The following is a 114,542-nucleotide window of genomic DNA, read 5'->3' on the forward strand; positions in this document are numbered from 1 at the left end:
ACCGGGCAGGTCGTGCCCGGCTCCGACTCCAGTGCCTTCACCAGCCGTCGCAGTACCTCGCCCAGTGGCTCCTTCGGCCGGACCCCCGGGTCGGCGCAGCGGACCACCGCCTCACCGCCCCACGCCCACTCCGGCCGGCGCAGTCCGTCGTGCTTCTCGCGGCGGCGCCGCTCCGCGAAGTGCCGTTCGTACTCCAGCCAGACCGCCCTTGCCTCCTCCAGTTCCTCCAGCGCCGCCACCAGCCGCTGTGGGTCGGCGGCCCGGTCCTCGGGCGCTATCCCGTGCCGGTCGCACAGGTGCCACCAGGTGGCCCTGTGCCCGTACGGCGCGAATCTCTCCAGACAGCGGCGCAGCGAATGCCGCCGCAACGCCCGGTCGTTGCGCGCGTCGCGCACCTGGACCGCCAGGCTCCGGAAACCCGCCATCGCATCGTCACCTCCGTGCGCACCTCCACCTCCGTGGCCAACATGCCCGGAGCAGTGTGGGCGCATGCGGGGGCGGTCGAGGCGTACGGGTGGCACATGGCCGGAACTCAGCGCCCCATCCGCCCCGCGGCGACCACCACCCGGGCCAGCTCCTCGTGGCAGATGTCGCTGTGCGCCCCCGACGGGGCCCCACCCCGCCGGACGACCGAAGCGGCGTCCACGCTCGCGCAACCCGCCGCGGGCAGCCCGTCCCGCAGGGCTTCGTCCAGGGTCAGGCGCGCGGTCCCCGGCACCCCTTGGACGCCGTCGTGGCCGATGGCCCCCCAGCGGGCGTCGAAACCCGCGAATCCGGCTGAATCGCCCGCCATCCGTGAGGCCAGCGGGTAGAAGACCCGCAGTGCCGTGTCGTGCCGCGAGTAGCAGGACACCACCGGCCCGGCCACCCGCCTCTGCAGCCCGGCCAGCGCCCCGCCGCGGCCGCCGTCGTGCGGCAGCCGGTCGGCGAACGCATAGTGCGAGAAGGCGCCCTGGAGCAGGGTCAGGGAGTGCACGAACCCCCACCCGTCCGGTACGGCGCGCAGCGCGAACGACACCACCCGGGCGCCGAAGCTGTGTCCGATCAGGTGCATCCGCAGTTCGGGCCGGGCGCGCGACAGCTCGGTCAGTACGGGGCCCAGCCCGCGCTCGCCGACCACCCCGGCCCGCTTCTTCATCCGGTGGTACGTGGCCTGCCGGAGCAGCTCCTTGCCGCCGTTCCACAACCCTTCCGGCTCGGGTGATCCCGCCTCCGTCAGCCCCGCGGCCAGGGCCCGGCAGGCCTCCACCGGGTCCACGGTGAAGATCAGCGGCAGTGGTCCGGCCGGGGCCGCCGCCGACGCGGCCGTACCCGACGCGGCCGTACCCGACGCGGCCGTGACCGATGCGTCCGCCCCCGGTGCGCCCACCGCCAAGGACCGTGCCAGTGCGGCGAATTCGGCCAGGGCTTCCGGCGACTCGGGTCGTTGTTCCAGGAGTTCGGCCATCCGGTCCAGTTCGGCCTCCCGGCCAGGCCAGAACTCCCCCAGCGCCCGCCGTGTTCCGGTGTCGAGCCCCGCACCGGTCCCGGCCCCCTCGCAGGCCCCCGGCCCCGCCCCGCGCGCTTCGAAGTCCGGGATCGGCTCGTCCGAGAACCGGATCGAGGGCCACACCACGCCCACGTAGCCCAGCCGGACCGAGGGCCCGACCAGCCGGGGGAACGGCGCGAAGAACCGGTCGTACAGCCGGGTCGAGGTCGACGGCTCGCTGTTCCAGCCGTGCGAGAACACCAGCAGGTCCGTGGCCTCCAGGCGGGCCACCGCCGCACGGGACCGGGGATCCACGTCCCCCTCGGCGTCGAAGGTCAGCTCCGCGTACGGCCCGACACCCAAGGCCGCGTTCCGACCCGCACCCGACATGAGGTCCCCCCTCGCCGCCGCGCTCCGTCACCGCGGCTCCAGCATCCCGCCGGGCCGGGCATCCGGCCAGCCCCCGCGCAGGGCGGAATCCACCGGGTCGCGCATGCGGCACCGGCGTGCGGGGGAGCGGCCGTGCCCTCCCGCACGCCTGCCCTCCCTCCCGTACGCCTGCTCGCCCGCCGGTACGCCTTCCTGTCCGCCGGTACGCCCCCCGCGCGCGGCCTCACCGGTAGAGCAGGTACTCCTCCCGCACCGCCGCGAACCGTGCCAGTCCGGCCGCCCAGTCCGCCGCCACCTCCTCCACCCCGGCGCCCGCGTCCACCAGCCGCCGCACCCGGTCCGAGCCCGTCAGCTTGTCGATCCAGTGGTCGGACCGCCAGGCGAACCCGCTCCAGGACCGTCGCGCCGTCACCAGCAGGCCGATCCCGGCCCGCACCGGGTCGAAGGCCGCCCGGTCGTGCACGAGCACCCGCACCCCGCCACAGGCGCGCCCGGCGAACTTCGAGAACGACGGGGTGAAGTAGGTCTCCCGGAACCACACCCCGGGCAGCTCCAGGGCGTTCGCGGCCTCCGCCCACCGCCGGTCCACGCCCTCCGCCCCGACCACCTCGAACGGCGTGGTCGTGCCCCGCCCCTCGGACAGGTTGGTCCCCTCGAACAGACAGGTCCCCGCGTAGGCCAGGGCGGTGTCGGGCGTCGGCATGTTCGGGCTCGGCGGCACCCACGGCAGTCCGGTGTCCCCGAAGAAGGCGTCCCGCCGCCACCCCGCCATCCGTACGGTGCTCAGCCGGACCGGCCGGTCCTTCAGGAACTCCCCGTTGAACAGCAGGGCCAGCTCCGCCGCCGTCATGCCGTGCGCCAGCGCCACCGGCTCCCGCCCGACGAAGCTCGCGTACGCCCGGTCCAGGACCGGCCCGGCGGCCCGCCGTCCGCCCACCGGATTGGGCCGGTCCAGCACCACCACCGCACGCCCGGCCAGCGCGGCCGCGCGCATGCAGTCGTACAGCGTCCAGACGTAGGTGTAGAAACGGGCCCCGACGTCCTGGATGTCGAAGACCACGGTGTCCACGCCGGCCTTGGCGAAGACGTCCGCGAGGGCCTGCCCGCTCCGGCCGTACGTGTCGTACACCGGCAGCCCGGTGGCCGGGTCGCGCGCGTGGCCCTCCGACCCGCCGGCCTGCGCCGTTCCCCGGAAGCCGTGCTCCGGCCCGAACACCGCGACCAGGTCGACGCGGTCGTCCGCGTGCAGGACGTCGACCAGGTGCCGGGCGTCGGCGGTGATCCCGGTGGGATTGGTGACTACGCCCACCCGCTGTCCGGCGAGCAGCGCGTACCCGTCGGCGGCGAGCTCCTCGAAGCCGGTCCGTACCCCTCCGGTCCGTACGTGTCCGGCCCGTACGTGTCCGGTCCGTACCCGTTCGGCCCGGGGGTCGCCGGACGCCGGACCCGCCCCGGAACGGAATACGGCGCCGGGCGCGGCCCGGGCAACACCGGGCACACCACCGGCCCCCACTCCCACGGCCCCCGCCAGTCCCAGCAGCCCCCGTCTCGACAGGCTCATCCGCCCACGCTAGGCGCCCGGACCCTTCCGGCCGGCCATACCGACCGGTTAGTCTGCCGTTCGTTCCCCTCGGCTGAGAAAGGCGGACCCCATGAGCCCCCTCCACCCCGTGAGCACGTACCAGGACGCCCGCGTCATCGTCACCGGTGCGGGCGGCGGCATCGGCGAGGCACTCGCGCACCGCTTCGCCGCCGAGGGAGCCACGGTCGTGGTCAACGACCTCGACCCGGCTCGGGCGGCGTCCGTCGCGGGCTCCATCGGCTCCCGCGCCATCGCCCTGCCCGGCGACGCCTCGGAGATCGCCGAGGAGGCCCGTGAAGCGCTCGGCGGCACGGTGGACGTCTACTGCGCCAACGCCGGCATCGCCTCCGGCGGCGACCCCTTCGCCGAGGAGGCCGTCTGGGAGGCGGCCTGGCAGACCAACGTGATGGCGCACGTCCGCGCGGCCCGCGCCCTGCTGCCCCACTGGCTGGAGCGGGGGAGCGGGCGTTTCGTCTCCACCGTCTCGGCCGCCGGGCTGCTCACCATGATCGGAGCGGCCCCGTACAGTGTCACCAAGCACGGCGCGCTCGCCTTCGCGGAGTGGCTCTCGCTGACCTACCGTCACCGCGGGGTCCAGGTCCATGCCATCTGTCCGCAGGGGGTGCGCACCGACATGCTGACCGCCTCCGGCTCGGCCGGCGAGCTGGTCCTCGCGCCGACCGCGATCGAACCGGAAGCGGTCGCGGACGCGCTGTTCGACGGCATGGCGAAGGGCACCTTCTTGATCCTCCCGCACCCCGAGGTCGCCGGGTACTACGCGACCCGGGCCACCGACCCCGACCGCTGGCTGTCGGGCATGAACCATCTGCAGCGCACCTGGGAGGATGCGTGACCGCCGGGCCGGACGCCGTACCCGCCGGGCCGGACGCCATGCCCGCCGGGCCCGCCGCGTCCCCGTACGCCGCACGTCCCTGGCTGGGTCGGCTCAGCCCCGCCCAGCTGGCGCCCGCCGATCCGCCGCCCAGCGTGCTGCACGCCTTCCGGGCGGCGGCGGCCCGGGCGCCGGAGCGCGTCGCGCTCGCCTACTTCGACGGCCGGCTGAGCTACGCCGAGACCGACGCCCTCTCCGGTTCCCTGGCCGGCCGGCTCGCCGCCGGCGGGGTCCGGCCGGGCGACCGGGTCGCGGTCATGCTGCAGAACACCCCGCACTTCGTGCTGGCCGTGCTCGCCGCCTGGAAGGCGGGCGCGGTCGTGGTCCCGCTCAACCCCATGTACAAGTCCGGGGAGGTCCGGCACGTGCTGGCCGACTCCGGAGCCGCCGCCCTGGTCTGCGAGGCCGCGGCCTGGACTGCGTACCTGCGCGAGGCGGCCACCGGTACGGCCGTGCGCACCGTGCTGACCGCCCGCGACCGGGACCTCCAGACCCGCGACGACCCACGCGTCTTCGGCCCCGCCCGGGCCGAAGCGGAGGCCCAGGCCGACGCCGACGCCAAGGCCGACGCCGACGCCGGGTCCGCCGACCCGGCCGCCGGCTCCTGCGACCTCCTGACCGAGGCCCGCCGGGGCCACCCCGAACCCCTCGCCGTGCCCGAGCCGCGGGCCACCGGCACCGCCCTCATCAGCTACACCTCCGGCACCAGCGGCACCCCCAAGGGCGCCCTCAACCCGCACGGGGCGATCACCCACAACGCCGCGCGCCAGGTCATGGGCCACCCGATACCCGAGGGCGCCGCGTACTTCGCCCTCGCCCCGCTCTTCCACATCACCGGCATGGTGTGCGAGCTCGCCGCCTGCTTCGTCAACGCCGGCACCCTGGTCCTGGCCCACCGCTTCGAACCCGGCGCGGTCCTCGACGCCTTCCTGGAACACCGCCCCGCCTACACCATCGGCCCCGCCACCGCCTTCATGGCGCTGGCCGCCCACCCCGCCGTCACCCGCGACCACTTCTCCTCGTTCCGGACCGTCTCCTCCGGGGGCGCACCGCTCCCGCCCGCCCTCGTCGAGCGGCTCCGCACCACCCTCGGCTGCTCCCTCCGCAACGGCTACGGCCTCACCGAGACCACCGGTGCCACGGCCTCCGTCCCCGCCCACCTGGAGGCCCCGGTCGACCCGGCCTCCGGCACCCTCTCCGTCGGCGTGCCGGGCGCGGACACCCTCGTCCGGATCCTCGACGACCGCGGCCGCGAGCTGCCCTTCGGCGAGACCGGGGAGATCACGGTCCGCGGCCCGCAGGTGGTGCCCGGCTACTGGCGCCGGCCGGAAGCCACCGCCCGGGCCTTCCCGGACGGTGAACTCCGCACCGGAGACGTCGGGTTCATGGACCCGGACGGCTGGCTCTACGTGGTCGACCGGAAGAAGGACATGATCAACGCGTCCGGTTTCAAGGTCTGGCCGCGCGAGGTCGAGGACGTCCTCTACGCCCACCCCGCCGTCCGCGAGGCCGCCGTGGTAGGGGTCCCGGACGCGTACCGCGGCGAGACGGTCAAGGCGTACGTCAGCCTGCGCCCCGGGACCTCGGCCGAACCGGCGGAACTGTCGGCCTGGTGCGCCGAGCGGATCGCCGCGTACAAGTACCCGCGCGAGGTGGAGATCCTGGCTGTCCTTCCCAAGACGACCAGTGGCAAGATCCTGCGTCGAGAACTGCGTGAGCGCGGCCGAAATCGTTCGTAGGAACAGGCAGGCGCAGAACGGTACGAAAGAGGAGGAGCAGGTCGATGGGGTCCAGAACCACGGTTCCCGCGGAGGGTGAGGACACCCCCGTACCGCAGCGGCTGCTTGCCGTCGCCACCCGCCTGTTCGCCGAACGCGGTTACGACCGCACCTCGGTGCAGGAGATCGTCGAGGCGGCCGGCGTCACCAAGGGCGCCCTGTACCACTACTTCGGGTCCAAGGACGACCTGCTGCACGAGGTGTACGCGCGGATGCTGCGGCTGCAGCAGCAGCGCCTCGACGCGGTCGCCGACTCCGACGCGCCCGTCGAGGAGCGACTGCGCACCGCGGCCGCCGACGTGGTGGTCACCACCATCGAGAACCTCGACGACGCGATGATCTTCTTCCGCTCGATGCACCAGCTGAGCCCGGAGAAGTACAAGCAGGTGCGGGCCGAGCGCCGCCGCTACCACGAACGCTTCCGCGCCCTGATCGAGGAGGGCCAGCGCACCGGGGTGTTCTCCACGGCCACGCCCGCGGACCTGGTGGTGGACTACCACTTCGGCTCCGTCCACCACCTCTCCACCTGGTACCGAGCGGACGGCCCGCTCACCCCGCGGCAGGTCGCCGACCACCTCGCCGACCTGCTGCTGCGCGCGCTGCGCCCCTGACGGCCTCCGCCGGACCGGAGCCGGCCCGGTGCCGGCCCGGCCCGGTGTCGGACGGGCCGGCCCGGTGTGGGATCAGGCGTACCGGTTCAGCTCCCGCCGTGCCATCGACCGCTGGTGCACCTCGTCCGGCCCGTCCGCCAGCCGCAGGGTCCGCGCCGCCGCCCACAGTTCCGCCAGCGGGAAGTCCTGGCTCACCCCGCCCGCGCCGTGCAACTGCACCGCGTCGTCGAGGATCCCGACCACCGCCCGCGGGGTCGCGATCTTGATGGCCTGGATCTCGGTGTGCGCGCCCCGGTTGCCGACGGTGTCCATCAGCCAGGCCGTCTTCAGCACCAGCAGGCGCAGCTGCTCCACCGTCACCCGGGCGTCCGCGATCCAGTTCCGTACGACGCCCTGCGCGGCCAGGGGCCTGCCGAACGCCGTACGGTCCAGCGCCCGCCGGCACATCAGCTCGATGGCCCGCTCCGCCATGCCGATCAGCCGCATGCAGTGGTGGATCCGGCCGGGACCCAGCCGGGCCTGAGCGATCGCGAAGCCCGAGCCCTCCTCGCCGATCAGGTTCGAGGCGGGCACCCGCACCCCGTCGAAGACCACCTCCGCGTGACCGCCGTGGTCGTGGTCCTGGTACCCGTACACGCTCATCGCCCGCCGGACCTCCACCCCCGGGGTGTCGCGCGCCACCAGGACCATCGACTGCTGGCGGCGCGGGTCCGCGCCGCGCGGGTCGGTCTTGCCCATGACGATGAACACCTTGCAGTCCGGGCTCATCGCCCCGGAGATGAACCACTTCCGGCCGGTGACCACGTACTCGTCGCCGACCCGCTCGATCCGGGTCTCGATGTTCGTCGCGTCCGAGGAGGCCACCTCGGGCTCGGTCATCGCGAAGGCGGACCGGATCTCGGCCGCCAGCAGCGGCTCCAGCCACTGCTTCTTCTGCTCCTCGCTGCCGAACTGCGCGAGCAGCTCCATGTTCCCGGTGTCCGGGGCCGCGCAGTTGACCGCCATCGGCGCCAGGTGCGGACTGCGCCCGGTGATCTCCGCCAGCGGGGCGTACTGGAGGTTGGTCAGCCCGGCGCCGTGTACCGCGTCCGGAAGGAAGAGGTTCCACAGGCCCTGGCTCCGGGCCTGCGCCCGGAGCTCCCCGAAGACCGCCGGAGTGTCCCACGGGGAGGCCAGTGCCGCCCGCTGCGCGGCGGCCACCGGCTCCGCCGGGTAGACGTACTCCTCCATGAACGCGAGCAGCCGCTCGCGGAGCTCCTCGGTCCGGGCATCGAATGCGAAGTGCATGGTGATCGTTCCTCAGCCTTCCTGAAGGGTGGTCAGGCCGTGCTCGACGAAGACCGGGACGAGTTCCCCGATCCGGTCGAAGCCCGCGCCCACGGTCTGCCCGAGGGTCCAGCGGTAGTGGATGCCTTCGAGGATCACCGCGAGCTTGAACCAGGCGAAGGCCGTGTACCAGGAGATCTCCCCGACGTCCCGGCCCGACCGCGCGGCGTACCGCTCGACCAGCTCGGCCGGCGCGGGATGCCCCGGCGCGCTGCTCGTCGTGCTCACCGGGGACTCCGGCAGCCCCAGGTCCGAGCTGTACATCACCAGCAGACCCAGGTCCGTCAGCGGATCGCCGAGCGTGGACATCTCCCAGTCCAGCACGGCCCGGATGGTGTCGGCGCCGGACGGGCCCTTGCCGACCAGCACGTTGTCCAGCCGGAAGTCGCCGTGCACCACGGCCGGGGCGCCGGAGGGGGGCAGGGCCCGGCCCAGGCCGCCGTGCAGCTCGTCGATCCCGGCCAGCTCGCGGTTCCGGGAGGCGTCCAGCTGCTTGCCCCAGCGCCGCAGCTGCCGGTCGAGGAAGCCCTCCGGCCGGCCGAAGTCCGCCAGTCCCACCGCCGCGGGGTCCACCGCGTGCAGCTCCACCAGTGTGTCGACCAGGTCCAGTACGACCTGCCGGGTGCGTTCCGGCCCGAGCCCGGCGAGCTGCCCCGCCGTCCGGTAGGGGGTGCCGTCCACGAACTCCATGAGGTAGAACGGGGCTCCCAGCACCTCCTCGTCCTCGCACAGCAGCAACGGCTCCGGCACCGGCACCGCTGTGCCGTGCAGGGCCCGGATCACCCGGTGCTCCCGGGCCATGTCGTGCGCGGTGGCCAGGACATGGCCGAGCGGCGGCCGGCGCAGCACCCAGCGGGTGCTGCCGTCGGTGACCTCGTAGGTGAGGTTCGACCGGCCGCCCTCGATCAGGCGGCCGCTCAGCTCCCCGCCCACGAGTCCGGGCAGCGCGGCGTCGAGGCGGCCGCGCAGCCGCGCCAGGTCGAGGCCCCGGGGGTCGGACGGACTCATGGTGCGCACCTCCGTGCGGAGTTGACGAGGACGGTTCCCCGCCCATCATGCCGACCAGTCGGTATGGCGTCCAGGGTCTGGGCCGGATTCCGCCCTCCGGCTCCCTTTCCCGGCCCGCGCCCGCCGCCCGCCACCGGCCAGATCGCACACCGCCGATCGCCCGCCGCCGCCCCCGGGGCCTTCCCGACCTCCCCGCGACCTACGCCGTCACGCGTGGCAGGCGACCGGGACACCGTTCCTAAGGACTGAGTGGGAGTGAGTCCTGTTGCCAGGCTCTGTGCTCAGCCGTGTGCCCCGAACGGTGTTGGGCACGCTGGTCGCCCGCTTTCGCTCCGCGTCCGGGCCCTGCGCATCGTGTGCGCGGTCCGGGGATGCGGGGGCGGGTTTCCTCGCGCCCAGGGGCGTCCGGTCGGGCCTGGACGGTCCGATGCCCATCACGATCGCTCTGGTCGCGATGGGGCGGTGCCGTCCGTCGCCGGACCGGGTGTCCCTGGGCGCGCCTGCCGATCGCGATGCTCGCCGCATCATGCCGGCTGGTCTTGCAGTGGGTGGTGGTGAGGGGTTTCTGCCAGGCACCGCCACACCAGCAGGGCCGGGGGCGACGAACGGCGCCGACAACTCCCGCAGCACACCCACACCCCCTCACCCCACTGCCGAAGAACCCTTCTCCCCGCCCAACGGCCGCCGACCGCAAAGGTCACCCATTCGACGCAAGAACGCCCGTTCCCGCCGGGCACCGGCACACTGCCACGGAAGAGGCGCTCACTCATACACGACAGAACATGCTCATTCGGACACGCAAGTCAACAGTTCCAACCCCGGGCGCGGGCTGGACGAGGTAGGGCTCGTCGGCGGTCATGTGCGCTCTACCCGGATCGCCTTGACTGGTGATCGCACGATGCCAGTCATCGTGCTGCCCCGGAGAGCGGCCGCCCGCGCCAGTGGAAAACCGCCGACGGCTCCCGCCGACGGGTCCCGCCGGCGATCCGCTCGGCGGTCACCTCGGTGGTCCCGCCGGCGCTTCCGTCAGTGGTCGTCGTAGTGACCGTCGTGCCGCGCGTGCCGGTGGCCGTCGTGCAGGTAGTCCAAGTGGTCGCCGTGCTGCACGGCCTCGTGGCCGCAGTCCTCGCCGTGCGCGTGCTCGTGGCCCTCGTGCGCCACGTGCCCGGCCGGCTCGCACTCGTCCCAGTGCTCGCCGTGCTGCCGGTGCAGGTGCCCGTCGTGCGCGTAGTCCGTGTGATCGCCGTGGGCGACCTCGGCGTGCCCGCAGCCGGGGCCGTGCGCGTGTTCGTGGGTGACGTGTTCCTGATGTGCTGTGCTCATACGCCCGAGGTTAGGGAGACTGCCCGGATATCGCCTGTTGTGTCGCGACCCCGTGGATCATTCAGATGATCATGACGGCGGCGAAGGCGGCCAGCACCAGCGTGGCAACGGTCGCCGCCAGCGCCCGGCGCGGCGCGAGCCCGGGCGGCCGGGCCGCCGCCAGCTCCCGGATCCGCCCGTGCGCCACGGCCAGGAAGGCCAGCCACACCAGCGCGATGAAGGCGGCCCCCGCGATCTCGGCCGCCGAGGCGGGTCCGCGCAGCGCCTGGCGCAGGGCGAGTACGGCGGCGATCGAGCAGGTCAGCGTGGTCCGCCGCCACGCCAGCCGGGTCCGCTCCGGCTGCAACCCGGGATCCCGGTCCTGGTCCCGGTCCCGGCTCTGGTCCCGGTCCCGGTCCCGGTCCCGGTCCGCGGCGTCCCCGCTCACCGCGCCGCCGTCCAGCCCATCAGTACGACCACCACCATCGCCACCGCGACCAGCCCCACCCCCAGGCTCAGCAGCACCGGGAAGCGCGACACCGGCAGGTCCTCGCCGCGCCGCATCGCCCGCTCGCAGCGCACCCAGTGGTTCACCGCCCGCAGCGCGCACGCCCCGCCCACCACCAGCAGGGCCACCGCCATCCCCACCCGCACGCCCCACCGCAGGTCCGGCAGGAACTGGTCCACCGCGAACCCGCCGCCCACCAGGGCCAGCGCGGTCCGGATCCAGGCCAGGAAGGTCCGCTCGTTGGCCAGCGAGAACCGGTAGTCGGGGGTCGCGCCCTCCTCCCTGATCCGCTGCGGGGCGAACCAGAGGCGGACGTCTCTGACGAAGTCGATCACCCTGGCAATGTACGGCGGAACGCCCGCAGCCGCCGATACGCCTCCAGCCCGTCCGGCACCCAGGCCCACGCCCCGCCCGTTCCGGCCACCCCGTCCGAGCCCGCGGCCCCGCCGGCTCCGGCCGCGTCGCCCGCGCCGACCCGCCGCTCCAGTTCCTCCTCCGGCAGGAAGGCGTACCAGTCCACCTCCGACTCCTGCGGCCGCACCGGCAGCTCGCAGCGCACCTCGTGCACGTACGACCACCAGGCCCCGCCCTCGCCCTCGTACAGGAACTTGAACAGAGGCACCGGTTGCGGCAGCCCGCTCACCCCGAGCTCCTCCTCGGCCTCCCGCAGCGCGGCCGTGGCGTAGTCCTCGCCGGCGCCCAGCACCCCGCCCACGAACATGTCGTAGCGGGAGGGGAACACCAGCTTCGACGGGGTCCGCCGGTGCACGAACACCCGCCCCTCCGCGTCCCTGGCCTGCACGAACACACAGCGGTGGAGCAGCCCGCGGGCGTACACCTCACCCCGCGGGGCCTGCCCCGTCACCCGGTCCTCACGGTCCACCACGTCCAGGATCTCTTCAGCGCTCACGGATTCATCCAAGCAGGCCTGTTGACGGGTTACCGCCGCGTAGCAAGGATCTGCGCATGACGTACGACGCTGACGTGATCGTGATCGGGGCCGGGCTCGCGGGGCTGGTGGCCACCGCCGAACTCGTCGACGCGGGCCGCCGGGTCATCCTCCTCGACCAGGAGCCCGAACAGTCCCTCGGCGGTCAGGCCCACTGGTCCTTCGGCGGGCTCTTCTTCGTGGACTCCCCGGAACAGCGCCGGCTGCGGATCAAGGACAGCCGCGAGCTGGCCCTGCAGGACTGGCTCGGCACGGCCGGCTTCGACCGCACCGAGGACGCCTGGCCGCGCCGCTGGGCGGAGGCGTACGTCGACTTCGCCGCGGGCGAGAAACGGCCCTGGCTGTACGCGCGCGGCGTCCGCTTCTTCCCCGTGGTGGGCTGGGCCGAACGGGGCGGCTACGGGGCCACCGGCCACGGCAACTCCGTCCCCCGCTTCCACATCACCTGGGGCACCGGTCCCGGCCTGGTGGAGCCCTTCGCGCGGCGGGTCCGGGAGGGCGCGGCCCGAGGCCTGGTCAGCCTGAGGTTCCGGCACCGGGTCACCGGCCTGGCCCGCACCGGCGGCGCCCTCGACACCGTCACCGGCGAGGTGCTGGCACCCTCGGACGCCGTACGCGGCACCCCCAGCGGCCGCGAGGCCACCGGCGGTTTCTCGCTGCGCGCCCAGGCGGTGATCGTCACCTCCGGCGGCATCGGCGGCAACCACGACCTCGTCCGGTCCCAGTGGCCGGCCCGGCTCGGCACCCCGCCGGCCCGGATGCTGTCCGGGGTCCCGGCCCACGTGGACGGCCTGATGCTGGGCATAACCGAGCGGGCGGGAGCCAGCCACATCAACAAGGACCGGATGTGGCACTACACCGAGGGCATCGAGAACTGGGACCCGATCTGGTCCCGGCACGGCATCCGCATCCTCCCCGGCCCCTCCTCGCTCTGGCTCGACGCCACCGGCAAGCGGCTGCCCGTGCCCCTCTTCCCCGGCTTCGACACCCTCGGCACGCTCGACCACATCATGGCGACCGGCCACGACCACACCTGGTTCGTGCTCAACCGCCGGATCATCGGCAAGGAGTTCGGGCTGTCGGGTTCCGAGCAGAACCCCGACCTGACCGGCAAGTCCGTGCGGGACGTCATCGACCGTGCCCGGCAGGCGGTCCCCGGCCCGGTCCAGGCCTTCATGGACAAGGGTGCCGACTTCATCGTGGAGCGCGAACTGCCCGCCCTGGTCCGCCGGATGAACGAGCTGACCAAGGAGGACCTGATCGACGAGGCGGACCTGCGCCGCGAGATCACCGCCCGGGACCGCGAGATCGCCAACCCCTTCACCAAGGACCTCCAGGTGACGGCCATCCGCGGCGCCCGCAAGTACCTCGGCGACCGGCTGATCCGCACCGCCCCGCCGCACCGGATCCTCGACCCCGCCGCCGGCCCGCTGATCGCCGTCCGGCTCTCCATCCTGACCCGCAAGTCCCTCGGCGGCCTGGAGACCGACCTGTCCTCCCGCGTGCTCACCCCGGAAGGGGAGCCGCTGCCCGGCGTCTACGCGGCCGGGGAGGCGGCCGGATTCGGCGGCGGAGGGGTGCACGGCTACCGGGCCCTGGAAGGCACCTTCCTGGGCGGCTGCATCTTCTCCGGCCGGGCGGCGGGCCGCGCGGCGGCCGCGGCGGTCGACTGACGAGTGGCTACGCTCCTCCCCATGGTGCGCAAGCGCGTGATCGTGACCGGGATCGTCCAGGGCGTCTTCTTCCGGGACAGCTGCCGCACGGCGGCCATGGCGGAGGGCGTCGCCGGCTGGGTGCGCAACCTCCCGGACGGGGCCGTCGAGGCGGTGTTCGAGGGGGAGCGGGAGGCGGTGGACCGCCTCGTCGGCTGGGCGCACACGGGCCCGCCCGCCGCCCGCGTCGACGGGGTCCAGGCGCAGGAGGAAGCACCGGAGGGACTCACCGGCTTCGACGTCCTGGCCACTCCGCGGGGACTGCCTTAGGTCCGGTCGTCAAAGTGGCGCCGCGGGCCGGGCGCCGCTTCGAGGACAGGGCCCGGCGGGGCCCGGCCGGGCCGCGTCCGCCGGATCTTGCCGGCGTCCTCACACCCGCTCGACGACGCGGAACCGCTCCACGACGACCAGCGTGTCGTCGTCGACGGTGTACCCCGGGTCGCCGAGCAGCTCCCGTACGCCGTCGCCGTGCCAGAACTCCTCGTGCGAGGAACGCCATTCGGCCACTGACCGGTACCCCTCGCCCTCGTCCCGGGCGTGCCCGTCGTCCACGTCCGCCAGGCGGACCACCCGCACCTCGATGATCTCCAGTACGGCCACGGGGCGCTCCGCGGAGTCCACCAGCGCGTGCCGCTGTCCCACCGCCGGCAGTGGCTCGTCCTCGGCCTCGTAGGCGGCCAACAGCCCGGTGGTCGCGGTCTTGAGGCCGTCCAGTACGGCGCCGACGAGCCGGTCGCGCAACGGCCCCGGAAAGCCCAGCAGGTACGGCGGAAGATCCTCGGCAGTGGTCACGGGCCCACGCTACCTGCGGGCCGCACCGGGATGCGAACCGGTATAACCGTCCCAACTTACCCACAGAGAGCAGCAGTTGAAACACGCCACGCCGATTCCCGGACCTTGACGCGGAGCAGTACCGACCGGTTTGCTGTGTGTGATCATCCAGTCGAAACCAGCGTCCTGGAAGGAAAACAGCGGATGTCCCCGCCTCCGCCACCTCTCGGGCGTTCCCGCAAGCGCAACGACCGGCTCTTCGACTCCGCCCTCTGCGACACCGAACTCATCGACGTCCGAGCCCGGTTCACCCAGGGCCGCTGGTCCGGCGCCCGCGCACTGCTGTCCGCCACCGCAGACGACTGGGACCGCCGCGGCCACCGCCTCGCCGTCCTTGCGGAGACCCCCGCGGCCACCGCCTGGACCGGCGAATGGCTGCTCGCCGAACCCGAGAGCGCCGACGCCGCCACCCTGCTCGCGCTCGCCACCGTCTTCCGCGCCCTGCGCGGGAAGAGCGCCCCCGAGGACGCCGGGGAGGCCTGCCGCCGCGCCGCCGCCCTGCTCCCCGCCGACCCCACCCCCTGGCTCGGCCTGCTCATGCTCAGCCGCGCCTTCGGCACCGAGGAGGAGTTCAGCCGGCACTTCGACCAGGTCCGCGCCCGGCACCGGGAACACCACCACGCCCACCACCTCATGGTCGCCCGGCTCGCCGAACGCACCCCCGGCAGCGGCCACGACCCGCTCCACGAGGTCTACGACTTCGCCGCGTGGGCCGCCGAGGAAGCCCCCGCGGACTCCCCGCTGGCCGTCCTCCCCGTGATCGCCCACGCCGAGCGCTACCGCGTCCTCGCCGCACGGCACGGCGAGCCCGGCGGGAACACGGCGAACGCCGCCCAGCACTGGTCCGGCCGCCGCGCCCGCCAGGTCCTGCGCACCGCCTTCGACTGGTGGCTCGAATGGGAACGCGAGGACCACCCGCGCAACCGCGTGGACCTGAACTTCCTGGCCCACGCCAAACTCTGCGAGGGCCGCCCCGCCGAGGCCGCCGCCCTCTTCCACCGCATCGGCCGGCACGCCACCCGGGCCCCCTGGTCCTACCCCGACCGGGACCCGCACAAGGCCTTCCTCGCCGCGCGCAGCGCCGCACTCGGCTCGGCCTGAACGGTTCCGCCCAGGACAGCCGCCCAAGACGCCCGCGCAGGACACGCGTACAGCACCGCCGCTCCGCACCCCGAGCAAGACCCCGCTCAGCACCCCCGAGCAACACCCGCACCACCCCCTGCACCACTCCCGGCAACAACCCTCGCGACACCACCGCGCGCCCCCGCGCACGACCCCGCACCGCACCCCCGATCTCCCCCGAAAGGACCCCCGCCATGGCGACGGGCAGATCCACCACGCTCAACCCAGAGGCCGAGATCCGCACCTTCAAGGGCCAGGAACGCGCCCTGCGGGCCGACCGGCTCGGCACCGCCGGCCTGCTCCTCTCCGTCCTCGCCGCCAGCGCCCCGCTGATGGTCGTCGCCGGTGTGATGCCCACCACCTTCGGCGTGATGGGCATCGTCGGACAGCCCCTGCTGTTCGTCGTCCTCGGCGTCCTCCTGGCCCTCTTCAGCGTCGGCTACGCCGAGATGAGCCGGCACGTCCACAACGCCGGCGCCCTCTACGCCTACATAGCCCGCGGCCTCGGGCCCACCGCCGGCGTCGGCGCCTCCCTGGTCGCGCTGGTCGCGTACAGCGCCATGCAGGTCGGCGTCTACGGCATCCTCGGCTTCGAGATCTCCGGCCTGTTCGCCACCTACCTGGAGATCGAACTCGCCTGGTGGATCCCCGCCCTGATCGCGGTCGCCCTCACCGGCGCCCTCGGCTGGCTCAAGATCGACCTCAACGCCCGGGTGCTCGGCGTCCTGCTGCTCATCGAGTGCGCCCTCGTCGTGATCTTCGACATCGCCGCCATCGGCGACCCCGGCCCGGAGGGCGTCTCCTTCCACGCCTTCAACCCCGAGACCCTGACCGGCGCGGGCCTCGGCACCGCCCTCTGCTTCTGCATCGCCGCCTTCGTCGGCTTCGAGCAGTCCCCGGTCTACGCCGAGGAGACCAGCAAGCCGCACATCGTCGTCTCCCGCGTGATGTTCCTCGCCGTCGGTTTCGTCGCCCTCTTCTTCGCCCTCAGCGCATGGGCGCTGACCGTGGCCACCGGACCCGCCGGGGTCGTCAAGACCTCCGCCGAGGCCGGCCCCGGCCTCCTCTTCGCGCTCACCGAGACCCGGCTCGGCACCGGCTTCACCGACGTCCTGCACGTGCTCTTCGTCACGGGCATGTTCGCGGCCATGCTCAGCTTCCACAACGTGGTCGCCCGCTACGCCTTCGCCATGGGCCGCGAGGGTCTGCTGCCGGCCGCCTTCGGCCGCACCAACCCCGGCACCGGCGCCCCCGCCACCGGCTCCCTCCTGCAGACCGCCGTCGCCACCGTCGTCGTCCTCGCCTTCGCCGTCACCGACGACAAGCCCGTCGGCGACCCCACCACCCCCGTGCTGCACCTCTTCACCTGGATGGGCAACGTCGGCGCCCTCGGCGTGACCCTCCTCATGGCCGCCGCCTCCTTCGCCGTCATCGCCTTCTTCGTCCGCCGCGGCACCGCCGGCGCCCAGATCTGGCGGCTGCTCGCCTCCGGCACCGCCGGAGTCGCCCTCCTCGGCATCGCCGTCTACACCGTCAAGGACTTCGGCGTCCTGGTCGGCGCGGGCGAGGGCTCCGCCCTCGACTGGATCCTCCCCGGGGTCATCGGCGCCACCGCCGTCCTGGGCCTGGCGTACGGCCTGGTCCTGCGGTCCCGCCGGCCCGACACCCACGCCCGGATCGGCCTGGGCAACGAGGCGTTCCGGCTGGAGCAGGCCGCCACAGAGGCCGCACCCGGCAACTGACCTTCGTACCGGGTCCCGCAAAGGCCCCCGACGCCCGTTTCCAAGGGCATCGGGGGCCTTCGCATGCGACGCCCGTTTTGGTACCCGAAGGCGGCCGTGATCTCCTGGGGCGACCAACCGACCGGAACGCACGCGTCAGCGGACACCACCCAGGCCGCCGCGCGGCGCTCCGGACTGCCTGTCCCACCCACGAAGGCGAAGTCCCACATGAGTGACCGCACGCTGACCCAGGACGCCGCGGCGCAACCCGTCCGCCACGTCGACGCCGGCGACGAGGGCTACAGCAAGGACCTGAAGTCCCGCCACATCAACATGATCGCGATCGGCGGTGCGATAGGCACCGGCCTGTTCCTGGGTGCCGGCGGCCGCCTCGCCGGAGCCGGGCCCTCGCTCGCCATCGCGTACGCCGTGTGCGGCGTCTTCGCCTTCTTCGTGGTGCGGGCCCTCGGCGAACTGGTCCTCTACCGGCCCTCCTCCGGCGCCTTCGTCTCCTACGCCCGCGAGTTCATGGGCGAGAAGGGCGCGTACACGGCCGGCTGGCTGTACTTCCTGAACTGGTCGACGACCACCGTGGCCGACATCACGGCCGCCGCCGTCTACGCCCACTACTGGTCGATGTTCACCGACGTCCCGCAGTGGACGCTCGCCCTGATCGCCCTCTCTGTGGTCCTCGCCGCGAACCTGATCTCGGTGAAGTACTTCGGCGAGATGGAGTTCTGGTTCTCGATCATCAAGGTCGCGGCCCTGACGGTCTTCATGCTGGTCGGCATCTGGCTGGTCGCCACCAGCCACAAGATCGGTGACCACACCCCCGGCCTGGGCTCCGTCACCGACCACGGCGGCCTCTTCCCGGCGGGACTGCTGCCCATGCTCCTGGTGATCCAGGGTGTGGTCTTCGCCTACGCCTCCGTCGAGCTCTGCGGCGTCGCGGCCGGCGAGACCGAGAACCCCCAGAAGATCATGCCGAAGGCGATCAACTCGATCATGTGGCGGGTCGGCGTCTTCTACGTCGGCTCGGTCGTGCTCCTCGCCCTCCTCCTGCCGTACACGTCCTACTCCTCCGGCCAGAGCCCCTTCGTCACGGTCTTCGACAAGCTCGGCATCCCCGGCGCCGCCGGCGTCATGAACCTGGTGGTCCTCACCGCCGCCCTCTCCTCCCTCAACTCCGGCCTGTACTCCACCGGCCGGATCCTCCGCTCGATGGCCATGTCCGGCTCCGCCCCGAAGTTCACCGCCCGCATGAACAAGGGCAAGGTCCCCTACGGCGGCGTCCTGTTCACCGCCGCCTTCGGCATCGCCGGCGTGGCCCTCAACAAGTTCATGCCCGGCGAGGCCTTCGAGATCGTCCTCAACCTCGCCTCCCTCGGCATCCTGGGCACCTGGGCGATGGTCATGCTCTGCTCGCTGTTCTTCTGGCGCCGCGCCAAGGCCGGCCTGGTCGAGCGCCCCGCCTACCGCCTGCCCTGGGCCCCGTACACGCAGATCGCCACCCTGCTCTTCCTGGTGACCGTGCTGGTCCTGATGTGGAGCGACGGCGGAGTCGGCCGCTGGACCGTCTCCCTGCTTCCGGCGATCGCCGCCGCCCTGGTCGTCGGCTGGCTCTGCGTCCGCAAGCGCGTGGCCGCCATCGCCGCCGGCGCACCGCGCGACTGACCGCGCGACTGACCGGGCGGCGCCACCGCGTACGAGGGCCCCGCCCCGGGAACACTTCCCGGGGCCGGGGCCCTTCGCGCACCCGGAAGCGGCCCGCCGTTACCTCCCGGCCCGTTCCACGCGGTCCGCGGTCACCGCCCGGCCGGAACAACACCCGCTCGGGGTCGGTCTCGCGGTGCGACCCGACCGGCATGGCCACTCTTTTAAGAGGGGAGGATGTCAAGTCATGGACCACGACCAGGTGCGGACGGCTGATCTGGGCCACCACCCGTGCCTCGCGCAGCGCGGCGATCAGCACGCCGTTGCCGCCGTTGGCCCGGCCCCCGCCGTTGTCGTGAACCGTCGCGGAACACGCCAAAACGCCGAGAACCCCAGATCGATCAGATCGACTGGGGTTCTCACTGGTGTCCGAGGGGGGACTTGAACCCCCACGCCCGATAAAGGGCACTAGCACCTCAAGCTAGCGCGTCTGCCATTCCGCCACCCGGACAAGGTGTCTGTCTCGCGTCCCTGGCGGGCCGCTCCGACGAAGAGAACATTACCAGGGATTCGGAGTGCCTCGATCACATGCTCGTCGGAGGAGATCCCCCTTGGGAGCGGGGACGCGTCCGGCGAGGATAGGGACAGCAGACGATCAGTGGGAGGAACCTTCAGTGAGCGAGCCGAGCGTGAGCAGGACCGTCACCGGCGAGGACGAGGTCGTCGACCTCTGCCGGGACCTCATCCGGATCGACACCAGCAACTACGGCGACCACTCCGGCCCCGGCGAGCGGAAGGCCGCCGAGTGGGTGGCCGAGAAGCTGGCCGAGGTGGGTCTGGAGCCGCAGATCTTCGAGTCCCACAAGGGGCGCGCCTCGACGGTGGCCCGGATCGAGGGCGAGGACCCCTCCCGGCCCGCGCTGCTGATCCACGGGCACACCGACGTGGTCCCGGCGAACGCGACCGACTGGACGTACGACCCCTTCTCGGGCGAGATCGCCGACGGCTGCGTCTGGGGCCGGGGCGCGGTCGACATGAAGGACATGGACGCCATGACCCTCGCGGTCGTACGGGACCGGCTGCGCAGCGGGCGCAAGCCGCCCCGGGACATCGTGCTCGCCTTCCTGGCGGACGAGGAGGCGGGCGGCATCTACGGCGCCCGGCACCTGGTCGACAAGCACCCCGAGCTCTTCGACGGGGTCACCGAGGCGATCGGCGAGGTCGGCGGGTTCTCCTTCACGGTCAACGAGAACCTGCGGCTCTACCTGATCGAGACCGCCCAGAAGGGCATGCACTGGATGCGGCTCACCGTGGACGGCACGGCCGGCCACGGCTCCATGACCAACACCGACAACGCGATCACCGAGCTGTGCGAGGCCGTGGGCCGGCTGGGCCGCCACCAGTTCCCGGTGCGGGTCACCAAGACCGTGCGGTCCTTCCTGGACGAGCTCTCGGACGCGCTCGGCGTCCCGCTCGATCCGGAGGACATGGACGCCACGCTGGCCAAGCTGGGCGGCATCGCGAAGATCATCGGGGCCACGCTGCGGAACACCGCCCAGCCGACCATGCTGGGCGCGGGCTACAAGGTGAACGTGATCCCCGGCCAGGCGGTGGCGCACGTGGACGGGCGCTTCCTGCCCGGCCACGAGGAGGAGTTCCTGGCCGACCTGGACCGGATCCTCGGGCCCCGGGTCCGGCGCGAGGACGTGCACGGCGACCGGGCACTGGAGACGGACTTCGACGGCCGCCTCGTCGACGCCATGCAGGGCGCGCTCAAGGCCGAGGACCCGATCGCGCGTGCGGTCCCGTACATGCTCTCGGGCGGTACGGACGCCAAGTCCTTCGACGACCTCGGCATCCGCTGCTTCGGATTCGCGCCGCTGCAGCTGCCGCCGGAGCTGGACTTCGCGGGGATGTTCCACGGGGTGGACGAGCGGGTGCCGGTGGACGGCCTGAAGTTCGGCGTGCGCGTCCTCGACCGCTTCATCGACAACTGCTGAGCCGCCGGGCTGCTGAACCGCTGAGCTGCTGAGCTGCCGACCGGTGGCCGGTGGCCGGTGGCCGGGGCCGTCGTTCGAGCGGTTGTGCGGCTCTCACCGGGAAGAGTGAATGCGCTCATACGCTCGTAGCCCCGGTGGAGCCTCCTCGTTACAGGTGTTGCGGTCCGCGGCTGGGATCGCATTGCCTACTAGGAGGAATGATGATCAAGAAGGTTGTCGCCGCTGCGGCTGCCACCGGTGGCCTGGTTCTCGCGGGTGCGGGCATGGCTGTCGCCGACGCCGGCGCCCAGGGCGCGGCCATCGGCTCTCCCGGTGTTCTGTCCGGCAACGTGGTCCAGGTCCCGGTCCACGTCCCCATCAACGTTTGCGGCAACACCGTCAACGTGATCGGCCTGCTGAACCCGGCCTTCGGCAACACCTGCGTCAACGCCTGACGCTGAGGCTCGCGCCGGAGTCACGGCCCCGGAGTGCATCCAGCGCTCCGGGGCCGGGCTTTTTTCACGACAAGACAGCAGACAGCAGGGGGACGAGGGACGAGTGCAGAAGCGACAGAATGCCGCCGGCCGGAAGACGCTGATCACGGTGGCGGCCGCGGGCGGGGTGCTCGCGCTGGGCGGGGGTTACGCACACGCGGACGCCGGCGCGACGGGCCGGGCCGCGAACTCCCCGGGCGTCCTGTCCGGGAACTCCGTACAGGCACCGGTGCACGCGCCGGTGAACATCTGCGGGAACACGGTGACGGTGGTGGGCGCCTTGAACCCGGCGTTCGGCAACCACTGCGCGAACACGCCGAAACCGAAGCCGAAGCCGAAGCCCGGCACGCCGGGCAAGCCGACCCCGGGCCACCCCGGCCCCGGCCACCCGGATCACCCCGGCCACCCGGGTCCGGGCAACCCCGGCCACCCGGGCGGGCCGGACGAGCCGTGTGAACCGGGGCACCCCGGGAACCCGGGCAATCCCGGTAACCCCGGTAACCCGGGCAACCCCGGGAATCCCGGGAACCCTGGAAACCCTGGGAACCCGAGCAATCCCGGGAACCCGAGCAATCCCGGGAACCCCGGCACTCCTGGGAACCCCGGCACTCCTGGGAACCCCGGCACTCCGGGCACTCCGGGCACTCCCGGGAACCCCGGCACTCCCGGGAATCCCGGGAATCCGGGCGGGCCCGGCACCCCGGGGATCCCTGGGAACCCGGGTGGTCCGGGCAACCCGGGGGCGCCCGGTACGCCGGGGCAGCCCGGCGGGGGCGGCAACACCCCCGGCGTGCAGGGCGGTGGTCTCGCGGAGACGGGGGCCGACGGCGCTCTCGCCGGGGTACCGATCGCCGGCGGTCTGCTCCTCGCCGGGGCCGTGCTCTACCGCCGCGCCCGTAGCGCGGCCTGAGGCCGCAGCCCCGCAGCCTCCAGCGCGTCCTGACTCGCGCTCGCGCTCGCGCGCCCCACGGTCGGCCGGTCGTCCGGCCGGCCGTCGGATCGTGGGGCCGTCCGCCCGCGGACGCCCGGACACCCGACGCGCGTCGGCGCACGGGGCGTCGGTGTAGCGCGTCGATGCGGCCGTCGGCCGGTCACCGGTCCGGCGGCCGGCTTGCGGGTTCGTTCGTTGCGGGTTCGCGAGCGTTCCGGCGTGCGGGGGCTGCGGCTGCGCGCCGGCGCGGCCGGGGGCCGGTCGTCGGGCCGGTGGCCAGGCCGCTGGCGAACTGCTGCTGCCGCCGGAAGGGCACGGCGCGCGGGCCGGTGCGGCGTGGGTGCGTGCGGAGCCGTCGACCGACGGCCCGGCGGTGGTGGCCGTCGGGCCGGAGGGGGCACGGGTGTGCGCCCGGGCCGGGGCTCGCGAGGCACGGGGTCCGGGTGGCCGGCCGCGGCAGGGTCGGTACGCGGAGGTGGCCGACGGGTGGCGCCGGGACGCGGGTCAGGTCACCACGTGGCGCGGATTTGACGGATGATGCGGCGGCGGAGCCGCACACGGCGGCTGCCGTCCCGGAGGAGCATCAGCCGGTCCAACTCCCAGTGCCCGTACTCGGCATGGTCGGTCAGCAGCCGGGTCGCCTCCTTGCGTGAGACACCCCGCGGCACGTACACGTCGATGAATTCGTATTCCGGCATCGCATCTATTGTGCGGGCAGAGGCCCGCTACGGATAGCGTCTGCACTATGTCTGATGCCGCTCTGCCCACCGTAGCCGAGGTACGCGCCGCCGCCGAGGCGGTCAAAGCCGCGCTGGACCGTCACCTGGCGGCGGTCGAGCGCAGGTCAGGGGCCGAAGACCCCGACGTCCACGCCGCCTTCAACGAACTGGCCGCGGCCGCCGAGGAGTACGACGAGCTGCTGTACGAGCGGTATGACGAGGTCACTCCGTTCGAGATCCCGGCCTCCGAGGACGGAGTGCCGTACGGCGGACCGGCCGAACCGACCGCGTTCAGCGTGCTCATCCGCCGCGACTACGCCGTCGTGGAACCGCAGCGGCTGCTCGCCCAGGCCGAACGGGTCGCGGCACACGACCGGGACGCCGGTGCCGAACTCGGCGAGTCCGCCGGGACGGCGGCCGCGCTCGGCGTGCTGTTCGGCGAGTACGAGCCCGACGAGATCGCCTCCCGCTACAAGGAGTTCGGCCTGGAGGAAGGGGACTCCACGCTCTGGATCACGGCCGGCGGAACGGCGCCCGAGCCCGGCGAATGGCTCAACACGCCCTTCGACCACGCCGACCCGGAGCTCGTCCTGCACCGGTTCGACGTCAGTTCCGTCTTCGACGAGGACGAGTTCGACGACGAGGACGGCGACGACGACGGCGTCCCCGCCCTGGAACGGGTCCGTTAGCGGACATCGGGTCCGGTAGCGGGCGAGGAGACGGGCGACCGCCGCCCGGGTGTGCGGCCGGGACTCCGGCCGGCTCCCGGGCGGTACCGCGTCCGGGGCCCCGCCGCTACGCCTCCGGGGCCGTGGACGCCAGGAGCGTCCGCAGCAGGCCCGTCAGACGGGTGGTGCGCGGTTTCGCGGTGATCTCCGCGACCGCCTTCGGCAGGGCCTGATCCACACCGTGCACCACGGACAGGTGCCGCTCGGCCCGGCCGAAAGCCGTGTACACCCAGTCCCGGGACAGCACGTCCGCCGCGTCGCCCGGCAGCACGACGACCACGGCCGACCGGCGCGTGCCGACCGCCTGGTGCGCGGTCACCGCCCAGCCGTGCCGCACCTGCGAGGCCACCCGCTCCTTCGGGACGACCGTCCGCCCGCCCGCGGCACCGCCGTCCAGGTGGAGCCCCTCGGCGTCCGCCGACACCACCGTGGCCGGGACGGCCCGCCCGGGGGAGGGGACGTGGACGACCCGGTCGCCCGGGTCGAAGCCGCCGAACCGGCCGGGGCCGGGGTTGAGCCGTTCCTTCAGGGCCGCGTTGAGCGCCCGCGTCCCCGCGGAGCCGCCGTGCCCCGGGGTGATCACCAGGACGTCGTCCGGCCGGGTCCCGAACGCCCGCGGTACGGACTCGGCGACCAGCTGCACCGTACGGTGCACGGCCTCGGCGGCGTCCCGCACCGGAACGATCACGACCTCCTTGCCGGGCGCCTCCACCTGGTGCAGCTCGCCGATGCCGATCCCCGAGACCAGCTCGCCCAGCGGACCCGGGTCGGGCGTACGGGACACCACCTGTGGGCAGGCCCGCGCCGCGAGCAGGTCCGCGAACACCCGGCCGGCGCCGGCCGACCCGAGTACGGCCGGGTCCCCGGACAGCACCAGCCGGGCCCCGTCCGGCACGGACTCGACCAGCGCGGCCGCGCTCTCCACGTCGAGCTGCGGCGCGTCCAGCACGATCAGCAGGTCCAGTTCCCACTGGCCGTCGGCGTCCCGCCGCGGCCCCTCGGCACCCGCGAGCAGCCCCGCGACGGTCACCGCGCCGGGGGCCGGGGCGTGCGCGGCCAGGCAGGCGCGCAGCCCCAGGTCGCCGGCGGCGGCGAACAGGGCGCGGGGTTCCGCACGGGCGGCCTCTCCGCCGGTGTGCGTGACCAGGCCGTGCCCGGCCGCCGCGCGGATCAGCTCGGCGGCGGACGGGCCGGGCGCGGAGCCGGCCGCGTCCGACCAGTCGGCCGGGGCGGTGAAGGTGTTGATCAGGCGGGCGAGACCGTCCGCGAGGCTCTCCTCGGCCAGCGCGGCGGACTCCAGGCCCACCAGGACCCGGACCGGCTGCTCCTCGCCCTCCGGCACCGGTTCGCCGACCGGCTCCTGGAAGACCAGGACGGTGCCGTCGCCGATGGCCTGCTCCAGGGCCTCCTCCGGGTCCGGTACGCCGTACTGGGCGAGCGCGGACCGCAGGACGGCGGCGTCCAGCGCGGTGTGCCCCTTGACGGCGGCCTGCGCGAGCAGCCAGCCGACGAGGGCCGCGGTACGGCGCTCGTCGCCCGGGCCGCAGTCCGGGCCGAGGAGGGAGCGGGCGAAGCCGTCGGCCTGGGAGGGGCGGACGCCGGGAACGGACAGCAACTGCCAGGGGTCGGCGGAGAGGTGTTCCGCGGCGCCTTCGCCGAGTACCTCGGCGGCCTGGGCGGCCAGCCCCTCGGGCGCGCCGGCCCGGCCGAGCAGGGCGCGTACCGCCGCGACGGCCTCGGCGGAGGCGGGGGTGCGGGTGGGGCGGGCGGCCGGCGGCTCCGGGACCGGGGGCTGCGGGGGAGTGGCGGGCCGGCGCGGCTCCGTCGGCGCCGCGTCGTCGAAGTACCGCGCGGACGGCTTCTCCCCGCTCTCCACGGCGCGTACGGCGGCCATCAGGTCGGCGGCCCTTCCGCTGAGCTTGGCCCCGGCATCGATCGGAGCCTCCCGCTCCGCCCTCCGTCGGGCGATCCGCTCCCGCTCGAACTTCTGCGCCGCGAGCTCGGCCTCGGCCTCGCTCAGCTCCGACGCCTTGGCCTCAGCCGTCCCGGCTTCGGCCCCGTCGGCCCGGCCTTCGGCTTCGTCTTCGGCCTCCGCCTTGGCCTCAGCCGTCCCGGCTTCGGCCCCTTCGGCCTCCGCCTCTGCCTCGGCCGTGGCCTTCGCCTCCGCCGCGGCCTGCGCCCGAGCGTCGGCCTCCCCGGCCTCGGCCCGGGCTTCGTCTGCCTCGGTCTCGGCGCCGTCGGCTTTGCCTTCGTCTTCCGCTGCAGGGTCGTCTGCGCCTTCCGCCGCCTGCGTCTCGGCCCCTTCGGCCTCCGCCTGAGCGTCGGCCTCCCGGGCCTCGCCGGCTTCCGCCTGAGCGTTGACCTCCCCGAGATCGGCCCCGGTGTCGGCCCCGGGTTCGTCGGCCTCGGCCCCGGGTTCGGCTTCGTCGGTGGCGGCCTCGACCGTGGGCTCCGCCGCCTCGTCCGTCTGCGGGGCGTGGCCGTCCTGCGCCGCGGTCCCGGCCTCCGGCGCCGCGGACGGGCCTGCGGTGTCGGGTTCGGCCGGGACGGCCTCGGGCTCCGGCGCAGCCGGGGATTCGGGCCGTTCCGTACTCACAGCGTGCTCCAGTCCTGGTCGGGGTAGCGGTGGACCGGCGCCGACACATCGTCCAGCGCCTGGCGGATCTCCTCCGGAAGACTAAGGGTCTCCACCGACAGCGCCTCGCTGAGCTGCGAGGACGTCCGGGCGCCGACGATCGGCGCGGCCACCGCGGGGCGGTCCCGGACCCAGGCCAGCGCCACTTGGAGCGGGGTCACGGCCAGCCCGTTCGCCGCGGTGGCCACCGCGTCCACGATCCGGCTCGCGGTGTCGTCCAGGTACGGGTCGACGAACGCGGCCATCGTCTCCGACGCGCCCCGCGAATCGGCCGGAACCCCGGAGCGGTACTTGCCGGTGAGGACCCCGCGGCCGAGCGGGGAAGAGGGGAGGAGGCCGACCCCCAGGTCCAGCGCGGCCGGGAGCACCTCCCGCTCCACGCCCCGCTGCAGCAGCGAGTACTCCATCTGCGTCGACGCCAGCCGGGTCCGCGCGCCCGGCACGGCCAGCTGCCAGGTCGCCGCCTTGGCCAGCTGCCAGCCGGAGAACCCCGCCACCCCCGCGTACCGGGCGCGGCCGCTGCTCACCGCCAGGTCCAGCGCCTGCAGGGTCTCCTCCAGCGGGGTCGCCGGGTCGAAGGCGTGGACCTGCCACAGGTCCACGTAGTCGGTGCCCATCCGGGCCAGCGAGGCGTCCAGCGCCGCCAGCAGGTGCCCGCGCGAGCCGTCGACCCGCCGGTCCGGGGCGCGCACCGAGCCGGACTTGGTGGCCAGCACCAGGTCCTCGCGCGGGACCAGCCCCCCGACCAGCTGTCCCAGCAGGTACTCGGCCTCCCCGCCGCCGTACACGTCGGCCGTGTCGACCAGCGTGCCCCCCGCCTCCCAGAAGGCCTTCAACTGTTCCGCGGCGGCTTGGTCGTCCCCCGCCCCACCCCCGGCGGCCCGCCCCCACGTCAGCGTTCCGAGGCCGATCCGGGACACGCGCAGGCCGGTCCGGCCGAGATGCCTCTGCTCCATGGGCGTGAGACTACTGGGGCGCTGTCGGAGGGGACCCCGGCGCGCTAGAGTCCCCGCAGACCTGTGTTACTGATCGGTAAACCGGCAGGGAAGCCAGTAAGGGGAGCAGTTATGCGGCTCGGCATCAATCTCGGCTACTGGGGTGCGGGCATGGACGCCGACAACCTCGAGGTGGCCAAGGAGGCGGACCGCCTCGGCTACGAGGTCTGCTGGGCCGCCGAGGCGTACGGCTCCGACGCCCCGACCGTGCTCGCGTGGGTGGCCGCGCAGACCGAGCGCATCGACGTCGGCTCGGCGATCATGCAGATCCCGGCCCGGCAGCCCGCCATGACGGCCATGACCGCGGCCACCCTCGACTCGCTCTCCGGCGGCCGATTCCGGCTCGGCCTCGGCGTCTCCGGGCCCCAGGTCTCCGAGGGCTGGTACGGGGTGAAGTTCGACAAGCCGCTCGCCCGGACCCGCGAGTACGTCGAGATCGTCCGCAAGGCGATGAGCCGCGAGCGGCTGACCCACGACGGCGAGCACTGGACCCTCCCGCTGCCCGGCGGTCCGGGCAAGCCGATCAAGCTGACCGTGCACCCGACCCGGCCGCACATCCCGCTGTACATCGCGGCCATCGGCCCCAAGAACCTGGAGCAGACCGGCGAGATCGCGGACGGCGCCCTGCTGATCTTCCCCGCCGCCGCGCACCTGGAGGAGACCGCCCTGCGGCACATCCGGGCCGGCCGGGAGAAGGCCGGGCTCACCATGGAGGGCTTCGACGTCTGCCCCACCGTGCCGCTCGCCGTCGGCGAGGACGTGACGGGCCTCGCCGACATGTTCCGCCCCTACACCGCCCTCTACGTCGGCGGTATGGGCAGCCGGAAGCAGAACTTCTACAACCAGCTGGCCCGGCGCATGGGCTACGAGAAGGAGGCCGCCGAGGTCCAGGACAAGTACCTGGCCGGCGACAAGCAGGGCGCGGCCGCCGCCGTCCCGCACTCGCTGATCGACTCCACCACCCTGCTGGGCTCCGTCGAGCGGATCGCCGACGGGATGCGCGCCTACGCGGACGCCGGGGTCACCACGCTCACCCTCGCCCCGGCCGGCTTCACCCTGGACGAGCGCCTCACCGCCCTCCGGGCCGGCGTCGAGGCCCTGGAACTCGCCGGCCTCGCCTGATCCCGCACCTCGTCCCGGCCTGAGCCCGGAACCGGGCCCGCCCCACCGCGGCGGGCCCGGCCGGATCCGGAAGGAGCCCAGCGGCCGTGGTGGGGGCTCGGGGGTCTTCCCCGCCACGGCCGTCACCCCCAACAACGCACGGCCCGCCCGCCGGGTTACGCCTCCTCCGCCACCCCTTCGCATCCTTCGTTCGGCCCAGTCGTCCGGCGTATCGGGTTGCCCGTCGACCCCATCGCGACTTCAGTGAGGTACTACGAGGCCCTACGAGCCGGTACGACGTACTGCCGGGGGTGTCCCCGCACGGAGGTGGCCCATGCTCTCTGCCCGCAGCCTGTTCCAGGAGATCGTCGACAACGACGAGTCCTTCCAGCTGTTCTGCTCCATCGCCGCGAGCGGTGAGGCCCAGGGCGGCTGGGAGAACGGCCGGATCGCGGCCCTGGTCCCGGAGAGCATGCGCGACATGGCCCCCAAGATCACCCGGCACGGGGCGGACGAGGACAAGCACGGCCGGATCTTCACCGCCCTGCTCCGCAAGCGGGGACTGCCGGCGGTCCCGGTCCCGCCGGAGACCGACTACACCATGCTGCTGGAACGCCGCGGCATCGGCCTCGCGCACACCAAGCTGCGGGCCGACGAACCCCTCTCCGAACGGGACATCGTGGTCTACCTCGCCCACAGCCGGGTCACCGAACAGCGCGCCGCCGACCAGATGGACATGCTCGTCAAGGACTTCGGCGAACACCCCGAGCTCGGCAAGGCCATCAGCATGATCAGCAAGGACGAGACCAACCACCTCTCCTACTGCCACGAGGAGTTGCTCCGGCTCGCCCGGGCCGGGCACGGCCGCACCATCCAGCGGGTGCTGCGCGAGAGCGCCCTGGTCGAGATCGCGGTCTACCGGGAGGTCAGCCTGGCCGTCATGGACCACATGGGCCGCATCCTCAAGTGGCCCCGCCCGAAGGCCGCCCTGCTCGCCGCCGGCATCCGCGCCGTCTACGGGTACGAACGCTTCGCCGGCTGGCACCGCATGGTCAGCCTGGCCATGCCCGACCGCCGCGACGCCCTCGGCGGCCCGGTGGCCACCGCACCCGAGTTCGCCTGAGCCGCGGCGCAGCCCCGGACGCCTGCGACCGCTAAAGCCAGCCGCGCCGTTTGAACATCCGGTGCAGGCCGGCGCAGGCCGCCGCCATCAGGACCAGCACCAGCGGGTACGCCCACCACTGCGCGAGCTCGGGCATGTGCTCGAAGTTCATGCCGTAGATGCCCGCGACCATCGTCGGGACGGCGGCCATCGCCGCCCACGCCGAGATCTTCCGCACGTCGTCGTTCTGCCGCACGCCCATCTGCGCCAGGTGCGCCGCCAGGGCGTCCGACAGCAGCCGGTCCAGGCCCTCGATGTACTCGGTGGCCTTGGCCAGGTGGTCGGCGACGTCGCGGAAGAAGGGCTGCGCGTGCCCCTCCACGAACGGCACCCCGCCGAAGGCGAGCCGGTTCATCGGCTGGATCAGCGGGGTCGTGGCCCGCCGGAACTCCAGCACCTGCCGCTTGAAGCTGTAGATCCGCGCCGCGATCGACTTCGGGTCGGTGGGGTTCGGCGCGAACACGTCCGCCTCCACCTCCTCCATGTCGGCCTGGAGCTCGGCCGCGACCTCGATGTAGTGGTCCACCACCGCGTCGCTGACCGCGTACAGCACGGCCGTCGGCCCGTGCCTGAGCACCTCCGGCTCGTGCTCCAGCCGTCGGCGCACCGCCGAGAGCGCCCCGCCCTCGCCGTGCCGGACGGTCACCACGAAGGAATCGCCGACGAAGACCATCAGTTCGCCCGTCGTCACCGTGTCCGTGGTGTCGTCGTACAGCACCGGCTTGAGGACCACGAACAGCGAGTCGTCGTAGACCTCCAGCTTCGGCCGCTGGTGAGCGGTCAAGGCGTCCTCCACGGCGAGCGGGTGCAGGCCGAACTCGTGCCGGACGTGATCGAACTCCTTCTCGGTCGGCTCGTACATGCCGATCCACAGGAAGGCGTCCCCGCTCGCCCGTGCCTCCTCCAGGGCATCGGACAGGTCCTCCGGCCCCTCCGTCCGGCGGCCGTCCCGGTAGATGGCGCAGTCCACAATCACGCCGGGCATTCTTCCCTGCCCCGCCCCGACCCGCACCCCGGGCGCACCGCCTACCCTTGGCGCCATGGCCACGTTGATCCTCGTACGGCACGGGCGGTCCACCGCCAACACCGCAGGGCTGCTCGCCGGATGGACCCCCGGCGTGACCCTCGACGAGCGCGGCGCGGCCCAGGCCGCCGCGCTCCCGGAGCGGCTCGCCGGGCTGCCCCTGGCGGCCGCCGTCACCAGCCCCCTCGAACGCTGCGCGCAGACCCTGGAGCCACTGCTGGCGGCCCGCCCGGACCTTCCGTTGCACACCGACGAGCGAATCGGCGAATGCCACTACGGCGACTGGTCGGGCCGCAAACTCTCCGAACTGGCCGACGAGCCCCTGATGGACGTGGTCCAGCAGCACCCGTCCGCCGCCGCCTTCCCCGGCGGGGAGTCCATGCGGGCCATGCAGGCCCGCGCCGTGGACGCCGTACGGGACTGGAACGCCCGCATCGACGAACAGCACGGCACGGACGCCGTGTACCTGATGTGCTCGCACGGGGACATCATCAAGTCCCTTGTCGCCGACGCCCTCGGCATGCACCTGGACCTGTTCCAGCGCCTCCACGTCGACCCCTGCTCGGTCACCGCGATCCGCTACACCCGCACCCGCCCCTTCCTGCTCCGGCTGGGTGACACCGGGGACTTCGGCTCCCTCGCCCCCCGGGGCGGCAACACGGACAAACTCACGGAAGACGGCGGGAAAGCGGTGGTCGGGGGCGGCGCGGGCGCCGGGTGACCGAACGGTGCACGAGCGGGCGCAGTAGTGTGGACTGATCGACCCTGCCCAGAACGACCTTGCCGAGACTTGGAGACCGTCCGTGCCCCGTCAGGTGTTCCTCTACGACCCGCCGGACCGCTTCGTCGCGGGCACGGTCGGCCTGCCTGGACGCCGTACGTTCTTCCTGCAGGCATCGGCGGGTCCCCGGGTCACCAGCGTCGCGCTGGAGAAGACCCAGGTCGCCGCGCTCGCCGAGCGGATGGACGAGCTCCTCGACGAGGTCGTGCGCCGGACCGGCGGCAACGCGGCGGTGCCGGCCGTGGCACCGGCCGAGGCCAGCGACACCGCACCGCTGGACGTCCCCGTGGACGAGGAGTTCCGCGTCGGCACCATGGCCCTGGCCTGGGACGGCGAGGAACAGCGGATGATCGTCGAGGCCCAGGCCCTGGTCGAACTGGAGGCGGACTCCGAGGAGGACCTCGCCGAGGCCGAGGAGCGGCTCCTGCAGGACGAGGAGAACGGCCCGCCCATGCTCCGCGTCCGGCTCACCGGCGCGCAGGCCCGGGCCTTCGCCAAGCGCGCGCTGGACGTCGTCAACGCGGGCCGGCCGCCGTGCCCGCTGTGCAGCCTGCCCCTGGACCCGGAAGGACACGTGTGTCCGCGTCAGAACGGATACCGGCGGCAGGTGTGACCGCCGTGACCCCCGCCGGCTCCTCCCTGGTGGAGCTGCTCACCCACGGTGAGCTGACGGTCCGCGGCCGGATCCGGGAAGCCTCCAACGCGGTCCTGCTGTGCACGGCCAGCCTCGACGGCAGCACCGCCGCGTGCGTGTACAAGCCGGTCAAGGGCGAGCGCCCGCTGTGGGACTTCCCCGACGGCACCCTCGCCCAGCGCGAGGTCGCCGCCTACCTGGTCTCCGAGGCCACCGGATGGGGCCTGGTGCCGGTCACCGTGCTGCGCGACGGCCCCTACGGCGAGGGCATGGTCCAGCAGTGGATCGACCCGGGCGAGGCCCGCGAGCCCGGTGAGGGCGATACCGAGGACGGGCCGGACGGTGGCGGGCCGGACGGTGCCGGGGAAGGTGACGGGCTGCTCGCGCTGGTCGACGGCGAGGAGGCCGGGGACGGCTGGCGGCCGGTCGCCTTCGCCGAGGTCGGCGGCGGCCGCACCGCGCTGCTGGTGCACGCCGACGACGAGCGGCTGCGGCGGCTCGCCGTCCTCGACGCCGTGATCAACAACGGCGACCGGAAGGGCGGCCACCTGCTGCCGGACCGCGGCGGGCGGCTCTACGGCATCGACCACGGGGTCACCTTCCACGTGGAGGACAAGCTGCGGACCCTGCTGTGGGGGTGGGCGGGGGAACCCCTCACCGAGGAGGCGGTGGCCGTGCTCGGCTCGCTCTCCGGGCAGCTCGCCGAGGGAGGCCCGCTCGCCACCCGGCTGGGCGAACTGATCACCCCCGCCGAGGTGGCCGCAGTACGGGACCGGGTGGCGGTACTGCTGCGCACCGGGACGCATCCGGAGCCGTCCGGTCAGTGGCCGTCGATCCCCTGGCCGCCCGTCTGAGCGCGGTCTACGGCAGACGCGCGGCAACGCACAGATCGAGCCACTCCGCAAGAGTGCGGAACCAGCCATTCCCGGTAACGGTGCAGGTCCGGTTCGTTTACGGAATATCCGTCCGGTTAGGCTCGAGGCATGCATGCCTGGCCCGCTTCTGAGGTCCCCGCCCTGCCCGGCAAGGGCCGCGACCTCCAGATCCACGACACCGCGACCGGCGGACTGATCACCCTCAGTCCCGGTCCCGTCGCCCGTATCTACGTCTGCGGTATCACCCCGTACGACGCGACCCACATGGGTCACGCGGCGACCTACAACGCGTTCGACCTCGTTCAGCGCGTGTGGCTCGACACCAAGCGGCAGGTCCACTACGTCCAGAACGTCACCGACGTGGACGATCCGCTGCTGGAGCGGGCGATGCGCGACGGCCACGACTGGACCGAGCTCGCGGAGCGCGAGACCGCGCTGTTCCGCGAGGACATGACCGCCCTGCGGATGCTGCCGCCGCAGCACTACATCGGCGCGGTCGAGGCCATACCCGGGATCGTGCCGCTGGTGGAACGCCTGCGCGAGGTGGGCGCCGCCTACGAGCTGGACGGCGACATCTACTTCTCCGTCGAGGCCGACCCGCACTTCGGGTCGGTCTCGGGGCTCGACGCCGAGGCGATGCGCCTGCTGTCCGCAGAGCGCGGCGGCGACCCGGAGCGGCCCGGCAAGAAGAACCCCGTCGACCCGATGCTGTGGATGGCGGCGCGGGACGGGGAGCCCAGCTGGGACGGCGCCTCGCTGGGGCGCGGCCGCCCCGGCTGGCACATCGAGTGCGTCGCCATCGCGCTGGAGCACCTCGGGATGGGCTTCGACATCCAGGGCGGCGGCTCCGACCTGGCGTTCCCGCACCACGAGATGGGTGCCTCGCACGCGCAGGTGCTGACGGGCGAGTTCCCGATGGCCACGGCGTACGTGCACGCGGGCATGGTCGCGCTGCACGGCGAGAAGATGTCGAAGTCGAAGGGGAACCTGGTCTTCGTCTCGGCGCTGCGCCGGGCCGGGGTGGACCCGGTGGCGATCCGCCTCGCCCTGCTCTCGCACCACTACCGGGCGGACTGGGAGTGGACCGACGAGGTCCTGGCCGAGGCGGAGGCCCGCCTCGGGCGCTGGCGCGCGGCGGTGTCCCGGCCGGACGGCCCGTCCGCGGACGCGCTGGTCGAGGAGGTCCGCGCGGCCCTGGCGAACGACCTGGACGCGCCGACGGCCCTGGCGGCGGTCGACCGCTGGGCGGCCCTCCAGGACGCGGAGGGCGGCGAGGACGAGTCGGCCCCCGGGCTGGTCTCGCGGACGGTCGACGCGTTGCTGGGCGTGGCCCTGTAGGTCCGCTGCGCGGAGCGTTATCCCTCCCCTTCCCGAAACCGGGGGCGGTGCCCGTCGGACCCCCGGCGGGCCCCGGCCCCCGCATCACGAACGCCGGTGGGCCGGAACTGCTCAGCAGTTCCGGCCCACCGGCGTTCGTGCAGGGGGTCCGGGGCGGAGCCCCGGTTTCGGGACTGAGGTCCCCCCGGACGGCGTCCGGGGGAGGGCGGGGAGGGGACATCGCCCCGCGCAGCGGTCAGCCCGGCGAGTCCTCGTCGGAGTCCGCCGGCCCCTCCGGCCCCGGCTTCGGCTTCGGCTGGGGGCGGCCCCCGCTCGACGGGTCGCGGAAGTACGACCCGTCACCGGCGCCGCCCGGATCGGGCGCGGGGTCGCGCCGCCGCAGGTAGCGCTCGAACTCGCGGGCGATGGCCTCGCCGGACGCCTCCGGCAGGTCCGCCGTGTCCCGGGCCTCCTCCAGCGTCTGCACGTACTCGGCGACCTCGCTGTCCTCCGCCGCCAGCTGGTCCACGCCCAGCTGCCAGGCCCTCGCGTCCTCCGGCAGCTCGCCCAGCGGGATCCGGATGTCGATCAGGTCCTCGAGGCGGTTGAGGAGCGCCAGCGTCGCCTTCGGGTTCGGCGGCTGCGAGACGTAGTGGGGGACCGCCGCCCACAGGGAGACGGCCGGGACGCCGGCGTGCGTGCACGCCTCCTGCAGGATGCCGACGATGCCCGTCGGCCCCTCGTACCGGGTCTCCTCCAGGTCCATGGTCCGCGCCAGGTCCGGGTCCGAGGTGACCCCGCTGACCGGCACCGGGCGGGTGTGCGGGGTGTCGCCCAGCAGCGCGCCCAGGATGACCACCATCTCGACGCCCAGTTCGTGGGCGAAGCCGAGGAGCTCGTTGCAGAACGACCGCCAGCGCATGGACGGTTCGATGCCCCGCACCAGGACCAGGTCGCGCGGCTTCGCGCCGCCGATCCGGACCACCGAGAGCCGGGTCGTCGGCCAGGTGATCTTGCGCACGCCGTTGTCCAGCCACACCGTCGGCCGGTTGACCTGGAAGTCGTAGTAGTCCTCGGCGTCCAGCGCCGCGAAGACCTCGCCCTTCCATTCCCGGTCCAGATGCGCGACCGCACCGGAGGCCGCGTCGCCCGCGTCGTTCCAGCCTTCGAACGCGGCCACCATGACCGGGTCGATCAGCTCGGGCACGCCCTCAAGCTCGATCACCCAGGTCTCCTTCCGAAGTTCCTCGTGTACAAGGGGTCAGCCTATGCCTTGAGGGGACGGCCGCCACACCCCGCGTGACGCCATGACGAAGGGGCGGTTCCCTCAGGAACCGCCCCTGCCCAGTGGCCGGGTGGGCTACGCCTTCGCGGCCAGCATCTCCGCGACCCGGGCCCGCACGGCCTCGTCGTCCAGGCCGCGTACGGTCACCGTCGTACGGCGGCGCAGCACGTCGTCCACCGTCTGCGCCCACTCGTAGTCGCGGGCGTAGGCGACCTGTGCCCAGATCTCCGGGCCGTCCTCGTGGATGCGCTCGCCCAGCGCGGGGTCCTCGTTGACCAGGCGGGCGATGTCGAAGGCCAGCGAGCCGTAGTGGGAGGCCAGGTGCCGGGCGGTGAGCGGGTCCATCCGCATGCCCGGCTCGCGGTCCACCAGCAGGCGGTGCGCGACCGCGTTGGGGTTGGCGACACCGGGCAGCGGGACCCGGCGCACCAGGGACTTCACCGGCTCCATGTCCTCGGTCAGCGGGCTGCCCGGAAGCTTCGCCAGCTTGTCCATGACCACGCGGCCGATGTGCCGGTAGGTGGTCCACTTGCCGCCGGCCACCGACAGCATGCCGCCCGCGCCCTCGGTGACCACCGTCTCGCGCTTGGCCTGGGCCACGTTGCCCGGACCGCCGGGCAGCACGCGCAGGCCGGCGAAGGCGTAGGTCATCAGGGAGCGGTCGAGGTCGGTGTCCTTGATGGAGAACGCGGCCTCGTCCAGGATCTGCTGGATGTCGGCCTCGGTGGCCCGCACGTCCGCCGGGTCGCCCTCGTACTGGGTGTCGGTGGTGCCGAGCAGGAGCTGGTCCTCCCACGGCAGGGCGAAGGTGATGCGGTACTTGTCGATCGGGGTGGCCATGGCGGCCTTCCACGGCGACTTCCGCTTCATGACGATGTGAGCGCCCTTGGACAGGCGGATCGACGGCATCGAGTGCTTGTCTTCCATGCGCCGCAGGTGGTCCACCCACGGGCCGGTGGCGTTGAGCACGACGCGTGCGTCGACCCCGAACTCGGTGCCGTCCAGGCGGTCCTTGAGCTCGGCGCCGGTCACCCGGCCCTTCGTCATGCGCAGGCCGGTGACCTCGGCGTGGTTGAGGACCACCGCGCCGGACTCGACGGCCGCGCGGACCGTCATGACCGCGACGCGGGAGTCGTTCATCTGGTGGTCGTAGTAGACCGCGACGGCCTTGAGGTTGTCCGTCTTCAGACCGGGGTTGTCGGCGGCGGCACGGGCCGGGGATATGACCTTGCCCATGCCGTCGCCGAAGGCCGAGAGGGCGGAGTACGCGAACACGCCCGCGCCCAGCTTGGCCGCCCCCACCGGACCGCCCTTGTAGACCGGCAGGTAGAAGGTGAGCGGGTTGACCAGGTGCGGGGCCACGTCCTTGGCCAGCACCCGCCGCTCGTGGTGGTTCTCGGCGACCAGCTTGACCGCGCCGGTCTGCAGGTAGCGCAGACCGCCGTGGACCAGCTTGGAGGAGGCCGAGGAGGTGGCGCCGGCGAAGTCGCCGGCGTCCACCATGGCGACCCGCAGGCCCGACTGCGCGGCGTGCCAGGCCACCGAGGTGCCCAGGATTCCGCCACCGATGACCAGCAGGTCGTACGTGGCCTTCGCCAGCTGCTCGCGGGTCTCGGCACGGCTCGGGTTCGAACCGGCGGTCGGGTGCGTGCCCAGGGCGGGCACGCTCTGCAGGCTGCTCATTGTCTTAGCTCCTCGTCGTCGCTTGCGCCGGCACCGGACGGTCGGGCCGGCAGGCTTGCGTCAGCCGATCGCGATCAGCTGGCGTCTTCGTCGTCGACCCAGCCCATGGTCCGCTCCACGGCCTTGAGCCAGCTCTTGTACTCGCGCTCCCGCTGGTCCTCGGGCATCCGCGGGGTCCACTCCGCGGCCCGCCGCCAGTTGGCGCGCAGGGCGTCGGTGTCGGGCCAGAAGCCGACGGCCAGGCCGGCGGCGTAGGCGGCACCGAGGCAGGTGGTCTCGGCGACCATGGGACGGACCACGGGGGCGTCCAGGAAGTCCGAGAGGGTCTGCATCAGCAGGTTGTTGGAGGTCATGCCGCCGTCGACCTTCAGGGCGCTGAGCTCGACGCCCGAGTCCTTGGTCATGGCGTCGGTGATCTCGCGGGTCTGCCAGGCGGTGGCCTCCAGTACGGCACGGGCGATGTGCGCCTTGGTGACGTACCGGGTGAGGCCGGCGATCACGCCGCGGGCGTCGGAGCGCCAGTACGGGGCGAACAGGCCGGAGAAGGCGGGCACGAAGTAGGCGCCGCCGTTGTCCTCGACGGAGGAGGCCAGGGTCTCGATCTCGGCCGCGGAGTTGATCAGGCCCATCTGGTCGCGCATCCACTGGACGAGCGAGCCGGTGACGGCGATGGAGCCCTCCAGGGCGTAGACCGGCTTCTCGTCGCCGATCTGGTAGCCGACCGTGGTCAGCAGGCCGCTGTAGGAGTTGATGATCTTGTCGCCGGTGTTCATCAGCATGAACGTTCCGGTGCCGTACGTGGACTTGGCCTCGCCCTCGGCGAAACAGGTCTGGCCGAACAGGGCGGCCTGCTGGTCACCGAGCGCCGAGGCGACCGGGACGCCGGCCAGGACGCCGTCCTTGACGTGGCCGTAGACCTCGGCGGAGGACTTGATCTCGGGGAGGACGTTGAGCGGGACGCCCATGGACTCCGCGATGCGCTCGTCCCACGCCAGGGTGTGCAGGTTCATGAGCATGGTGCGGGAGGCGTTGGTGACGTCGGTGACGTGTGCGCCGCCCTGCGCGCCGCCCGTGAGGTTCCAGATGACCCACGAGTCCATGGTGCCGAAGAGGATGTCGCCGGCCTCGGCGCGCGCCCGCAGGCCCTCGACGTTGTCGAGCAGCCAGCGGACCTTCGGACCCGCGAAGTAGCTCGCCAGCGGCAGGCCGGTCTCGCGGCGGAAGCGGTCCTGGCCGACGTTGCGGCCGAGCTCCTTGCACAGGGCGTCGGTGCGGGTGTCCTGCCAGACCAGCGCGTTGTGCACCGGCTCGCCGGTGTTCTTGTCCCACAGGACGGTGGTCTCGCGCTGGTTGGTGATGCCGACGGCCTTGACGTCCGCGGAGGTGATGCCGGCCTTGGCGATGGCCCCGGCGACGACCTCCTGGACGTTGGTCCAGATCTCGGTGGCGTCGTGCTCCACCCAGCCCGGCTTCGGGAAGATCTGCTCGTGCTCCTTCTGGTCGACGGCGACGATGCGGCCGTCGCGGTCGAAGACGATGCAGCGGGAGGAGGTGGTGCCCTGGTCGATCGCGGCGATGAAGGGACCGGTGCTGGTGGTCATGTGGCTGCTCCTGGCAAGTCTCGGAGTGGGCGGATGGCCGGCGCGGTCGGCGGGGGCCGATCGGCGCGCCGGCGGATCAGCAGATCAGCGGATCAGGCGAACGCGAGGTTGTACAGACCGCCGGCGAGCGCGGCGCCGATCAGCGGGCCGACCACCGGGATCCAGGAGTATCCCCAGTCCGAACCGCCCTTGTTGGGCAGCGGGAGCAGGGCGTGCACGATGCGCGGGCCGAGGTCGCGGACCGGGTTGATGGCGTAGCCGGTCGGGCCGCCCAGCGAGAGGCCGATGCCGACGACCACGAAGGAGGTGATCAGGACTCCGATGACGCCGAGGCCCTTGCCGTCGCCCTGCAGGCCCTGCGTGAGGATCGCGATGATCAGTACGAAGGTACCGATGATCTCGGTCGCGAGGTTCTGGACGACGTGACGGATTTCCGGGCCGGTGGAGAAAATTCCCAGGACCGGGCCGGCCTGGTCGTGGGGGTGGGGGTCCTCCGGGCCGAGCGTGGCGTCCTTGATGTGCTCCGGGTCGGACAGGTGCGCCCGGAACTGGCCGTAGTAGGCGATCCACATCAGCACGGAGCCCAGCATCGCGCCGAGCATCTGGCCGGCCAGGTAGACGGGGACGTCGCCCCATTCGCCGCTGGTGACGGCGATGCCGACGGTGACCGCCGGGTTCAGGTGCGCGCCGGAGAGCGGGGCGGACACGTAGGCCGCGATCAGGACGGCGAAGCCCCAGCCGAAGGTGATCGCGAGCCAGCCCGCGTTGCGGGCCTTGGAGCTCTTGAGGGTCAGCGCGGCGCAGACGCCGCCGCCGAGGAGGGTGAGCAGGGCGGTACCGATGGTCTCGCCGATGAAGATGTCGGAGCTGGTCACTCGCGACTCCTTTGTCCTACGTCCAGGGGGTGAGGGGACCCCGGATCCCGCCCGGGGTCCACGCACTGGGTCAGTGCTGTTCCGGTCCCGGCCTTGTCACACCCTAGCGCGTATTGCCGGTAGGTGTTCGACAATGCCGACCGATGAACGGCAGTTTTCCGGCCAGGTGAAGAATGCGTCAAGGGCTGGCCAGGCCAGATTCCGGATCGTTACCACTCGGTACGATCGCCCAAATTCGGCCATCTGGATGGCAAGGCGTGGCCGAAAGGAGCCAGAAAATGCCAAAAGAGGCCACAGAGTGGCCTCCTGGCAGAGAAGGGGAAGGTCAGAACCGGCCCGCGCCGAGATCGCGGGAAACCGCCCTTGCGCAGTCGCGGACCGCCGCCACCAGGCCGGGACGCGGCTCCCCGGGCTCCCCGCAGACCCGCTCCACGGCGCCCGCCACGGCCACCGCGCCCACCGGCATCCGCCGCCGGTCGTGGATGGGCGCCGCCACCGAGGCGATGCCCTCCCAGGTCTCCTCCACGTCGGCCGCCCAGCCGCGGGCCCGGGTCAGCGCCAGCACCGACTCGAAGCCCTCCAGGTCGGTGACCGTCCGCGGGGTGAACGCCTCCCGTTCGGCCTCCACCGCCTCGCTGTGCGCCACCGGGTCGTACGCCGACAGCACCTTGCCCAGGGCCGTGCAGTGCAGCGGCTGCATGGCCCCCACCTCCAGCACCTGGCGGCTGTCGTCCGGCCGGAACACGTGGTGCATGATCAGCACCCCGCTCTGGTGCAGCACGCCCACGTACACGCTCTCGCCGCTGGCCCGCGCCAGGTCGTCGGTCCACACCAGCGCCCGGGCGCGCAGCTCGTGCACGTCCAGGTAGCTGTTGCCCAGCCGCAGCAGCTCGGCGCCCAGCTGGTAGCGGCCGGACGCCGGGTCCTGCTCGACGAAGCCCTCCGCCTGCAGGGTGCGCAGGATGCCGTGCGCCGTGCCCTTGGCCAGCCCCAGGGAGGAGGCCACGTCGGAGAGGCCGAGCCGGCGCTCGCCGCCCGCCAGAAGCCGCAGCATCGCAGCGGCTCGTTCGAGCGACTGGATGTTCCGTGCCATCGCGGGGCCTCCTGGAGCGGTGTAGAACGGGTGGAGATGGTGAGAGCCGATGAAGACGTAGTTCGACAATGTCGAACTCTATCGGCCGATGCCGACCTCGTGCAGGACCGGGGCGACCGGCGTCGCCGGACCCCCGCGGCGGCCCCCGCGCACAGGATGCCTGTCCGCCCCGTGGGACGGCCGCACCGGGGGCGCGCCCGCACCGCTACCCTGACCGCGTACACCCTTGTCAGAAGGGTGTAAAGCCGACAGCCGTCGCACTCCAGGGAGCACACCATGGCCTCGTTGCCGAACCCGCCCGCCGACACCCGTGCCCGGGCCGAAGCCCTCCGGGAGGCGCTGGCCACCCGCGTGGTGGTCGCCGACGGAGCCATGGGAACGATGCTCCAGGCGCAGGACCCCTCGCTGGAGGACTTCCAGCAGCTCGAAGGCTGCAACGAGGTCCTGAACGTTACGCGCCCCGACATCGTCCGCTCCGTGCACGAGGAGTACTTCTCCGCCGGGGTCGACTGCGTCGAGACCAACACCTTCGGCGCCAACTTCGCCGCGCTCGCCGAGTACGACATCGCCGAACGCAACTTCGAGCTGTCCGAGGCCGGCGCCCGCATCGCCCGCCAGGTCGCCGACGAGTACACCGCCTCCACCGGCCGCCAGCGCTGGGTGCTCGGCTCGATGGGCCCCGGCACCAAGCTGCCCACCCTCGGCCACATCTCCTACGCCACCATCCGCGACGCCTACCAGATCAACGCCGAGGGCCTGCTCGCGGGCGGCGCCGACGCCCTGCTCGTCGAGACCACCCAGGACCTCCTCCAGACCAAGGCCTCGCTGATCGGCGCCCGCCGCGCCATGGACGCCTTCGGCGTCTCCGTGCCGCTGATCTGCTCGGTCACCGTGGAGACCACCGGCACCATGCTGCTCGGCTCCGAGATCGGCGCCGCGCTGACCTCGCTGGAGCCGCTGGGCATCGACATGATCGGCCTGAACTGCGCCACCGGCCCCGCGGAGATGAGCGAGCACCTGCGCTACCTCGCCCGCAACGCCCGCATCCCGCTGTCCTGCATGCCCAACGCCGGCCTGCCCGTCCTCACCAAGGACGGCGCGCACTACCCGCTGTCGGCCTCCGAGCTCGCCGACGCCCAGGAGACCTTCGTCCGCGAGTACGGCCTCTCCCTGATCGGCGGCTGCTGCGGCACCACCCCCGAACACCTCCGCCAGGTCGCCGAACGCGTCCACGGCCTCACCCCGGCCGCCCGCGAGCCGCGCCCCGAGCCCGGCGCCTCCTCCCTCTACCAGACCGTGCCGTTCCGCCAGGACACCTCCTACATGGCGATCGGCGAGCGGACGAACGCGAACGGGTCGAAGAAGTTCCGCGAGGCGATGCTGGAGGCCCGCTGGGACGACTGCGTGGAGATGGCCCGCGACCAGATCCGCGAGGGCGCGCACATGCTCGACCTCTGCGTGGACTACGTGGGCCGGGACGGCGTCGCGGACATGGAGGAGCTCGCCGGCCGCTTCGCGACCGCCTCCACCCTGCCGATCGTCCTGGACTCCACCGAGGTCGAGGTGATCCGGGCCGGCCTGGAGAAGCTCGGCGGCCGCGCGGTCATCAACTCCGTCAACTACGAGGACGGCGACGGCCCCGACTCCCGCTTCGCCAAGGTCACGCGGCTGGCGCAGGAACACGGCTCGGCCCTGATCGCGCTGACCATCGACGAGGAGGGCCAGGCCCGCACCGTCGAGACCAAGGTCGCGATCGCCGAGCGGCTGATCACCGACCTCACGCAGAACTGGGGCATCCGCGAGTCGGACATCCTCATCGACACCCTGACCTTCACCATCTGCACCGGCCAGGAGGAGTCCCGCAAGGACGGCATCGCCACCATCGAGGCCATCCGCGAGCTCAAGCGCCTGCACCCCGAGGTGCAGACCACCCTCGGCCTGTCGAACATCTCCTTCGGCCTGAACCCGGCCGCCCGCATCCTGCTCAACTCCGTGTTCCTGGACGAGTGCGTCAAGGCCGGCCTCGACTCGGCGATCGTGCACGCCTCGAAGATCCTGCCGATCGCCCGGTTCGACGAGGAGCAGGTCACCACCGCCCTGGACCTGATCTACGACCGCCGCAGCGAGGGCTACGACCCGCTGCAGAAGCTGATGGCCCTGTTCGAGGGCGCCACCACCAAGTCGCTCAAGGCGGGCAAGGCGGAGGAACTCCTCGCCCTGCCGCTGGAGGAGCGCCTGCAGCGGCGGATCATCGACGGCGAGAAGAACGGCCTGGAGGCCGACCTCGACGAGGCCCTGGCGGACCGGCCGGCCCTCGACATCGTCAACGACACCCTGCTGGAAGGCATGAAGGTCGTCGGCGAGCTCTTCGGCTCCGGCCAGATGCAGCTGCCGTTCGTCCTCCAGTCCGCCGAGGTCATGAAGACCGCGGTGGCCTACCTCGAACCGCACATGGAGAAGTCCGACGCCGAGGGCAAGGGCACCATCGTCCTGGCCACCGTCCGCGGCGACGTCCACGACATCGGCAAGAACCTCGTCGACATCATCCTCTCCAACAACGGCTACAACGTGGTCAACCTGGGCATCAAGCAGCCCGTCTCGGCCATCCTGGAAGCCGCCGAGGAACACAGGGCCGACGTCATCGGCATGTCCGGCCTCCTGGTGAAGTCCACCGTGATCATGAAGGAGAACCTGGAGGAGCTCAACCAGCGCAAGCTGGCCGCCGACTACCCGGTCATCCTCGGCGGTGCCGCCCTCACCCGCGCCTACGTCGAGCAGGACCTCCACGAGATCTACGAGGGCGAAGTCCGCTACGCCCGCGACGCCTTCGAGGGCCTCCGCCTCATGGACGCCCTGATCGCCGTCAAGCGCGGCGTGCCCGGCGCCGCCCTGCCCGAGCTCAAGCAGCGGCGCGTCGCCAAGCGCGACGTGATCCTGCCCGAGGCGGAGGAGCCGGAGAGCGGCCACCGCTCCGACGTCGCCGTCGACAACCCGGTGCCCGCCCCGCCGTTCTGGGGCACCCGCGTCATCAAGGGCATCGGCCTGAAGGACTACGCCTCCTGGCTCGACGAGGGCGCCCTGTTCAAGGGCCAGTGGGGCCTCAAGCAGGCCCGCGCCGGCGGCCCCACGTACGAGGAGCTCGTCGAGACCGAGGGCCGGCCGCGACTGCGCGGCCTGCTGGAGAAGCTGCACACCGAGAACCTGCTGGAAGCCGCCGTGGTCTACGGCTACTTCCCGTGCGTCTCCAAGGGCGACGACCTGATCATCCTGGACGAGCAGGGCAACGAGCGGACCCGCTTCACCTTCCCCCGGCAGCGCCGCGGCCGCCGCCTCTGCCTCGCCGACTTCTTCCGCCCCGAGGAGTCCGGCGAGACCGACGTGGTCGGCCTCCAGGTCGTCACCGTCGGCTCGAAGATCGGCGAGGCCACGGCCAAGCTGTTCGAGTCCGACTCCTACCGCGAGTACCTCGAACTCCACGGCCTCTCCGTGCAGCTGGCCGAAGCCCTTGCCGAGTACTGGCACGCCCGCGTCCGCGCCGAGCTCGGCTTCGCCGGCGAAGACCCCGCCGACGTCGAGGACATGTTCGCCCTGAAGTACCGCGGCGCCCGCTTCTCCCTCGGCTACGGCGCCTGCCCCGACCTGGAGGACCGCGCGAAGATCGCCGACCTGCTCCAGCCGGAGCGGATCGGGGTCCACCTGTCCGAGGAGTTCCAGCTCCACCCCGAGCAGTCCACCGACGCGATCGTCATCCACCACCCCGAAGCGAAGTATTTCAACGCACGCTGAGGCAGACCGGCGTACACTGGTCGGTCCCATACAGGCCGGTCGCCTGTTCCCCCCGGCACGCACCCCGCGTGCCGTCCCGGGGGAAGAGGCGGCCGGCCTTCTCGTCCCTTCAGAGAGGTGTGCCACATGACCAGCGCCGTATCCGCCTCCGTCGCGCGCACGGCCGACGGTTCGGCCCTCCAGGCGGTGCTGCTCGACATGGACGGCACGCTCGTCGACACCGAGGGCTTCTGGTGGGACGCCGAGGTCGCCGCGTTCGCGGAACTCGGGCACCGGCTCGACGAATCCTGGCGCGACGTGGTCGTCGGCGGCCCGATGAGCCGCAGCCTGGGCTTCCTCATCGAGGCCACCGGCGCCGCCATCTCCCTCGCCGAGATGTCCGTACTGCTCAACGAGCGGTTCGAAGCCCGCATCGCCGAGCGCGTGCCGCTCATGCCCGGCGCCGAGCGCCTGCTCTCCGAACTCGCCCGGCACAACGTGCCCACCGCCCTGGTCTCCGCCTCCCACCGCCGGGTCATCGACCGCGTCCTGCGCTCCCTGGGCCCCGAGCGGTTCGCCCTCACCGTCGCCGGGGACGAGGTGGTACGCACCAAGCCGCACCCGGACCCCTACCTGTTCGCCGCCCAGTCCCTCGGCGCCCACCCCGCACGGTGCGCCGTCATCGAGGACACCGCCACCGGCGTCGCCGCCGCCGAGGCCGCCGGCTGCCGGGTCGTGGCCGTTCCCTCGGTGGGCCGGATCGAGCCCGCGCCGGGCCGGACCATCGTCGGCTCGCTCGAGGACGTGGACCTTCCCTTCCTCCGCTCGCTGATCACCCGGATGAACTGACCACGCACCCTCCGTATCCGCGCTCACCGAACGGAACACGGGCCAGGGCGCCATGCGGCGGAAGGATCTCTCGCGCACGGCCGCGGAGGCCGAAATTCCATCCCCCGTCGGGCGGGTCGTCCGGGTGACCTTGGTCACCTGCGGCAGGCCCGCCCGGCCCCGTTTCGGGCCCCGCACCCTTCCCTTGTGTCCGGATTGATCAGCTCCTGACCGAATATTGCCGAGACCCTTGGATACGCAGGCAGTTCGGACCCATCACCCAGCGATTACAAGTCCGGCTCTGCCGGTTCCAGCCATACCTTCCCCGCCCACTATGGTCGTCGCGGGCACTTCGCCGCACCTCAGCCGTTCCGGACACATACCCACGTGCCGGAACTGCGTGGACCGATCGTCACAACACCGGCCCGATCGTTCCGCCCCGAACGGGCGCCATGCGCGAAATGCCCTCAGTACCGCAGTGACCAAGTGCCGGTCGAGGGAGAACGCCCAGCATGAACCGCAAGACCCTGGTGCTGACGGCCGCGGCCGGCCTGCTCACCCCCGCGCTGACCGCCTGCGGCAGCACCAGCGGAGCGGGAGCGGGATCCGGAGCGATCGTGGTCGGCACCACCGACCGGTTCGCGATCTCGGACTCCGCGCCCGCACCCTTCGATCCGGCCTACGCCTACGACGCGGGCGCCTGGAACGTCCTCCGGCAGACCCTCCAGACACTCATGCACACGCCCCGCGGCGGCGGCCAGCCCGTCCCCGAAGCGGCCTCCAAGTGCCACTTCACCGACAAGGCCAACCAGACCTACCGCTGCGTCCTGCGGCCCGGCATGAAGTTCGCCAACGGCGACCCGCTCACCGCCGAGGACGTCAAATTCTCCATCGACCGGGTCCTCGCGATCAAGGACGAGAACGGCCCCTCCGCCCTCCTCTCCACCCTCGACCGGGTCGAGACCAAGGGCGAGGACACCATCGTCTTCCGCCTGAAGACCGCCGACGCGACCTTCCCGCACAAGCTGTCCACCCCGGCCGCCGGCATCGTCAACCGCAAGACCTACGACGCCAGGAAGCTCCGGGACGGCTTCGAGGTCGAAGGCTCCGGCCCGTACACCATGAAGGCCGAGGTCAAGGACAACCAGCTGGTCCGCGCCATCTTCACCCGCAACCCGAACTACCAGGGCGACCTCAAGCCGCAGAACGACAAGGTCGAACTGCGTACCTACCCGGACTCGGAGTCCATGGGCGCCGCCCTCGCCGACAACAAGGTGCAGATGGTCTCCCGCACCCTGTCCCCGGCGCAGATCAAGGAGCTCTCCGTCAACCCGCCCAAGGGCGTCCGGCTGGTCCCCCTGCCCGGCCTGGAGATCCGCTACCTCGGCTTCAACACCGAAGCCCCCGCCGTCAAGGACAAGGCCGTACGCCAGGCCCTCGCCGCCACCGTCGACCGCGGCCGGCTGATCAACAAGGTCTACGGCAAGAGCGCCCAGCCGCTCTACTCCCTCGTCCCCGGCAGCGTCCCCGGCCACGTCAACTCCTTCTACAACAAGTACGGCGAGGCCGACACCCAGACCGCCGCGAACCTCCTGCGCGCGGCCGGCGTGAAGACCCCCGTCAAGCTGACCCTGAACTACTCCACCGACCACTACGGCGACGGCACCGCCGCCGAGTTCGAGGAACTCAAGGCCCAGCTGAACGCCACCAAACTGTTCGACGTCACCGTCCAGGGCAAGCAGTGGGCGGAGTTCCGCCCCGCCCAGAAGCAGGGCGACTACGCCGCCTACGGGCTCGGCTGGTTCCCCGACTACGCCGACGCCGACAACTTCCTCGCTCCCTTCCTGGAGCAGGACAACTTCCTGGGCACGCCGTACGCGAACAGCACGGTGCGCACCAAGCTCATCCCCGAGTCCCGGCGCGCGGCCGACCGCACCCTGGCCGCGCCCGCCATCGAGGAGATGCAGAACATCGTCGCCGAGGACGTGCCCGTCCTGCCGCTCTGGCAGGGCAAGCAGTACGTCGCCGCACGCGACGGCATCACCGGAGTGGAGTGGTCCGTGAACTCCATCTCCGACCTTCAGCTGTGGGAACTCGGCCAGGGCATGCGGGGCTGACACTGCGGCAACCGGTCGGCGCACCCGCGGCCGGCGGAACAAGGCGTACAAGAACTGTGAAGGACACGCGCGTGAAGATTCGTAACCAGTGGCTGGCGGCCCCGCTCGGCGCGGCCACCGCAGCTGCCCTGCTCAGCGGTTGCGGCTCGCAGGACGGCCCGGCCGACAGCGACGGCAAGTCCGTCGTCATGGGAATGTCCGACCAGGTGAAGGCCACCGACCCGGCCTCCGGCTACGACCCCGGCTCCTGGCTGCTGTTCAACAACGTCTTCCAGTCGCTGCTGCACTTCCCCAAGGGAGCGACCGCCCCGGCCCCCGACGCCGCCCAGACCTGCGGCTTCCAGGGCAGCGACAGCAAGGTGTACACCTGCACCCTGCGCGCGGGCCTCAAGTTCAGCAACGGCAACGCGCTCACCTCCAAGGACGTCAAGTTCTCCTTCGAGCGCACGATGAAGATCAACGACGAGAACGGCCCGGCCGTCATGCTGACGTCCATAGCCGGCATCGACACCCCCGACGACAAGACCGTCACCTTCCGCCTCAAGACCCCCGACGCGACCTTCCCCAGCAAGATCGCCTCGGGCGCCGGCTCCATCGTCGACCACACCGAGTACCCGGCCGACAAGCTGCGCACCGACGGCAAGGCCATCGGCTCCGGCGTCTACAAGCTGGACTCCTTCGGGGACAAGTCGGCGAACCTCTCCGTCAACTCCTCCTACACCGGCCAGGCCAAGCCGAAGAACAACGGCGTCACCATCAAGTTCTTCGACGGCGACCAGAGCGCGCTCAAGCGGGCCCTGGAGGACGGACAGGTCGACTTCGCCTTCCGCGGCCTGGACCCGAAGGACATCCCCAACCCCGCCGCCTCCAGCGGCAGCGACGGCAAGCCCTCCGCCGTCCAGGGCACCGGAGCCGAGGTCTCGCACCTCGTCTTCAACATGAACGACCCGGTCGCCGGCAAGCTCCCGGTCCGCAAGGCCATGGCCTACCTGCTGGACCGCGAGGCCCTCGTCAAGACCGTCCACCAGGGCACTGCCACCCCGCTGTACTCGATCGTCCCGGCGGGCATCGGCGGCCACACCACCCCGTTCTTCGACAAGTACGGCTCCTCCCCGCAGGCCGACAAGGCCAAGGAGGTCCTGGAGAAGGGCGGCATCAAGGGCAAGGTCAAGCTGACCCTGTGGTCCACCCCCAGCCGTTACGGCCCGGCCACCCAGCAGGACCTCCAGACCATCGCCAAGCAGCTCAACGACAGCGGGCTGTTCCAGGCGGACGTCAAGTCCGCCGAGTTCGACCAGTACGAGAAGGACATCGAGGCCGGCAAGTACGGCGTCTACGTCCGCGGCTGGGTGCCGGACTACCCCGACGCCGACAACTTCACCGCGCCCTTCTTCGGCAAGGACAACGTGCTGAAGAACAACTACAACAACAAGGAAATCACCGAGAAGATCATCCCGCAGACCTCGGCGGTCTCCGACCGGACCTCCATCAGCACCGACTACGCCCGCCTCCAGGACATCGTGGCCGAGGAGATCCCCCTCCTCCCGCTCTGGCAGAGCAAGCAGTACGCCGTGGCCCGGCCGAACATCACCGGCCTGCAGTGGTCGCTGGACGCCTCCACCGTCTTCCGCTTCTGGGAGATCTCCAAGGGCTGAGCCGGTCCCCGCACGCACACCGGAGGGGCCGGACCGCACCAGCGGTCCGGCCCCTCCGGCCTGCCCCCGCTCGGCTACTGCGCGCCCGGGCGGACCAGCCCGCTCTCGTACGCGTACACCGCCGCCTGCACCCGGTCCCGCAGACCCAGCTTCGTCAGCACGTGCCCCACGTGCGTCTTCACCGTCGTCTCGCTCACGAACAGGTCCGCCGCGATCTCCGCGTTCGACAGGCCGCGCGCGACCAGCTTCAGCACCTCGACCTCCCGCTCGGTCAGCGTGCCCAGCGAGTCCGGGACCGAATCCTCACCCGAGGGCAGGTGCCCCGCGTACTTGTCCAGCAGCCGCCGCGTGATCGACGGCGCCAGCATCGCCTCGCCCCCCGCGACCACCCGGATCGCCTGCACCAGCTCGTTCGCCGGGGCGTCCTTCAGCAGGAACCCGCTGGCCCCCGCCCGCAGCGCCTCCACCACGTACTCGTCCAGGTCGAACGTGGTCAGCACCAGCACCTTCGCCGGACCGTCCCGGCCCGGCCCGGTGATCTGCCGGGTCGCCTCCACCCCGTCCATCCGCGGCATCCGGATGTCCATCAGCACCACGTCCGGCTGCAGCGCCCGCACCTGGTCCAGCGCCTGCAGGCCGTCCCCGGCCTCACCGACCACCGCGATGTCCCCCTCGGCCTCCAGGATCATCCGGAAGCCGGTGCGCAGCAGCGGCTGGTCGTCGACCAGAAGGACGCGGATCGCCACGGGAACTACCTCGTTTTCGTATCGGCGGACGACGCCCATTCTGCCCCGGCCCGATGATCAGGATTCCCCGGCCCGTGCCCCGCCCTCTCCACCCCTCGGTGTGATCATCAGAGGATAGGCCGGAGGAGTGCCCCCGAACTCAGGACACACCGACCGGTGATCACACCAGCCGCACAGCTTCGTCGGCCGCGGCCGCCACTCACCCGTCTCCGTGGCCTCCTTGATCGCCTCCCACAACGCGTGCAGCTTCCGCTCCACCCGCTCCAGATCAGCCATCACCGGGTCATACGTCAGCACCTCCCCACTGCCCAGGTACACCAACTGCAGCCGCCGCGGCACCACGCCCTTCAGCCGCCACACCACCAGCGCGTAGAACTTCATCTGGAACAGCGCACCCTCGGCGTACTCCGGCCGCGGCGCCTTCCCCGTCTTGTAGTCGACGATCCGCACCTCACCCGTCGGCGCCACGTCCACCCGGTCGATGATCCCGCGCAGCCGCAGCCCCGACTCCAGCTCCGCCTCCACGAAGAACTCCCGCTCCACCGGCTCCAGCCGCGTCGGGTCCTCCAGCGTGAACCACCGCTCCACCAGCGCCTCGGCCTCCGACAGCCAGCCCGCCAGCGCCTCACCGCCCCCGTCCCCGGGGAACAGCTCCGCCAGCTCCGGCCGCGCCTCCAGCAGCCGCTCCCACTGCCCCGGCACCAGCGACTTCGCCCGCGGCGCCGTCCGCTCCTCCGCCGGATGATCGAACAACCGCTCCAGCACCGCATGCACCAGCGTCCCCCGGGTAGCCGCCGCACTGGGCTTCTCCGGCAGCCGGTCGATCACCCGGAACCGGTACAGCAACGGACACTGCATGAAGTCGCTCGCCCGCGACGGGGACAGCGACACGGGCCGGGCAGCGGCACCGGCGGCATCGGCCACCGGTTCCGCGCCGGCCGGAACGGGACCGGGGCTCGTCGTCATGACAAAGACCCTACGACCCGCAACCGACAGCACCGCAATACCATCGACGGCAGCCCCCCTCGCACTGCATGATCGGAACATCACCCCGAGCAACGAAGGGGCCCACCGGACCCCCGGCCACCGCACCGGCCGACGTACCCCGAACGAAGGACAGCCGTGGCAGACACCGACGGAACCGGCGAGCGCACGGCCCGGCGCTCCGAGGGCGGCGGACTCCTCATGGGCCGCCCCTTCGGCGTACCCGTCTACGTCTCACCCAGCTGGTTCGTCGTCGCCGCCCTCCTCACCTGGATCTTCGGCGACCGGCTCGACCAGGTCCTCCCCGGCCTCGGCGCCGTCCGCTACCTCGTCGCCCTCTTCTTCGCCGTCGCCTTCTACGCCTCCGTACTCGTCCACGAACTCGCCCACGCCGTAGCCGGACTCCGCTTCAAACTCACCGTCCGACGCATCCAGCTCCAGTTCGTCGGCGGCGCCACCCACGTCGACGAGGCCGAGACCCCCGGCCGCGAATTCGTCCTCGCCTTCGTCGGCCCCCTGCTCTCCCTCCTCCTCGCCGGCGCCTTCTACCTCGGCATGACCGCCGTGGAACCCCGCACCGTCCCCGGGGTCCTCCTCGCCGGCCTCATGATCGCCAACCTGATCGTCGCCGTCTTCAACCTCCTCCCCGGCCTCCCCCTCGACGGCGGCCGCATGCTCCGCGCCCTCGTCTGGGCCCTCACCGGCCGCGCCATGGCCGGCACCGTCGCCGCCGCCTGGGTCGGCCGCGCCATCGCCGTCTCCGTCCTCCTCGGCCTCCCCCTCCTCACCGAGACCGGCGTCATCGGCCCCGGCGCCGACCAGACCAGCGGCATGGACACCGTCATGAACGCCCTGCTCGCCGCCATCCTCGCGGCGATCATGTGGACCGGCGCCGGCAACAGCCTCCGCATGGCCCGCCTCCGCGAACACCTCCCCGAACTCCGCGCCCGCACCCTCACCCGCCGCGCCATCCCCGTCGAAGCCGCCACCCCCCTCTCCGAGGCCCTCCGCCGCGCCAACGAGGCCGGAGCCCGCGCCCTCGTCGTCACCGACGGCCACGGCAACCCCACCGCCATCGTCCGCGAGAGCGCCATCGCCTCCATCCCCGAACACCGCCGCCCCTGGGAAGCCGCCGGCAGCCTCGCCCAGGACATCACCGACGGCATGAAGGTTTCAGCGGACCTCGCCGGCGAAGAACTCCTCGACCACCTCCGCACCACCCCCGCCACCGAATACCTCGTGACCGAAGCCGACGGCGCCATCTACGGCGTCCTCTCCACCCTCGACGTCGAGAAGGCCTTCTTCAAGGCCATGGCACGGCCCCACTCCTGAACCCAATACACTGGTCACATGTCCGAACCGACCGGTGCCGCCCGCCGACGCGGGCCCTTCAAGGTCGGGGACCAGGTCCAGCTCACCGACCCCAAGGGACGCCACTACACGTTCACGCTCGAAGCCGGGAAGAACTTCCACACCCACAAGGGTTCCTTCCCCCACGACGAGCTGATCGGCGCTCCCGAGGGCAGTGTTGTCCGTACCACGGGGAACGTCGCGTACCTCGCGCTGCGACCCCTGCTCCCCGACTACGTCCTGTCCATGCCCCGCGGCGCCGCCGTGGTCTACCCCAAGGACGCGGGCCAGATCCTGGCCTTCGCCGACATCTTCCCCGGCGCCCGCGTCGTGGAAGCGGGCGTGGGCTCCGGCTCCCTCAGCAGCTTCCTGCTGCGCGCCATCGGCGACCAGGGCATGCTCCACAGCTACGAGCGGCGGGCCGACTTCGCCGAGATCGCCAAGGACAACGTCGAACGCTACTTCGGCGGCCCCCACCCCGCGTGGCAGCTGACCGTCGGCGACCTCCAGGACAACCTGTCCGACACCGACGTCGACCGCGTCATCCTCGACATGCTCGCCCCCTGGGAGTGCCTCGAGGCCGTCAAGAAGGCCCTCGTCCCCGGCGGCATCCTCTGCTGCTACGTCGCCACCACCACCCAGCTGTCCAAGACCGTCGAGTCCATCCGCGAGATCGGCTGCTTCGCCGAACCGCAGCCCTGGGAATCGATGATCCGCAACTGGCACGTGGAGGGCCTGGCCGTCCGCCCCGACCACCGCATGATCGGCCACACCGGCTTCCTCGTCACCGCCCGGCGCCTCGCCGACGGCGTCGAACCCCCGCTGCGCCGCCGCCGCCCCGCCAAGGGCGCCTACGGCGAGGACTACGAGGGCCCCGGCAGCGGCTCCGGCCGCGGCTAGCCGCACCCACCCAACCACTCGGCGCCGTGCCGCAGTTCCCGATCTCCCACCGGAACTGCAGCACGGCGCCTTCGCGTTACCCCCCCGCTGCCGTGTGGGCAATAGCCCAGTACCCGCCCGCCGTGTGGGCAGGCGTGCCGCAGGGCGATGGGGGTCCCCCCTGCTCGAGCGGAGCCGAGAGCTCGGGGGAGGGTGGGCACACGGCACCGCAGCCCCCGCACCCGCCCTGTACCCCACCCCGCACCTGCGCCAAGGCCCGGCACCGCTCCGGCCCCGCCGACCAAGGCAGACCACGGACCCACCCGTTCCGCCGAGCGCAGCGGTATGGCACGATGCTGGCTCCCCGTCATCCCCCGCGCAGGAGACGCCCCCGTGCACACCCCCGCCGACCCCGCCCTCCCGCACAACGACGCCGGCCCGCTCCACTGGCTCGCCACCGCCGCAGCCATGGCCGCCGTCATAGCCGGCGCCGGACTCCTCCAGCCCACCGCCGAAGCCTCCACCCCGGGCCCGCGCACCCCCGGCACCCCCGCCGCACCGGCGGGCCGGCTCGCCGCCCCCGACGCCGCGCTCGCCCACTACCCCCTCGACTGCCGCGGCGGCCCCCACCAGATCACCGCCACCGCCCACGGCGACCTCGACGGCGACGGCCGCCCCGAGACCGTGGCCGCCGTACGCTGCGACGCAGGCCTCGGCACCCCGCCCAACGCCCTCTACGTCCTCACCCAGGACACCGCAGCCGGCACGCCGCCCCGCATCGTCGCCACCCTGCTCCCCGCGGAACAGCGGAAGAACGTCACCGAGCTCGCCGTGACCGACGGGAAGATCACCGCCACCCTGCTCGGCTACTCCACCCCCGACGTCCCCCGCTGCTGCCCCGACACCCGACAGCACGCCAAGTGGGCCTGGACCGGCGGAAAATTCAGCCAGGAGCTGACGGACGCCACGGCACTCCCCACCTGACCGTCACACCCCGCCACCGCCGGTCACCCCGAGCCACCGGTCACCCGCCGTATCCGGCGGACCCCCCGCGTCCGGCGAACCACCGGTCACCCGGCGTCCGGGCCGAACACCTCCACGCCGTCCGAGACCCGGCGCACGTGGATGCACTCGCCCGGACACTCCCGGGCCGAATCCACCACGTCCTGAAGCAGCGGCAGCGGCACCGGGGTCGTCGCCCCCGCCTCCTGCAACAGCTCGTCCTCCACACCCTTCACGTAGGCCAGACCGTCGATGTCCAGCTCGAACACCTCCGGCGCGTACTGCACGCAGATTCCGTCGCCGGTACACAGGTCCTGATCGATCCAGACCTCCAGCGGCCCTCCGGCCACACCGGCCCCCGTCCCCTCGGCCGGAGCCTCCTGCTGCACGGTCATATCCTTTGCGCTCCCCTTGTGCTGTGCGCGTGCTGTACGCGGGCGTTGAACGCCTCGACCTTACAACTGGCCGCTTTCCGATGTTGAACGGTGGGTATTCACCTGGCGTGAGGGGATACGCAAGGGTGAAGATCGGACACACCCCTACCGTCTTTGTGATCTAGGGGTTTCAATCACCACCAGCCCAGGTAGGGTCAGGAAGCGTCCAGCTCCCCTTGGAGGAGGTGAGGACCGTGGCAGCCCACGACGACGACATCAACCGCGGCATCCGGCCCGGTCGGGGGTCCGATGACCCCGCCGGTCAGGTTGCCTATCTCGAGCAGGAAATCGCCGTCCTGCGACGTAAGCTCGCCGACTCTCCGCGACACACGAGGATTCTCGAAGAGCGGATCGTCGAGCTCCAGACAAACCTGGCCGGCGTCTCCGCACAAAACGAACGGCTGGCCAATACCCTCCGTGAGGCCCGCGACCAGATCGTGGCCCTCAAGGAAGAAGTCGACCGGCTCGCCCAGCCGCCGGCCGGCTTCGGTGTCTTCCTCCAGGCGAACGAGGACGGCACCGTCGACATCTTCACCGGCGGCCGCAAGCTCCGCGTGAACGTCAGCCCCAGCGTCGACCCGGACGACCTCCGGCGCGGCCAGGAGGTCATGCTCAACGAGGCCCTCAACGTGGTCGAGGCCATGGAGTTCGAGCGGGCCGGGGACATCGTCACCCTCAAGGAGATCCTCGAGGACGGCGAGCGCGCCCTGGTCGTCGGGCACACCGACGAGGAAAGGGTGGTGAGGCTCGCCGAGCCGCTCCTGGACATCACCATCCGCCCCGGCGACGCCCTCCTGCTCGAACCCCGCTCCGGCTACGTCTACGAGGTCGTCCCCAAGAGCGAGGTCGAGGAACTCGTCCTCGAAGAGGTCCCGGACATCGACTACGACAAGATCGGCGGCCTGGGCGACCAGATCGAGCTGATCCGCGACGCCGTCGAGCTCCCCTACCTCTACCCCGACCTGTTCAAGGAGCACGAACTCCGCCCGCCCAAGGGCATCCTGCTCTACGGACCGCCCGGATGCGGCAAGACGCTCATCGCCAAGGCGGTGGCCAACTCCCTTGCCAAGAAGGTCGCCGAGGTGACCGGCCAGCCCGCCGGAAAGTCCTACTTCCTGAACATCAAGGGCCCCGAACTCCTCAACAAGTACGTCGGCGAGACCGAGCGGCACATCCGCCTCGTCTTCCAGCGCGCCCGCGAAAAGGCCAGCGAGGGCACCCCCGTCATCGTCTTCTTCGACGAGATGGAATCCCTCTTCCGCACCCGCGGATCCGGAGTCAGCTCGGACGTGGAGAACACCATCGTCCCCCAGCTGCTCGCCGAGATCGACGGCGTGGAAGGCCTGGAGAACGTCATCGTCATCGGCGCCTCCAACCGCGAGGACATGATCGACCCCGCCATCCTCCGCCCCGGCCGGCTCGACGTGAAGATCAAGATCGAGCGCCCCGACGCGGAAGCCGCGAAGGACATCTTCGCCAAGTACCTCAAGGCCTCCCTCCCGCTCCACGCGGAAGACCTCGCCGAGCACCAGCACTCGCCCGAGGTCGCGGTCCACAACATGATCCAGACCGTCGTGGAGCAGATGTACGCCGAAACCGAGGAAAACCGCTTCCTCGAGGTCACGTACGCCAACGGCGACAAGGAAGTCCTCTACTTCAAGGACTTCAACTCCGGCGCGATGATCCAGAACATCGTCGACCGGGCCAAGAAGATGGCCATCAAGGCATTCCTCGAACACAACCAGAAGGGCCTCCGCGTCTCCCACCTCCTCCAGGCCTGCGTGGACGAGTTCAAGGAGAACGAGGACCTGCCCAACACCACCAACCCGGACGACTGGGCCCGGATCTCCGGAAAGAAGGGCGAGCGGATCGTCTTCATCCGCACCCTCGTCACCGGAAAGCAGGGCGCGGACACCGGTCGCTCCATTGACACGGTGGCCAATACCGGTCAGTACCTCTGATCGAAAGGGGCGGCTGCGGATGCCCGGAAAAAGGGCACCCGCAGCCGCCTGCTTTCCAAGGAACCGCCCAGCCGAATCGGCCACCGATTCAATGACTGAAATGATCTCCCCACCAGCGCGGAGCCGCTCTAGGCTCTTCCGTATGGCTCCCGCAGGGGAGCGCCGCCGGGCAAGGAGGGCCGCATGACCGTACGGCGCGTGATGGGGATCGAGACGGAGTACGGGATCTCCGTCCCCGGTCACCCGAACGCCAATGCCATGCTCACCTCGTCCCAGATCGTCAACGCCTACGCCGCGGCGATGCACCGGGCGCGACGCGCCCGCTGGGACTTCGAGGAAGAGAACCCGCTGCGGGACGCCCGCGGCTTCGACCTCGCCCGCGAGGCCGCCGACAGCAGCCAGCTCACCGACGAGGACATCGGCCTGGCCAACGTCATCCTCACCAACGGCGCCCGGCTCTACGTCGACCACGCCCACCCCGAATACAGCTCGCCCGAGGTCACCAACCCGCTCGACGCCGTCCTCTGGGACAAGGCCGGCGAACGGATCATGGCCGAAGCCGCCGAGCGGGCCGCCCAGCTCCCCGGCGCCCAGCCCATCCACCTCTACAAGAACAACACCGACAACAAGGGCGCCTCCTACGGCACGCACGAGAACTACCTGATGAAGCGGGAAACCCCCTTCTCGGACATCGTGCGCCACCTCACGCCCTTCTTCGTCTCCCGCCAGGTCGTCACCGGCGCCGGCCGCATCGGCATCGGCCAGGACGGCCGCGAACACGGCTTCCAGATCAGCCAGCGCGCCGACTACTTCGAGGTCGAGGTCGGCCTGGAGACCACCCTCAAGCGGCCCATCATCAACACCCGGGACGAACCCCACTCGGACGCGGAGAAGTACCGCCGACTCCACGTGATCATCGGCGACGCCAACCTCTCCGAGATCTCCACCTACCTCAAACTCGGCACCACCGCCCTCGTCCTCTCCATGATCGAGGACGGCTTCATCAACGTCGACCTCGCCGTCGACCAGCCCGTACGCACCCTCCACCAGGTCTCCCACGACCCCGACCTGCGCCACCTGATCACGCTGCGCAGCGGCCGCACCCTGACCGCCGTACAACTCCAGATGGAGTACTTCGAGCTGGCGCGGAAGTACGTGGAGGAGCGCTTCGGCGCCGACGCGGACGACCAGACCAAGGACGTCCTCTCCCGCTGGGAGGACGTGCTCGGGCGGCTGGAGAGCGACCCGATGAGCCTGGCCGGCGAGCTGGACTGGATCGCCAAGCGGGAGATCCTGGAGGGCTACCGGCGCCGCGACGGCCTGAACTGGGACGCGGCCCGGCTGCACCTGGTGGACCTCCAGTACTCCGACGTACGGCAGGACAAGGGCCTGTACAACCGCCTGGCGGCCCGCGGCAAGATGCAGCGGCTGCTGACCGAGCCGGACGTGGAGCGGGCCGAGAGCAAGCCCCCGGAGGACACCAGGGCGTACTTCCGCGGCCGCTGCCTGGAGCAGTACGCGGACGACGTGGCCGCGGCCAGCTGGGACTCGGTGATCTTCGACCTGCCCGGCCGGGACTCGCTCCAGCGGGTCCCCACCCTGGAACCCCTCCGGGGTACCCGGAACCACGTCAAGGAGCTCCTGGACCGCTGCCGCACGGCCGAGGACCTGGTCCGGGTCCTCTCCGGCGGCAACTGATCCGGACCGGCAGCACTTGATCGCCCCGGACGCGGCTGAAAGGCCGCTCGGCCGGGAATCATGAAGACATCCGGACGTTGAACAAGTTCCGGGACGAATGCCGGACCCTCCTTGTAGGGTCCGGCGTAGGGTCTGATCTTGAGGGATCCCCGATCCGCGGGATCCCTCGTCACGAGCGTGCGAACCGAGCGGGGTGAGGTAGACATGGCGACCAAGGACACCGGCGGCGGACAGCAGAAGGCGACGCGCTCGACCGAAGAGGTCGAGGAGCAGACCGCCGAGGCAAGCACCGACCTTGAAGAGCGCATGGAGAAGCTCTCGGACGACGTGGACTCCGTCCTGGACGAAATCGATGATGTGCTCGAGGAAAACGCCGAGGACTTCGTGCGCTCCTTCGTTCAGAAGGGCGGAGAGTGATTTCACCTTCGATTCAAAGGTGAAGGGCTCTCGGGGGGGCGTGAGTGCAAGAGGATCTCAAACGGTGTGCTCGGTGTGGCGTGGCGAAGCCGCGAGAGGCTTTCGCCGGCAATCGGGCGATGCGCGACGGCCTGCAGTGCTATTGCAGGCCGTGCGCGGCCGAATACCATCAGCAGCGGCAGAAGGCCAGGGGTAGAAACGTGCGTCCGCGGGTGGAGGCACCCGAAGGGCACAAATACTGTCGTCGGTGTGGTGAGATCAAGCCGCATGCGGAGTGGGATCGCAACAAGACGGCCTCCGACGGTTTGTCAACGCGCTGCAAGGCGTGCCGGGCCGTCGAGAGCCGGGCGGGCCACCTCAAGCGCTCGTACGGCATGACCGAAGCGCAGCGGGACGAGATGATCGCAGCTCAAGGCGGGCTCTGCTGTATCTGCCTGAAGCGCCCGGCCGTGCATGTGGATCACTGTCACCGGACGGGTAAGGTCCGAGGCGTACTTTGTTTCAACTGCAACACGGCCATCGGCAAGTTGGATGATGATCCCGACGCTGCCCGTCGGGCCGCCGCATACCTGGAGGGACACGCGTGGAAGCCAACAATCGTGGCACAGGGCGTCTACCGGCAGCCTTCCTGACGCCGGGGTCGTCCTCCTTCATGGACTTCCTGGCGGACCACTCGCCGGAGATGCTCCCGGGGAACCGGAAGCTGCCCGAGGGGATCGTCGAGGCGCCGCACGGCACGACCATCGTCGCGGCCACCTTCCCCGGTGGGGTCGTGCTCGCCGGTGACCGGCGGGCGACCATGGGCAACATGATCGCGCAGCGGGACATCGAGAAGGTGTTCCCGGCCGACGAGTACTCGGCGGTCGGCATCGCCGGCACCGCCGGTCTCGCCGTGGAGATGGTGAAGCTGTTCCAGCTGGAGCTGGAGCACTTCGAGAAGGTGGAGGGGACGACCCTTTCGCTGGAGGGCAAGGCCAACCGCCTGTCCACGATGATCCGCAGCAACCTGGGCATGGCCATGCAGGGCCTCGCCGTGGTCCCGCTGTTCGCGGGCTGGGACGAGGGCAAGGAGAAGGGCCGGATCTTCTCCTACGACGTCACGGGCGGCCGGTCCGAGGAGCACGGGTTCGCGGCCACCGGGTCGGGTTCCATCTTCGCCCGGGGATCGATGAAGAAGCTGTACCGCCCGGATCTGACGGAGGAGCAGGCGACCACCCTGGTCGTGCAGGCCCTCTACGACGCCGCCGACGACGACTCAGCGACCGGTGGCCCCGACCTCGCCCGCCGGATCTTCCCGATCGTCACCGTCATCACCGACGAGGGCTTCCGGAGGCTGACCGAGGAGGAGTCCTCGGCGCTGGCCCGCTCGGTCACCGAGCACCGCCTGGAGCAGCCCGACGGCCCCCGGGCCGCCCTCCTCTAAGTCCTCGTCAGCCCAGAAGAAGAAAGGGGCGGATAGCCGGTGTCGACTCCGTTCTACGTCTCACCCCAGCAGGCCATGGCGGACCGGGCCGAGTACGCCCGCAAGGGCATCGCCCGGGGCCGCAGCCTGGTGGTCATCCAGTACGCCGACGGCATCGTGTTCGTCGGCGAGAACCCGTCCCGTGCGCTGCACAAGTTCAGCGAGATCTACGACCGGATCGGTTTCGCGGCCGCCGGCAAGTACAACGAGTACGAGAACCTGCGGATCGGCGGCGTCCGGTATGCCGATCTGCGTGGATACACCTACGACCGTGACGATGTGACGGCGCGTGGGCTGGCGAACGTGTACGCCCAGACGCTGGGCACCATCTTCTCCTCGGCGGGTGAGAAGCCGTACGAGGTGGAGCTGGTGGTGGCCGAGGTCGGTGACAGTGCCTCGGGTGACCAGATCTACCGGCTGCCGCACGACGGTTCGATCGTGGACGAGCACGGTTCGGTCGCGGTCGGCGGTAACGCCGAGCAGATCAGCAGCTACCTGGACCAGCGGCACCGGGAGGGGATGTCGCTGCCGGAGGCGCTGAAGCTGGCGGTGCAGGCGCTGTCCAGCCAGGCGAACGGTGCGGACCGGGAGATCCCGGCGGACCGTCTGGAGGTGGCGGTGCTGGACCGTACGCGGACCCAGCAGCGGAAGTTCAAGCGGATCCGGGGCCGGCAGCTGGCGCGGCTGCTGGAGCCGGAGGTGACGCCGGCCGCGCAGGCGGACGCGGTGTCCAATGACGAGGCGCCCGACGAGGACGCCGAGTAGTTCCGTAGGAGTGAGGGAGCGTGCCCCGGTCCGCCATTGTGGCGGGCCGGGGCACGGTCGTGTTCAGGGGCGGGGCGGCGGTGCGGTGGAGCCGCGTACGACGAGTTCGACGGGGAGTTCGGGGGCGGACCAGGCCTGGCCGTCGAGGACGGCGAGGAGGGCGGTCATGCCCTGTTCGCCGACGCGTTCGGCGGGGAGGCGGACGGTGGTGAGTTCGGGTTCGACGGCGGTGGCGAGGGCCATGTCGTCGAAGCCGGTGACGGAGAGGTCCTCGGGGATGCGCAGGCCGAGGCGGCGGGCGGCTTTGCAGGCGCCGACGGCGAGGATGTCGTCGTCGGCGATGACCGCGGTGGGGCGGGTGGCCGGGTCGGTGAGGTCGGCGAGGGCCTGTTCCATGGCGGTGGTGGCCGCGTTGACGTTGAGGGCGGATCGGACGGTGCGGAGTGCGGTGTCGGGGCCGTGGCCGGTGAGGGCGCGGCGGATGCCGTCGGCGCGGATGTCGAAGGTCCAGGAGTCGACGTCGGCGGCGAGGTGGAGGAAGCGCCGGTGGCCGAGGCCGAGGAGGTGGTCGGTGACCTGGCGTACGCCGTCGGTGATGGCGAGGTTGACGTAGGCGTCGGCGCCGCCGGCGGGGTCGCTGTCGAGCATGACCAGGGGGAGCGGGGTGGTGGTGCCGCTGATGGCTTCGAGGGCGCCGGCGGCCATGGAGGAGGCGATGACGCCGTCGAGGGCGGCCTGGGCGGAGGCGAAGGGGTCGCGGGCGGGGCCGGTGCCGTCGGGGGAGAGGTAGAGGACGACGCCGAAGCCGTGGCGGCCGGCGATGGTGGCGGCGCCGGTGTAGACGCGGGCGAAGAATTCGTTGGTGAGGGCGGGGACGACGAGGAGGGCGGTGCGGGTGGAGCCGAGGCGGAGGTTGCGGGCGGCGAGGTTGGGGCGGTAGCCGAGTTCTCCGGCGGCTTCGCGGACGAGTGCGGCGGTGCGTTCGGAGACGCGGCCGCGCCATTTGTCGCCGAGGACGAGGGAGACGGTGGCCTGGGAGACTCCGGCGGCCCGGGCGACGTCGCGGCTGGTGGGTCTCGACACGCGTTGCTCCTGGTCGTGGGGTTCCGGGGGGTTTCCGGGTGGACGGTTCGGTTGCCGCCATGGTACGTATGATGAGTCAAGTTATACGTATTACGTCGCCCTGTCGGGGACGGAGAGGGGCCGATATGGCCGCGGGATACGCGGAGCTGCTCAGGACGCGGCACGCCGCACGGCTGCTGGCCGGCACGCTGGTGGGGCGGCTGCCGAACGCGGTCGCCGCCATCGCCATCGTGCTCTTCGTCCGGGGCGAGGGCGGCAGCTACAGCCTGGCGGGCGCGCTGGCGGCCGTGTACGGCGTGGCCAACGCGGTGGGGCAGCCGCTGCTGGGCCGCCTGGTCGATCTGTACGGGCAGCCGCGGGTGCAGTTGCCGGCGGCCGTGGTCTCGGCGCTGGGCGCGCTGTGGCTGGCGCTGGCCGGTATCGGCTCGCTGGGCTGGGCGTACGCGGCGGTGGTGGTGGCCGGGCTGTTCACGCCGCCGCTGGAGGGCGGTCTGCGGGCGCTGTGGCCGAGTGTCCTGGGTGGCCGGGAGGAGCGGGTGCACGCGGCGTACGCGATGGACGCGGTGGCGCAGGAGATCATGTTCACGGTCGGTCCGCTGCTGGTGACGCTGCTGGCCGCGTTGTGGGATCCGACGGCCTCGCTGCTGGTGATCAACGCGCTGGGTGTGCTGGGTGCGCTGTCGGTGGTGGTTTCGGAGCCCTCGCGGCGGTGGCGGTCGGAGCCGCGGGAGGCGCACTGGCTGGGCGCGCTGCGCTCGGGCGGGTTGCTGGCGCTGCTGGGTTCGTTCTTCTTCGTGGGTTCGGCGCTGGGGTCGATCACGGTCGCGGGTCTGGCGTACGCGGACGGTCACGGGGGTGATGCGGTGTACGGCCGGCTGATGGCGGCGCTGGGTCTGGGCGCGCTGGTCGGCGGGGTGTCGTACGGGGCGCGGGCCTGGGCCGGGGTGCCGGAGCGGCGGCTGACGGTGTTGGTGGGCCTGCTGGCGGTGGGGTACGTGCCGCTGCTGCTGGTGCCGGGGGCGTGGGCGATGACGGCGCTGGCGGCGTTGGCGGGGGTGTTCCTGGCGCCGGCGCTGGCGTGCGCGTTCATCGTGGTGGACCGGCATGCGCCGTCGGGCACGGTGACGGAGGCCTTCTCGTGGCTGGTGACGTTCTTCGGGGTGGGTGCGGCCATCGGTACGGCGGTGGCGGGTCCTGCGGTGGAACTGGGCGGGTCCAGGGCCGGTTTCGGTGTGGCGGTGGCGGGCGGTGTGCTGGCGCTGTTGGTGCTGACGGCCACTCAGCGGGTGCTGCTGGGCCACTCGGGGCGGGGGCGTACGGTGGCGGGGTCGCCGGTGGAGGGGCGGGCGGGTGTGTCGCCGGGCTCTGCTGCGGCATCCTCGGGAAAATGATCGAACCCGGCTCTCGAACCCGGTTTCAGAACACGGCCAAAGGCGTAATGTTCAGTCATGGACCGCCGCATTTTCGGGCTGGAGAACGAGTACGGCGTCACGTGCACGTTCAGGGGACAGCGCCGACTGTCACCTGACGAAGTGGCGCGCTACCTCTTCCGCCGTGTCGTGTCATGGGGCCGCAGCAGCAATGTGTTCCTGCGGAACGGTGCCCGCCTGTATCTCGACGTGGGTTCGCATCCGGAATATGCAACTCCCGAATGCGACAACGTGACCGAGCTGGTCACGCACGACAAGGCCGGCGAGCGCATTCTCGAGGGTCTGCTGGTCGATGCCGAACGCCGCCTGCACGAGGAGGGGATCGCGGGCGACGTCTACCTCTTCAAGAACAACACCGACTCGGCGGGCAACTCGTACGGATGCCATGAGAACTACCTCGTGGCCCGGCACGGGGAATTCTCCCGTCTGGCGGACATCCTGATCCCGTTCCTCGTTACGCGCCAGCTGATCTGCGGTGCGGGCAAGGTGCTGCAGACCCCGCGGGGTGCGGTGTACTGCGTGAGCCAGCGGGCGGAGCACATCTGGGAGGGTGTCAGCTCGGCCACCACCCGGTCCCGGCCGATCATCAACACCCGGGACGAGCCGCATGCGGACGCGGAGCGTTACCGGCGGCTGCACGTGATCGTCGGCGATTCGAACATGTCCGAGACGACCATGCTGCTCAAGGTCGGGGCGACCGACCTGGTGCTGCGCATGATCGAGGCGGGCACGGTGATGCGGGACCTCACGCTGGAGAACCCGATCCGGGCGATCCGTGAGGTCAGCCACGACATCACCGGGCAGCGGAAGGTGCGGCTGGCCAGTGGCCGGGAGGCCTCTGCGCTGGAGATCCAGCGGGAGTACTACGACAAGGCGGTGGACTTCGCCGAGCGCCGGGGCATCCGCACCGGCACGGTGGAGCAGGTGCTGGAGCTGTGGGGCCGCACGCTGGACGCGGTCGAGGCGGAGGACCTGGACCGGATCGGCACCGAGATCGACTGGGTCATGAAGTACAAGCTCATCGAGCGGTACCGGGCGAAGCACAACATGACCATGTCGAATCCGCGGGTGGCGCAGATAGACCTGGCCTACCACGACATCCACCGCCGGCGGGGGCTGTACTACCTGCTGGAGCGGAAGGGGCAGGCGGAGCGGATCTGCAACGATCTGAAGATTTTCGAGGGCAAGTCGGTACCGCCGCAGACCACGCGGGCCCGGCTGCGCGGTGACTTCATCCGGCGGGCGCAGGAGCAGCGCCGGGACTTCACGGTGGACTGGGTGCACCTGAAGCTGAACGACCAGGCGCAGCGGACGGTGCTGTGCAAGGATCCGTTCCGGTCGGTGGACGACCGGGTGGAGAAGCTGATCGCCGGCATGTAGTGCGGCCCGTGTTTCCGTCGGTGGGGGCCCCGTGCGCTGTGGCGTACGGGGCCTTCGTCGTGTGCTGGGGGTTGGCGCGGGGCTACTTGCCCGTAGAGTGGCGGGGACCAGACGGATCATTCCAGCTACCCCGAGGACCACAGTGCGACGCCGACTTGCTGCCGCGTTCATCGTGCCTGCCCTGATGCTCACCGCGGCCTGCGGAGGAGGTGACGACGACAAGAAGGAGTCCTCCGCGTCGGCCTCGCCTTCGACGGAGGGGGCGCCCAAGCCGGTCGATGCGGCCGACCCGATGCCGACGGTGGCGGGTGAGGCGGGCAAGAAGCCGCAGATCACCGTGCCGAAGGGTGAGCCGAGCGGCAAGTTCGTGGTGCGGACGCTGACCGAGGGCACGGGCCCGGTGGTGCAGAAGTCCGACACGGTGGTCACCAAGTACACCGGCAAGGTCTGGAAGAGCGGGAAGGAGCTGGCTCCGGGGTCGTACGACGACAAGGGTCAGCCCCTGATGGTCACGCCGAACAATCCGGAGACGCTGCCGATGTTCGCCGAGGCGGTCGCCGGCAAGAAGATCGGCAGCCGGGTGCTGGTGGTGGCCCCGCCGGCCGCGGCCTTCGGTGCGCAGGGCAGCCAGCAGCTGGAGATCGGCCCCACGGACAACCTGGTGTTCGTGATGGACCTGGACCGGATGATGCCGAAGAAGGCCGAGGGCGCTCAGGCGGCGCTGCCGGCGGATCTGCCGCAGGTCAAGGCGGACAAGGAAGAGCCCGCCGAGATCAAGATCCCGAAGAACGAGCCGCCGAAGGAGCTCGTCGCCAAGACGCTGATCGAGGGCAAGGGTCCGGAGGTCAAGTCCGGCCAGACGGTGTACATGCAGTACAGCGGTGCCGCCTGGAAGATCAACGAGGGCAAGGACAAGGCGACCCTGTTCGACAGCTCCTGGAAGGCCGGCAAGCCGTTCATGACGGCCATCGGCCAGGGCCAGGTCATCGAGGGCTGGGACAAGGGTCTGGTCGGCAAGAAGGTCGGTGACCGGGTGCTGCTGGTCATTCCGCCGGAGCAGGCGTACAAGGACCAGGACAAGGGCGCGGACCTGCCGGCCAACTCCACCCTGGTGTTCGTCGTGGACATCCTCGAAGCGGTGTAAGACTTGTCCTCGACGTATCAGCAGGAAACAGGAGTGCACACGTGAGCGGAAAGCTCGAGAAGCCCGAGATCGACTTCTACGAGGACGGCGTTCCGGCCGACCTGGTGATCAAGGACATCTGGGAGGGCGACGGGGCCGAGGCCAAGGCCGGAGACTTCGTCAAGGTCCACTACGTGGGTGTGGCCCTGTCCACCGGCGAGGAGTTCGACGCCTCCTGGAACCGCGGCAGCGCGCTGGAGTTCAAGCTGGGTGCCGGTCAGGTCATCACGGGCTGGGACCGGGGCATCCAGGGCATGAAGGTCGGTGGCCGCCGTCAGCTGGTCATCCCGCCGCACCTGGCGTACGGCGACCGCGGCGCGGGCGGTGCGATCGCCCCGGGCGAGACCCTGATCTTCGTCTGCGACCTGATGGGCGTGTGATCGGACTCCGATCCTTCCGGTCCTGACCGGTGTGGGGCCCCAGCTCTTTCGGCTGGGGCCCCTCGCTTTTGTCCGGGCGCGCGGGGGCGGTACGGTCAACGGTCACGGGTAGTAGGTGCCGCCGGGGCGGCACGTGGGAAGGGTGGGAAGGGCGTCGATGGCGATTGCCAAGGCCGAGCGGCTGATGAACCTGGCGCTGTGTCTGCTGGGGACCCGCCGGCCGCTCAGCAAGCGCGAGCTGCGGGGTTCCATCGAGGCGTACATGGAGGCCGGCAACGACGAGTCCTTCAACCGCATGTTCGAGCGGGACAAGGACGACCTGCGCGAGCTCGGGCTGGTCATCGAGACCGTGGAGAACCTGGACGGGGAGACCGGCTACCTGGCCCGCCGGTCCAGCAACACGCTGCCGCCGGTGTCCCTGGACGCCGAGGAGGCCGCGGCGCTGGGGCTGGCGGCGAAGGTGTGGCAGCAGGCGCGGCTGGCGGGGGCGGCCAGTGGTGCCCTGCAGAAGCTGCGGGCCGGCGGCATGCCGGAGGCCGAGGACCCCTACGAGGGCCGGCATGGCGCGATCGAGCCGCGGATCCCGGTGCACGAGGCGGCCTTCGAGCCGCTGATGCTGGCCTGCCGGGACCGGCGTCCGGTGGTGTTCGAGTACCGGAAGTCGAACGCGGCCCGGCCCGAGACCCGGCATGTGGAGCCGTGGGCGCTGGAGTGCTGGCGCGGCCACTGGTACCTGGCCGGGTACGACCGTGAGCGCAGTGCCGAGCGGGTGTTCCGGCTGTCCCGGATCACCGGCAAGGTGAAGTCGCGGGCCGGGGCGTACACGGCCGAGGTGCCGGACGTGGTGACCGTGCGGGAGACCGTCGCGGAGTGGGCCGGGGACATCACGGACCGGACCGCGGTGATCCGGCTGCGGTCCGGCGCCGGGTACCCGCTGCGGGCCAAGGCGACCGTGGTCCGTGAGGGTGGGGACGGCTGGGACGAGCTGGAGGTCCCCTACGGGCACGGGCTGGACGCCTGGCTGGTGGAGTTCGGGCCGGACGTGGTGGTGGTGGAGCCCGCGGACCTGCGGGCCGATGTGGTGGACCGGCTGCGCGCCGTGGCCCAGGACTGAGAAGGGGAGGCGTACCGGCCATGGCTGCGAACGCGATCGACCAGACCCGGCGGATGCTGTCCCTGGTGACGTACCTGCGGGAGCGTCCCGGCGCGCACATCGCCGATGTGGCGCGGGCGTTCGGGATCAGCGAGGACGAGCTGATCTCGGACCTGGACGTGCTGCCGATGTGCGGGACGAGTTTCCGCGGCGGGGACCTGCTGGACATCGACACCGACGGCGAGCGGATCTGGTGGCGGAACCCGGACGCGTCGGGGGAGTCCACGGCCGAGCCGCTGCGGCTGGCCGCCGACGAGGCGACCTCGCTGCTGGTCGCGGCGCGGGCGGTGGCGACGCTGCCGGGGCTGCGGGAGAGCGACCGGGACGCGCTGCTGCGGGCGACCGCGAAGCTGGAGGCGGCGGCCGGTGAGGCGGCCGGGGCGAGCGCTCGGCTGTCGGTGACCTTCGAGTCGGAGGGCGGGGTCTTCGCGGACGTCGACCGGGCGATCACCGAGGGTCGGCGGATCTGGCTGCGCTACTACTCGCCGGCCCGGGACGAGCTCACCGAGCGCAAGGTCGACCCGATCCGGTTGGTGGCGGTGGGGCACACCTACCTGGAGGGCTGGTGCCACCTGTCGGAGGCCCGGCGTACCTTCCGGCTGGACCGGGTCGCGGAGATCCGGCTGCTGGACGAGCGGTCGGAGCCGCCCGCGATCGAGCCGCGTGACCTCTCCGAGGGCCTCGTGCAGCCGGCCGCCGAGGACCCGGAGGTGGTGGTCGAGGTGGGGCCGGGCGGCCGCTGGGTCGCCGAGTACTACCCGCACGACAGCGCCGAGGAGCTGCCGGACGGCGGGCTGCGGATCGCGCTGCGCACCCCGGACCCGGCGAGTCTGCGGCGGCTGGCGCTGCGGCTGGGCCGGGACGGCCGGATCGTGGAGCCGAAGGAGCTCGCCGACAGCGCCCGCCAGGCCGCCCGGGACGCGCTGGCCGGCTACGGCCTCTAGCCTTCCGGCGGGCGGGGCGCTCTCCGGGCGGGGCGGTCTGCGGGCAGGGCGCTCTCCGGGTGGGGCGGTCTGCGGGCAGGGCGGTGTCGAGGCGGCAGGGATCGGGCGGGGTCGGGGTAGTACCGAGGGGGACGGCGAGGATGTCAGGAACTTCCGGTCGGTCCGGCGGGGCCGGTGCGGGCGGCGCGCCGGGCCCGGTCACGTTCAAGGCGGCCTGCCCGGACTGCCGGGCCCGCCTGGAACTGGCGGCGGGCGCGCTGCGCCTGGCCATCGGAGGCAGCCGCCGCACCACCTTCTACTCCTTCACCTGCCCGGAGTGCGGGGCGGCGGTCCGCAAGCCGGCCGGCGAGCGGATCGTGGAACTGCTCACCGGCGGCGGGGTGAGCACCCTGCGCAGTGTGTGAGCACCCTGCGCACGGTGTGACCGGCCCGGTGCCCTAGGCTCGGGGGCATGCTGTGGCCGATGCTCGCGATCGCCCTGGGTTTCCTCGGGTGCGCCGTCCTCGCCGTCCTGTCCGTGCGGGTCTACGCCGAGGTCAGACGGCTGGCCGGGCAGGTGGCCGAGTCCAGCCGCCGGATCGCGGCGGCCGCGGGTGATCTCGAACACGCCGCCGAGGATCTGGCCCGGACGGGCCACTCCCTGCGCTAGATCCCGCTGGACCTGCGCAATCAGGGGTACCCCGGGGGATTGCCGGGCGTTTACCCCTGCGGGTTACGATCCTTCGAGGGCTGTTGCGGACGCCTGTCCGACCAGCCCGCAGTCACTCCAACCAGCCAGCCGTTTCGGTGAGAAGGAAGTCACACATGATCGGCAATCTGAAGCCTCTTGAGATCATTCTGATCATCGCCGTCATCCTGCTGCTGTTCGGTGCCAAGAAGCTCCCGGAGATGGCCCGCTCCCTCGGCAAGTCGGCCCGCATCCTCAAGAGCGAGGCCAAGGCCATGAAGAAGGACGGCGAGAACGAGGCCGCCGCGGCCGCGCCGACCGCCGACGCTCCCCAGCAGGCCGCCCCGCGCACCATCCAGGCCGCGCCGGGTGACGTGACCAGCTCCCGCCCGGTCAACGAGCCCAACCGCGCCCAGGGCTGACCCAGCCCCGAGCGCCGTCAGCCAGCTGCAACGAGACAAGGGACGTGGGTTGCTCAAGTCTGCCCGCAAGCAGGGGAACCAAGACAAGCCGGAGAAGGACGCCGAAGGGCGGATGCCGCTTGTCGAGCACCTGCGTGAGCTGAGAAACCGCCTGCTGAAGTCGGTCCTGGCGATCCTGGTGATCACCGTCGTGGCGGCCTTCTTCTACAAGGACATCATCAACTTCCTGTTGAAGCCGATGCTGGACTCCGTCGGCTGTACCGACGGAGTGGTGACCCAGCGCAACGGCCGTCCCTGCGCGGACATGACCGTCAACGGCCTGATCTCGGCGTTCTCGATCTCCCTGAAGGTCTCGCTGATGGCGGGCGTGGTGCTGTCCGCGCCGGTCTGGCTGTACCAGCTGTGGGCGTTCGCCGCGCCCGGCCTGCACAACCACGAGAAGAAGTACGCGCGGAGCTTCGTCGCGGTCGGCGCGCCCCTGTTCCTGGCCGGCGCGGTCCTCGCGTACAAGATCCTTCCGCAGACCGCCGAGATCCTCCTGGAGTTCACGCCCGAGCACGCGCGGAACCTGCTGCCGGTCGACGACTACCTCGACCTGGTCGCCCGCATGGTGATCGTCTTCGGTCTGGCCTTCGAGCTGCCGCTGCTGCTGGTCCTGCTGAACTTCACCGGGGTGCTGACCGGCAAGCGACTCGCGAGCTGGTGGCGGGCGTTCATCCTCGGCATCACGGTCTTCGCCGCGTTCGCGACGCCCACCGGTGACCCGCTCACCATGCTGTCGCTGGCCGCGCCGATCGTGGCGCTCTACTTCATCGCCCTGGGCATCTGTCTGATCAACGACCGCCGCCGCAGGCGGAACAACCCCGATGCCGAACTGTCCGCGGACGAGGCCTCGCAGCTGGACCTGTCCCCGGCCGATCTCGGTGAGATCCAGTCCGTGGGCGCGCCCGCGGCCCTGCCGGAGCAGGCCGACGGGGGCCGGCACCGGATCAACGGTTACGACGACGCGACCTGACAGGCCGAAGGGGCGCGGCGGGCTCGCGGAGCGAGCCCGGCATTGAGGCGCCCCGGAGGCGAATGAGCCGGTACATTCCGGTGGGTGAGTGCTGAGATCACCCTCTTCGTCAATCCCACCGCGGGCCGCGGCCGGGGCGCGCAGGGCGCGCAGCCGGCCGCTGCCGCGCTCCGGGCCGCGGGTTTCTCCGTACGGACCGTCGTCGGTACGGACGCCGAGGACGCCCTCGCCCGGCTGCGGGCGGCCGTGCGGGAGGGGACCGGTGCGGTGATCGCCGTCGGCGGGGACGGCATGGTCCACCTCGCGCTGCAGGCCCTGGCCGGGACGCTGGTGCCGCTCGGCGTGGTCGCGGTGGGCACCGGGAACGACTTCGCGCGGTCCCTCGGGCTGCCGGTGCGGGACCCGGCGGGTGCCGGGGCGATGGCCGCGGAGGCACTCAAGGAGGGCCGGATCCGCGAGGTCGACCTGGGGCGGGTGGGGGACCGCTGGTACGGCACGGTGCTGTGCTCGGGCTTCGACTCCCGGGTCAACGACCGGGGCAACCGGATGCGGTGGCCGTCCGGCCGCTTCAAGTACGACCTGGCGATGGTGGCGGAGCTGGCGGCGTTCCGGCCGTTCCCGTACCGGATCACGCTCGACGACGGCCCGGTGATCGAGACCGAGGCGACGCTGGTGGCCGTCGGCAACGGATCCTCCTACGGCGGCGGCATGCGGATCTGCGCCGGGGCCCGGACCGACGACGGGCTCTTCGACATCACGGTGGTCGGCGACTGCTCCCGCTCCACCCTGCTGCGGGTGTTCCCACAGGTCTACAAGGGCACGCACCTGGGTCACCCCAAGGTGACCGTGCACCGCGCCGCGAAGATCACGGTGGAGTCGGCCGGCATCACCGCGTACGCCGACGGGGAGCGGATGGGGCCGCTGCCGGTGACCGCGACCTGTGTCCCGGGAGCGGTGCAGCTCATCATGTAAATGATCGCGACTGTTGTCAGAGGCGGCGGGTAGGCTCCACAACAAGATGACCGAGGACCTCTCACCCGCCGAGCGGTACGCCGCTGCCAAGATCCGCGCTGCCGAGGAGGCCACTGAGCTGGCTTCCTTCCGCGAGATGTACGAATTCGGCCTTGACCCCTTCCAGATCGACGCCTGCAAGGCACTGGAGGCGGGGAAGGGCGTGCTCGTCGCCGCCCCGACCGGCTCGGGCAAGACCGTGGTCGGCGAGTTCGCCGTGCACCTGGCGCTGGCCCAGGGCCGCAAGTGCTTCTACACCACGCCGATCAAGGCCCTGTCGAACCAGAAGTACTCCGATCTGGTCCGCCGCTACGGCGCCGAGAAGGTCGGCCTGCTGACCGGCGACAACAGCGTGAACTCCGAGGCGCCGATCGTGGTCATGACCACCGAGGTGCTCCGCAACATGCTGTACGCGGGCTCGCAGTCGCTCCTGGGCCTGGGCTACGTGGTGATGGACGAGGTGCACTACCTCTCCGACCGGTTCCGCGGGGCCGTCTGGGAGGAAGTGATCATCCACCTGCCCGAGTCGGTGACCCTGGTCTCCCTCTCGGCGACGGTCAGCAACGCGGAGGAGTTCGGCGACTGGCTGGACACCGTGCGCGGCGACACCGAGGTGATCGTCTCCGAGGAGCGGCCGGTGCCGCTGTGGCAGCACGTGATGGCCGGCCGGCGGATGTACGACCTGTTCGAGGAGGAGTCCGACCACGGCGGCCGGGGCTCGGCCCGTCGCGAGGTCAACCCCGATCTGCTGCGCATGGCGCGCGAGGAGAACAGCCGTACGTACAACCCGCGGGACCGGCGGCGCGGCAAGATGGTCCGCGAGGCCGACCGCGAGCGGGAGCGCCGCTCCCGGGGACGGATCTGGACCCCGGGCCGTCCCGAGGTCATCGAGCGGCTGGACAACGAGGGCCTGCTGCCCGCCATCACGTTCATCTTCAGCCGGGCCGGCTGCGAGGCCGCGGTCCAGCAGTGCATGTACGCGGGGCTGCGGCTGAACGACGACGCGGCCCGGCTGCGGGTCCGGGAGATCGTCGAGGAGCGGACGTCCTCCCTCCCGGCCGAGGACCTGCACGTGCTCGGCTACTACGAGTGGCTGGAGGGCCTGGAGCGGGGCATCGCCGCGCACCACGCGGGCATGCTGCCGACCTTCAAGGAGGTCGTGGAGGAACTGTTCGTGCGCGGTCTGGTGAAGGCCGTGTTCGCCACGGAGACCCTGGCGCTGGGCATCAACATGCCGGCCCGCACGGTGATCCTGGAGAAGCTGGTCAAGTGGAACGGTGAGCAGCACGCCGACATCACCCCGGGCGAGTACACCCAGCTGACCGGCCGGGCCGGGCGGCGCGGGATCGACGTCGAGGGCCATGCGGTGGTGCTGTGGCAGCGCGGCATGGACCCGGGGGCGCTGGCGGGCCTGGCGGGTACGCGTACGTATCCGCTGCGGTCGAGCTTCAGGCCCTCGTACAACATGGCCGTGAACCTGGTGCAGCAGTTCGGGCGGCACCGGTCGCGGGAGCTGCTGGAGACCTCGTTCGCGCAGTTCCAGGCGGACCGGTCGGTGGTGGGGATCTCCCGCCAGGTGCAGCGCAACGAGGAGGGCCTGGCCGGGTACCGGGAGGGGATGACCTGCCACCTGGGCGACTTCGAGGAGTACGCCCGGCTGCGGCGGGACCTCAAGGACCGGGAGACCGAGCTCGCCAAGCAGGGTGCGGCGCAGCGCCGGGCGCAGGCGGCGGCTTCGCTGGAGCGGCTGAAGCCGGGTGACGTGATCCACGTGCCGACGGGCAAGTTCGCCGGGTTGGCGCTGGTGCTGGACCCGGGTGTGCCGGGCCGGGTGAACGGGCACCGCGGGTACGAGTACCACGAGGGCCCGCGTCCGCTGGTGCTGACGGTGGAGCGGCAGGTGAAGCGGCTGGCGGGGATCGACTTCCCGGTGCCGGTGGAGCCGATCGAGAGGATGCGGATCCCGAAGTCGTTCAACCCGAAGTCCCCTCAGTCGCGGCGTGATCTGGCCTCGGCGCTGCGGACGAAGGCCGGGCACCTGGTGCCGGACCGGCACCGTCGGGGCCGGGCGGCGGCGGCCGACGACCGCGAGATCGCCCGGCTGCGGGCGGAGCTGCGGGCGCACCCCTGCCACGGGTGCGACGAGCGGGAGGACCACGCCCGGTGGGCGGAGCGCTTCCACCGGCTGCAGCGGGACACCAGGCAGCTGGAGCGGCGGATCGAGGGCCGGACCAACACGATCGCGCGGACCTTCGACCGGATCCACGCGCTGCTGACGGAGCTGGACTACCTGCGGGAGGACGAGGTCACCGAGCACGGCAGGCGGCTGGCCCGGCTCTACGGGGAGCTGGACCTGCTGGCTTCGGAGTGCCTGCGGGCCGGGGTCTGGGAGGGCTTGAGCCCGGCGGAACTGGCGGCGTGCGTCTCGGCGTTGGTGTTCGAGGCGCGGCAGTCGGACGACGCGGTGGCGCCGAAGGTCCCGGGTGGCGCGGCGAAGGCGGCGCTGGGCGAGATGGTGCGGATCTGGGGCCGGCTGGACGCCCTGGAGGAGGAGTACCGGATCAACGGCACCGAGGGCGTGGGCCAGCGGGAGCCGGATCTGGGCTTCGCGTGGGCCGCGTACCAGTGGGCGTCGGAGAAGAGTCTGGACGAGGTGCTGCGCGAGGCGGAGATGCCGGCCGGTGACTTCGTGCGCTGGTGCAAGCAGGTGATCGACGTGCTGGGGCAGATCGCCGCCGCGGCTCCGCGGGCCGAGGGTGAAGGCGGTTCGACCGTGGCGCGGAACGCCCGGAAGGCCGTGGACGCGCTGCTGCGGGGCGTAGTGGCCTACAGCTCGGTCGGATAGCCGGTTTTGGGCCTTCCTCTGAGATGGGGGATGGCTCGATCTGATCTCTCGCCATGATCATTTCTGTGCGCGCTGTGCGACGATCTGGCCATGGTTCAGATGGGTGCCGATACGGGTGCGGACAGTGACGCGGGCAGTGCCGCGGGCGTGGACGGGGGCGCCGGCGCGGGCCCGGCCAGACGGGTCGGCCGACCCCGGGCCGACGGGCGAAGACCGCTGAGCGGCCGGCCGCCGCGCGAGGAACTCCTCGATGCGGCGGCCGAGTTGTTCACCCTCCACGGGTACGCGGCCACCACCACGCGCGAGGTGGCCCGGCGGGCCGGACTGCGCCAGGCCACGATGTACCACTACTTCCGCGGCAAGGAGGAACTCCTCGTCGAGCTCCTGGAGTCGACGGTCGCCCCCTCGCTGCGGCTGGCCGGCCGGCTGCTGGCCGACACCGGCCGCCCGGCCGCGCTCCGGCTGTGGGAGCTGTGCCGCGCCGACGTGCTGCTGCTGTGCGGCGGGCCGCACAACCTGGGCGCGCTGTACCTGCTGCCGGAGGTGAGCGGAGGGGAGCGGTTCGGCCGCTTCCGGCACATGCGGGCCGAACTCAAGAGGGTCTACCGGCGGTTGCTCGGGGACGCGACCGGCGCCGGCCGGGCTGCCGACGCCACCGGCCTGGACCTGCGGAACGACCTGGTGTTCGGACTGATCGAGGGGGTCAGCCTGGTGCACCGCTCCGGTCCGCGGCGCTCGGTGGACTCCTTCGCCACGGCCACGGCCGACGCCGCGCTGCGGATCGCCGGGGTGAGTCTCCCTCAGGCACTGGGCCCGGCGGCCCAGGAGGCGTAGTCCGTCCACGAGGACAGCTCCAGACCGCTGGTGAAGCGGTGCTCGGCACCGGTGACCGGATCGGTGAACTCCAGGCGCCGTGCCAGGAGCTGCAGCGGACGGCGGTAGTCCTCCGGAGCCGGGTCGGTGACCTCGGGATAGACCGGGTCGCCCAGGATCGGCAGGCCCAGGCTGTTCATGTGCACCCGCAGCTGGTGGGTGCGGCCGGTGTGCGGGGTCAGCCGGTAGCGGGCCAGCCCGGCCGGGTGGCCGTGTTCGAGGAGTTCCACCGTGGTCTCGGCGTTGGGCTCGCCCGGGACCTCCACGGCCGCGATGACCCCGCGGGTCTTCTCGATCCGGCTGCGCAGGGTGCGCGGGAGGCTCAGCGAGGGATCGTAGGCGGCGACGGCCTCGTACTCCTTGAGCACCGCCTTCCGCTGGAACAGGAGCTGGTAGGCGCCCCGGTCCTCGGGGCGCACGCTGAACATCACCAGCCCGGCGGTGAGCCGGTCCAGCCGGTGCGCGGGTGACAGGCCGGGCAGCTCCAGTCCGGCGCGCAGCCGCGCCAGGGCGGTCTGGGTGATGTGGCTGCCGCGCGGGGTGGTGGCCAGGAAGTGCGGCTTGTCCACGACCAGCAGGTGCGCGTCCCGGTGCACCACCCGCAGCGGGAACGGCACCGGGGTCTCCGGGGCCAGCTCCCGGTGGAACCAGAGGTGCCCGCCCCGCGGCGGGTACGGGTCCTCCGCGCGCACCCCCCGGCCGTCGGCGCCGACCACCCCGCCGGTGCGGAGCAGCTCGGCGACGGCCGCGGCGCCGGGGCCGCCGGCGTAGTGGGCGGCGAGGAAGGCGCCGACGGTGGGATGGGGGCCGGCCGGGGGCATCCTCAGGTGGACCGGGTCGATGCCCGATCGCTGGGGGAGCGGGGAAGGCGGTACGGCGGCGCGGCGTCTCATGGTGGGCCCAGCCTAGGCGGCGCCCCGGGCCCGGGACGGACCGGACCGGGGACGGCAGGATCCGAAGGCGCGGCCTGGCTGTGGCGGAAGGTGCCGGGGCCGATGGCGTCGAGGTACTCGACGGTGACGGTGGCGTCGTCCGAGCCCGTGTACGCGGAGTTCGTCCAGGGCGGTGCAGCCGGCCGGCGTCGTCGTGGGAGACGTTCCGGCCGAGGCCGTGGAAGCCGGCCCGGTCCTCGGGTCCGGCGGGCCGCCGGGACACGATCGCCGCCCGGGTGTCAGGCGCGGGCCAGTGACTCCTGCTCGGCCTCGACCCGTGCGTTCCAGTCGCGCTTGATGGCCCGCCAGCCCTCGTCGGTCTCGCCGAGCCGCCAGTAGCCGGAGATGGAGAGGCGTTCGCGGGCGATGCCGCGGTCGGCGCGGAGGTGCCGGCGCAGCTCCTTGACCACCCCCGCCTCGCCGTGGACGAACGCCTGCACGTCGGTGGACGGGAAGTCCAGGGAGGTGACGGCTTCGAGCAGGGCCTCGCCGACCGGCCGGTCGCCGCGGTGCAGCCAGATCGGGGTGACCCCGTCCGGAGTGGAGATCTGCTGCTCGTCGGCCGGGCCCGCCACCTCGACGAAGGCGTGCACCCTGGCGCCGCGCGGGAGCCGCTCCAGGGAGGCGGCGATGGCCGGGAGGGCGCTCTCGTCGCCGGCCATCAGGTGCCAGCCGGCCGCGGGGGCGGGGGCGTAGGCGCCGCCCGGGCCGACGAAGTGGACGCTCTCGCCGGGCTGGACCCGGGCGGCCCAGGGACCGGCGAGGCCCTCGTCGCCGTGCAGTACGAAGTCGATCGTCAGGTGCAGCCGCTCGGGGTCCCAGGAGCGCACGGTGTACGCGCGCTGGCGGGGCCACTCCTCGCGGGGGTGGCTGCCGCGGATCTGCTCCAGGTCCCAGGGCTCGGCGTACCGGACACCCTCCGGGGCGAACAGGAGTTTGACGTAGTGGTCCGTGTACTCGCCCGCACCGAACCCGGCCAGCCCTTCCCCGCCGAGAACCACCCGCACCATGTGCGGGGTGAGCCGCTCGGTGCGGACGACGACTGCGGTGCCGACGGGACGTGATGCCACGGCTGTCTCTCCTGACTCACCCGAATACTTAGGATTGCCTAAGTTAACTTAGCACCTCAGCGGAGGAGCGACGCGCTGAGACGGCTGACCGCCCCGCCAAGACCCCACCGGTGGGCCAACGCGTCCACCTCGTCCGGATGCGCCGGAGTGGCCGGGAGCGACGGGTCGAACGACGGCAGCGGGACGTCCGTGGCCACGCGGACCACCTTGGGGGCGACCGCGAGGTACGGACGCGCCTCGTCCAGCCGCCTGCGCTGGGTCGGAGTCAGCCCGGACGCCGGGTCCTCGACCGCAGCCATGATCCCCGCCAGGTCCCCGTACGTGGCCAGCAGCTTCGCCGCGGTCTTCTCGCCGATGCCGGGAACACCGGGCAGGCCGTCGCTCGGGTCACCGCGCAGCAGGGCGAGATCGGCGTAACCGGGCCCGTCCACCCCGTACTTCTCGCGCAGGACGGCCTCGTCGGTCAGCTGGAGGGTGCCCACCCCCTTCACCGGGTACAGCACCCGCCGCCCGCGCGCGTCGTCCACCAGCTGGTAGAGGTCGCGGTCGCCGGTGACGATGTCGACCGGACCGGTGGCACGGGCGGTGAGGGTGCCGATGATGTCGTCGGCCTCGTAGCCGGGCACGCCGACCCGGGCGATGCCGAAGGCGTCCAGCGCGGCCTCGATGACGGGCACCTGCGGGGCCAGGGTGTCGGGGATCTCCTCCGCGTCCGGACCCGTCTCGGTCTCCTCGGCCACCCGGTGCGCCTTGTACGAGGGGATCAGCTCGACCCGCCAGTGCGGCCGCCAGTCCGCGTCCATGCAGGCCACCAGGTCGTCCGGGCGGTGGTCGGAGACCAGCCGGGCGATCATGTCGAGCAGTCCGCGGACGGCGTTGACGGGCGTGCCGTCCGGGGCCTTCACGGACTCCGGCACTCCGAAGTACGCGCGGAAGTAGAGGGAAGCGGTGTCGAGGAGCATCAGGCGACGGTTCATGGGGGTGATGATGCCGTAACCGAAGGTGGCGGAATCGGGCCGGAGGGGCGGGCGGTCGACTCGTGCGCGCGAAACCGGGGCCCGATGCTGCGTAAGGTGCTTACAGCACACCGATGTGCGGAGGACAAGGGGAGGGCAGCCCCGCCATGGACGACAGGGAAAAGGAAAAGGACGCCAAGGAGACGCTTCGAGTGGGTGTGGCCGTGCGGAAGCGGCGACGCGCGCTGAAGCTCACCCTCGCCGCGGTCTCCGGGCGCAGCGGTCTCTCGGTGCCCTTCCTGAGCCAGATAGAGAACGAGCGGGCGCGGCCGAGCATGCGCTCGCTGGAGCGGGTCGCGGACGCACTGGAGACCACGGCCGTGGAACTCCTGGCTGCCTCGGACACCGCGCGCACCGTGGACCTGGTGCGCGCCGCCGACGCCGGCGGCATCGAGCCGGCCGCCGGGGTGCGGGCGCTCGTGCGCGGCCACCACCAGCTGCACGCCCTGGAATTCACCGGGGACCAGGACGCCGGCCGTGAGTACCAGCACCGCAACGACGAGCTGATGTACGTGGTCGCGGGCGCCTGCCAGGTCGAGGCGGAAGGCCGGGCCTACCGGCTGGAGGCCGGCGACGCGCTGTTCCTGTCGGGCGGCGTACGGCACCGCTGGAGGGCCGTCACCGAGGACACCCGCATCCTGGTCGTCGCGGTGGGCGAGCACATCCAGGCCGTTTCCGAGCCGCCCTCGCCGGAGCACTGAAGCGGTGAGGGTCGTCTCGCTGGTGCCCTCGCTGACCGAGGCGGTGGCGGTCAGCGCACCCGGCGTGCTGGTCGGCGTCACGGACTGGTGCACGCATCCGCCCGGCCTGGAGGCCCACCGGCTCGGGGGGACGAAGAACCCGGACCTGGCCGCCGTCGTCGGGCTCCGGCCCGACCTGGTGATCGCCAACGAGGAGGAGAACCGGGCCCCCGACCTGGCCGCGCTGCGCGCGGCCGGCCTGCGGGTGCTGGTGACCGAGGTCCGCGACCTGGACGGGGCCTTCCGCGAGCTGGACCGGCTGCTGGTGCGGGAGCTGGGCCTGCCCCGCCCCGGCTGGCTCGACGCCGCCGAGGAGGCCTGGGCGGGCCTCGCGCCGGCGGTCGACCGGCGGGCCGTGGTACCGGTGTGGCGGCGGCCCTGGATGGTGCTGGGCCGGGACACCTTCGCCGGGGACCTGCTCGCCCGCCTCGGCGTCCACAACGTCCACGCCGGCCACGCCGAGCGGTACCCGAGGATCCCGGCCGAGGGGCTCGCGGCGGGCTGCGACCTGGTGGTCCTCCCCGACGAGCCGTACCGCTTCACCCGGCAGGACGGCCCCGAGGCGTTCCCCGGCCTGCCCGCGGCCCTGGTGAGCGGCCGCCACCTGACCTGGTACGGCCCCTCCCTGGTGGAGGCCCCCCGGGTGCTGGGCGAGGCCCTGCGCGCCGCCCGCTGAAGGCCGTCGTTATCCTGCGCGGATGCGCGCACGACATGCCTGGAGGATGACGTCCCTGCTGGCGGGGGCGATGATGCTGGCCGGCGCCTGCTCCCCGTCCGGGGACGGCGGTCCCGCCGCCGCGACCCCGGGCGCGTCCCCGGCCCGGAACGGTCCGCCGCCTGCCACCGGACGCAGGCTCGGCCCGGGCGAGCTGCAGGGCAGGTGGTGGACGTGGGCGGCCTCCAGCCCCAGCCTCTCCAACCCGGTGAAGGACCCCGACGGAACCTTCTGTGCCGAGAAGCAGCCCGCCGACGTCTGGTTCCTGGCCGGCAACTTCGGAGGACGCAGTCGGCGTGACTGCTCGGTGCCCGCCGGGCGCCCGATCGCCTTCCCCGTGGTCAACACCGCCAGCGTGGACGAACCCGACTGCACCTCCTTCATGAGGGCGGCCAAGGGCTCGGCGGTCCTGGACGGAAAGCCGCTGCGGGTCGAGCGCCACGACGCGGTCGCGATCACGGTGGACAGCATCGGCGGGAACCCCGTCACCCAGGAGGCCGGATCGTTCCGCACGAACGGCTGCGGCCTCTGGGTCCAGCTGGACGGACTTCCGCAGGGGCCGCACCGCCTGGTCATCGAGGGCTCCTCGGGCTCGTACGAACTCTCGATCACCTACGACCTCAAGGTCGCCTGAGAAGGGTGCCGGTGGCCAGACCGCGGAGGGTGTGCGCGGCGGCGGCCAGCCAGGCGGTGACCAGGGCGGCGAAGAGCAGCACGGCGAGCCAGGAGAAGGCGGCCAGGCCGGTGTGCCGGGCCAGGCCGGCGGCGCCGGTGACGCAGGTGCCGACCGGGAAGGTGAGCGCCCACCAGGTCATGGCGAAGCCCATCCCGTCACGGGCCGCCCGCACCAGCATGGCGGTGGCCAGGGCCAGCCACAGCATCGCGAAGCCCATCACCGGGACGCCGTAGACCACCGCGAAGGCGCCGAGCGCACCGGCGTACGGGGCGCCGATCGCCTGCTGGGCCTGGTCGGCGAGCTGGTTCACGGCGGTGGTGGACTGGCCGAGGGGGCCGAGCACCAGGAACAGCGTCGGGGTGAGGGCGAGCGGCAGGGGGCCGCCCACGACCAGTCGGCCGAAGACCAGCGGGAGCACCAGCAGCGTGGCCAGCAGGCTGACGCCGAACATGGCGTAGCAGGCCAGCAGCAGGGTCTCCCGGGCCTGCCCGGCCGGCAGGTGCGGGATCAGCAGCGGGCCCAGCGCGGCGGACACCATGGGCGCCACCAGCGGGAGCAGCCACACGGGCGTGGCCGAGGAAGGCTCCACCTTGTGCCGCACGACCATCAGATAGGGCACCACCACGGCCATGACCAGCCCGATCGCGGTGCCGACGGTGAACAGCACCACATCGACGGCCACCGCCGCAGGCTCCCCGATGACGCCCTTGCCCACGACCATGGTGCCGCCTCCCACGGCCAGCAGGGCCATCGACAGGCACCCGTAGAAGGGGGCGACGGCCGGATCCATCAGATGCGCGCGCGCCTGGTCGCGATGGTGCAGCCAGTGCCCCGCCCGGGCGGTGAGCACCGCCGTGAGGGCGAGCGCCGACAGCCCCCAGACCACCTGGCAGACCACGAGCTGCCCCGGTATCCGCAACGGGAGGACCGCTCCCGCACTCGCGACGATGGCAGTGCCCATCACCGGGGCGTACCAGTTCGGGCCGAGGTGACGGAGAACGAGCGGGCGCCGGGTGTGGCGCGAATGCGAGCGCGGTTGCGCGAGGGTGGCCATGGGTCCAGCGTCCCGTCGCGGGAGGCCCTCCGGCAGAGATCACCGCCCTATGAGGTCATAAGCTGTATTTATGACACATCCCGTTCCGCTGGCCCACCGGGTGCCCGACCTCGGCGCGCTGGAGCTGCTGCTCGCCGTGGCCCGGGTGGGCAGCCTCGGCGGGGCGGCCCGAGAGCTGGGCATCACCCAGCCCGCCGCGAGCAGCCGCATCCGGGCGATGGAGGCCCGGCTGGGGGTGGCCCTGGTGGACCGCTCCCCGCGCGGCTCCACCCTCACGGCGGAGGGCGCCCTCGTCACGGACTGGGCGCGGCGGGTCGTCGAGGCGGCCGAGGCTTTCGACGCGGGCGCACAGGCGCTCCGGGCACGCCGGGACTCCCGGCTGAGGGTGGCCGCCAGCATGACCATCGCCGAGTACCTGCTGCCCGGCTGGCTGATCGCACTCCGCGCGGCCCGCCCGGACACGGCGGTCTCGCTCCGGGCAGGGAACTCGGCGGCGGTGGCCGAGCAGGTACTGGCCCACGAGGCCGACCTGGGCTTCGTGGAAGGCCTGACCGTCCCGGACGGCCTGTCCTCAGCGGTGATAGCCCACGACCGGCTGGTGGTGGCAGTGGCCCCGCAACACCCGTGGGCCCGCCGCCCGGCACCCGTACCTGCGACGGAACTGGCCGGGACCCCCCTGATCCTGCGGGAATTCGGATCGGGGACCCGGCAGGTCCTGGACGCGGCCCTGGCCCCGGCGGGCGGCCTGTCCGCGCCGCTGCTGGAACTCGCCTCCACGACGGCGGTAAAAGCAGCAGCGATCAGCGGCGCCGGCCCCTGCGTCCTGTCCGAGCTCTCACTGACCGACGAACTCGCCTCACGCCGCCTGGTGGAGGTCCCGGTGGCCGACGCACTCCTCCACCGCTCCCTCCGCGCGGTCTGGCCGTCAGGCACCCGCCCCGCAGGCCCGGCCCGCGACCTCCTCTCCCTGACCCGCCGCGAAGCCTGACCCCGCGCACTCCACATCCGGCAGCCCGCACCCGCCGTCCGACCGCAGCGCGTAGCGATCGTGGGCGGTCTATGCTCGCCCCCCGGCGGCCCGCATCCGCCGACAAACAGGAGCGCGTAGCGATCTGGTGCGCCCGGACCGCCCTGGATTACATACATCTGATCCACTTCACCACCGCGCCCGCCCGAAGGGCGGCCGACCGAGCGACAGCCGCTGCCCGTGCCGCCAACGCCGAACCCAAGCGGCCTTCGGTCCCTCCATGCCATCCCCCGGGGGCGGCCCGACAGTCCTTGTCGTTGCGTGACGGTCGTCGGTGTCAAGGGTGGCCCGAAGGGCCATCGGCTTGCCGACGCGACCAACGGGAGCGCCCTTGACGCCGGCGGCCGGCACGTAATGACACTGGGACTGACGGGCAGCCCCCGGGCACCCCTCGCTCCCGTCCAGGCGGAGCCTCGGCAAGCCCCGGCCCCGCCCAGCAAACCGGAGCGCCGTACCCCTGTACTCCCGTACCCCCGTACCCCCTAACCCACCCTCGCCGGAACGAGGCTGGCGGCCTCGACAAGCCCCGCCATCACCCGGGTGTCCGTACCCCGCTCGGGATGCCACTGGACGCCCACCGCCCAGGGCTTGCCGGGCAGTTCGATCGCCTCGACCGTGCCGTCCAGCGCGTGCGCCGACACCACCAGGCCCTCGCCCAGCCGGTCCACCGCCTGATGGTGGTACGTCGGTACGTCGGACACCTCCGGGACCAGGGAGGCGTACCGGGTGCCGGCCACCGGGGTGACGGGGTGCCAGGTGATGACGCCGTGGCCCGCCGAGTGCCCGTCGATGTGCTGGATCAGGGTGCCGCCCAGGGCCACGTTCAGCGCCTGCATGCCCCGGCAGATGCCGAGCAGTGGGGTACCCGCCTCCACCGCCGCCCGGATCAGCGCCAGTTCCCAGGTGTCGCGCTCCGCCGCCGCCGGTCCCGTGCGGGGGTCGCGGGCGGCCCCGTAGTGCGCCGGGTCCACGTCCGGTCCCCCCGCGATGACCAGGCCGTCCACCTGGCTCAGCACCTCCGCCGCCGCCTCCGGCTTGTCCGGTGGCAGCAGGACGGCCGCGCCGCCCGCCGCCTGCACGAGCCGGTGGTACCCGGTGGGCGTCAGGACCGTGGGAACGTCCCACACGCCGTAGCGGGTGGACGCCTCCACGTAGGTGGTGATGCCGATGAGCGGCCTGGGCACAGCTGGTACCTCCAAAGGGTGAAGAACAGACAGCGGACAACAGACAGCGGACAACAGACAGCGGACAGCGGACAGCAGACAGCGGACAGCAGACAACAGACAACAGACAGCGGACAGCGGCCAGCAGACAGCAGACACCAGACAGCACGGAAGAAGACGTCAGTCCCCGCTCAGTCCCGACTCAGTTCCGCCTCGGCCGCCGCCAGCGCCGCGAACTCCTCCTCGGGAGCCGAGGCCACCAGGTGGTGCCGACTGTAGATCGCGAAGTAGGCGAGGGCGACGGCGTACACGGCCAGTGCGATGAATGCCGCGTCCTTGTCCACCAGGAAGGTGGCGACCAGGGCCGACAGGGCGAGCACCAAGGCCGTCGAGGAGGTGGCCACACCGCCCGGTGTGCGGTACGGCCGGGCCAGGTTCGGCTCGGACCGGCGCAGCACGATGTGCGACAGGGCCATCAGGGCGTACGAGATGGTGGCGCCGAACACCGCGATGTTCAGCATCCGCGCCCCGTTCCCGGTGCCGGCGGCCAGCGCGAAGCCGAGCGCGCCCGGGATGAGCAGCCCCAGGTACGGGGCCTTGCGCCGGGAGGTCAGGGACAGGGCGCGCGGCAGGTAGCCGGCCCGGGAGAGGGCGAACAGCTGCCGGGAGCCGGCGTAGATGAGGGAGAAGAAGGAGGCGACCAGCCCGGCCAGGCCCGCGTAGTTGACGAAACGGCTCAGCGCGGTGTGGCCGCCGTCCCCCTCCAGGGCCACGACCAGCGGGTTGCCGGCCGCCTTGACGGCGTCGGCGCCCTGCGCTCCGGTGGCCGCGAAGAAGGTGATCAGCGCGAGCACGGCGAGGATGCCCATGGACAGGGCGAGGGCCCGCGGCATGGACCGCACCGGGTCCTTGGCCTCCTCCGCGGCCAGCGGGACCCCCTCGACGCCGAGGAAGAACCACATGCCGAACGGGAACGCCGCCCAGATGCCCAGCACGCCGAAGGGGAGCCAGGAGGAGGACCCGGCCGCGGCCGGGTCCACGGGGATGTCGTCCAGCCGGGCGACGCTGAAGTCGGTGAGCGCACCGGCCGCGAAGACCAGCAGCGCGGCGACGGCGATGGCGGTGACGACGAGGGAGAAGCGCAGGGCCTCGCCGACGCCCCACAGGTGCACCCCGATGAACAGCACGAAACAGCCGAGGTAGACCGGCCAGCTCGAGGTCAGCCCGAACAGGCCGAGGGACTCGACGTAGTCGCCGATGAAGATGACGATCGCCGCCGGGGCGAGGACGTACTCGATGAGGATGGCGGTGCCGGTCAGGAAGCCGCCCCAGGGGCCCAGCGCCCGGCGGGCGAATCCGTAGCCCCCGCCCGCCGTGGGCAGGATCGCGGACAACTCGGCGAGCGAGAAGACGAGACAGGCGTACATGGCGCCCATGAGCACGGTGGCGATCGCCAGGCCGCCGAAGCCGCCTTCGGCGAGGCCGATGTTCCAGCCGGAGAAGTCTCCGGACACCACGTAGGCGACCCCGAGGCCGGTCAGCAGCAGCCAGCCGGCGCTGCCGCGGCGCAGGGTACGGCGCTCCAGGTAGGCGTCCTCGGGAGAGGACGCGGGGGATCCGTCGGTCGGTCTTGCGGATGGCGCGGGTGCGATGTCGTCGGCCATGTGCGCTCCTGCCGTGAGGGGGGCTCGGCAATGGTTTTGCAGCGTACCTTTGCGTCAAGGAGGGGGAGCGCGCAAGACCCATGCGTTAAACCGCGGTTACAAGAAGCGCGGCCCGAGGAACCCCCGCAGCAGCGCGGCCGTCCCGCAGCAGTGCTCCCGCATCACCTCCCGGGCCGCGTCCGGGTCCCGTTCCAGCACCGCCTCCACCAGCGCGGTGTGCTGCCGCTGCGAGTGCTCGAGGTTGCGCACCAGCAGGGGGATGCAGTCCAGCAGGTCGTTGACGGTGGCCCGGACGGCCGCGTACTGCGCCGTCAGGGTGGCCGAGCCGGCCAGCTCGCACAGCGTCAGGTGGAAGAGGGTGTCCTGACGGCGGTACTCGGCCAGCTGTGCGTCGTGCGTGGCGGCCAGGGCCTCCGTCAGCCGGGCGGTCTCCGCCCCGGTCAGCCCCTGGGCGGCGCACAGCCCGGCCGCGCCCACCTCCAGCACCTCGCGGAAGCGCAGCACGTCCTCGAGGTCCACGCCGGCGACCCGGCGCCGCAGCTCCTCCTCGGCGCCGCCGGCCGGGGTGTCGGGACGGGCACGCACAAACGTTCCGCCGTACCGGCCGCGCCGCGCCTCCACCAGGCCCTGCTCCTGGAGTACCTTCAGCACCTCCCGCAGCGTGACCCGGCTGATCCCCATCCGCTCGGCCAACTCGCGTTCCGGTGGCAACCGTTCGCCGGCCGGCACCAGACCCAGTCGCACCACCTGCAGGATCTGTTCCAGCGCCTCCTCGAAACCGTTGCCGGCCCGGACCTGGCGCAGCACGGGGCGCAGCACGGGATCCAGCCCCCCGGCCGCGCCTTCCTCACCCGCGATGTTCGCCATATCGGCGTCTCCTCTTCCCAAGCAATGGTTCTGTTCAATACCTTAGGCCCACTCGGCTCACCCGAAGGAGAGAATCCCGTGGTAGACCGCAAGCCGCCGCTCGCGCCCGAGGAGCTCCGCTCCCTCGTCGCGAGCGGTGAGATCGACACAGTCGTCCTGGCCTTCCCCGACATGCAGGGACGGCTCCAGGGCAAGCGGTTCGCCGCTCAGTTCTTCCTCGACGAGGTCATGGCCCACGGCACCGAGGGCTGCAACTACCTCCTCGCCGTCGACACCGACATGAACACCGTCGACGGCTACGACATGTCCTCCTGGGACCGTGGCTACGGCGACTTCGCCATGCACCCCGACCTCTCCACCCTCCGCCGGGTCCCCTGGAACGAGGGCACCGCGATGGTCATCGCCGACCTCGCCTGGAACGACGGCACCCCCGTCGTCGCCGCCCCCCGCCAGATCCTCCGCCACCAGCTCGACCGCCTCGCCGCGCACGGCTACACCGCCCAGGTCGGCACCGAGCTGGAGTTCATGGTCTTCAAGGACACCTACGAACAGGCCTGGAACAACGGCTACCGCGGCCTGACCCCGGCCAACCAGTACAACATCGACTACTCCGTCCTGGGCACCGGCCGCATCGAGCCCCTGCTCCGCCGGATCCGCAACGAGATGCGGGGCGCCGGCCTCACCGTCGAGTCCGCCAAGGGCGAGTGCAACCTCGGCCAGCACGAGATCGTGTTCCGCTACGACGAGGCCCTGGTCACCTGCGACCAGCACGCGATCTACAAGACAGGGGCCAAGGAGATCGCTGCCCAGGAAGGCGTCTCCCTCACCTTCATGGCCAAGTTCGACCAGCGCGAAGGCAACTCCTGCCACATCCACCTCTCCCTCACCGACGCCGACGGGCGCAACGTGATGGCCGACGACGGCCCGGACGGCACGCGCGATCCGGACGGCACGCGCGACCCGGACGGCACGCGCGACCCGCACGGCATGTCCGAGGTCATGCGCCAGTTCCTGGCCGGCCAGCTCGCCGCGCTGCGCGACTTCTCCCTCCTCTACGCCCCGAACATCAACTCGTACAAGAGGTTCCGCCCCGGTTCCTTCGCCCCGACCGCCGTCGCCTGGGGCTCGGACAACCGGACCTGCGCCCTCCGAGTGGTCGGCCACGGCCGCTCCACCCGCTTCGAGAACCGCCTCCCCGGCGGCGACGTCAATCCCCACCTCGCCGTCGCCGGACTGGTCGCTGCCGGTCTCTACGGCATCGAGAACCGCCTCGAACTGCCCGCCCCCTGCACCGGCAACGCCTACACCGGCGACTACGCGCACGTCCCCACCACCCTGCGCGAAGCCGCCGAACTCTGGGAGAACAGCGAGATCGCCAAGGCCGCCTTCGGGCCCGACGTGGTGGCCCACTACCTCAACATGGCCCGCGTCGAACTCGACGCCTACGACTCCGCGGTGACCGACTGGGAACTGCGCCGCTCCTTCGAACGTCTGTGAGGCCCCCCGTGTCCGACGCGCTGGAAGTGATCAATCCGGCCACCGAAGAAATCGTCGCCCTCGTCCCGGCCGCCACACGGGACGAGGTCGACACCGCCGTCACCCGGGCCGCCGCCGCGCAGCGCGCCTGGGCCGCCGCGGCCCCCGCCGACCGCGCCCGGCTGCTGCGCCGCTTCGCCTCCGTGGTCGAGGACCACATCGAGGAACTCGCCCTCCTGGAGGTCCGCGAGGCCGGCCACACCCTGGGCAACGCCCGCTGGGAAGCCGGCAACGTCCGCGACCTGCTCGACTTCGCGGCCGGCGGGGTCGAACGGCTCTCCGGCCGGCAGATCCCCGTCCCCGGCGGCCTCGACGTCACCTTCCTCGAACCGCTCGGCGTCATCGGCGTGATCGCCCCCTGGAACTTCCCCATGCCGATCGCCGCCTGGGCCCTGGCCCCGGCCCTCGCGGCCGGCAACGCCGTCCTCCTCAAGCCCGCCGAGACCACCCCCCTCACCGCGCTCCGCCTCGCCGAACTCGCCCTCGAAGCCGGGATCCCCGAGCACCTCTTCCAGGTGCTGCCCGGCGAGGGCCCGGTGGCCGGCGACGCGCTCGTGGAACACCCCGGCGTGGCCAAGATCGTCTTCACCGGCTCCACCCGCGTCGGCAAGCGGATCATGGCCAAGTGCGCGGACCGGGTGAAGCGCGTCACCCTCGAACTCGGCGGCAAGAGCCCCAACATCGTCTTCGCCGACGCCGACCTGGAGCGCGCGGCAGCCGCGGCACCCATGGCCTTCCTCGACAACACCGGCCAGGACTGCTGCGCCCGCACCCGGATCCTGGTCCAGCGGTCCGCCTACGACCGCTTCCTGGAACTCCTCGCCCCCGGCATCGAATCCGTCGTCGTCGGTGACCCGCTTGACCCGAAGACCCAGATGGGCCCGCTCATCTCGGCCGCCCAGCTGGACCGCGTACGGTCCTACGTCACCGAGGACCTCACCCTGATCCGCGGCACCGCCCCCGAGGGCCCCGGATTCTGGTACCCGCCGACCGTGGTCACCGGTGCCGACCCCGCCGCGCCGGTCGCCGCCGAGGAGGTCTTCGGCCCCGTCGCGGTCGTCCTGCCCTTCGAGGACGAGGCGGATGCCGTACGCCTGGCAAACGCCACCGAGTACGGCCTCTCCGGCTCCATCTGGACCCGCGACGTCGGCCGGGCCGTCCGCGTCTCCCGGGCCGTCGCCGCCGGAAACCTCTCCGTCAACTCCCACAGCAGCGTCCGCTACTGGACGCCCTTCGGGGGCTACAAGCAGTCGGGACTCGGCCGCGAGCTCGGCCCCGACGCCCTCACCGCCTTCACCGAGACCAAGAACGTCTTCATCAGCACGGAGGACTGACCACATGTCCCACGCACAGCACTCCCCGCAGGACCGGCACGAGGAGACCGTCTGCCGCCGACTGGTCGGCCGTACCGCGGTCATCACCGGAGCCGGCAGCGGCATCGGCCTCGCCACCGCCCGCCGGCTCGCCTCCGAAGGCGCCAACGTCGTCTGCGGCGACGTAGACGAGAAGGCCGGCAAGGCGGCCGCCGAGGAGGTCGGCGGCACCTTCGTGAAGGTCGACGTCACCGACCCCGAGGAGGTCGAGGCCCTGTTCCGCACGGCCTTCGAGACCTACGGCTCGGTCGACATCGCCTTCAACAACGCCGGCATCTCGCCCCCCGACGACGACTCCATCCTCACCACCGGACTGGAGGCCTGGAAGCGCGTCCAGGACGTCAACCTCACCTCCGTCTACCTCTGCTGCAAGGCCGCCCTGCCCTACATGCAGCGCCAGGGCCGCGGCTCCATCATCAACACCGCCTCCTTCGTGGCGATCATGGGAGCCGCCACCTCCCAGATCTCCTACACCGCCTCCAAGGGCGGCGTGCTCGCCATGTCCCGCGAACTCGGGGTGCAGTTCGCCCGCGAGGGCATCCGCGTCAACGCGCTGTGCCCGGGGCCGGTGAACACCCCGCTCCTGCAGGAGCTGTTCGCCAAGGACCCCGAGCGTGCGGCGCGGCGCCTGGTCCACATCCCCGTCGGCCGGTTCGCCGAGGCCGAGGAGATCGCCGCCGCCGTGGCCTTCCTCGCCAGCGACGACTCCTCCTTCATCAACGCCACCGACTTCCTGGTCGACGGCGGCATCTCGGGGGCGTACGTCACCCCGCTGTAGCCGGCTCCGCCGGGGGCGGGCCGTAGACCCGGAGCGTTCACCCGACACTCCGGCACCCCGACAGCCGGGCGTCCCTTCGACGCCCGGCTGTCGTGTCTACCGTCCTTGACGATCTCGAGGCCGTGCGGCCTCGGTGACGACAGGAGACCCCCGCTCAGTGACCCGTTCCCAGACCCTCCGGCAGCTGCAGGCCGTCGGCGCCGCCGCGTCCCTCGCCGCCGGCACCCTCGCCGCTTCCGCCTCCGCCTCCGCTGCGCAGGCGGCTCCCTCAGCCCCCGCTGCGCAGGCGGCTCCCTCCGCCCCCGCTGCGCAGGCGGCGCCCTCCGCCCCCGCCCGCTGCGCCGCCCCGCAGCCGGCCGGCGGCTGGTACGGCGCCGACGAGGGCCGTCTCCAGCAGCTCATCGACCGGTACCCCGGCTGCGACCCGTACCGGACCGGAGCGGACCGGTGCGGACCTGGCCTGACTCGATCCGATCCGACCCACGGCCCGGGACGCTAGAGGAACGTGCGGCCTTCGCCCCGGTACGTCGGGACCGAGGCCGTCACCACGTCCCCCTCCACCAGGTGCAGCCGGTCGAACCGCTCGCAGAGCTCCCCGGCCTTCGCGTGCCGGAACCACACCCGGTCGCCGATCAGCAGGTCGTCGGCCGGGGCACCGAGCAGCGGGGTCTGCACCTCACCGGCCCCCTCCTGCGCGTCGTACCGCAGCCCCCGCGGGAGGTACGGCTCCGGCAGCCGGTCGGCGCCCGCCGCGCCCGAGGCCGGATAGCCGCCGCCCAGCACGGTCACCACCCCCACCCCCGGCCGCCGGACCACCGGCAGCGCGAACAGCGCGGCCGGCCGTCCCGAGAAGGAGGTGTAGTTGTCGAACAGCCGAGGCTGGTACAGCCCCGATCCCGCGGCGATCTCGGTCACCGCCTCCTCCGCCGCCGTGTGCTGCACGCTGCCGGTGCCGCCGCCGTTGACGAACTCCAGGTCCGGCACCGCCTCCCGGACCGCCCGCACCACCTCGGCCCGGCGGGCCGCCAGCTCCCGGCGCGCAGCGGCCTGCATCAGCCGGATCGCCCGCGACCGCAGCGGCCGCCCCGCCACGGCGTCCCCGACGCCCGCGACATGGCCCTCGTACGCCATCAGCCCCACCACCCGGAACCCGGGCCGCCGGTGCACCGCCCGGGCCAGTTCCGCCAGCTCGCCGGGCTCGCGCAGCGGGGACCGCCGGGCGCCGACCCGCACCCGGCCGCCGAACAGCCGCAGCGCCGTGTCCAGTTCCAGGCAGACCCGGATCTCCTCGCGGCCGCCCTCCCGCGCCCGGTCGATCAGCTCCAGCTGCGCCGGGTCGTCGACCATCACGGTGACGGAACCGGCGAGCTTGGGGTCGGAGGCCAGCTCGGCGAAGCCCGCGCGGTCCGCCGACGGATACGCCAGCAGTACGTCCTCGAACCCCGACCGGGCCAGCCACACCGACTCGGCCAGGGTGTACGACATGATCCCGGCGAAGCCCGGGCGGGCCAGCACCCGCTCCAGCAGGGCCCGGCACCGGACGGACTTGCTGGCGACCCGTACCGGCTTGCCGGCGGCCCGCCGGACGACGTCGTCCGCGTTGGCGTCGAAAGCGTTCAGGTCCACGATGGCCAGCGGCGCGTCGAGGTGTGAGGTGGCCCGGTCGTACCGGGCGCGGTCCGAGGCGGGGGAGTTCATGGGCGCAGCTTGCCAGACGGGTCTACCGGTGGGTAGGGGCCGGAGGCGGCGGCCCGCTCCCGATCCCGGAGCCGTAAAGTACGGGCAGGCAGCCGCGGCACGGAACAGGGGGCGGAGCGCCGTATGACGACGACCGACCCGCACTCTGCGCTGTCCGCGCCCTGGACCGTCCACGGCCCCGGACCCGAACCGTCCGGACCGGGAAGTGGAACGGGCTGTACCGCCGGTGCCGGGACGCCTGCCGGATCCGACGGCGTCCCCGGATCCGACGGCGTCCCCGGATCCGAGGGAGCCCCCGGATCCGAAGGAGCCCCGGGACCGGAGGGCGCCACTGCCTCCGTGCGATCGGCCCGCCCAGTCCGGACCGTCGCCGCCGTGGTGTGCGGCGCGCTCGGCCTCGGCCTGCTCGGCTGGGCCGGCTGGCTGGTCTGGCAGGACCACCGGGAGACGAACCGGGTGCCGTCGGCCGTGGAGACCTACCGGCGGGCGGGCACCCTCTGGGACCGGGCCCCGGTCGACACCCTCTTCCCCCCGGTCCTGGACGGAGCCGGCACGGGCCCCGGCGGAGCCGACCGCACGTGGACCCGGATCGCGGTGTCCCCCCGCACGGAGTGCGCGGAGGGGCTGTCGAAGGAATGGCAGAAGGAGATGGCGCGCACCGGCTGCACCCGGGTGCTGCGCGCGACCTACACGGACGCGACCCGCAGCGCCCTGGTGTCCGCCGGGCTGGTCTTCACCCCGGCCGGCCCGGAGGCCATGGACGATCTGCGCGGTGAGCTGTCCGCGCCCGCCGCACTCGGTATCGGCGGTGGCCAGCGGGCCGCGTACAAGGTGTCCGTGCGGTCGGACGCGCCGGTGGTGGTGTACACGGTGTCGGCCTTCTCCGACAAACGGGACGTCCCCCAGGCCCGGCCCGCCGAGGACGCGATGAAGCCCGCCGACCGCAGCGCCGTCGCGCTGGCCGGGCTCGGGCACGCCGCCGAGGCCGTCGCGGACGGCCTCGAAGCGGCGCTCGCCGCACAGGTGGCACCCGCCTCACCGGAGACCCGCTCATGACCCCGCGCCCGGCCGCCCCGCGCCCGTACGCCGAGCGGCCCTACGCCCCGCACCCGGCCGCCCCGCGCCCGTACGCCGCGGCCCCCCTCCGGGCCAGGGCCTGTCTGGCCGCGCTGCTCGGCGGGGTGCTCGTCGCCGTGGGAGGTACCCCCGCCCGGGCCGACGCCGTCCGCGACAGGCAGTGGCCGCTGACCGTGCTCCGTGCCGAGGAGGCCTGGGGCATCACCCGGGGCGAGGGGGTCACCGTCGCCCTCCTCGACACCGGGGTCGACGGCACCCACCCCGACCTCACCGGCCGCGTCCTGCCCGGCAACGACCTCGTCGGCTTCGGAGCCGCCCCGGGGGACAAGGCCTGGGCCCACCACGGCACGGCCATGGCCGCGATCATCGCCGGCCACGGCCACGGACCCGACCGCCGGGACGGGGTGATGGGCGTGGCGCCGGCCGCGAAGATCCTCCCGGTCCGGGTGATCCTCGAGGAAGGCGACCCGGCCCGGGGCAAGGCCCGCGAGAAGAAGGGCCGAGCCCTCGCGGAGGGCATCCGCTGGGCCGCCGACCACGGCGCGGACGTGATCAACATGTCCCTCGGCGACGACAGCTCCTCCGCGCACCACGAGGCCGCCGAGGACGAGGCCGTCCAGTACGCCCTGGCCAAGGGCGTGGTCGTGGTCGCCTCGGCCGGCAACAGCGGCCGCAAGGGACACCCCGTCTCCTATCCGGCGGCCTACCCGGGCGTGATCGCCGTCACCGCCGTGGACCGCAAGGGCCAGCGGGCCGACTTCTCCACCCGCAACTGGTACGCCTCGGTCAGCGCCCCCGGCCAGGACGTGGTGATCGCCGACCCGGACCGCAAGTACTACACGGGCTGGGGCACCAGCGCCGCCGCCGCGCACGTGTCCGGCGCGGTCGCCCTGATCCGGGCCAAGTACCCGAAGCTCTCCCCGTCACAGGTGAAGCGCCTGCTGGAGGACACCACCACGGACCGCCCGCGCGGCGGCCGGAACGACTCCCGCGGTGACGGCCTGGTGGACCCGGTCCTCGCCCTGCAGAAGGCCGAGCGGTGGAAACCGGAGCCCGTGCTGCCGGCCCCCGTGGCCCACCAGAGCCGGTACTTCGGCTCCGGGCCGGAGCCGCGGCGGCCGGCCGGGCACCGGAACGCGCTGACGGCAGGGGTGGCCGCGGGCGCCGGCCTGGTGCTGTTGGTGGCGGCCGCCGTGCTCGCCCGGCGCCGGCGCACCCCGGCCACCGGATAGGGTCGGGTAACTGTGGCGCAGAAGAACATTCCAGACCCCGGTTTCTCCGACGACGACGGCTCCGCCGATCCCCGGCTGAGCGCGGCCCTGGCCGCCTGGGCCGAGGACCGGGCCAAGGAGCCGGACGTCCTGGCGGCCCTGCGCGGTGCGCGGCTGCTCGTCCCGGTGGTGGCCGTGCTCGGCGAGGTGGAGACCGACCCGGAGACCGGCCTCAAGCGCGAGAAGACCAGCGACATGGCGGTGCCGACCCTCACCGCGGGGAACCGGCGGGCGCTGCCCGCCTTCACCTCGCTCGAATCGCTGGCGCGCTGGGACCCGGCGGCCCGCCCCGTCGCGGTGCCACTCCACCAGGCGCTGAAGGCCGCCGCCCACGAGCGGGCCGACACCGTGGTGCTGGACCTCGCGGGCCCGGTGGCGTACCAGCTGACCGGACCGGCCCTGCGGGCGCTCGCGGAGGGCCGTACGGACGCGGACCCGCTGGCAGACCCGGCCGTCACGGACGCGGTGCGGGCCGCGGTGGCCGCGGAGCCCTCGGTGCTCCGTGCCCACCTGCTGCCCGGAGGCGCCTCGGCCGACGGGATCCTCGCGGTGGTGCTGGCGGCCGGCACCGAGCCGGCGGCGGGAGCGCGCCGGGTGGCGGAGGCCCTGGCCGCCGACGAGACGCTGCGGGAGCGGCTGGTGCGCGGGCTGGAGATGGCCCTGCTGCCGGCGGACGCGCCCGCCCCGCCGGGGGAACCGCTCTTCACCCGCTGATCCGGGGCCGGGCAGCGGAAAGGGGGCATGCGCGGTGCGCATGCCCCCTGGTCACACCCGGAACGCCGGGGTGGGGTGCGGTGTGGCGGTCAGGCGTACACGGGGCCGGTGAACTTCTCGCCCGGGCCCTGGCCCGGCTCGTCCGGGACGATCGACGCCTCGCGGAACGCCAGCTGGAGCGACTTCAGGCCGTCGCGCAGCGGAGCGGCGTGGAAGGAGCTGATCTCGGTGGCGCTCGCGGTCACCAGCCCGGCCAGCGCGGTGATCAGCTTGCGGGCCTCGTCGAGGTCCTTGTGCTCGGAGTCCGGCTTGTCCAGGCCCAGGTTGACCGCCGCGGCGCTCAGCAGGTGGACCGCCACCGTGGTGATCACCTCGACGGCGGGCACGTCCGCGATGTCGCGGGTCATGGCGTCGTAGTCGGGGGCGGCGGAAGCCTCGGGAGCGGTGGGGGTCGCGTCAGTCATGTCCTTCACCATAAGCGGTGGCGCGGATTGGTCTCTCCCGGGCGTGGGTGCTAACCTTGTGTGACGACCGGCCGGAGACGTATGTCCCCGGCCCACAAGTGGAGGCTCCGATCTCCCACCTGGCCACCCTCCGGGGCGGCAGGTCATCCGGTCAGGTGGCATCCATCGTTCCGTACGGACGATGGAAAGCCGCCCGAGTCTGCGCCCCGCGGCCTACGCGGCGGTGCTCCGGTTGTTTTTGGAGCTCCCGCCTGTGTTCCGTCCGGGGCGTTTTTGCGTTCCGGTGCGGTGGTCCGTTCAAACAGACGTGCACGACTGTCTGCCAGGCAGCCGTGTGGTGCTACCTAGGAGGATCCATCAGCGCCGAGCCCCGCATCAACGACCGGATTCGCGTTCCCGAGGTGCGACTTGTCGGTCCCAGCGGCGAGCAGGTCGGGATTGTTCCGCTTGCCAAGGCCCTCGAGCTTGCGCAGGAGTACGACCTCGACCTGGTCGAGGTCGCGGCGAACGCCCGTCCGCCCGTCTGCAAGCTCATGGACTACGGCAAGTTCAAGTACGAGTCGGCCATGAAGGCCCGTGAGGCGCGCAAGAACCAGGCGCACACGGTCATCAAGGAGATGAAGCTCCGGCCGAAGATCGACCCGCACGACTACGACACCAAGAAGGGTCACGTCGTACGGTTCCTCAAGCAGGGCGACAAGGTCAAGATCACGATCATGTTCCGTGGTCGCGAGCAGTCCCGGCCGGAGCTCGGCTACCGACTGCTGCAGCGCCTGGCGGAGGACGTCCAGGAGCTCGGTTTCGTCGAGTCGAACCCGAAGCAGGACGGCCGCAACATGATCATGGTCCTGGGTCCGCACAAGAAGAAGACCGAGGCGATGGCCGAGGCCCGCGAGGCGCAGGCCGCCCGCAAGGCCGAGCGTCAGGGCCTGGTCGCGGAGGCGCCCGCCGAGGGCGCGGCCGAGGACCAGGTCGAGGGCCAGGTCGAAGACCAGCCGTCCGCCGAGGCCTGATACCGGGGCAGCCCGTCCCGGAATCAACCCACACAACTGACGCTCCGGTGCGCCGGTCCGGAAACGGGCCGGCGGGAGCGGCACCGACGAGGAGATAACGGCGCTATGCCGAAGAACAAGACCCACAGCGGTTCCAAGAAGCGCTTCAAGATCACCGGCTCCGGCAAGGTGCTCCGTGAGCGCGCCGGCAAGCGCCACCTGCTCGAGCACAAGTCGTCCAAGCTGACGCGTCGCCTCACCGGCAACGCCGAGATGGCCCCGGGCGACGCCGCGAAGATCAAGAAGCTTCTCGGCAAGTGACGTCCTCCCTCCCCGCCGCGTGGGGGCACCTCCCAGCGGTAGCTGGGGGAGGGGCGAGACGTCTGGACCGGGACCCAATCGATTTCGGGCCGTGTGAACACAACCACGGCCCCGCTACAAGGAGTTAACAAGTGGCACGCGTCAAGCGGGCAGTAAACGCCCACAAGAAGCGCCGGGCGATCCTCGAGGCGGCCTCCGGCTACCGCGGTCAGCGTTCGCGCCTGTACCGCAAGGCCAAGGAGCAGGTCACCCACTCGCTGGTCTACAACTACAACGACCGCAAGAAGCGCAAGGGCGACTTCCGTCAGCTGTGGATCCAGCGCATCAACGCCGCTGCCCGCCAGAACGGCATGACGTACAACCGCCTCATCCAGGGTCTGAAGGCCGCCAACATCGAGGTGGACCGCAAGATCCTCGCCGAGCTGGCCGTCAACGACATCAACGCGTTCGCCGCGCTGGTCGAGGTCGCGCAGAAGGCCCTTCCGGCCGACGTCAACGCCCCGAAGGCGCCCGCTGCCGCCTGACGGCAGCAGTAGCCCCACCAGGCTGATCCCGGACCCGCAGGCGTCTCGCCTGCGGGTCCGGGTGCGTTCACCCCGCGTATCCGAGCCCGCGCTCCCGCAGCACCGAGAGAGAAACCGACAGGACATGGCTACCCCCGCCGAGCTGATCTCCCCGCGCAACCCCCGGGTGGCCGCCGCCCGCCGGCTCGCGCGGCGCAACTTCCGCACCAAGGAGCGCCGCTTCATCGCCGAGGGTCCGCAGGCCGTCCGGGAGGCCGTCGAGCACCGCGGCGAGGCCGGGCCCACCCTGATCGAGCTCTTCGCCACCGTCGAGGCCGCCGAGCGGTACGCCGACATCGTCGACGCGGCCCGCGCCGCCGGGGCCCGCGTCCACTTCGCCGCCGACGAGGTGCTCGCCGAGGTCTCCCAGACGGTCACCCCGCAGGGCCTGGTCGGCGTGTGCCACTTCCTCGACTCGCCGTTCGAGGACATCCTGGCGGCGCGGCCCAAGCTGGTCGCCGTACTCGCCCACGTCCGCGACCCCGGGAACGCCGGAACCGTCCTGCGCTGCGCCGACGCCGCCGGGGCGGACGCGGTGGTGCTCACCGACGCCTCCGTGGACCTCTACAACCCCAAGTCCGTCCGGGCCTCCGTCGGCTCCCTCTTCCACCTGCCGGTCGCCATCGGCGTCCCCGTGGAAGCGGCCGTCGAGGGCCTGCGCGCGGCCGGCGTACGGATCCTGGCCGCCGACGGCGCGGGGGAGCACGACCTCGACGCCGAACTCGACGCCGGCACCATGGGAGGCCCCTCGGCCTGGGTCTTCGGCAACGAGGCCTGGGGCCTGCCCGAGGAGACCCGCGCCCTGGCCGACGCGGTCGTACGGGTCCCCATCCACGGCAAGGCGGAGAGCCTGAACCTCGCCACGGCCGCGGCCGTGTGCCTCTACGCCTCCGCGCGAGCACAGCGGGCGCCCGGAGGGTGCCGCAGCGTGACCCTCAGCTAGTAGGGTGGCGGCCCGGGGGCCCACGGCGCTCCCGAGGAGATGTGGGGTACGGGGACATGACCGTCGGTACGAACAGCTCTCCGCGGCAGGCCGCGGTCGCCCCCGCGGCGCAGGACTGTTTCGGGCTGGACCCGGACGAGCTGCCCGACGGGCTGGTGGTCGCGGACGACGCCGGCCGGGTCATCTGCTTCAACCGGGCCGCCGCCCGGATCACGGCGATTTCCCCCGGCGAGGCCCTCGGCGCGCGGATCGAGCGGGCCCTGCCCCTGGAGGACCTCGACGGGCGCCGCTGGTGGACGCTCACCGACCCCTACGGGGGTCTCGCGACCCGCTGTCGGCAGCCCGAGCGCAACCTGCTGCTGCCCGGCGGGCGGGAGGTCCTCGTCTCCGCCCAGTACGTCCGCACCCGCCCGGCCGGGCCGTTGCGCCGGCTGGTGGTCACCCTGCGCGGCACCGAGGCCCGCCGCCGCACCGAGCGCAGCCACGCCGAGCTGATCGCCACCGTCGCCCACGAACTCCGCTCCCCGCTGACCTCGGTCAAGGGCTTCACCGCCACCCTGCTGGCCAAGTGGGAGCGGTTCACCGACGACCAGAAGCGGCTGATGCTGGAGACCGTCGACGCCGACGCCAACCGGGTCACCCGGCTGATCGCCGAGCTCCTCGACATCTCCCGCATCGACTCCGGCCGGCTGGAGGTACGGCGGCAGCCGGTGGACATCGCCACCGCCGTCGGCCGGCACGTCCAGGCCCTCACGGCGAACGGCCAGGCCCCCGACCGCTTCCTCGTCCGGGTGAGCAGCGCACTGCCCGATCTGTGGGCGGACCCGGACAAGGTCGATCAGGTCCTGGGCAATCTTCTGGAAAATGCGGTGCGGCACGGAGACGGAACGGTCACCATCGATGTGAGCCCGCACGAGAAGGGAACAGCCGTCACCGTGACCGATGAAGGCCCCGGCATCCCCGAGGAGTCCATGGGCCGCGTCTTCACCCGCTTCTGGCGGGGCAGCAAGCGCGGCGGCACCGGGCTGGGCCTGTACATCGTCAAGGGCATCGTCGAGGCCCACGGCGGGACGATCACGGTCGGCCGCGGCCCCGGAGGCGGCGCCGAGTTCCGATTTATCCTGCCCGTCGGCGCGCCGGCCTACCTCACGCAGTAGCCACTGCGGACGGTCTCGCCAGGCGGCCCACGGGCTCCTTCACCCCCGGCGGCCTTTAGACTCGTCCTTTGGCACCTTTGTGTCCTTGTGACGAACTCCCTGAGTCGCGCACGGGACCACCAGCCAGCCATCGGAAGTACGGGAAGAGATGTCGGCACCGAACAAGTCGTACGACCCTGTCGAGGTCGAGGCACTGAAACCGGAAGAGATCGAGCGCATGCGGGACGAGGCGCTCGCCGCCTTCGCGGCCGCCGGCGACCTCGACGCACTGGCGCACGCGAAGACCGCCCACACCAGCGGTACCTCGCCCCTGGCGCTCGCCAACCGCGAGATCGGCGCGCTGCCGCCCCAGGCCAAGGCCGAGGCCGGCAAGCGGATCGGCCAGGCCCGCGGCGCCGTGAACAAGGCGTACGCGGAGCGCCTCGCCCAGCTCGAGACCGAGCGCGACGAGCGGGTGCTGGTCGAGGAGGCGGTGGACGTCACGCTGCCGTACGACCGCGTCCCCTCCGGCGCCCGGCACCCCCTGACCACGCTGATGGACCGCGTCGCGGACGTCTTCGTGTCCATGGGCTACGAGGTGGCCGAGGGTCCCGAGGTCGAGGCGGAGTGGTTCAACTTCGACGCCCTGAACTTCACGCCCGACCACCCGGCGCGCCAGATGCAGGACACCTTCTTCGTCCGGGGCCCCGAGGGCACCGAGGGCGACGAGTCCGGCGTCGTGCTGCGCACCCACACCTCCCCGGTGCAGGCGCGCGCCCTGCTGGAACGCCGTGAGCCGCCCGTCTACATCGTGTGCCCCGGCCGCGTGTACCGCACCGACGAGCTGGACGCCACGCACACCCCCGTGTTCCACCAGGTCGAGCTGCTGGCCGTGGACAAGGGCCTCACCATGGCCGACCTCAAGGGCACCATCGACCACATGGTCAAGGAGCTCTTCGGCGAGGACACCACCACCCGGCTCCGCCCCCACTTCTTCCCGTTCACCGAGCCGTCCGCCGAGATGGACATGCAGTGCTACGTGTGCCGCGGCGAGTCGGTGGGCAACCCGGACCGCCCCTGCCGCACCTGCTCCAGCGAGGGCTGGATCGAGCTCGGCGGCTGCGGCATGGTCAACCCCAAGGTGCTGGTGGCCTGCGGCGTGGACCCCGAGGTCTACAGCGGCTTCGCCTTCGGGTTCGGCATCGAGCGGATGCTGATGTTCCGCCACAACGTTGAAGACATGCGAGACATGGTCGAGGGTGACATCCGGTTCACCCGGCCGTTCGGGATGGAGATCTGATGCGGGTCCCGCTTTCCTGGCTGCGGGAGTACGTCGACCTCCCCGCCGGCACCACCGGCCGCGACGTGGCCGCCAAACTGATCGACGCCGGCCTGGAGGTCGAGACCGTCGAGCAGCTCGGCGGGATCAAGGGCCCCCTGGTCGTCGGCAAGGTGCTCACCATCGAGGAGCTGGAGGGCTTCAAGAAGCCGATCCGCTTCTGCACCGTCGACGTCGGGGACGCCAACGGCACCGGCGAACCGCAGGAGATCGTCTGCGGCGCCCGCAACTTCGCGGTCGGCGACAAGGTCGTCGTGGTCCTCCCCGGCGCCGTCCTGCCCGGCGACTTCGCGATCGCCTCGCGCAAGACGTACGGCAGGACCTCGCACGGCATGATCTGCTCCGGCGGCGAGCTGGGCATGCCCGACGACGGCTCGCACGGCATCATCGTGCTGCCGCCGGAGCACGAGGCCGGCACCGACGCCATCGAGCTGCTGGAGCTCGTCGACGAGGTCCTGCACATCGACGTCACCCCGGACCGCGGCTACTGCATGTCCATGCGCGGCATCGCCCGCGAGGTGGCCACCGGCTACGGGCTGCCGCTGCGCGACCCGGCACTGCTCGACGTGCCGGCCCCGAACTCGTACGGCTACCCGGTCAAGGTCGAGGACCAGTCCGGCTGCGACCGCTTCACCGCCCGCACGGTCGTCGGCCTCGACCCCGAGGCCCGCTCCCCGATCTGGCTGCAGCGCCGCCTGCAGAAGGCCGGGATGCGCCCGATCTCGCTTGCCGTGGACGTCACCAACTACGTGATGCTGGAGCTCGGCCAGCCGCTGCACGCCTACGACCGCTCCCGCGTCGACGGCCCCATCGGGGTCCGCCGCGCCGAGCAGGGCGAGAAGTTCACCACCCTCGACGGGGTCGTCCGCACCCTCGACGCCGAGGACCTGGTGATCACCGACAACGGCGGGCCGATCGGCCTCGCCGGTGTCATGGGCGGCGCCAACAGCGAGATCGCCGACTCCGTGACCGACCCGGAGACGGGCGTGGTCACCGGCACCACCGAGGTGGTCATCGAGGCCGCGCACTTCGACGCGGTGTCGATCTCCCGGACCGCGCGCCGGCTGAAGCTGTCCTCCGAGTCCTCCAAGCGCTTCGAGCGCGGTGTCGACCCGCAGGCCGCCGCCGCGGCCGCGCAGCGCACCGTCGACCTGCTGGTGCTGCTGGCCGGCGGCACCGCCGAGGCCGGCGTCACCGAGGTCGCCGCCCCGGCCGCCCCGTGCACCATCGCGATGCGCGCGGACCACCCGGACCGGGTCGCGGGCATGGACTACGGCCGCGAGACCGTCGTCCGCCGCCTCCAGGAGGTCGGCTGCGACGTCTACGGTCAGGACGAGCTCGTCGTCACCGTCCCGACCTGGCGCCCGGACCTCGCCGCGCCCAACGACCTCGCCGAGGAGGTCATCCGGCTGGAGGGCTACGTCAACCTGCCCTCCACGCTGCCGCAGGTGCCCTCCGGCCGGGGCCTCACCCCGCGCCAGGTGCTGCACCGCCGCGTCGGCCGCGCGCTGGCCGGGGCCGGTTACGTCGAGGCGCTCAGCTACCCGTTCATCGGCGAGCAGGTCTTCGACCAGCTCCAGCTGCCCGCGCACGACGCCACCCGCCAGGTGGTCAAGCTGGTCAACCCGCTCTCCGACGAGGAGCCGGCGCTGCGCACCACGCTGCTGCCGGGCCTGCTGGGCGCGCTGCGCCGCAACGACAGCCGGGGCAGCCACGACCTCGCCCTGTTCGAGACCGGTTCGGTCTTCCGGGCCGGCGCCGAGCCGGGCCTCGCGGTCCGGCTGCCCGTCGACCGGCGTCCCACCGACGAGGAGATCGCCACCCTCGACGCGGCCCTGCCCGCGCAGCCGCGCTACGCCGCGGTCGTGCTGGCCGGCGCCCGCGAGCAGGCCGGCTGGTGGGGCAAGGGCCGCCCGTCGTCCTGGGCGGACGCGGTCGAGGCCGCCCGCTCGCTGGCCCGCGAGGCCGGTACCGAGCTGCTGATCCGCGGCGGCCAGTACGGTCCGTGGCACCCGGGCCGGTGCGCCGAGCTGATCGTCACCCTGAACGGGGTGGAGACGGTCATCGGCCACGCCGGTGAGCTGCACCCGCGGGTGGTCAAGGCGATGGGCCTGCCGGCCCGGACCTGCGCCATGGAGATCGACCTGGACCGTCTCGCGGCGGCCGGCGGCGAGCCGGTGACCGCTCCGCGGATCTCCTCCTTCCCGGTGGCCACCCAGGACGTCGCGCTCGTCGTCGACGCCTTGGTGCCGGCCGCCACGGTGGAGGCCGCGCTCCGCAAGGGCGCGGGCGAACTGCTCGAATCGCTGCGCCTCTTCGACGTCTTCACCGGCGAGCAGATCGGTGAGGGCAAGAAGTCCCTGGCGTACGCGCTGCGCTTCCGGGCCCCCGACCGCACGCTGACGGCCGAGGAGTCCACGGCCGCCCGTGACGCGGCGGTGGCGCTGGCCACGGAGCGCACCGGGGCGGTGCTGCGCGGGGCGTGAGCCCGGCGACCGCGCAGGCAGGCATGGCCCGCGTGGGCATCAGGGGCGCGTCCGGGAAACCGGACGCGCCCTTTGCCTGTTCAACCTTCGGTTTCTCACTCATTCGGGTGAGAACGCCGGTGACCCGTGTCCCGCGCACCACGTGGTCGACACAATCGTTCCCGGCCGAGGGGAGGCCGGAAAGAGATGACGATGCGCGGGGAGATGCCCCGGGTGCGCCGGGTGTGCGTCCTCGCATGGGGCGGTGCCGCGGTGTCCTGGGAGCTGTCCTCCCCGGGAGCCCTGGTGCCGAGCCTGGCCACGTGTGCGGCGTTCCTGATGCTGGCGGGCGGCAGCGTGCTGCACATCCGGCAACGGCTGCTCGGCGAACTGCGCCGCAGCCGGGAGATCGCCGGCGCCGCGCAGCAGGCCCTGCTGCGGCCGCTGCCGCCGCGTGTCGGAGGCCTGGCGCTGGCCGCGCTGCACGGGGCGGAGGTGGGTGGCGACCTGTACGACGCGCTGCTGACGCCGTACGGGGTGCGGGTGGTCATGGGGGACGTCCGGGGGCACGGTTTCCCGGCTCTCGGCGCCGCGACGGCGGTCCTGGGTGCCTTCCGCGAGGCGGCGTACGACGAGCGGTCCCTGGCGGACGTGCTGCGGCGGATGGAACGGGCCCTGGCCCGCCACCTCCGCGACCGGGCCGCGCTGGAGCAGCTGATGGGGGGCTCCGAGGCGGAGTCCCCGCTCGCGGAGGAGTTCGTGACCGTCCTCCTGCTGGAAATCGGCCGGGACGGCACCCTGACCGCCCTGAACTGCGGCCACCCCTGGCCCTACCGCCTGCCGGCCGCCTCCGGCGAGCCGTTCGACTCCGCCGAGTCCGGCGTGCCCGCCGCAGGCTGTGATGACCCCACCCCGCCCCTTCCCGAAACCGAGGGAGAGCCCCGGATCCCGTCCGGGGCTCCGCCCCAGTCCCCGTCCAGGGCTGGGCCCCGGAGCCCGGTGCTTTCGGGCCGCTGCGCGGTCCCGGTCCAGCCGTCGGCCGACCGCGCCGGCGCGCAGCGCCCGGCGGCCCCCGGCGCGGGGTCCGGGACGGAGTCCCGCGCCGGTTTCGGGGCGGAGCCCCGAGAGGGGTCCGGGGCGGAGCCCCGGTTCAGGGAAGGGGCGGGGTGGGGGAATGCCCCGCAGGGAGACGGAGCGGAGCCGGGCGCCGCGGCGCGGCCAGAGCAGCACGGCGCCGGCCCGCACCACGAACCGGCGGAGCCGGATCGGCTGGCGGGCGGCGAGACGCTGCCGCCCCTCGGCGTATGGCCGCTGCCGGACGAGCTCGCGGCGCAGCACTGCGGGAAACTCGGCCACGGCGAGGGGCTGTTCCTGCACACCGACGGTGCCGTCGAGGCCCGCGACCGCGACGGCCGGTACTTCCCGCTCGGCGGAGCCATCGCGGAGGCGGCCGCCGCCCCGCCCGCGCGGCTGGTGGCGGGCGTGCACGACGCGCTGCTGCGGCACACGGGAGGGCGGCTCGCCGACGACGTCGCCCTGCTGGTGCTGCGCCGCCAGGCGGCCGGGGGTGTACGGAGGGGACCCCAGGGTGTGCCGGGCGGTCCGCGCCCGGTGCCATGACCCGCCGGGCACCCGCGGGGCGGTCCGCCGCTCCGGCGGGGCCGAGGGAGGCCGCGCGGAGCGGGCGGAGCCGCGGCGGGCCGGTCCCGGGTGGGTGGGGTCCGGCCCGTTCCGCCGCGCACCGGCGACCAACCGGCTGTGGCGGAGCCTTCGGATGCGCCGCCCGCCTGCCGTGGAGTGTCGGGCAGACGGCAGGACGGGCGGCGCCGTACGGGCCGTCGCACTGTACGAGGGGGAGCCGACGGCCCGAGCTGCCTCTTGCGAGGCGAGACCACCAGTCAAGCGCGCCGCCGCCCACCGCGGCAGCGTGCGCGGCGCATTTATGCGCGTACCGGTTTCACACCCCGTGTGAACCGAGCACCCATTAGCCTGGGAGCGACCCTGGAGGGGCCCATGCAGTCCAACGCCCTGCTCGACGCCCTCCTCGCCGAGGCGGGCATGTCCCACGCCGGACTCGCCGCGTACGTGAACCAGGCCGGCCGCGCCCGCGGGCTCGCCCTGCGCTACGAACACACCGCTGTGGCCCGCTGGTTGAAGGGCCAGCGCCCCCGCGGCCAGGTGCCCGACCTGATCTGCGAGGTGCTCGGGCAGCGGCTGCGCCGGCCGGTCGGGCTGGACGACATCGGGCTCGGGCTTCCGGGGTGGACCGCCGCCCCGCACGGCACCCCGCTCAGCGGGTTCGTGGACCGGGCCACCGCCCTGTGGCGCACCGACGAGCAGATCCGCTCGCACCTGCCGGCCGCCGCGGTCACCGGCACCCCCGCCGTGATCCCCGTATGGGAGTGGGAGAACCCGCCGGAGGACGCGGACGTGTCCCGCGACGGCCCCACCGCCGTCGGTCCCGAGCACATAGAGGTGCTGCGCGCGGCCCGGGTGCACTACGAGCTGATGTACCGGCGGGCCGGCGGTATGGCCACCCGGTCGCGGATCGTCCGCTTCCTCGGCTCCGAGACCGCGCCCATGCTGCGCGGGAGTTACTCCGACGCCGTCGGCCGGAGTCTGCACCGGGCCTCCGGATCGCTGGTGGCGGTCGCGGGCATCTGCGCGTACGACTCCGACGCGCACGGCCTGGCCCAGCGGTACTTCCACCAGGCGCTGAGGCTCGCCAAGGCCAGCGGCGACCGCGGGCTCGGCGCCTATGTGATCGCGCTGATCGTCAACCAGTCCCTGCACCTGCGGGAGTTCCGGCAGGCGGTGGCCTTCGCGGAGGCCGCGCTGCGGGCCGCCGGCCGGCACACCACCCCGGCACTGGCCGCCGACCTGTACGCGATGCAGGCCAAGGCGTACGCGCAACTCGACGACACCCGGGCGGCGTTGGCCTGTATCCGGCAGGCCGAGGCGGCCGCCGAGCGCATCAGTCCGGGCAGCGAACCGGAGGAGACCGGGTACGTGCAGCCGGGCCTCGTCAACGTCCAGGTGGCCGAGGCGTTGCTCAGTCTGGGGGACCTCGACGCGGCCCACGCGCAGGCCGCAGCCGCGGTCGGCACGCCCGCGCACGACCGCGGCCGGGTGCACCGGCTGGCGATGCTCTGCGAGATCCAGCTGCGTCAGGGGGAGGCCGACCGGGCGGCGGCCTCGGTGGCCGAAATGGCCGAGACGGCGAAGGGGATGGAGTCGCTGCGGCTGCGCGACCGGCTGCGGACGGTCCGGGAACAACTGCTGGCCAGTGGCTGTGCCGGTGCCGCGGAGACGGCCCGGCTCATCGACGGGGCGCTGCGCGTTCCGCTGTGAGTTCCGCCGTGAGTGCCCGGGCTGCTGCCATGTTGCCACCGACTCGAACGGAAGGTGGCAGAACCGTGCAGTGGACGAACCTGAGCGAACAGACCGTGTACAAGAACCGCTGGTTCGACGTGAACCTCGCCGATGTGGAACTCCCCGACGGCCGGCACCTGGACCACTTCGTCATCCGGCTGCGGCCGGTCGCCGTCGCCACGGCCGTCAACGAGGCCAACGAGGTGCTGCTGCTGTGGCGGCACCGGTTCATCACCGACAGCTGGGGCTGGGAGCTACCCGCCGGTGTGGTCGAGGACGGCGAGGACATAGCCCTCGCCGCCGCCCGGGAGATGGAGGAGGAGTCGGGCTGGCGCCCCGGACCGCTGCACCACCTGATGACCGTCGAGCCCGCCAACGGGCTGACCGACGCCCGCCACCACCTCTACTGGGCGGACGGCGCGACGTACACCGGCCCGCCCGAGGACGCCTTCGAATCCTCGCGCCGCGAGTGGGTGCCCCTCACGCTGGTGCCGGAGATGATCGCGCGCGGTGAGGTCCCGGCCGCCAACATGGCGGCCGGCCTGCTCCTGCTGCACCACCTCAGGCTGGCGTAGCCGGACCGCCCCGGGCAGGGCCGGGGCGGCGCGCCGGCCGCGACTGCGTCAGGCGTACGCGTAGAAGCCCGAGCCGGTCTTCCGGCCGAGGCGGCCCGCGTCGACCATCCGCTGCAGCAGCGGGGGAGCCGCGTACAGCGGCTCCTTGTACTCGGCGTACATCGAATCGGCGATCGAGGCGATGGTGTCCAGGCCGATCAGGTCCGAGAGCTTGAGCGGGCCCATCGGGTGGGCGCAGCCGAACTCCATGCCGTTGTCGATGTCCTCGCGGCTGGCGATGCCCGACTCGAACATCCGGATGGCGGACAGCAGGTACGGCACGAGGAGCGCGTTCACCACGAAACCGGACCGGTCCTGGGCGCGGATGGCGTGCTTGCCCAGCACGTCGTGCACCAGGGCCTCGGCCCGCTTGACCGTCTCGTCGCCGGTGGTCAGCGCCGGGATCAGCTCGACCAGCTTCTGGACGGGCGCCGGGTTGAAGAAGTGGATGCCGATGACCTGGTCCGGGCGCGAGGTCGCGACGGCCAGCTTCACCAGCGGGATGGAGGAGGTGTTGGAGGCGATGATCGCGTCGGGGCGCGTCAGCACCTGGTCGAGCACCTGGAAGATCTCGGTCTTCACCTGCTCGTTCTCCACGACGGCCTCGATGACCAGGTCGCGGTCCGCGAACTCGCCGAGGTCGGTGGTGAAGCTGAGCCGCGCGAGGGTGGAGTCCCGCTCCTCCTCCGTGATCTTGCCGCGCTCGGCGGCCTTGCCGAGCGAGTTGACCAGACGGGCGCGTCCGATCTCCAGGGCCTCGCCGGTGGTCTCGGCGACCCTGACCTCAAGGCCGCTGCGGGCGCACACCTCGGCGATACCGGCGCCCATCTGGCCGCAGCCCACTACGCCGACGCGTGTGATGTCGGAAGGGAGGTCAGTCACTTCGTGCCTTTCGCTGGCTCTCGGTCGGCGGGTCCCCCGTATGGTTCCGGCGCCCGCCACGCCCCCCGACGTTACTCCCGGCCTTGCCGCTCCGGGTCGGCCGGGGCGGGCATGCTGGGCGCACACACCGGATTGTCACTCAGCGCAGGGGAGCAGTCACATGACGTACATCGGCCGCCGGAGTCTGCTGGTCACGGCAGCGGGGGTGGTGGCGGCGTCCGCGGCCGGACCGGCCCGGGCGACACCGGGCGGCGGCGACCCGGACGGGACGGCACCGGACGGCACGCCACAGGGCCGTCCGGTGCCGTCCCGGGCGGGGGCGGGGCCGGAGCTGCGCGGCATGTGGATCGCCTCCGTGCACAACGTCGACTGGCCCTCGCGGACCGGGCTGAGCGCGAGCCGGCAGCGCGCGGAGCTGATCGCCCTGCTCGACACGGCCGTACGGCGGCGGCTGAACGCGGTGGTGCTGCAGGTGCGGCCGACCGCCGACGCGATGTGGCCGGGGGCGCGGGAGCCCTGGTCGCAGTGGCTGACCGGGGTGCAGGGCCGGGACCCCGGCTGGGACCCGCTGGGCACGGCGGTCGCCGAGGCGCACGCCCGCGGGCTGGAGCTGCACGCCTGGTTCAACCCGTACCGGGTGGCCAACACGCACACCGACCCGTCCCGGCTGGCCGCCGGCCATCCGGCCCGCACCAACCCGGACTGGACCGTGCCGTACGGCGGGAAGCTCTACTACAACCCGGGCCTGCCGGAGGTCCGCGCCTTCGTGCAGGAGGCCATGCTCGACGCGGTCGCCCGCTACCCGCTGGACGCCGTGCACTTCGACGACTACTTCTACCCCTACCCGGTCGACGGCGAGTACTTCGACGACGACGCGGCCTACGAGGAGTTCGGCGCCGGTTTCACCTCGCGTGCCGCCTGGCGCCGGCACAACACCGACGCCCTGGTCCGGGAGATGTCCGCGCGGATCGGGCAGGTGCGGCCGGGCGTGCGGTTCGGGGTCAGTCCGTTCGCGATCTGGCGGAACCGGAGCCAGGACCCCCGCGGGTCCCGGACCGGGGGACTGGCGACGTACGACGACCTGTACGCGGACACCCGCAAGTGGGTCACCGAGGGCTGGCTCGACTACATCGCGCCCCAGTGCTACTGGCACATCGGGAACTCCACCGCCGACTACGCCGTCCTGGTGCCCTGGTGGGCGGAGACGGTCGCGGGCACCGGGGTGGACCTGTACATCGGGGAGGCGCTGTACCGGTGCGACCGGAACAGCTCCACCTCCGCCTGGCGTGATCCATCGGAGCTGTCACGGCACCTGACGCTCGCGGCGCGGCACACCGAGGTCCGCGGCCACTGCTACTTCTCGGCGAAGCAGGTGGCCGCGGATCCCAACGGTGCCATGGCCAGGGTCGTCGCGGACCACTACCGGGCGGTGGTGCCGCCGCGCTGACGTCCCGGTGCAGTCGGCGGGGTCAGGTGTGCTGGGGCTCGTCCGGGTGCCGTACGACGCAGTCCGGCCCGGGGGACATGATGGCCTCGTGGCCGTCCGGGAAGTGGACGCGGTAGGGGGGCGCGCCGTTCTCTCCCAGGACCTGGGTGATCTCGCCGATCTTGTCGTGCTGGCCCACGACCCTGCCGTGCTGTACCAACTGGTCGCCCTCGGTCGCTCGCATGCTGACCTCCCTCGGTGCCGGTCCGATCCGGTGTCGCCAGTTTACGGCGATTTGGTGGGTTTCCACCCGGGGAGGAAAGCCTTCGAAGGGCTCATTTGGCGGAGCCCGCCCGCTGGGTGACCACGATGCACACCAGAACCGCGCAGGCGGCGATCGGGGCGGCCGGGGAGAGCCGCTCGCCCAGCAGGACCACCGACCAGACCAGGGTGAGCAGCGGCTGCGCCAGTTGCAGCTGGCTGGCGCGGGCCGGGCCGATCCGCGCCATCCCCCGGTACCAGACGTACAGGCCGAGGAAGGTGGACCCGGCGGCCGCCCAGACCAGGCCGGCCACCCCCTGTCCGGTCAGCAGGACGGGTTCGAAGACCGGCCCGGCCACGGCCCCCGCGAGGGCCAGGGGCAGGCAGAGCACCAGCGCCCAGCCGATCACCTGCCAGCCGGGCATGGCCTTCGCCAGCCGTCCGCCCTCGGTGTAGCCGGCCGCGCAGGCCAGCAGGGCCGCGAAGAGGAATCCGTCGCCGGCCGACGGGGCGCCGCCGCTCTGCGCCAGGGTGAAGCCGAGGACCACGACGGCGCCGGTGACCGCGGCCGCCCAGAAGGTCCAAGACGGCCTCGCGCCGGTGCGCAGCGCGGCGAACGCGGCCGTGGTGAGCGGCAGCAGGCCGACCACCACGGCCGCGTGGGAGGTGCTGGAGGTCTGCAGGGCCAGGGTGGTGAGCACCGGGAAGCCGATCACCACGCCGCCGGCCACCACGACCAGCCCCGCCCGGTGCTCGCGGGCGGGCAGCGGCACCCGCAGTGCCAGCAGGAATCCGGCGGCGAGCACGGCGGCCAGCAGGGTGCGGAGGGAGACCAGGGACCAGGGGCCGAAGCTCCGCAGGCCCCAGACGGTGGAGGGGAAGGTCAGCGAGAAGGCGAACACGCCGAGTGCGGCGAACGCGGTGCCGGCCCGTGCCGAGCCGCCTGCCGGGCCGGCCGCGGTCGGCAGGGGGCGGGGGGTCCCGGGAACTGCTACTCCGGTCGAACCGATAGCGCTATTCTGAGCTCTCATGTATGAGCGTAGCAGCGTGACGGAGCTGGCCGAATCCCTCCGGTCCGAACTCAACCGCTATCCGGTAGGTGGAAAGCTCCCGTCCAGCCGCGCTCTGGTGGAGCGCTACCGGGTCAGCCCGGTGACGGTCTCCCGGGCCCTCGCCCAGCTCGCCGCCGAGGGCCTGGTCGTCACCCGGCCCGGGGCCGGAGCCTTCCGCGCGCAGCCGCGCGCCGCCGCGGACCGGCCCGCCGGAGACACCTCCTGGCAGGAGGTCGCGCTGAGCGCGGAGACCGCCGGCGAGGCCGTCCCGCGCTCCGTGGACGCCTCCGGAGTCCTGGTCTCCCTCGCCGCGCCCCCACCGGGGGTGATCGAGCTCAACGGCGGCTACCTGCACGCCTCGCTACAGCCGGAGCGGGCCATGGCAGCCGCCCTGGCCCGGGCCGGACGGCGCCCCGGAGCCTGGTCCCGGCCGCCCATGGAGGGGCTGACCGAGCTCCGCGACTGGTTCGCCCGGGAGATCGGGGGATCGGTCACCGCCGCCGACGTACTGATCACCGCGGGCGGGCAGAGCGCCCTCACCACCGCCCTGCGGGCGCTCGCGCCGCCCGGCGCGCCGGTGCTGGTGGAGTCCCCGACCTACCCCGGCCTGCTGGCCATCGCCCGCTCCTCGGGCTGCCGCCCGGTGCCCGTTCCGGCTGACGGTGACGGGGTCCGCCCGGAGCTGCTGGCCGCCGCCTTCGAAGCCACCGGCGCGCGGGTGTTCGTATGCCAGCCGCTGTTCCGGAACCCGACCGGCGGGGTGCTCGCCGAGGACCGGCGGGCGGAGGTGCTGCGCATCGCCCGGGTCGCCGGTGCCTTCGTCGTCGAGGACGACTACGCGCGGGCCCTGGCCCACGAGGACTCCGGGCCGCTGCCCGGCACCCTGGCCGCCGAGGACCCCGACGGGGTCGTGGTGCACGTCCGGTCACTGACCAAGGCGACCTCGCCCAGCCTCCGGGTCGGCGCGCTGTCCGCCCGCGGCCCCGTCTTCGACCGGCTGCGCGCGATCCAGGTGGTGGACAGCTTCTTCGTGCCCAGGCCATTGCAGGAGACCGCCCTGGAGCTGGTCGGCGCCCCCGCCTGGCCCCGCCACCTGCGGGAGGTGGCCGCCGCACTGCGGCACCGCCGGGACGTGCTGGCCGGGGCCCTGCGCCGGGAGCTGCCCGAACTGGCCCTGACCCAGCTGCCGCGCGGCGGGTACCAGTTGTGGGTGCGGCTGGCCGAGGGCGCGGACGAGGCGGGATTCGTGGCCGGGGCCCTGCGGGCCGGGGTGGCGGTCGCACCCGGCCGCCCGTACTTCTGCGCCGAGCCCCCGGGCCCGTACGTCCGGCTGAGCTTTGCGGGGGTCGCCGGGACGGCCGAACTCGCCGAAGGGGTGCGGAGGCTGGCGGCCGGGCGGGCGTAGGTGCCGCCCGCCGACGGGCCCGGGCGCCGGCCGGATAACCGGAGGCGGAGCGCCGCGGGCGCGCCCTAGCCTGGCGCGATGACCGAGATCGTGATCACGACCGTCGCCGAGCGCCCCGAACTGGCCGCCCGCCTCTGGGACATGGCGGACTCCTGGCCCGCCTTCTCCCTCCAGGACCCGGTGAGCTTCCTGCTCTACGGCCGGATGGTCAAGGAACTCCCGGAGTACGTGCTCATCGCCACCGAGGGCGACACGGTGGTCGCGCGCGCCTTCAGCGTGCCCTTCGCGCTGGACGCCGAGGGGCGCGGCGAGCTGCCGGCCCGCGGCTGGGACCAGGTCCTGCTGTGGACGTTCTCCGACCTGCGGCACGGGCGCGAGCCGGACACCGTCAGCGCGATCGAGATCAGCGTGGCCGCGGACCGGCAGGGCGAGGGGCTGTCCGGCCGGATGCTGGCGGCCATGCGGGACAATGCCCGGTCGCGCGGCTTCTCCCTGGTGGTGGCGCCGGTCCGGCCCAACCGGAAGTCCGCCGAGCCGGACGCCTCGATCCACGAGTACGCGTACCGGACTCGCGAGGACGGCCTGCCGCACGACCCCTGGCTGCGCGTGCACGTCCGCGCGGGCGGGGTCGTCGACTCGGTGGCCCCGGCCTCCATGACCGTCTCCGGTTCGCTGGCCGAGTGGCGGTCCTGGACCGGACTGCCCTTCGACCAGGCCGGCCCGGTCGTCGTGCCGGGGGCGCTGGTGCCCGTGGAGTGCGACCCCGAACAGGGCTACGCCGTCTACGTGGAGCCCAACGTCTGGGTCCGCCACCCTCTCGTGGACTGACGCCGTCCCGGGATCGGTGCGAAGATCCTCACTGGGCGAGTGCTCCGCCGGACGGACCGCGTCGCGGACCTGACGGAGGGGCGTGACAAGTGCGCACCCCATGCCTTTGCATAAACGTGCAGGGAAACGTATAGTCATGCCATCTAGGAGGAGGGTTCGATGGTGGTACGTGTTGCGGTGGCCGGAGCGAGCGGATATGCGGGCGGCGAGGTCCTGCGCCTGCTGCTCGCCCACCCCGAGGTCGAGATCGGTGCCCTGACCGGCAACTCCAACGCCGGACAGCTCCTCGGCAGCCTGCAGCCCCACCTGGTCCCGCTCGCCGGGCGCACCCTGGAACCGACCACGGCCGAGGTCCTGGCTGGGCAGGGTCGACGACATGACGTGGTCTTCCTGGCGCTGCCCCACGGGCAGTCCGCCGCCATTGCCGCCCAGCTCGGCGAGGACGTCCTCGTCGTCGACATGGGCGCCGACCACCGGCTGCGGAGCGCCGCCGACTGGGAGAAGTTCTACGGCTCCCCGCACGCCGGCACCTGGCCCTACGGCCTGCCCGAACTCCCGGGCCACCGCGCCGCGCTGGAGGGGTCCAAGCGCGTCGCCGTTCCCGGCTGCTACCCGACGGCCGTCTCGCTGGCCCTCGTCCCCGCCTACGCGCAGGGACTCGCCGAGCCCGAGGCCGTGATCGTCGCCGCCACCGGCACCTCCGGCGCCGGCAAGGCCCTCAAGCCGCACCTGCTCGGCTCCGAGGTCATGGGCTCCATGAGCCCCTACGGCGTCGGCGGCGGCCACCGCCACACCCCGGAGATGGCGCAGAACCTGTCCGCCGCGGCGGACGCCCCGGTCTCCGTCTCCTTCACGCCGACCCTCGCCCCGATGGCCCGCGGCATCCTCGCCACCTGCAGCGCCAAGGCCGTCCCCGGCACCACCGCCGAAGCGGTGCGGGCCGCGTACGAGAAGGCGTACGCCGAGGAGCCGTTCGTACACCTGCTGCCCGAGGGGCAGTGGCCGGCGACCGCCTCGGTCTACGGCTCCAACGCCGTCCAGCTCCAGGTCGCCTACGACGAGTCCGCCGGGCGGATCATCGTCGTCAGCGCCATCGACAACCTGACCAAGGGCACGGCCGGCGGCGCCGTGCAGAGCATGAACATCGCCCTCGGGCTTGCCGAGGGCCTGGGACTTTCCACGATCGGAGTCGCACCGTGAGCTCCCCCGGCCACCGCCGGGAGGTGCCCCCAGCACGCGCGGCCACCGGGCCGCAGAGGACGACGACGGCCGCGCCGGTGCGCCGCGCGGGCGACAGCGACATCAGCCGCTCCCGCGGCGGAGCGAACGAGGAGATGCAGTGAGTGTCACGGCAGCACAGGGATTCACGGCCGCGGGCATCGCGGCCGGGATCAAGGCCAACGGAAACCCGGACCTGGCCCTCGTGGTCAACAACGGGCCGCGTCTGGCCGCGGCGGGCGTCTTCACCTCCAACCGCGTCAAGGCCGCTCCGGTCCAGTGGTCCGAGCAGGTCCTGCGCGGCGGCGCGGTCAGCGCCGTGATCCTCAACTCCGGCGGCGCCAACGCCTGCACCGGCCCCAAGGGCTTCCAGGACACCCACGCCACCGCCGAGAAGGTCGCGGCCGTCCTCAACGACAAGGGCATCGGCGGCGCCGAGCACAACGCCGGCGAGATCGCGGTCGCCTCCACCGGCCTGATCGGCGTCCTGCTCCCGATGGACAAGCTGCTCCCCGGGGTCGGCACCGCCGCGGACGCGCTCTCCGCGGACGGCGGCGAGGCCGCCGCCATCGCCATCAAGACCACCGACACCGTGCACAAGACGGCCGTGGTCACCCGGGACGGCTGGACCGTCGGCGGCATGGCCAAGGGCGCGGGCATGCTCGCCCCCGGCCTG

104 protein-coding genes, 1 tRNA gene and 2 pseudogenes (2 of these 107 cut by a window edge) are annotated in these 114,542 nt (G+C 72.3%); 70 read left to right on the forward strand and 37 right to left on the reverse strand.

Features of this window, described 5'->3' with window-relative positions:
* From AC067U_RS25100 to AC067U_RS25110, 3 genes are all read right to left on the reverse strand, one after another.
* On the reverse strand, positions 1–425 hold the 5' portion of the coding sequence (locus tag AC067U_RS25100) for a hypothetical protein (protein ID WP_478832006.1). The gene continues 166 nt to the left of window position 1, outside the view; the window shows 425 of its 591 coding nt (coding positions 1–425); its start codon is at positions 423–425; its stop codon lies off the left edge, out of view.
* Between the two features lie 107 nt (positions 426–532).
* On the reverse strand, positions 533–1,858 hold the full coding sequence (locus AC067U_RS25105) for a serine-threonine protein kinase (protein ID WP_478832007.1): 1,326 nt from the start codon (positions 1,856–1,858) through the stop codon (positions 533–535).
* A gap of 223 nt (positions 1,859–2,081) precedes the next feature.
* Positions 2,082–3,419, reverse strand: coding sequence for an exo-beta-N-acetylmuramidase NamZ family protein (locus AC067U_RS25110; RefSeq protein ID WP_478832008.1), 1,338 nt, complete (start codon positions 3,417–3,419; stop codon positions 2,082–2,084).
* 91 nt (positions 3,420–3,510) lie between these two features.
* On the opposite strand from AC067U_RS25110, the gene AC067U_RS25115 reads away from it, so the two are divergent.
* From AC067U_RS25115 to AC067U_RS25125, 3 genes are read left to right on the forward strand one after another with little or no spacing between them, the layout of a single operon-like run.
* Positions 3,511–4,293, forward strand: a complete 783-nt coding sequence (locus AC067U_RS25115) for an SDR family oxidoreductase (protein WP_478832009.1) — start codon at positions 3,511–3,513, stop codon at positions 4,291–4,293.
* 38 nt (positions 4,294–4,331) lie between these two features.
* Positions 4,332–6,071, forward strand: coding sequence for a class I adenylate-forming enzyme family protein (locus AC067U_RS25120; RefSeq protein WP_478832162.1), 1,740 nt, complete (start codon positions 4,332–4,334; stop codon positions 6,069–6,071).
* Between the two features lie 44 nt (positions 6,072–6,115).
* Positions 6,116–6,721, forward strand: coding sequence for a TetR/AcrR family transcriptional regulator (locus AC067U_RS25125; RefSeq protein ID WP_478832010.1), 606 nt, complete (start codon positions 6,116–6,118; stop codon positions 6,719–6,721).
* A gap of 72 nt (positions 6,722–6,793) precedes the next feature.
* Here the strand turns inward: AC067U_RS25125 and AC067U_RS25130 are convergent, their stop codons facing one another.
* The 7 genes and pseudogenes from AC067U_RS25130 to AC067U_RS25160 all read right to left on the reverse strand — a co-directional run bounded on the left by AC067U_RS25130 (position 6,794) and on the right by AC067U_RS25160 (position 11,775).
* Positions 6,794–8,008 (reverse strand): acyl-CoA dehydrogenase family protein, encoded by a 1,215-nt coding sequence (locus AC067U_RS25130; RefSeq protein ID WP_478832011.1) that lies wholly within the window; start codon positions 8,006–8,008, stop codon positions 6,794–6,796.
* A 12-nt stretch (positions 8,009–8,020) separates the two neighbouring features.
* Positions 8,021–9,055, reverse strand: coding sequence for a phosphotransferase family protein (locus tag AC067U_RS25135; protein ID WP_478832012.1), 1,035 nt, complete (start codon positions 9,053–9,055; stop codon positions 8,021–8,023).
* A 238-nt stretch (positions 9,056–9,293) separates the two neighbouring features.
* Positions 9,294–9,641: pseudogene (locus AC067U_RS25140) on the reverse strand (IS200/IS605 family accessory protein TnpB-related protein); the annotation flags it as partial.
* A gap of 440 nt (positions 9,642–10,081) precedes the next feature.
* Positions 10,082–10,378 (reverse strand): hypothetical protein, encoded by a 297-nt coding sequence (locus AC067U_RS25145; protein ID WP_478832013.1) that lies wholly within the window; start codon positions 10,376–10,378, stop codon positions 10,082–10,084.
* Positions 10,379–10,439: 61 nt separating this feature from the next.
* Positions 10,440–10,724: a DUF202 domain-containing protein gene (locus AC067U_RS25150; RefSeq protein WP_478832163.1), complete on the reverse strand. Its 285-nt coding sequence runs from the start codon at positions 10,722–10,724 to the stop codon at positions 10,440–10,442.
* 77 nt (positions 10,725–10,801) lie between these two features.
* A complete protein-coding gene (locus AC067U_RS25155) occupies positions 10,802–11,200 on the reverse strand; it encodes a YidH family protein (RefSeq protein ID WP_478832014.1) in 399 nt (132 codons plus the stop codon).
* Positions 11,197–11,775: an NUDIX hydrolase gene (locus tag AC067U_RS25160; protein ID WP_478832015.1), complete on the reverse strand. Its 579-nt coding sequence runs from the start codon at positions 11,773–11,775 to the stop codon at positions 11,197–11,199. The genes AC067U_RS25155 and AC067U_RS25160 overlap by 4 nt, the downstream gene beginning before the upstream one ends.
* A gap of 56 nt (positions 11,776–11,831) precedes the next feature.
* On the opposite strand from AC067U_RS25160, the gene AC067U_RS25165 reads away from it, so the two are divergent.
* Both AC067U_RS25165 and AC067U_RS25170 read left to right on the forward strand, forming a co-directional pair.
* Complete coding sequence (locus AC067U_RS25165; RefSeq protein ID WP_478832016.1) at positions 11,832–13,487, forward strand: FAD-binding dehydrogenase; 1,656 nt, start codon at positions 11,832–11,834, stop codon at positions 13,485–13,487.
* A gap of 21 nt (positions 13,488–13,508) precedes the next feature.
* Positions 13,509–13,796 (forward strand): acylphosphatase, encoded by a 288-nt coding sequence (locus AC067U_RS25170; RefSeq protein ID WP_478832017.1) that lies wholly within the window; start codon positions 13,509–13,511, stop codon positions 13,794–13,796.
* Between the two features lie 99 nt (positions 13,797–13,895).
* Here the strand turns inward: AC067U_RS25170 and AC067U_RS25175 are convergent, their stop codons facing one another.
* The gene (locus tag AC067U_RS25175) at positions 13,896–14,318 is read right to left on the reverse strand and encodes an ASCH domain-containing protein (RefSeq protein ID WP_478832018.1); all 423 of its coding nucleotides are present in this window, start codon (positions 14,316–14,318) and stop codon (positions 13,896–13,898) included.
* 183 nt (positions 14,319–14,501) lie between these two features.
* Here AC067U_RS25175 and AC067U_RS25180 point away from each other — a divergent pair, with 183 nt between their 5' ends.
* The 3 genes from AC067U_RS25180 to AC067U_RS25190 all read left to right on the forward strand — a co-directional run bounded on the left by AC067U_RS25180 (position 14,502) and on the right by AC067U_RS25190 (position 18,874).
* A complete protein-coding gene (locus tag AC067U_RS25180) occupies positions 14,502–15,458 on the forward strand; it encodes a hypothetical protein (RefSeq protein ID WP_478832019.1) in 957 nt (318 codons plus the stop codon).
* A gap of 215 nt (positions 15,459–15,673) precedes the next feature.
* On the forward strand, positions 15,674–17,221 hold the full coding sequence (locus AC067U_RS25185; protein WP_478832020.1) for an APC family permease: 1,548 nt from the start codon (positions 15,674–15,676) through the stop codon (positions 17,219–17,221).
* A gap of 207 nt (positions 17,222–17,428) precedes the next feature.
* Positions 17,429–18,874, forward strand: coding sequence for an amino acid permease (locus AC067U_RS25190; RefSeq protein WP_478832021.1), 1,446 nt, complete (start codon positions 17,429–17,431; stop codon positions 18,872–18,874).
* 402 nt (positions 18,875–19,276) lie between these two features.
* Here AC067U_RS25190 and AC067U_RS25195 read toward each other — a convergent pair.
* Positions 19,277–19,364, reverse strand: a tRNA-Leu gene (locus AC067U_RS25195).
* Between the two features lie 163 nt (positions 19,365–19,527).
* On the opposite strand from AC067U_RS25195, the gene AC067U_RS25200 reads away from it, so the two are divergent.
* From AC067U_RS25200 to AC067U_RS25210, 3 genes and pseudogenes are all read left to right on the forward strand, one after another.
* Positions 19,528–20,853, forward strand: a complete 1,326-nt coding sequence (locus tag AC067U_RS25200) for a M20/M25/M40 family metallo-hydrolase (protein WP_478832022.1) — start codon at positions 19,528–19,530, stop codon at positions 20,851–20,853.
* A 200-nt stretch (positions 20,854–21,053) separates the two neighbouring features.
* Positions 21,054–21,287 carry a chaplin ChpH gene (chpH, locus tag AC067U_RS25205; RefSeq protein WP_478832023.1) on the forward strand — a complete coding sequence of 78 codons (234 nt, stop codon included), beginning with the start codon at positions 21,054–21,056 and terminating at the stop codon, positions 21,285–21,287.
* Positions 21,288–21,453: 166 nt separating this feature from the next.
* Positions 21,454–21,579 (forward strand): annotated as a pseudogene (locus AC067U_RS25210) (chaplin); the annotation flags it as partial.
* 1,187 nt (positions 21,580–22,766) lie between these two features.
* On the opposite strand, the gene AC067U_RS25215 reads toward AC067U_RS25210, so the two are convergent.
* Complete coding sequence (locus AC067U_RS25215) at positions 22,767–22,955, reverse strand: DUF5703 family protein (RefSeq protein WP_478832024.1); 189 nt, start codon at positions 22,953–22,955, stop codon at positions 22,767–22,769.
* Between the two features lie 47 nt (positions 22,956–23,002).
* Between AC067U_RS25215 and AC067U_RS25220 the strand changes: the two genes are divergently transcribed.
* Positions 23,003–23,665 carry a hypothetical protein gene (locus AC067U_RS25220; RefSeq protein ID WP_478832025.1) on the forward strand — a complete coding sequence of 221 codons (663 nt, stop codon included), beginning with the start codon at positions 23,003–23,005 and terminating at the stop codon, positions 23,663–23,665.
* Between the two features lie 106 nt (positions 23,666–23,771).
* On the opposite strand, the gene AC067U_RS25225 is transcribed toward AC067U_RS25220, so the two are convergent.
* Positions 23,772–26,300 (reverse strand): helix-hairpin-helix domain-containing protein, encoded by a 2,529-nt coding sequence (locus AC067U_RS25225; protein ID WP_478832026.1) that lies wholly within the window; start codon positions 26,298–26,300, stop codon positions 23,772–23,774.
* Positions 26,297–27,295 carry an aldo/keto reductase gene (locus AC067U_RS25230; protein WP_478832027.1) on the reverse strand — a complete coding sequence of 333 codons (999 nt, stop codon included), beginning with the start codon at positions 27,293–27,295 and terminating at the stop codon, positions 26,297–26,299. The genes AC067U_RS25225 and AC067U_RS25230 overlap by 4 nt, the downstream gene beginning before the upstream one ends.
* A gap of 111 nt (positions 27,296–27,406) precedes the next feature.
* Between AC067U_RS25230 and AC067U_RS25235 the strand changes: the two genes are divergently transcribed.
* Entirely contained in the window at positions 27,407–28,456 is a 1,050-nt protein-coding gene (locus AC067U_RS25235; RefSeq protein WP_478832028.1) for an LLM class F420-dependent oxidoreductase, read from the forward strand.
* Between the two features lie 313 nt (positions 28,457–28,769).
* Complete coding sequence (locus AC067U_RS25240) at positions 28,770–29,558, forward strand: ferritin-like domain-containing protein (RefSeq protein WP_478832029.1); 789 nt, start codon at positions 28,770–28,772, stop codon at positions 29,556–29,558.
* 31 nt (positions 29,559–29,589) lie between these two features.
* Here AC067U_RS25240 and AC067U_RS25245 read toward each other — a convergent pair whose 3' ends face one another.
* Positions 29,590–30,582, reverse strand: coding sequence for a magnesium and cobalt transport protein CorA (locus tag AC067U_RS25245; RefSeq protein WP_478832030.1), 993 nt, complete (start codon positions 30,580–30,582; stop codon positions 29,590–29,592).
* Positions 30,583–30,637: 55 nt separating this feature from the next.
* Here AC067U_RS25245 and AC067U_RS25250 point away from each other — a divergent pair, with 55 nt between their 5' ends.
* The 4 genes from AC067U_RS25250 (at position 30,638) to mshC (ending at position 34,249) form a co-directional block, all read left to right on the forward strand.
* A complete protein-coding gene (locus tag AC067U_RS25250; protein WP_478832031.1) occupies positions 30,638–31,342 on the forward strand; it encodes a histidine phosphatase family protein in 705 nt (234 codons plus the stop codon).
* 82 nt (positions 31,343–31,424) lie between these two features.
* Positions 31,425–32,015, forward strand: coding sequence for a DUF3090 domain-containing protein (locus AC067U_RS25255; protein WP_478832032.1), 591 nt, complete (start codon positions 31,425–31,427; stop codon positions 32,013–32,015).
* Positions 32,012–32,890: an SCO1664 family protein gene (locus tag AC067U_RS25260; protein WP_478832033.1), complete on the forward strand. Its 879-nt coding sequence runs from the start codon at positions 32,012–32,014 to the stop codon at positions 32,888–32,890. The genes AC067U_RS25255 and AC067U_RS25260 overlap by 4 nt, the downstream gene beginning before the upstream one ends.
* A gap of 129 nt (positions 32,891–33,019) precedes the next feature.
* A complete protein-coding gene (gene mshC, locus AC067U_RS25265) occupies positions 33,020–34,249 on the forward strand; it encodes a cysteine--1-D-myo-inosityl 2-amino-2-deoxy-alpha-D-glucopyranoside ligase (RefSeq protein ID WP_478832034.1) in 1,230 nt (409 codons plus the stop codon).
* Between the two features lie 235 nt (positions 34,250–34,484).
* Here mshC and AC067U_RS25270 read toward each other — a convergent pair whose 3' ends face one another.
* From AC067U_RS25270 to AC067U_RS25290, 5 genes are all read right to left on the reverse strand, one after another.
* Positions 34,485–35,453, reverse strand: a complete 969-nt coding sequence (locus AC067U_RS25270) for a PAC2 family protein (RefSeq protein WP_478832035.1) — start codon at positions 35,451–35,453, stop codon at positions 34,485–34,487.
* Positions 35,454–35,588: 135 nt separating this feature from the next.
* Positions 35,589–37,196, reverse strand: coding sequence for a glycerol-3-phosphate dehydrogenase/oxidase (locus tag AC067U_RS25275; RefSeq protein ID WP_478832036.1), 1,608 nt, complete (start codon positions 37,194–37,196; stop codon positions 35,589–35,591).
* A 74-nt stretch (positions 37,197–37,270) separates the two neighbouring features.
* A complete protein-coding gene (gene glpK, locus AC067U_RS25280; RefSeq protein WP_478832037.1) occupies positions 37,271–38,797 on the reverse strand; it encodes a glycerol kinase GlpK in 1,527 nt (508 codons plus the stop codon).
* A gap of 92 nt (positions 38,798–38,889) precedes the next feature.
* Positions 38,890–39,672: an MIP/aquaporin family protein gene (locus tag AC067U_RS25285; RefSeq protein WP_478832038.1), complete on the reverse strand. Its 783-nt coding sequence runs from the start codon at positions 39,670–39,672 to the stop codon at positions 38,890–38,892.
* Positions 39,673–39,997: 325 nt separating this feature from the next.
* Complete coding sequence (locus AC067U_RS25290; protein ID WP_478832039.1) at positions 39,998–40,765, reverse strand: IclR family transcriptional regulator; 768 nt, start codon at positions 40,763–40,765, stop codon at positions 39,998–40,000.
* 276 nt (positions 40,766–41,041) lie between these two features.
* Between AC067U_RS25290 and metH the strand changes: the two genes are divergently transcribed.
* The 4 genes from metH to AC067U_RS25310 all read left to right on the forward strand — a co-directional run bounded on the left by metH (position 41,042) and on the right by AC067U_RS25310 (position 49,130).
* Positions 41,042–44,551 carry a methionine synthase gene (metH, locus tag AC067U_RS25295; protein WP_478832040.1) on the forward strand — a complete coding sequence of 1,170 codons (3,510 nt, stop codon included), beginning with the start codon at positions 41,042–41,044 and terminating at the stop codon, positions 44,549–44,551.
* A gap of 126 nt (positions 44,552–44,677) precedes the next feature.
* Positions 44,678–45,379 carry an HAD family hydrolase gene (locus AC067U_RS25300; RefSeq protein WP_478832041.1) on the forward strand — a complete coding sequence of 234 codons (702 nt, stop codon included), beginning with the start codon at positions 44,678–44,680 and terminating at the stop codon, positions 45,377–45,379.
* A 491-nt stretch (positions 45,380–45,870) separates the two neighbouring features.
* Entirely contained in the window at positions 45,871–47,475 is a 1,605-nt protein-coding gene (locus AC067U_RS25305; protein ID WP_478832042.1) for an ABC transporter substrate-binding protein, read from the forward strand.
* A gap of 71 nt (positions 47,476–47,546) precedes the next feature.
* The gene (locus tag AC067U_RS25310) at positions 47,547–49,130 is read left to right on the forward strand and encodes an ABC transporter substrate-binding protein (protein ID WP_478832043.1); all 1,584 of its coding nucleotides are present in this window, start codon (positions 47,547–47,549) and stop codon (positions 49,128–49,130) included.
* Between the two features lie 74 nt (positions 49,131–49,204).
* Here AC067U_RS25310 and AC067U_RS25315 read toward each other — a convergent pair whose 3' ends face one another.
* Both AC067U_RS25315 and AC067U_RS25320 read right to left on the reverse strand, forming a co-directional pair.
* Positions 49,205–49,876: a response regulator gene (locus AC067U_RS25315; RefSeq protein ID WP_478832044.1), complete on the reverse strand. Its 672-nt coding sequence runs from the start codon at positions 49,874–49,876 to the stop codon at positions 49,205–49,207.
* A gap of 57 nt (positions 49,877–49,933) precedes the next feature.
* A complete protein-coding gene (locus AC067U_RS25320; protein WP_478832045.1) occupies positions 49,934–50,842 on the reverse strand; it encodes a RecB family exonuclease in 909 nt (302 codons plus the stop codon).
* Positions 50,843–50,998: 156 nt separating this feature from the next.
* Here AC067U_RS25320 and AC067U_RS25325 point away from each other — a divergent pair, with 156 nt between their 5' ends.
* The 3 genes from AC067U_RS25325 to AC067U_RS25335 all read left to right on the forward strand — a co-directional run bounded on the left by AC067U_RS25325 (position 50,999) and on the right by AC067U_RS25335 (position 54,073).
* On the forward strand, positions 50,999–52,192 hold the full coding sequence (locus tag AC067U_RS25325) for a site-2 protease family protein (RefSeq protein WP_478832046.1): 1,194 nt from the start codon (positions 50,999–51,001) through the stop codon (positions 52,190–52,192).
* Between the two features lie 18 nt (positions 52,193–52,210).
* Positions 52,211–53,110 carry a tRNA (adenine-N1)-methyltransferase gene (locus AC067U_RS25330; RefSeq protein ID WP_150210670.1) on the forward strand — a complete coding sequence of 300 codons (900 nt, stop codon included), beginning with the start codon at positions 52,211–52,213 and terminating at the stop codon, positions 53,108–53,110.
* Between the two features lie 372 nt (positions 53,111–53,482).
* A complete protein-coding gene (locus AC067U_RS25335; RefSeq protein ID WP_478832047.1) occupies positions 53,483–54,073 on the forward strand; it encodes a hypothetical protein in 591 nt (196 codons plus the stop codon).
* 86 nt (positions 54,074–54,159) lie between these two features.
* Here the strand turns inward: AC067U_RS25335 and AC067U_RS25340 are convergent, their stop codons facing one another.
* Complete coding sequence (locus AC067U_RS25340; protein WP_478832048.1) at positions 54,160–54,486, reverse strand: ferredoxin; 327 nt, start codon at positions 54,484–54,486, stop codon at positions 54,160–54,162.
* Between the two features lie 233 nt (positions 54,487–54,719).
* On the opposite strand from AC067U_RS25340, the gene arc reads away from it, so the two are divergent.
* The 6 genes from arc to prcA all read left to right on the forward strand — a co-directional run bounded on the left by arc (position 54,720) and on the right by prcA (position 60,828).
* Entirely contained in the window at positions 54,720–56,486 is a 1,767-nt protein-coding gene (arc, locus tag AC067U_RS25345) for a proteasome ATPase (RefSeq protein ID WP_478832049.1), read from the forward strand.
* Positions 56,487–56,669: 183 nt separating this feature from the next.
* On the forward strand, positions 56,670–58,184 hold the full coding sequence (gene dop, locus AC067U_RS25350) for a depupylase/deamidase Dop (RefSeq protein WP_478832050.1): 1,515 nt from the start codon (positions 56,670–56,672) through the stop codon (positions 58,182–58,184).
* 204 nt (positions 58,185–58,388) lie between these two features.
* Positions 58,389–58,601 carry a ubiquitin-like protein Pup gene (locus AC067U_RS25355; protein WP_478832051.1) on the forward strand — a complete coding sequence of 71 codons (213 nt, stop codon included), beginning with the start codon at positions 58,389–58,391 and terminating at the stop codon, positions 58,599–58,601.
* Positions 58,602–58,720: 119 nt separating this feature from the next.
* Positions 58,721–59,233, forward strand: coding sequence for an endonuclease VII domain-containing protein (locus tag AC067U_RS25360; RefSeq protein WP_478832052.1), 513 nt, complete (start codon positions 58,721–58,723; stop codon positions 59,231–59,233).
* Entirely contained in the window at positions 59,185–60,024 is an 840-nt protein-coding gene (gene prcB / locus AC067U_RS25365; RefSeq protein ID WP_478832053.1) for a proteasome subunit beta, read from the forward strand. Before AC067U_RS25360 ends, prcB begins: the two co-directional genes overlap by 49 nt.
* A 39-nt stretch (positions 60,025–60,063) precedes the next feature.
* On the forward strand, positions 60,064–60,828 hold the full coding sequence (gene prcA / locus AC067U_RS25370) for a proteasome subunit alpha (protein WP_478832054.1): 765 nt from the start codon (positions 60,064–60,066) through the stop codon (positions 60,826–60,828).
* Positions 60,829–60,891: 63 nt separating this feature from the next.
* Here the strand turns inward: prcA and AC067U_RS25375 are convergent, their stop codons facing one another.
* Positions 60,892–61,911, reverse strand: coding sequence for a LacI family DNA-binding transcriptional regulator (locus tag AC067U_RS25375; protein ID WP_478832055.1), 1,020 nt, complete (start codon positions 61,909–61,911; stop codon positions 60,892–60,894).
* 125 nt (positions 61,912–62,036) lie between these two features.
* Between AC067U_RS25375 and AC067U_RS25380 the strand changes: the two genes are divergently transcribed.
* The 13 genes from AC067U_RS25380 (at position 62,037) to AC067U_RS25440 (ending at position 75,175) form a co-directional block, all read left to right on the forward strand.
* Positions 62,037–63,302 carry an MFS transporter gene (locus AC067U_RS25380; RefSeq protein WP_478832056.1) on the forward strand — a complete coding sequence of 422 codons (1,266 nt, stop codon included), beginning with the start codon at positions 62,037–62,039 and terminating at the stop codon, positions 63,300–63,302.
* 57 nt (positions 63,303–63,359) lie between these two features.
* Complete coding sequence (pafA, locus tag AC067U_RS25385) at positions 63,360–64,721, forward strand: Pup--protein ligase (protein WP_393578031.1); 1,362 nt, start codon at positions 63,360–63,362, stop codon at positions 64,719–64,721.
* Positions 64,722–64,863: 142 nt separating this feature from the next.
* Entirely contained in the window at positions 64,864–65,865 is a 1,002-nt protein-coding gene (locus tag AC067U_RS25390; RefSeq protein ID WP_478832057.1) for an FKBP-type peptidyl-prolyl cis-trans isomerase, read from the forward strand.
* A gap of 41 nt (positions 65,866–65,906) precedes the next feature.
* Positions 65,907–66,284, forward strand: a complete 378-nt coding sequence (locus AC067U_RS25395; RefSeq protein ID WP_478832058.1) for an FKBP-type peptidyl-prolyl cis-trans isomerase — start codon at positions 65,907–65,909, stop codon at positions 66,282–66,284.
* A 157-nt stretch (positions 66,285–66,441) separates the two neighbouring features.
* On the forward strand, positions 66,442–67,398 hold the full coding sequence (locus tag AC067U_RS25400; RefSeq protein ID WP_478832059.1) for a helix-turn-helix transcriptional regulator: 957 nt from the start codon (positions 66,442–66,444) through the stop codon (positions 67,396–67,398).
* 20 nt (positions 67,399–67,418) lie between these two features.
* Positions 67,419–68,381 (forward strand): helix-turn-helix transcriptional regulator, encoded by a 963-nt coding sequence (locus AC067U_RS25405; protein ID WP_478832060.1) that lies wholly within the window; start codon positions 67,419–67,421, stop codon positions 68,379–68,381.
* Positions 68,382–68,521: 140 nt separating this feature from the next.
* A complete protein-coding gene (locus AC067U_RS25410; RefSeq protein WP_478832061.1) occupies positions 68,522–68,785 on the forward strand; it encodes a hypothetical protein in 264 nt (87 codons plus the stop codon).
* Between the two features lie 47 nt (positions 68,786–68,832).
* Entirely contained in the window at positions 68,833–69,030 is a 198-nt protein-coding gene (locus tag AC067U_RS25415; protein ID WP_478832062.1) for a hypothetical protein, read from the forward strand.
* A 155-nt stretch (positions 69,031–69,185) separates the two neighbouring features.
* Positions 69,186–69,470, forward strand: coding sequence for a Sec-independent protein translocase subunit TatA (gene tatA / locus AC067U_RS25420; protein ID WP_478832063.1), 285 nt, complete (start codon positions 69,186–69,188; stop codon positions 69,468–69,470).
* Positions 69,471–69,519: 49 nt separating this feature from the next.
* Positions 69,520–70,485, forward strand: a complete 966-nt coding sequence (gene tatC / locus AC067U_RS25425) for a twin-arginine translocase subunit TatC (RefSeq protein ID WP_478832064.1) — start codon at positions 69,520–69,522, stop codon at positions 70,483–70,485.
* Between the two features lie 84 nt (positions 70,486–70,569).
* Entirely contained in the window at positions 70,570–71,457 is an 888-nt protein-coding gene (locus AC067U_RS25430; RefSeq protein WP_478832065.1) for a diacylglycerol kinase, read from the forward strand.
* Positions 71,458–71,503: 46 nt separating this feature from the next.
* Complete coding sequence (locus AC067U_RS25435; RefSeq protein WP_478832066.1) at positions 71,504–74,341, forward strand: DEAD/DEAH box helicase; 2,838 nt, start codon at positions 71,504–71,506, stop codon at positions 74,339–74,341.
* 99 nt (positions 74,342–74,440) lie between these two features.
* A complete protein-coding gene (locus AC067U_RS25440) occupies positions 74,441–75,175 on the forward strand; it encodes a TetR/AcrR family transcriptional regulator (RefSeq protein ID WP_478832164.1) in 735 nt (244 codons plus the stop codon).
* Here AC067U_RS25440 and AC067U_RS25445 read toward each other — a convergent pair.
* The 3 genes from AC067U_RS25445 to AC067U_RS25455 form a co-directional block, all read right to left on the reverse strand.
* On the reverse strand, positions 75,142–76,107 hold the full coding sequence (locus tag AC067U_RS25445; protein ID WP_478832067.1) for a pseudouridine synthase: 966 nt from the start codon (positions 76,105–76,107) through the stop codon (positions 75,142–75,144). The genes AC067U_RS25440 and AC067U_RS25445 overlap by 34 nt on opposite strands.
* Before the next feature lie 278 nt (positions 76,108–76,385).
* Positions 76,386–77,216, reverse strand: a complete 831-nt coding sequence (locus AC067U_RS25450) for a siderophore-interacting protein (protein WP_478832068.1) — start codon at positions 77,214–77,216, stop codon at positions 76,386–76,388.
* A gap of 56 nt (positions 77,217–77,272) precedes the next feature.
* The gene (locus AC067U_RS25455) at positions 77,273–78,178 is read right to left on the reverse strand and encodes a 5'-3' exonuclease (RefSeq protein WP_478832165.1); all 906 of its coding nucleotides are present in this window, start codon (positions 78,176–78,178) and stop codon (positions 77,273–77,275) included.
* A 161-nt stretch (positions 78,179–78,339) separates the two neighbouring features.
* Here AC067U_RS25455 and AC067U_RS25460 point away from each other — a divergent pair, with 161 nt between their 5' ends.
* The 3 genes from AC067U_RS25460 to AC067U_RS25470 are packed head-to-tail and all read left to right on the forward strand — an operon-like array spanning position 78,340 to position 80,321.
* A complete protein-coding gene (locus tag AC067U_RS25460) occupies positions 78,340–78,933 on the forward strand; it encodes a helix-turn-helix domain-containing protein (protein ID WP_478832069.1) in 594 nt (197 codons plus the stop codon).
* Positions 78,934–78,937: 4 nt separating this feature from the next.
* A complete protein-coding gene (locus AC067U_RS25465) occupies positions 78,938–79,648 on the forward strand; it encodes a helical backbone metal receptor (protein WP_478832070.1) in 711 nt (236 codons plus the stop codon).
* A gap of 22 nt (positions 79,649–79,670) precedes the next feature.
* Positions 79,671–80,321: a signal protein gene (locus tag AC067U_RS25470; RefSeq protein WP_478832071.1), complete on the forward strand. Its 651-nt coding sequence runs from the start codon at positions 79,671–79,673 to the stop codon at positions 80,319–80,321.
* On the opposite strand, the gene AC067U_RS25475 is transcribed toward AC067U_RS25470, so the two are convergent.
* A complete protein-coding gene (locus tag AC067U_RS25475) occupies positions 80,308–81,417 on the reverse strand; it encodes a TDT family transporter (protein WP_478832072.1) in 1,110 nt (369 codons plus the stop codon). The two genes, AC067U_RS25470 and AC067U_RS25475, sit on opposite strands and share 14 nt — an antisense overlap.
* 70 nt (positions 81,418–81,487) lie before the next feature.
* Between AC067U_RS25475 and AC067U_RS25480 the strand changes: the two genes are divergently transcribed.
* On the forward strand, positions 81,488–82,405 hold the full coding sequence (locus AC067U_RS25480; protein ID WP_478832073.1) for a LysR family transcriptional regulator: 918 nt from the start codon (positions 81,488–81,490) through the stop codon (positions 82,403–82,405).
* Positions 82,406–82,926: 521 nt separating this feature from the next.
* Here the strand turns inward: AC067U_RS25480 and AC067U_RS25485 are convergent.
* The 3 genes from AC067U_RS25485 to AC067U_RS25495 form a co-directional block, all read right to left on the reverse strand.
* A complete protein-coding gene (locus AC067U_RS25485) occupies positions 82,927–83,628 on the reverse strand; it encodes a gamma-glutamyl-gamma-aminobutyrate hydrolase family protein (RefSeq protein ID WP_478832074.1) in 702 nt (233 codons plus the stop codon).
* A 170-nt stretch (positions 83,629–83,798) separates the two neighbouring features.
* Positions 83,799–85,271: an ethanolamine permease gene (eat, locus tag AC067U_RS25490; protein ID WP_478832075.1), complete on the reverse strand. Its 1,473-nt coding sequence runs from the start codon at positions 85,269–85,271 to the stop codon at positions 83,799–83,801.
* Between the two features lie 96 nt (positions 85,272–85,367).
* Positions 85,368–86,138, reverse strand: coding sequence for a FadR/GntR family transcriptional regulator (locus AC067U_RS25495; protein WP_478832076.1), 771 nt, complete (start codon positions 86,136–86,138; stop codon positions 85,368–85,370).
* 78 nt (positions 86,139–86,216) lie between these two features.
* Between AC067U_RS25495 and AC067U_RS25500 the strand changes: the two genes are divergently transcribed.
* The 4 genes from AC067U_RS25500 (at position 86,217) to AC067U_RS25515 (ending at position 90,324) form a co-directional block, all read left to right on the forward strand.
* Positions 86,217–87,635, forward strand: coding sequence for a glutamine synthetase family protein (locus AC067U_RS25500; RefSeq protein WP_478832077.1), 1,419 nt, complete (start codon positions 86,217–86,219; stop codon positions 87,633–87,635).
* Between the two features lie 8 nt (positions 87,636–87,643).
* Positions 87,644–89,008, forward strand: a complete 1,365-nt coding sequence (locus AC067U_RS25505; protein ID WP_478832078.1) for an aldehyde dehydrogenase family protein — start codon at positions 87,644–87,646, stop codon at positions 89,006–89,008.
* 4 nt (positions 89,009–89,012) lie between these two features.
* Positions 89,013–89,825 (forward strand): 3-oxoacyl-ACP reductase, encoded by an 813-nt coding sequence (locus tag AC067U_RS25510; protein ID WP_478832079.1) that lies wholly within the window; start codon positions 89,013–89,015, stop codon positions 89,823–89,825.
* Positions 89,826–89,982: 157 nt separating this feature from the next.
* Positions 89,983–90,324, forward strand: coding sequence for a hypothetical protein (locus tag AC067U_RS25515; RefSeq protein ID WP_478832080.1), 342 nt, complete (start codon positions 89,983–89,985; stop codon positions 90,322–90,324).
* Here AC067U_RS25515 and AC067U_RS25520 read toward each other — a convergent pair.
* Entirely contained in the window at positions 90,321–91,523 is a 1,203-nt protein-coding gene (locus AC067U_RS25520; protein WP_478832081.1) for an amino acid deaminase/aldolase, read from the reverse strand. The two genes, AC067U_RS25515 and AC067U_RS25520, sit on opposite strands and share 4 nt — an antisense overlap.
* Before the next feature lie 339 nt (positions 91,524–91,862).
* On the opposite strand from AC067U_RS25520, the gene AC067U_RS25525 reads away from it, so the two are divergent.
* Genes AC067U_RS25525 through AC067U_RS25535 form a run of 3 tightly spaced genes read left to right on the forward strand, consistent with a single transcriptional unit; the run spans position 91,863 to position 94,585 of the window.
* Positions 91,863–92,579: a hypothetical protein gene (locus AC067U_RS25525; protein WP_478832082.1), complete on the forward strand. Its 717-nt coding sequence runs from the start codon at positions 91,863–91,865 to the stop codon at positions 92,577–92,579.
* Positions 92,576–93,832 (forward strand): type VII secretion-associated serine protease mycosin, encoded by a 1,257-nt coding sequence (gene mycP / locus AC067U_RS25530; RefSeq protein WP_478832083.1) that lies wholly within the window; start codon positions 92,576–92,578, stop codon positions 93,830–93,832. The genes AC067U_RS25525 and mycP overlap by 4 nt, the downstream gene beginning before the upstream one ends.
* Positions 93,833–93,844: 12 nt before the next feature.
* Entirely contained in the window at positions 93,845–94,585 is a 741-nt protein-coding gene (locus AC067U_RS25535; RefSeq protein ID WP_478832084.1) for an SseB family protein, read from the forward strand.
* Positions 94,586–94,674: 89 nt separating this feature from the next.
* Here the strand turns inward: AC067U_RS25535 and AC067U_RS25540 are convergent, their stop codons facing one another.
* Positions 94,675–95,049, reverse strand: a complete 375-nt coding sequence (locus AC067U_RS25540) for a DUF1844 domain-containing protein (protein WP_393578069.1) — start codon at positions 95,047–95,049, stop codon at positions 94,675–94,677.
* A 332-nt stretch (positions 95,050–95,381) separates the two neighbouring features.
* Between AC067U_RS25540 and infC the strand changes: the two genes are divergently transcribed.
* The 10 genes from infC (at position 95,382) to AC067U_RS25590 (ending at position 106,755) form a co-directional block, all read left to right on the forward strand.
* Positions 95,382–96,062, forward strand: coding sequence for a translation initiation factor IF-3 (gene infC / locus AC067U_RS25545; RefSeq protein WP_478832085.1), 681 nt, complete (start codon positions 95,382–95,384; stop codon positions 96,060–96,062).
* A 105-nt stretch (positions 96,063–96,167) separates the two neighbouring features.
* A complete protein-coding gene (gene rpmI, locus AC067U_RS25550; RefSeq protein WP_030192941.1) occupies positions 96,168–96,362 on the forward strand; it encodes a 50S ribosomal protein L35 in 195 nt (64 codons plus the stop codon).
* 131 nt (positions 96,363–96,493) lie between these two features.
* Entirely contained in the window at positions 96,494–96,886 is a 393-nt protein-coding gene (gene rplT / locus AC067U_RS25555) for a 50S ribosomal protein L20 (protein ID WP_365106009.1), read from the forward strand.
* A 124-nt stretch (positions 96,887–97,010) separates the two neighbouring features.
* A complete protein-coding gene (locus AC067U_RS25560; protein ID WP_478832086.1) occupies positions 97,011–97,868 on the forward strand; it encodes a TrmH family RNA methyltransferase in 858 nt (285 codons plus the stop codon).
* Between the two features lie 56 nt (positions 97,869–97,924).
* Positions 97,925–99,025, forward strand: a complete 1,101-nt coding sequence (locus AC067U_RS25565) for a sensor histidine kinase (RefSeq protein ID WP_478832087.1) — start codon at positions 97,925–97,927, stop codon at positions 99,023–99,025.
* A gap of 148 nt (positions 99,026–99,173) precedes the next feature.
* On the forward strand, positions 99,174–100,304 hold the full coding sequence (gene pheS / locus AC067U_RS25570; RefSeq protein WP_478832088.1) for a phenylalanine--tRNA ligase subunit alpha: 1,131 nt from the start codon (positions 99,174–99,176) through the stop codon (positions 100,302–100,304).
* Positions 100,304–102,829, forward strand: coding sequence for a phenylalanine--tRNA ligase subunit beta (pheT, locus tag AC067U_RS25575; RefSeq protein WP_478832089.1), 2,526 nt, complete (start codon positions 100,304–100,306; stop codon positions 102,827–102,829). Before pheS ends, pheT begins: the two co-directional genes overlap by 1 nt.
* A 186-nt stretch (positions 102,830–103,015) precedes the next feature.
* Positions 103,016–104,428, forward strand: a complete 1,413-nt coding sequence (locus tag AC067U_RS25580; RefSeq protein ID WP_478832090.1) for a PP2C family protein-serine/threonine phosphatase — start codon at positions 103,016–103,018, stop codon at positions 104,426–104,428.
* A 393-nt stretch (positions 104,429–104,821) separates the two neighbouring features.
* On the forward strand, positions 104,822–106,159 hold the full coding sequence (locus AC067U_RS25585) for a transcriptional regulator (RefSeq protein WP_478832091.1): 1,338 nt from the start codon (positions 104,822–104,824) through the stop codon (positions 106,157–106,159).
* 65 nt (positions 106,160–106,224) lie between these two features.
* Entirely contained in the window at positions 106,225–106,755 is a 531-nt protein-coding gene (locus AC067U_RS25590) for an NUDIX hydrolase (RefSeq protein ID WP_478832092.1), read from the forward strand.
* A gap of 48 nt (positions 106,756–106,803) precedes the next feature.
* Here AC067U_RS25590 and AC067U_RS25595 read toward each other — a convergent pair whose 3' ends face one another.
* On the reverse strand, positions 106,804–107,676 hold the full coding sequence (locus AC067U_RS25595; RefSeq protein WP_478832093.1) for a 3-hydroxybutyryl-CoA dehydrogenase: 873 nt from the start codon (positions 107,674–107,676) through the stop codon (positions 106,804–106,806).
* A gap of 160 nt (positions 107,677–107,836) precedes the next feature.
* On the opposite strand from AC067U_RS25595, the gene AC067U_RS25600 reads away from it, so the two are divergent.
* Positions 107,837–109,123, forward strand: coding sequence for a glycoside hydrolase family 10-like protein (locus tag AC067U_RS25600; protein ID WP_478832094.1), 1,287 nt, complete (start codon positions 107,837–107,839; stop codon positions 109,121–109,123).
* Between the two features lie 22 nt (positions 109,124–109,145).
* Here the strand turns inward: AC067U_RS25600 and AC067U_RS25605 are convergent, their stop codons facing one another.
* Together AC067U_RS25605 and AC067U_RS25610 are read right to left on the reverse strand one after the other, a co-directional pair.
* Positions 109,146–109,346, reverse strand: coding sequence for a DUF1918 domain-containing protein (locus AC067U_RS25605; protein ID WP_478832095.1), 201 nt, complete (start codon positions 109,344–109,346; stop codon positions 109,146–109,148).
* Positions 109,347–109,437: 91 nt separating this feature from the next.
* On the reverse strand, positions 109,438–110,394 hold the full coding sequence (locus AC067U_RS25610; RefSeq protein ID WP_478832096.1) for a DMT family transporter: 957 nt from the start codon (positions 110,392–110,394) through the stop codon (positions 109,438–109,440).
* Here AC067U_RS25610 and AC067U_RS25615 point away from each other — a divergent pair.
* The 4 genes from AC067U_RS25615 to argJ form a co-directional block, all read left to right on the forward strand.
* A complete protein-coding gene (locus AC067U_RS25615; RefSeq protein ID WP_478832097.1) occupies positions 110,393–111,820 on the forward strand; it encodes an aminotransferase-like domain-containing protein in 1,428 nt (475 codons plus the stop codon). The two genes, AC067U_RS25610 and AC067U_RS25615, sit on opposite strands and share 2 nt — an antisense overlap.
* Positions 111,821–111,898: 78 nt before the next feature.
* Positions 111,899–112,648 (forward strand): N-acetyltransferase, encoded by a 750-nt coding sequence (locus tag AC067U_RS25620; RefSeq protein WP_478832098.1) that lies wholly within the window; start codon positions 111,899–111,901, stop codon positions 112,646–112,648.
* Positions 112,649–112,807: 159 nt separating this feature from the next.
* Entirely contained in the window at positions 112,808–113,848 is a 1,041-nt protein-coding gene (gene argC, locus AC067U_RS25625) for an N-acetyl-gamma-glutamyl-phosphate reductase (protein WP_478832099.1), read from the forward strand.
* 139 nt (positions 113,849–113,987) lie between these two features.
* On the forward strand, positions 113,988–114,542 hold the start of the coding sequence (gene argJ / locus AC067U_RS25630) for a bifunctional glutamate N-acetyltransferase/amino-acid acetyltransferase ArgJ (RefSeq protein ID WP_478832100.1). 621 nt of this gene lie beyond the right edge of the window; only the first 555 of its 1,176 coding nucleotides appear in the window; its start codon is at positions 113,988–113,990; its stop codon lies off the right edge, out of view.

It is taken from the genome of Streptomyces sp. NPDC043853 (genome assembly GCF_056436025.1).

Coding starts and splice junctions, on each gene's coding strand:
- AC067U_RS25495 (WP_478832076.1), bottom strand. CDS start 86,138: ATGGCGAACATCGCGGGTGAGGAAGGCGCGGCCGGGGGGCTGGATCCC.
- AC067U_RS25305 (WP_478832042.1), top strand. CDS start 45,871: ATGAACCGCAAGACCCTGGTGCTGACGGCCGCGGCCGGCCTGCTCACC.
- AC067U_RS25610 (WP_478832096.1), bottom strand. CDS start 110,394: ATGAGAGCTCAGAATAGCGCTATCGGTTCGACCGGAGTAGCAGTTCCC.
- AC067U_RS25400 (WP_478832059.1), top strand. CDS start 66,442: ATGGCGATTGCCAAGGCCGAGCGGCTGATGAACCTGGCGCTGTGTCTG.
- AC067U_RS25580 (WP_478832090.1), top strand. CDS start 103,016: ATGACGATGCGCGGGGAGATGCCCCGGGTGCGCCGGGTGTGCGTCCTC.
- AC067U_RS25460 (WP_478832069.1), top strand. CDS start 78,340: ATGGACGACAGGGAAAAGGAAAAGGACGCCAAGGAGACGCTTCGAGTG.
- dop (WP_478832050.1), top strand. CDS start 56,670: ATGACCGTACGGCGCGTGATGGGGATCGAGACGGAGTACGGGATCTCC.
- AC067U_RS25320 (WP_478832045.1), bottom strand. CDS start 50,842: ATGACGACGAGCCCCGGTCCCGTTCCGGCCGGCGCGGAACCGGTGGCC.
- AC067U_RS25620 (WP_478832098.1), top strand. CDS start 111,899: ATGACCGAGATCGTGATCACGACCGTCGCCGAGCGCCCCGAACTGGCC.
- AC067U_RS25455 (WP_478832165.1), bottom strand. CDS start 78,178: ATGCTCCTCGACACCGCTTCCCTCTACTTCCGCGCGTACTTCGGAGTG.
- AC067U_RS25220 (WP_478832025.1), top strand. CDS start 23,003: ATGTCTGATGCCGCTCTGCCCACCGTAGCCGAGGTACGCGCCGCCGCC.
- tatA (WP_478832063.1), top strand. CDS start 69,186: ATGATCGGCAATCTGAAGCCTCTTGAGATCATTCTGATCATCGCCGTC.
- AC067U_RS25565 (WP_478832087.1), top strand. CDS start 97,925: ATGACCGTCGGTACGAACAGCTCTCCGCGGCAGGCCGCGGTCGCCCCC.
- AC067U_RS25135 (WP_478832012.1), bottom strand. CDS start 9,055: ATGAGTCCGTCCGACCCCCGGGGCCTCGACCTGGCGCGGCTGCGCGGC.
- AC067U_RS25240 (WP_478832029.1), top strand. CDS start 28,770: ATGCTCTCTGCCCGCAGCCTGTTCCAGGAGATCGTCGACAACGACGAG.
- AC067U_RS25145 (WP_478832013.1), bottom strand. CDS start 10,378: ATGAGCACAGCACATCAGGAACACGTCACCCACGAACACGCGCACGGC.
- AC067U_RS25120 (WP_478832162.1), top strand. CDS start 4,332: ATGCCCGCCGGGCCCGCCGCGTCCCCGTACGCCGCACGTCCCTGGCTG.
- AC067U_RS25470 (WP_478832071.1), top strand. CDS start 79,671: ATGCGCGCACGACATGCCTGGAGGATGACGTCCCTGCTGGCGGGGGCG.
- AC067U_RS25125 (WP_478832010.1), top strand. CDS start 6,116: ATGGGGTCCAGAACCACGGTTCCCGCGGAGGGTGAGGACACCCCCGTA.
- AC067U_RS25235 (WP_478832028.1), top strand. CDS start 27,407: ATGCGGCTCGGCATCAATCTCGGCTACTGGGGTGCGGGCATGGACGCC.
- AC067U_RS25600 (WP_478832094.1), top strand. CDS start 107,837: ATGACGTACATCGGCCGCCGGAGTCTGCTGGTCACGGCAGCGGGGGTG.
- AC067U_RS25380 (WP_478832056.1), top strand. CDS start 62,037: ATGGCCGCGGGATACGCGGAGCTGCTCAGGACGCGGCACGCCGCACGG.
- AC067U_RS25105 (WP_478832007.1), bottom strand. CDS start 1,858: ATGTCGGGTGCGGGTCGGAACGCGGCCTTGGGTGTCGGGCCGTACGCG.
- AC067U_RS25510 (WP_478832079.1), top strand. CDS start 89,013: ATGTCCCACGCACAGCACTCCCCGCAGGACCGGCACGAGGAGACCGTC.
- AC067U_RS25180 (WP_478832019.1), top strand. CDS start 14,502: ATGTCCCCGCCTCCGCCACCTCTCGGGCGTTCCCGCAAGCGCAACGAC.
- AC067U_RS25360 (WP_478832052.1), top strand. CDS start 58,721: ATGCGCGACGGCCTGCAGTGCTATTGCAGGCCGTGCGCGGCCGAATAC.
- AC067U_RS25340 (WP_478832048.1), bottom strand. CDS start 54,486: ATGACCGTGCAGCAGGAGGCTCCGGCCGAGGGGACGGGGGCCGGTGTG.
- argC (WP_478832099.1), top strand. CDS start 112,808: ATGGTGGTACGTGTTGCGGTGGCCGGAGCGAGCGGATATGCGGGCGGC.
- AC067U_RS25445 (WP_478832067.1), bottom strand. CDS start 76,107: ATGAGACGCCGCGCCGCCGTACCGCCTTCCCCGCTCCCCCAGCGATCG.
- mshC (WP_478832034.1), top strand. CDS start 33,020: ATGCATGCCTGGCCCGCTTCTGAGGTCCCCGCCCTGCCCGGCAAGGGC.
- AC067U_RS25190 (WP_478832021.1), top strand. CDS start 17,429: ATGAGTGACCGCACGCTGACCCAGGACGCCGCGGCGCAACCCGTCCGC.
- AC067U_RS25355 (WP_478832051.1), top strand. CDS start 58,389: ATGGCGACCAAGGACACCGGCGGCGGACAGCAGAAGGCGACGCGCTCG.
- rpmI (WP_030192941.1), top strand. CDS start 96,168: ATGCCGAAGAACAAGACCCACAGCGGTTCCAAGAAGCGCTTCAAGATC.
- AC067U_RS25230 (WP_478832027.1), bottom strand. CDS start 27,295: ATGGAGCAGAGGCATCTCGGCCGGACCGGCCTGCGCGTGTCCCGGATC.
- AC067U_RS25415 (WP_478832062.1), top strand. CDS start 68,833: ATGCTGTGGCCGATGCTCGCGATCGCCCTGGGTTTCCTCGGGTGCGCC.
- chpH (WP_478832023.1), top strand. CDS start 21,054: ATGATCAAGAAGGTTGTCGCCGCTGCGGCTGCCACCGGTGGCCTGGTT.
- AC067U_RS25480 (WP_478832073.1), top strand. CDS start 81,488: ATGACACATCCCGTTCCGCTGGCCCACCGGGTGCCCGACCTCGGCGCG.
- AC067U_RS25110 (WP_478832008.1), bottom strand. CDS start 3,419: ATGAGCCTGTCGAGACGGGGGCTGCTGGGACTGGCGGGGGCCGTGGGA.
- AC067U_RS25290 (WP_478832039.1), bottom strand. CDS start 40,765: ATGGCACGGAACATCCAGTCGCTCGAACGAGCCGCTGCGATGCTGCGG.
- AC067U_RS25440 (WP_478832164.1), top strand. CDS start 74,441: ATGGGTGCCGATACGGGTGCGGACAGTGACGCGGGCAGTGCCGCGGGC.
- AC067U_RS25410 (WP_478832061.1), top strand. CDS start 68,522: ATGTCAGGAACTTCCGGTCGGTCCGGCGGGGCCGGTGCGGGCGGCGCG.
- AC067U_RS25115 (WP_478832009.1), top strand. CDS start 3,511: ATGAGCCCCCTCCACCCCGTGAGCACGTACCAGGACGCCCGCGTCATC.
- AC067U_RS25615 (WP_478832097.1), top strand. CDS start 110,393: ATGTATGAGCGTAGCAGCGTGACGGAGCTGGCCGAATCCCTCCGGTCC.
- glpK (WP_478832037.1), bottom strand. CDS start 38,797: ATGACCACCAGCACCGGTCCCTTCATCGCCGCGATCGACCAGGGCACC.
- AC067U_RS25250 (WP_478832031.1), top strand. CDS start 30,638: ATGGCCACGTTGATCCTCGTACGGCACGGGCGGTCCACCGCCAACACC.
- pafA (WP_393578031.1), top strand. CDS start 63,360: ATGGACCGCCGCATTTTCGGGCTGGAGAACGAGTACGGCGTCACGTGC.
- AC067U_RS25165 (WP_478832016.1), top strand. CDS start 11,832: ATGACGTACGACGCTGACGTGATCGTGATCGGGGCCGGGCTCGCGGGG.
- AC067U_RS25215 (WP_478832024.1), bottom strand. CDS start 22,955: ATGCCGGAATACGAATTCATCGACGTGTACGTGCCGCGGGGTGTCTCA.
- AC067U_RS25300 (WP_478832041.1), top strand. CDS start 44,678: ATGACCAGCGCCGTATCCGCCTCCGTCGCGCGCACGGCCGACGGTTCG.
- AC067U_RS25275 (WP_478832036.1), bottom strand. CDS start 37,196: ATGAGCAGCCTGCAGAGCGTGCCCGCCCTGGGCACGCACCCGACCGCC.
- metH (WP_478832040.1), top strand. CDS start 41,042: ATGGCCTCGTTGCCGAACCCGCCCGCCGACACCCGTGCCCGGGCCGAA.
- AC067U_RS25405 (WP_478832060.1), top strand. CDS start 67,419: ATGGCTGCGAACGCGATCGACCAGACCCGGCGGATGCTGTCCCTGGTG.
- AC067U_RS25585 (WP_478832091.1), top strand. CDS start 104,822: ATGCAGTCCAACGCCCTGCTCGACGCCCTCCTCGCCGAGGCGGGCATG.
- AC067U_RS25560 (WP_478832086.1), top strand. CDS start 97,011: ATGGCTACCCCCGCCGAGCTGATCTCCCCGCGCAACCCCCGGGTGGCC.
- AC067U_RS25170 (WP_478832017.1), top strand. CDS start 13,509: ATGGTGCGCAAGCGCGTGATCGTGACCGGGATCGTCCAGGGCGTCTTC.
- AC067U_RS25435 (WP_478832066.1), top strand. CDS start 71,504: ATGACCGAGGACCTCTCACCCGCCGAGCGGTACGCCGCTGCCAAGATC.
- pheS (WP_478832088.1), top strand. CDS start 99,174: ATGTCGGCACCGAACAAGTCGTACGACCCTGTCGAGGTCGAGGCACTG.
- AC067U_RS25475 (WP_478832072.1), bottom strand. CDS start 81,417: ATGGCCACCCTCGCGCAACCGCGCTCGCATTCGCGCCACACCCGGCGC.
- eat (WP_478832075.1), bottom strand. CDS start 85,271: ATGGCCGACGACATCGCACCCGCGCCATCCGCAAGACCGACCGACGGA.
- mycP (WP_478832083.1), top strand. CDS start 92,576: ATGACCCCGCGCCCGGCCGCCCCGCGCCCGTACGCCGAGCGGCCCTAC.
- AC067U_RS25245 (WP_478832030.1), bottom strand. CDS start 30,582: ATGCCCGGCGTGATTGTGGACTGCGCCATCTACCGGGACGGCCGCCGG.
- AC067U_RS25130 (WP_478832011.1), bottom strand. CDS start 8,008: ATGCACTTCGCATTCGATGCCCGGACCGAGGAGCTCCGCGAGCGGCTG.
- AC067U_RS25605 (WP_478832095.1), bottom strand. CDS start 109,346: ATGCGAGCGACCGAGGGCGACCAGTTGGTACAGCACGGCAGGGTCGTG.
- AC067U_RS25330 (WP_150210670.1), top strand. CDS start 52,211: ATGTCCGAACCGACCGGTGCCGCCCGCCGACGCGGGCCCTTCAAGGTC.
- pheT (WP_478832089.1), top strand. CDS start 100,304: ATGCGGGTCCCGCTTTCCTGGCTGCGGGAGTACGTCGACCTCCCCGCC.
- AC067U_RS25185 (WP_478832020.1), top strand. CDS start 15,674: ATGGCGACGGGCAGATCCACCACGCTCAACCCAGAGGCCGAGATCCGC.
- AC067U_RS25520 (WP_478832081.1), bottom strand. CDS start 91,523: ATGAACTCCCCCGCCTCGGACCGCGCCCGGTACGACCGGGCCACCTCA.
- AC067U_RS25540 (WP_393578069.1), bottom strand. CDS start 95,049: ATGACTGACGCGACCCCCACCGCTCCCGAGGCTTCCGCCGCCCCCGAC.